The organism is Marinilabilia rubra, from assembly GCF_003121985.1.
In the GTDB taxonomy this organism is placed as follows: Bacteria; Bacteroidota; Bacteroidia; order Bacteroidales; family Marinilabiliaceae; genus Marinilabilia; species Marinilabilia rubra.
In genome coordinates this window covers 57672-173014 of sequence record NZ_QEWP01000010.1, presented here as the reverse complement: position 1 = coordinate 173014, position 115343 = coordinate 57672, and the positions used below count along the sequence as shown (strand labels likewise).

The window sequence follows — 115343 nt, the reverse complement described above, 5'->3', positions numbered from 1 at the left end:
TCACCATTTCCCTGGAACCTTCAGGTGTAATGGTTTTATCCTCTGCACCATGAAAAGCCCATACAGGCATATCAGCAATAACAGAAGCCTCAGAAGGAAAACTCCTTCCACAAACAGGAGCTATCGCTGCAAACTTATTTGGGTGCGTCAGGGCAAAGTACCAGGTTGAAATTCCTCCCATTGACTGACCGGTAAGATAAATCCTGTCTGAATCAATATCATATTTATCCAGAATCTCTTTCACTAAACCCTTTAACATTAAATTAGCGGAAGACGGTTTAATATCTTCCAATGACTTGGCTAATCTGGCCCCACTATAAGATTTGCCGACCCAATTTTCAGTTTTCGGGCACTGGGGTGCCAGAACAAAAGAGGGATGTTTTTCCTGGACTTCCGATTTCACAAAAGCCAATGCACCAGTCATATCTTTAATTTGGGAAACATTATCACTCCCCCTTCTTCCTGCTCCATGTAGAAATATAACCAGGGGATACTTTTCTCCTTCCTGATAATCTTCAGGAACAAATAGTCTGTAAGGAAGATCATAATTTAAGTTACAACCACTATATTCCAGGGCCCTATAACCATATAAATTTTCACTATTGTTATAGGCTGATACGGTATCAGCTGAAGCACTGGTTACAACTGCATTATTAACAGACGAAAACAGAGCCAATGACTGAGTTTGATCCTCAACGATAATATTTGCAGATAAAACAACATCATTGGATTTGACATTGTCATTACCGGAGTTATTTCCTGCATTTGCAGTAAATGAAAAAATTAGAAGTAGAGACAGAAGTCCTGTCCGATTAAATGTAATAGCTTTCATATTTTTTTATTAAAATAAATGGAAAATAATGTTGTCTATACCTTATCAATAGATCGTTAGACTTTTAGATTTAAGATGAATAATATTGAAATTCTGCATATTAACACAAACCAGCCTCTATTTGCAAAAGGTTAATTTTAAGATCGTTACAAAAGCTTACCGGACTATTACCTTATTAAAGCACTCGGAAAACCTCAAAATTGAAGATGTATTATAAAAGATTATAGGATGAATTAGAATTCTATCCTGATTAATACACTGCGTTACCAGGTTCTGCATTTTTATTTGCCCAAACGAGCCCTAACTCATGCAGACTCCTGTCAATCATTATATTATGCATATCAAAAATGATTTCTGCTTTGCAAAAAAAACCAACGCAGTGAACTGCCACAATTGAAATCTATTTTCGCTTTTGTGAAAACATCCATTCTATCAAATCCGCCTCTCCATTATTGTCAGAGTCTTCTGTGTATGCTTTTTTCCATGATTCATGTCCGACATTTGGATATTCAGTATATTTCACTTTAGTGTTTCCAACCTCTTTCAAAGCCTTCACCATTTCTCTGGATCCCCTCGGCAGAACGGTTTTGTCATCTTCACCATGAAAAGCCCATACAGGCACATCAGCAATCGCTGAAACTTCAGCAGGAAAACTCCATCCACAAATTGGAGCAATAGCCGCAAACTTCTCAGGATTACTCAGGGCGACAAACCAGGTTCCAGCGCCTCCCATGGATTGCCCGGTTAGGAATATCCTATCAGAATCAATGCCATACTGGTCTTGAATATTCTGTACCAACTCCATTAACATTAAATAAGCAGAAGAAGGTTTGACATCTTCCAAAGTTCCGGGCCTTCTTTTACCACTGTATGTGGAACCTCTCCACTTTTCATTCCGGGGGCACTGTGGCGCCAATACAAAAGATGGATTTTTTTGCTGGACTCCCGGATCCACAAATGCCATAGGACCCGTCATGTCTTTTATTTGGGAAACATTATCACTCCCCCTTCTTCCAGCCCCATGCAGAAATATTACAAGGGGAAGCTTTTCCCCTTCTTCATACTTTTCAGGAACATAAAGCCTATACGGAAGATCATAATTGTAATTGCCATTACTGTATTTCATGGCTCTATAACCATATAAATCTTCATTTCCCTCATCTGTCAACACAGTATCCACTGAAACGATGCTTTGTTCATATTTGATTGAAGGCTTCTGCCACAGAATTGCACCGGCTCTTCTGATATGCTGAGATTGTATATATTTCAGTTGTTCAAATTTCCTGAGAGACGGATCCAGAGGATTTTGTTCTTTGGGATCCCTGGCCAGATTAAAAAGTTGTAATGGTTCAAAAGGAGTATTTTGCAATAGTTTAAAATCCCCCTGCCTTGTAGCGTAATAGCAGAGACCACCATAGACCACTCCTTCACGGCGCATAAAATAAACGATTCTGTCTGAGGTATTTTGTGGCTTACCAATTAATGTTGGATATAAACTTAACCCATCAACCTCATTTTCTATATCTACACCCGTAATATCTAGCAAAGTGGGATAAATATCCATCGTCAGGCCCATGTTTTCAGTTTGCGTTCCTCTCTGGATCTGATTCTCCCAAACAAAACAAGTAGGCACTTTGATTCCGCCTTCATACATATCCTGTTTGCCTCCACGAAGAGAGCCGTTAGAGGCACCATGAGGAAGACTCCCCCCATTATCGGAAGAAAAAATCACAAGCGTATTATCCAACAAACCGTTTGATTCCAAACCATTCAATACACGGCCAATGGCATCATCCAAATGTTCGACAAAGGCCACATTTTTCGCTCTGAGACCGGAAAGTTCCGGCTCCCTTTGCTGAACTTTTTCAAGCCAGGCTTCGGGTGGCTGGATAGGAAAATGAGGGGCATTATAAGCCAGATAAAGGAAAAAGGGATTGTCCTTATCTTTGGCCTCCTGGAAATAATCAACTGCCCAATAAGAGAAAATATCTGTAGCATGACCTTCGGGTTTAATCACCTTATCGTTTAAACGCATGTAATTTTTGCCATGCCGTAAATGCGTCCAATAATCATCCATCATATCTCCCAAAAATCCGTGAAAAAGGTCAAACCCTCTTTCGTTGGGTGTATTGGGAGATTCCAGACCAAGATGCCATTTTCCAATAATGGCTGTTCTGTAGCCTGCTTTTTTTAGCATCGTGGGAAGCGTGGCCAGGTCTTCCCGTAAATACCCCCAGCTGTTGGTTTCGTCTGAACGAACTACACCCGGAACACCTGCAATGTCGGGATAACATCCCGTTATAAGACTTGCTCTTGTAGGTGAACAGACGGTACTGTTGGAATAAAAATTAGTAAACTTCATTCCCTGACCAAATAGCTTATCAATATGCGGGGTTTTAATATCTGTACCTCCGTTTATTGACAAATCACCATATCCCAAATCATCCACAAGAATTAACAGGATATTAGGCTGCTTTTTTGTTTCTTCCGAAGCACCCCAGCAACTGACTGAACTAAAAAACATTGCACAAAGGATGATGCTTTTCATTACACCTTTCATAACCTTTTACTTTTACGTATTTAATACTTAAAAACCAGTAGTATCCTAACCTGGCTAAGCTAGAACCAAACATGAAAGAATCATTATTTGGAAATAAGTTGAAATATCTCGAAACAAATAGACACTATTATATTTCAAGCATTTACGAAATATTTGTTTCATAATAAGAGCCCACACTTTTTTGCATTCACATTTTGCCAAAAAAAACACGAATATTAGGAGTAAGAGCCTAAATATCTTCCCAAGTAATCTATTGGGAAGATTTATAAATTAAACAGGCTGAATGGTTAATAAGGATTCTTAAACCTGGGAACAGCCCAATTCAGATATTCTTGCCGGGTGGGCAAACGATTCAATTCTTTCTTTTGCGTGGAAACCCAGATTTTGGCATCTTCATAAAAATTCGAGAACGTGTAATACAAGGGCCACTTTTCATTTTGATCATCAATCAACCACAGACCCTGTTGAATTCCATTATGAATTTCATTATTGTACATTTCCCAGTAAAGAATAAAAGGAGCTCCCCATTCAAAAGCTTTTGCCATATTCTCCCGGTTTCTTTCCTCATGCCGGGATTTGGAAAAATTTAAAGCCTTGGCCTTTATTCCCATTTCACCAATAAAAACCCTTTTTCCTTCTATTTGTGGCTTCGCAGGTAATTTGGTCTCAATATAATCCAATACAGCAACATACTCCGATTGTGGCAAATTCTGAGCGTCATAAGAAGAATAAGAAACATAATCAACATTCGTATGAGGGAGCACTTTATTGACAACCCTGGACTGCCCTTCCATTGCATCAACCACTCTGTTCACTTCACAATACGAAAACACCTTTACATTTTGATGGTCCGTAATTCGAATAGCTTCCTCCATCGCGTTTTGCCTGCATTCATACCACTGAATCATTCTTTGAATCTCCTCATCAGAAGGTACTCTGGTTATGTTTCCGCTCCCAAGGAGCATCCAGTCACCTTCCCAGTTTCCCAAATAGAATTCCTTCCCGGAATCATTATAGTTCGTTAATAAATAAGTAGTTAAATCAGCAATTTGAATCGAATCAGCAACTCTTTCTGCCGCAGAATATCCATCCTTCCAATGCTTTGAATTATTTGCCCAGAAAAAATAATAAGTAAAAGGCATATCCATAACTTTTTTGAAGGACGGATGATCCCTAACCAACTCAACTGCAGAAGCCTGCCTGTTTTGAACTATATCAGCATACTTTGATGTATTCAACGAAATTTTTAATATATTGCTTCCCATTTCCAATATAGCTCTGGCTGTCTCAACCAGCATATCTTCCTGTGTAAAGCTATAAGTTGGCCCAATAGTCTGCGTTCCTGCGGAATAATTAAAATTCAACACCTCAGGATCTGTAATATTAACCTTCTCTTTCACCGTAAAGTATTGAGACGAGGTAGCTGTCAGCGTATCTACTTTTACTTTAATTTGATATTCACCGGGAGCAATTCCAGCCGGAATCGTAAATGTCAATTGATTAAAATCTGCAGAAGCAGCGACTGTGCTTTTATCACCTACATAAACAGTATTATTGCTCGTGTAATTGCTGAAATTACTTCCGGTAATAACAACCTGGGTTCCCTCACGACCGGAATCAGGAGAAAAAGAATCTATTACAGGTTGATTTATAGCTGGAATATCATCGTCACTCTCATTGCCGCAGCTAAGCAAGCCCAAGAGTAAAACAATAAGTATAGATATATTAGTTATGGTTTTCATAAGCGAAATTTTAAAAAATAAATTCTAATGTTGATAAGTCCATAAGCGAACTGGAATCACTCAATCTTTTCCCCGGAATTTTTCAAAAGTTTCTCAAAATACTGCCCAACAAAACTCTGAGTCCCATCCGGACGTATCAGCCAAAAACCCCTCATCTCATCTGTTTTGCGTGTCTCCAGAACCCTTCTGAATTTTTCATTTTTAGGTTCATTACAATACAACTCCCACTGAATAATATAGGGAACATCGAGCGCCAGGCAAACCCCGATATAGGTATCCCAACGTTCAATTACAGCATCTTTTTCTGTAAGACCTTCGTAACGTTGTTCAGGGATGCCGATTTCACCGAGAAATACAACCCTGTCTCCGTTCATATATGGTGTGGGTTTCATTTGATTTCTTAAATATTCAATCCCCCGAAACAAATCGGTACCATCAGGATCCATCCCGTCATAACTGGACCAGGAAACCATATCCACTTCAACATTTGGGAGAACATAACTCGCAATTCCGGGAATACCCTTCATGCTATCCAATACCTTATTGGCTTCAATGGCATGGTAAACCTTGCATTTACTGTTCGGATTTTCTGCTCTGGCCCTGCTAACACCTTTTTGACGCGCTTCAAACCATTTAGACATGGCATTGACACGAAGCATAGAATCTGCAGGAACAGCGACAGTATGTCTCTGGCCATCTACAGCATCAATCGGTTGACCAGGATTCCTGGACCAGCGTGCATGGCTTCCCGTTCCTCCTCTAAGCAGCCAATCACCCTCCCAGTTGTGCAGAATAAAGTTAACTTCTCTGTCTTTATATTTTTTGAGAAGATATTTTGTTAATTCGTATATCTGCTTTTCTTCTCTGGCAACACTTTCCGGGGTTGTCCTTAATCCAGCTCCGCCAACACTTAGTGCAATTGTAGAAAAAGGCATATCAAAACATGTTTGATAATAAGGGTGCTGAGCAAGTTCTTTCAGCGTAACATCCTTCGAAAGGTCCCAGTCAGAATTATATGGATATTGCCGCTCATTTTTGGTCAGCCACAATTTTATTACCCCATAACCCATTTCCGATAACTTCCTGGCTCCTTCAATAATGTATGGTTCATCGGTGAAATAATATTTTCCTCCCACATGGGTCGCTCCCAATCTGTGTTCAATATCTGCAGGAACTCTATATCCTTTCAGAGGCCGGTGCTTTTCAATAATTTCAGTAATGCATTCGTCAGACAATTTTTTTTGCTGAAGGTCTTGCCCCCATGCTAACGAAACAAATGAAACTATTAATAAAAAAACGATAAGTGATTTCATATTATTTTATTCAATGGTGAAAATTACAATTGGAAGATCCAGCACTTTCTAACCTCCACATTTTGGACAAAAGAGTTCACCATAAATTTTTATTTCCCTGCAGTTCAAGCACACTAACTCAAGATCATTCCACTTTAAAAAGCGCTTTATATCAGGACTATAAAAAACATCTGCTTCTAAAAATATTAAGATAGATGTATTAATAAACCAGGCTAAAAAATCCTCATCCGCTCAAAATCAAAATACTATTCTTCACACCCTGCCCGATATCAGGCAGGGTGTTTAAAGAATAGTTAGAGTTTTAAAACATTATTGATTTAATGTTATAACTTCATAGGGTGCATAATTAAATTTCACAGCACCTGAATTTACAACACCGTTGACTGCTGCCAACGCCCCAATTCTAAAGTAATAATTCTTAGCGTAGGGGAAGAAATTTTCATTTGCAGACAAATCAATTGTTAATGTATAGGTTGAATTATCTACTGCCACGGCAGGATTAAACTGTATCCTGTCATTTGAACTTTTCAGATCAAATCGTGTGAAGTTTCCAACATAAACATCAGAGAATGCAAACAACCTGATCTCTTTGAGGGCTACTTCAGGTCCTCCGGCCTCCAGAGAAAATGTTGCAATAATTTCATCTCCAACTTTCTCTATGGAAGGATTTACAATTCGAATGTAAGGTATGACTTCAAAATCAATATTATTCTCTCCTCCACTAAGGGTAAACATACCTTCAATAGGATAGAAATTACATTCGAACATTTCATACCTGTATTCGCCGGCAAAAACTAAGTTGTTACGATATTCACCGGAATTCTTCACGAACCAGTTTCTTCGTTGTTCAACCTCAAACCCCTGTTCGTAGGTTCGAATCACATTTCCGTTTATTAATTCGGTTTCAACAAGTTCTCCTGTTGAGGCATCTTTAATACTACCATGTATCTGAGAAGTGGGGCCATCATAATTGTCAGGCTCACAAGAAAACAGAGTAAGTAATAAACACGAAATGACTATGTTAACATATATAATTCTTTTCATCATTCAGTATTTTAATGTTATTAATTATAGTTTGGGTTATCGATCAGGTTGTTGGTATTTCTACCCGGAATAGGACGATAGTACTCATGATCAAAAACAGTTCTTCCACCAGCTCTTTCATCGTGATATTGATTTGTCCTGACCAAAATGTACTTAGGCGGATTTTCCCGAAGGTCAAGAACCGGCACCAAAGCTTCTCTTTTGTAATTCTGAAAAAGTTCATGAACATCTCTCCTTCTCATCAAATCCCAATATCTGTGGCCCTCAAAAGCAAGTTCCACACGTCTTTCTTTCAGAACATTTTCCAGAGTAAGGGGAATATTATCAGTATGTCCGGCCCTTTGTCTTAATGCATTAAGCAAATTCCGCGCTTTTGCGGCATCTCCACTTCCGCTTTCAATTACAGCCTCTGCATAGTTTAAATAGATCTCAGCTAAACGGATATCAATCCAGTCAGTGTCAGAATTTCTTCCCCGGTCAACATCTTTAATGTCAAGATATTTTTTAACACCAAAACCAGTGCTGTAATAGTTTCCATCCTGCCAGAAATTCAAGCCATAGAATCCTGAAAACAAGCTATTCCCAGCCGCACCGTACACATAATAGGTATTACCATCGAGTCCCTGAGCACTTTGATTAACAAAAATCTGCTGTGTTCCGGTTGGTGTAATAAGCCCTCCCTGTACTACGATTTCGGTATTTCGCCAGTTGGAATATGGCAACATAACACTGGCATGTAAACGGGCATCTTTGTCTGCAAAAGCATCCAGAGGGCTATCGTATTTAATAAAAGGCAAATCAGCATCAAAACCGTCAGAAATGTCAGAGAAAGTATAGCTTTCATTTCCGTCTGTTCTTGTTTTCACCTTTACACTATTACCGGATCCATCATCGGAATAATCTTCAAAAACATCCACAATATCCAGACTTACACTATAACGCCCATCAACATGGTATCCCTGGTTCAGCTGATGTGGTGTATTCAAACCATCGTACCTGTGGCCCTGTGTCTCAGCTGCAGCTTCCGGAATAAAACCTTGCTTGAAAATTATTTCATTCCCATCTGTAATGTCCTGGTGAAATAAACCCAAAAAGTTAAATGCTGCTTCAGCGGGACTACCCGGATTTGGCTGAAATAATGATTTGCCGGAATTATCAATGATTGCTTCACTGGCGCTAATACATTTTTGGTAGTATTCATCCGCTTCGGCAGGGGTGATACCAAAAGCAAGCTTTTTGTCGAATGCTTCTCCGGCTACATCAGCATTGGAGTTATATTTACCTGTAGATGCAGCAAAAAGGGCTACGCGGGACATTAGACCATAGGCTGCCCACTTGGTAGCCCTGAATTTCCCCTCTTTATCTGGCGGAGTAGATTCCGGAAGATACTTCACCGCCTCATCAAGATCGGCCAGAATAAAATCAAAAGTTTCTTTTTCAGTACTTCTTGGGATATTAAGGTTTTCATTATCGCTTCCCGGCTGATATTCATCATCCAGCAATCGATCAATTAAAGGAACTCCACCATACCTTTTTGCCATACCAAAATAAATGTAAGCACGGAAAAAATGGCCTTCACTAATTAGTCGGTTATACACGGGCTCACTCAAGTTGCCTTTTGATTCCTCTACGGTCTCCAGAAAAATATTCGCATACCTTATATTGCCATAAGGCCAATAATTTGCTGTAAGACTCCATCCTGAACCGTGACTTAAACAAGCATCGTCAGTAAAGTGATCAGTAGCAATCATAGCCCCTGCACTTTCAGCATTTTTGTTGTTAAAACCAGCAAAATTCCCAGTTGGCCTGTACCAGAAATTCTCAACCGGAATACGTTTGTACATATCAGCCACTACAGTTTTAATACCCTCCTCCGTTTCGAAAAGTACTTTTCCTGATACTTTATCAAGGGGCTCTAACTCCAATGTATCGTTACAAGCAAATACTGCCAATAAGATACCGAGTATTACAAAATATTTTTTTAATATATTCATTGCTATTAGAATTTTAAGTTGATACCAAAACTATATGTCCTCAACAGAGGATATGTAAGACCTGCGGAGTATGGACCTTCCCATTTCTCAGGGTCAATTTCATTTAGTCTATCGTTCGTCAGTGTTGCAAGGTTGGATCCGTTAAAGAAGACGCGAAACTGCTCAAAACCCAACCGATCTAAAACATTTTCAGGCAAATTATAACCAACCTCCAAATTCTTTAATCTCAGATAAGTTGCCGGTACAAACCAGAAATCAGATGGAGCCAAATCTTTGGTTCCTGCAAAATTCTTGCGAAGAGGTCCATAAAAACCCTCTACCCATTCCGTTGACGGGTCATAAGGATCGGCAGACGGATCAGCAGTGTGCCATCGATCAAGATACTGTTCATGAACTGAGGGATAACGACCATATCCGTAAATATCATCTGCATGAAATCTTTTTGAATACAACGAAGCTCCCTGTAGAAGCACATTTATATCAAAATTCTTATACGCTGCACTTATTGAAGAACCAAACTGCAGCGGGGGATTTAAATTATTGATACTACTCCTTGAACCACCATAATTCCAATTCTCACTGCTTTTATCCTTTGCAGTAATGATACCATCACCATCAAGATCCTTCATCTTATAAGTTCCGGGCAATAACTTTGAATTCCCCAAATGATTTGCGGGTGTATGCAGCACAGCTGTTTCCGCATCTTCCACAGACTCAAACCTTCCGTCTGTCTCAAACAACCACACAAAATTATTATATCGGTTTTCTCTTCCATTCTGCCATCTGTCCCAGGAATCATTAAACTCAGCTCTTTCAATATGCCGATCCATATAACGAGAGAATGTGGCATTAACAGCGATTGAATATGAAAAATCCTTACCTATTTTGTTACGATGGGTAATTTCCATGTCCAATCCCCGGGTTCTTGCCGAATTGATGTTCTCTTGCGGGAAGGTTGCACCAAAAGTGTTAGGAACTGACTGAATGCGTGTACCCAACAGTCCGTCATCCTCTCTCTGGAAAGCATCAAAAGTACCTCCTAACAGCCCCTTCCACAAAGAAAAATCAATACCAATATTTGAAGTAACTGTTGTCACCCATGATAATTTATTGTCAATCAGTCCTGATGGAGGAGCATATCCCACCGTCAGAGAATTTGGCGATAACACATACCCGAGTGAACTCGAGTAGGCAGGTACATATCTGAACGGTTGACCAGCATCATAACCACTCTCCCCGTAAGAAAAGCGAAGTTTGAAATTATTTACAAAGGGAAGATTATCGGCAAAAAACGGTTCTTCTGATATTCTCCAGCCAATACTGGCAGAAGGAAACAAAGCCCATCGATTTTCCGGAGCATAACGATAGGAACCATCATACCTTACAACTCCTTCAAAAAGATATTTACCTGCAAAATCATAGTTTATCCTGCCGATATAAGCAGCAAATTTCTGATAACTCCGATCCCCTGAATTTGTTGCAGTTGTGGGCGTTCCCTGATTGATTACGTCATTGGTATAAACATCTTCATACAAACGGCTGCCATATAACGAACCATCTTCAATGCTTCGATACTCCGCAATTGTTGAAGCCCCTATTTGATGACGACCAAATTTCCGGTTGTAATCAATCTGGCCCATTACATAAAACCGATAACGTTGATTATTCCACTTCTGGAATTGGTTTTTACGGTCAGTTTTAATATAGGCATCAGTACGATAATCATACAGATCAACTTCTTTTTGCAGATTCCTGTGATCTGTATGCCTACTATCAAAGGCAGTATTTGCAGTAATTTTCAATCCTTTTACAAAAGGCAACTCATAAATGAGTTTTAAAGTGTTATAATTTCTCAATTCAGAAACTCTGTTATAACCACTACGTTCTTCAGATGTTCTTCCCACCGGATTAACACCGTTTGGTGGTGGAGCAGTCAAATGATCAGGGTTATCTAATGTATAAGCACCTATACCCCTGTCGTTGACAACCATAAATTTGTAAGCCCAGATGTAATCGGTTTGAGGCCCCTTGGTATAAGTATGCCTGAGGGAGGTGTTGAAATCAAGGGTTAAATCCTCTGTGATTTTTGTCTTAATTCCCCCTCTGAAATTAATTCTCTCATACTCCTGAACGTCACTCCTTAGCAGCCCGTTGTCATTGTTATACTCCAGGCTGGTAAAGTACTTCGTTTTTTCAGTTCCACCGCTTACTGACAGGTTATGACTATGACTAAAAGTAGCATCTTTCATAGTTAATCCAAGCCAATCAGTATCTGTGTATCCGGGTTCTCCTAATCTGTATTTCTCTAATGTTTCTTCATTAAAAGTAGGATTTAATCCCGCATTTACATCCATTTCATTTCTCAAAACCCTGTAAGAATAAGCATCCACTGTCTGGGGCAATCCGGTTGGCTCCTTAGCACTGTAAAAGCCTGAATACGAAACAGAAGGTTTTCCAACATGACCGCGCTTGGTCGTTACAATAATAACTCCATTTGCGGCATTCATTCCATAAATAGATGCTGCAGCATCTTTCAATACAGAAATACTTTCTATATCATTTGAATTTAACTGAGCAAAATAGGAACTACCGTCTCTGGGTACACCATCAATAATGTATAATGGTTCTCCAAATCCACGGACACTGATCATATTGCTGAAATCCCCGGGTGCCCCGCTCTTCTGTCTCACGAGAAGACCTGAAACTTTCCCCTGAAGCATGTTGATAAGGTTTTCAGATTTACTTTTCTGGATATCATCAGTTCTGATATTGGTAATGGATCCTGAAAGTGTTTCTTTTTTTCTGACCCCATAGCCCACTGCGACTACTTCTTCGAGACTAATATCCCCACTCTCCATTTTTATACTAATCTCCGTTTGATCCCCCACCTGTACTTCCTGAGTTTCCATACCAATAAAAGAGAAAACCAAAGTAGCATCGTCAGGTACATTGCTAAGTGAATATACCCCTTCTGCATTGGTAATCGTGCCGACTGTTGTTCCTTTTAAAACAACTGTGACTCCAGGTAACGGGTCTCCATAATCATCCGTTACTGTTCCTGAAACCTCTTTTTGCTGCTGAGCAACCGTTTGTGAATTCCCACTGTTCGCCCAGGTTTGAAGATTAGTTGTGAGGAGTAAAAACAACGTTATACTCACAATCCGAATTGTTTTAAACAGAATGTGATACCCACACTCACGATAAAAATTGATTTTTTTCATAAATTTGAAAAGTTTAATGTAAAAAATTAAAAACAATTTTTTTAAGGAAATCGTTACCGCGATTTCCTTTTTTTGCTTTTGTAAGGTTCCCTCTCCTGATTTCATTTTAGCAGCTTTATTTTAGTTCTGAATAATAAAGCTTGATCTACATTCTTAATTTACCTTTCGCTATAACCAGTTGAAAAGACAGTTAAATATTCCGTTGAACACAAATCTTTCCGGAAACTGGTAATTTCAAAGTATACTCCTCCCTGAATACCGGGATATTTCCTGTTCTCTTTGCTGTTCGGGAAAACCCGGGAACGGCCATTACCCAGTAATATCCATCTCTGGACAGAGTCAAAAAAGTCTCGGTGATGCCCTCCTGGTAAACAACAGCTGACTCAGGATCTGCAGTTTCAGAATAATATACCACATATTCTTCCACATTGTCATATGAATCCCAGTTTATGGTTTTGTTTGTGAGAGAGGTTTTCATCAAATGATATTCCTGAGGCTCCCAACCTGCAATGGTCTGAAAACAGAGGTCACGCATTTTTTCATAGTGACTCATTTCAAACGCCAGATTGTTTTCTTCGTCGGGATCTTCTACCACATGATATAATTGGTTTGCCATGCCATGAGTGTAGATAAATTTCAAATCCCCGGTTCTCAACATACGGGAGGGCAGATTCTTCATTTCCGGGAAAGCATTGTAGTTCCCTCCACGGAATTCAGCAAATATTTTTCGGTCTTTTTCGTCATATCCATTTTTCAAAAATGGCAGCACAGATTTTCCCTGTGCAGTTTCTGGAACATCCCATCCCATCAAATCACAGAAAGTGGGCATCATATCAATTAAAGACACCAATGATTCATTGACCTCATTTTGAGGCATCATTTCAGGAAATGAAATAATAAATGGAATATTTACAGCATCTTCGAGCATACAATGTTTGCCCCTAAGACCATGTTCGAAAAGGTGTTCACCATGATCGGTAGTATAAATAATCACTGTATTATCATATAAACCATTCTCCTTCAGCCTGTTCACAATCCGACCAACCATATCGTCAACTTCAGTGACACAAGCATAGTAAGAAGCCATGGCATTTTTTGCCTCCTGTGGATTTTGAGGTAATCCGTTGTGAATCCAGTCAGGCAACCAGGGATATTTTCCTACTCCATACCAGGCATTCGCATTGTCGGGCAATTCAAAGTCATCCGGATCGTACATATCCAGATATTTTTTAGTTGTGGTAAAAGGAGGATGAGGCTTTTCAAGTCCGACATGCAGGAAAAAATTCTTATTATCATTGGCTCTGTCATCAATAAATTCAACAGCTTTTTTAGTTACCACCATGTCAAAATTTTCTTCATCTTTTTTGACAAGAGTAGGTTTGTAAACAGTATTTAAATAATATCCCGCTTTGCGATAAGAATTATATTTCTCAAAAACCCGGTATCGCTGATAAGTATCAGTTCCTACTTCATCCTCATAATGGCCACCCGGGAAATGCGTATAATAACGAACGCTGACCTCATCAAAACCCATATCATTCCCTTCTGGCATTGCAGGATCCACATCCGTCTGTAGCTCACCATGCGTATGCATTTTACCTGGCGAACCAGTCGCATATCCATTTTGCCGGAATACCTGAGCCAGAGTGGTTAACTCTTCATAATAGCCTGTTTCCCGAAGTCTTCCTGTTCCGACATCCTTAATTTTGCCATCATTTCCAACAACAGGAGCCTTGTGATAAGGCGCACCATTTGCTGCAGGATACATCCCGGTCATCATTGCAGCTCTAGCGGGAGCACAAACCGGAGCGGGGGTATAACAATTGGTAAGTCTGACCCCTTCTTCAGCTAATTTGTCAATATTTGGCGTAATGGCCATTTCATCACCATAACAACCCAATGCATCCAGTTTGTGTTGATCAGATATGATAAAAACCACATTGGGACCTGCTTGTTCCTGCGAGGCCACAAAGGAGCCATAGTAAGCCAGCAAAAAAACTAAAACAACACCTATTCTTTTCATACTAAAAACCGATTTTGTCGTAATAAATATTGAATCATAATGACCCAGAAATTTCAACAGACTGTAGTTGAAACCTGGAAATTAGCACGCTTCCACCTGCACCTCAACCTATCGCAAAACGGAAGAAAAACCACCTAAGAAAATACTACCTTGTTCTTTTAAAATTAAGTCATTACATGGTTGAATGACAATAAAAATCCAGGAACACTTGATTATTTCTTTGCAAATTTCAAACACACCATTCCTTCAGGTGTGTCAACACATATCACATAGTAACCAGGCAATAAGGAACCAATAAAAATATTTTCACCAGCACTGTATGCCCTGTTGGTAACCATTCGTCCGTTCATATCATACATCCGGATATTTGCCTTTAGATAAGGCATTTTTATGCTTAAACTGGCTTCATCAGTCACCGATGGAACAAGCTTTACATCTTCTCTTAAATTTTCAATCCCAGTGGAAGTAGATTCTTTGGCAAATTGTTCCATAAAAAATCCGGCAGCCCATCCCCAGGTTCCATCCGGCTCTAACAGCCATTTTCCTTTTAGAGCATCATATAATACAACTGTATCATACTCAACGCCTCTTTGAAGTCCGCCTGCATCACCAAGAACACAATAAAGATTCCATAAGAAAACTTGCTGAACCCCCAAACCTAAAGCCACTCCGCCCACACGATCATAGAACGATCTGATTTGATATTCTCCAAAATAGCCGGTATTCTCATTAAACCCAATCTCCCCTATTTGAACAGGAATACCATTTTGAATTTGTTCCGTCGAAACAGTGAAGTAATTAATCATCTCCAGTCCATTCCACAAAAATGTAGGAAATGGTTTTTCTGCAGTTTTAATAAGTCCATCATAAGAAGACCAGGAAGAAAGATCGAGACGACAATAAGGAATAACATCAGAAGCAACTGCAGGGATATTTGATTCCATCATAGAAAACGCACCTGAGGGCGTTTTATACCAGAGTTTATTTAATTCTATTGCATTCAAAATTTTAGCTGTTGCATTTGGAAACTCCTTTCTGGCACGCTCTGTCCCTCTTTGCCTTGCTCTAAAGTAACGGGCCATACCTGCAGTTACCCAGTCAACATCATCGGGAATCAAAGAAGGATTATTTTCCCATGAAACGCCTTGCCCCCTAAGCATCCAGTCGCCCTCCCAATTCTGATAAATAAAAGTTTTATCTGTATTCCCGTATTCTTGAAGCAGATATTTAGTCAGTTCATAGAATTGATTTTCTTCATCCAGAAAAATTTCATGATTGAAATCCGGTCCATCTTTCCAGAATCCTTTATCAACACGCCCCGTTGTTGCCCAGAAAGCATGGGTTTTAATGTGATTTCTGCTAAATAACGAATCCATCATCTTATGGTTGGCAACATCTACCAATTGATCAAAAGCAGGCCAGGTATGATTAAAATGATAATTGGCATTCATCGCTCCATTAATAGCGCTTAGACTTGTCTTTATGGCAGTGGACCCAAATTCTCTAAAGTAATCCAGTCCTTCAAGCAGATAGGGTCTATCGGTAAAATGATATCGCCCGTCAATATGGGAAGCACCAAAAATATCATTCAGCCTATCTAAATTATTATTCTGAGTGGGTTTATACTGATCAATAATTGTCTGGATCTGGGTAACAGAGGTCAGGGTTTGAGAATAATGAGGCCGTATCTCCCCCTGATTGGAGAAAGAAAAATTTGCATCATCAGCAGCTACCGTTTCCGGACTTCTCACACCGGATCCACATCTGAATAAACCTCCAGACTGGACTTCAAGACTAAACCCCGAACTACCACTCTGATAGGCTGCCCCTTGATTAATTGAACTTTTAACCCAAAGGCTGCCTTCATATCCTACAACAATAGAACTACCTTCTCCGGAATTATCATTTCGGGTAAAAAGACTGACATCATTGGCTGACACGATACCATCAATCTGCAAGTCACTCATAACCTGAGCTGAACTCTCCTGATAAATACCACCTGATATCGCAAGGGTTTGCCCTATGTTTACAAACGAAAAATGATCAATTAAAACGGAGATCCGATTTTCGGAATCTACAATAAAGTTATTATTGACTACTACATTATAATGATTAACAGTCAGGTTTTTCTCGCCTACTGCAGATGATATATAAATGCCACCTGGGTGAAAATACCCTTTTCCAGAAATATATGTTGTCGCGTCGCTTAAGGTCATATATATACGGGCATTATTCTGGTAGATAATGCCATCACCGCTGGTTGAGGGTATTTGTCTCCCCTGAGAAATGGTTCCATCACAAATAATACTGCCGCTTATTTCAAGTGCTTTCAAAAAGCCAACGGTATTGTGGCCCAGTTGCAAAACGGCTGATTTTTGAACCATCAGGTTTTTGCAAAGCGAAACAATTTCACCTGACACACTTCCCTCAACATCAACATAAACATTGCTCCCTGATGGTATCACAACATCAGTATTGCCATTTGGCACCTGTCCGTCGTTCCATATATTCGGATCAGACCAATTGCCATCAGCTATCGTAAAACTGGCCTGAGAAAAATCAATAGACTGACCCCTGATAGTGCCGGAGACAGTAACGAATAAAAAAAGAAGAAATACAAAAAAAGTATATTTAAATTTCATGATTGAAATTTTTAATGTCTAAGAACCTTAATTAACTGATGCATAAAAAAAAACTATAATAAAAGCCCAATTAATTTAACGCATTAAATTCAAGAGCCTTATCTCGGAATGTATCAAAATCAGGCACATCCCCATGATCCAGATAGTAACGATTAACGAAAGATCTTGCTTCCTCATAAAATTGCTGATAAGTATACCAGATTTTTTGTTTTTCACCGCTATCATCAATCATCCAGTAACCTACCTGCTCCCCGGTTTCCTTATCAATTTCATTATTATACAACTCCCAATACAAAATAAAAGGACTTCCCCATTTCAAGCCAGCTTTGATGCTCCACACAGATCTTTCATTTTGCTCTTCCTCTGAATAATGTACCGTAGGACTTCCATATTCACCAATCCACACACGTTTTCCTTCAGGCAAACCGCTTTTGGGTTGTAAAAATGATTCAATGTAATCCAATCCTTCATGCAATCCTTCAGTAAGAGCCTCCTCCGACTTGTAGGGATTGGTAGTATCATAAGCAGAATAAGACACGTAATCAGGGTTTACTACTTCCAGAACAGAATTGGTAACAGTTGCAGCCCCCTCTTCCATGCCAATTTTGACCAAATTAACTTCGATATAATTATAGATCTCAACATTCTCATGAGAAATATCTCTTTTAGCATCATCAATGGCTTTTTGCCGAACTAATTCCCACTTCTTCATCCCTTGAAGAGTCTGAATATCTACGGGTTTTGTTCTGTCAAAGTGCCATCTTAAATGCCAGTCCCCTTCCCAATGTCCCAGATAAAAAATCTTTCCACTATTGTTATACTTTTTAAGGAAATAAGAAGTTAAATCATACAATTCCTGATAAAGAGCATTGGCATACTCATCAGGATACCCACCAATAAATTTTATCTGATTGGTATCTCTCTTTTCACCTTCAGGCTCTTCGGTATACTGAGAAAAACCATAAACCCAGATATGATAATATTTAAAATCCATATCCAAAACTTTTTTAACGGAAGGTTCCATCGTGGCAAGGTCTAATAAAGATTTAATGGAATCATTTTTAGGCAGTCCATAGTTCTCGGTACAATACCTGGGATTCATTGAGAATTTCAAAAGGTTGGAGCCCATATTTTTAATCTCTTTTGCAGTTTCTACCAGCATGGTTTCATCGGTAAACTGGTATTTTGAACCAACCGTCTGAGTCCCTATCACATAATTATAATCATCAAGTAACTGATTCAGGTGATCAGGATTCTTTCCATTTAATAAAGCATAAAGAGCGAACCCCCCTCCAAATAACAATAAGGCTCCTGTCAAAATGTACATTAATTTCATCTGTGAAACTTTTTTTAAGTTTATTAATATTTTCAACGCACTAAATACCACATCCAGATGCTAACATTTTTATTATTTACTAATAACTCGCCACCACCTTCTAATCAACTAATGGCTAAAAACATAAATAAAAAAATGAGCCCCATAAAAAATAATTTCAAATGCATAACTCATTTTTGTTTATCCTAAGGGGCGTACTCCAAATGCATCTTTTTCTTTTGCAATGTCAATAAATATTAAAAAGCATGAGTTTAAATGCTGCCCAAATAGGTTTAAAATCTGAACACAATGCTATACAACTCTTTTACAATAAATTAACAGTTATTTCTAAAACCAAGAATAAAAGACATGAACAAGAACACCACGACAAAATGGCGCATTTGACGGCATAGCAAAGCTCATTGAACAGCAAATGAACCTCGAAAAAACAGGATTTATTAAATTTGTGTAATTAATAAACAGCAGTATGATTAATCGAAGCCGTCTCTTTGGAATCGCATTTGACTGCCCTTTTTCATCAAGGGAAATTACCTGTCCTCTAGTGCATATTGACGATCACAATCTTCACGAAAAATATAAGTTGATTGATGCAATGGAAGAATCCGGACTGAATAAGATATTAATGCACCATCAGCAGTGTCTGGTAAAGAGAGACGATCACTTGTTCGAAAGAAACTCTATTAATGTCATGTCAGGCATTAAGCATCCGCCCAGACATTACTGATTTTCGTTTTTTCTTCATGATAAAAAGTTCACATAGCTATTGCTGTGCTCCCTTAATCTCATTTTGAAAAAAGCAAAAAACAGCTTCAACTTACCCGTTATTTCATAGATGATCTGACAATAATCCTGATTCATTTAGCTTCACAACAGAATTCCGTTTTATTCCATTACTCCTTAGATGAAAAACATGCAACCTTTAACTAATTTATTGTACACCAACATTTGATTAATTAATCACAAAACAACTAAAGTCTGCCTAATCTGCCGGAAAACGAAACGAGCATTTTTTAAGAATAACTATTGTCTTAATTAATATTTAAAAACACTATTGTCCGGAGAAAATATTTTTTAAAAAGAGATTGCTTCGCTTTGCTGCCAATGACAGATTTATGTAACAAGCAAAAAATCAAACAATTAATAATTAGCCCCCATTCGGAACCTGATTCATTTGCCCAATCTACTCTGGGTCGATAACCCGGGATTATTCAAGTATGCCCCCTACAGGGACGAACCAATTCTGTCATTTAGGCATTATTCCCCAATATTTAATTGGGGTAGTCACTCGAAATGACCCTGTGCTAAAGGGTTTAACCAGATTGGAGGGGCGAGCGATCCTCAATATTATGACCCATTGAGTTTTCGAATATTACAAAAACCTGTCATTGATAACGTAGTAAAGCAAATCTTAATTTTTTAAACGGCTATCGGCTTAAATATTGCCAGCAGGAAAACTAAGCTTGTTCAGTCTTAAAATAATATCAATAGACCGTTAGATTTTTAGATAAAAGATTTAAGATGAATTGTATAATTCTGAATTCTGCATGTTGACACAAAACACATATTGCGTATAAACAGTTAATTAAGGGGCTTTTGTAAAAGATTAACGGACTATTGTAATATAAGATGCTCTTCGGAATAGCTCTAGCAAGCCTGGCTCTTCTTGCGGCTTTCTTTATATTTGATAAGAAAGCATCAAACATAAAATTTTGGAAGTTTCTAAATCCAAGGAGTTTACTTTTCGTAAACAACTGATTCAAAAACGAGAACAACGCAGTAGTTGATATTTTCTTGCAAAGACTAAATAGGCGAAAGAAACTATTTTCTTAACCCTTCCATGTATTCTTTTGGAGTTTTTCCAAATTTCTTTTTGAAGAGCGTACTAAAATATTTGGGGTCATGAAAGCCTGATTCAAAAGCAATATCTCCAATTCTTTGCTCCTTACCCTCATCCATAAGCTCCACTGCATTATTAAGCTTCATTTTAATAATTAAATCGGAGGGAGACAATCCAGTTAATCCTTTAAGTTTTCTGAACAAATTAGATCTGCTGAACCCCAACTTCTCGCACAAAACATCAATATTGAAATCGGGATTGGAGATGTTCTCTTTTATAATTTCAAAGGCTCTGGAGAGAAAATCCTCATCAGGAGAGACGGAGGAAGCCTGAAGTTCTTCCTTATCAACCTTCTTTCTTAACTGATTAAGCGCATATCTACTTCTTATCAGGTTATTGATGGTGGCATTTAAAACCTCCATATTAAATGGTTTCTCTACATAAGCATCAGCACCCACCTCAATTCCTTCCACTTTATCTTCAAACCCACTCAAGGCAGTGATCATCACAACAGGAATATGGCTGGTTTTGAAATCCTGTTTAAGGATATGACAAAGTTCTTTACCGCTCATTTTAGGCATCATTACATCAGTAATCACCAGATCCGGATTCTTTTTGAGCGCCAAAAACAAACCATCTTTCCCATTAGATGCTTCAATTACTTTATAAAACAACTCAAGTTCACTCTTTAACACTCCTCTCAAATCGTCATTATCCTCAACAATCAGCACAAGCTTATTTCCACTTAGCTTTTGATCTGAAAAATCACGGATTTCAAGGTTATGATCCGGAATAAAAATCTCATTTTCATTAAAATGACCAGTGCCAACCGGCAAAGAGACAATGAATTTAGAACCAATTTTCTCCTTACTGATAACATGTATTTCACCGTGATGCAGCTCAACAAAACGCTTTGAGAGCATAAGGCCGATTCCAATTCCACTGAATCCACCTTTCATTACATTATCGGCTCTTGTAAACCGTTCAAAAATCATTTTTTGCTGCTTTTCAGGAATGCCGATGCCATTATCTTCAATTATTATATTTATGGACTCTGGTTGTTTCTCAACATCAATATTTATTTCTCCTCCTTCTTCGGTATATTTTATAGCATTGGAAATTAAATTATTGAATACACGCCCCATCTTTTCCTTATCTACCCAAATTTGAGCATTTGGGATATTCTGGAAAAGGTCAATCGACTTTTGTTGTAATAACGGATTAAACTCCTCCACTATACTCTCTAAAAACAACTTTATATCAACCTCTTCAACCTTAAGCTTCACTTTCTTCTGTTCAGATTTCTGAAAATCGAGCAACTGAGAAACATACTGACTGAGGCTTTGGGTATTTCTATATATTAACTTAACCGCATTTTCAAAGTTTTCATGTTTTACTAATTGCTCGGCAGACAATTGAATTAAAGAAACGGGAGTTCTGATGTCATGAGCCAGATTAACAAAAAACTTCACCTTTTCATCACTAAAACGTTGATGAGCTTTTGCACGTTCCAAAATCACAATTAAATACAGGAGCAATGCACTCACAATAACATATAGCATTATAGCCCACCATCGCAACCACCAGGGCTTATGAATCTTTATCCCCAAAATAATATTCTTCTCACTTCTTACTCCCTCCGCATCAAAAACTTTTGCTTTCAATAAATAGTTACCGGGATCTAACTTAGGATATGTAGCAACCCGATTGCCCTTGGATGCAAAAGGAACTTGATCATACCCATCCAGTTGCCAAACGAATTTATTTTTCCTGCTGCCATGGAACTTTACCACTTCGAATGTAAACGACAATGAATTATAATTATAAGGAAGTTCTATTTCTTCTTTAAAATTAATGTTCCCGGATACAATATCAGGTTCGGGTTTAGCACCATTAATTAAAAATTCTGATATAAAAAGTTCAGAAACGACAGTATCTCTCTCTATATCTTTTGGATTAAAAAGCACAGCACCTTCAGGGCCTCCAAATCCCAGAGTTCCATCTCTAAAGCGATTGGTTGCTCCAAAACCAAACTCATCAATACACACTCCGTCTTCATAATCATGAAGTCTAAAATCTTTTACTTCCGGGTTAAATCTAAACAAACCATGGGTGGTACCCAGCCATAAATCATGATCGTCGCCCAACTGGATAGAATAAACAGTACCTGTCTCCTGATGTGCTGCCGGACTATATGAGACTAATTCTTGCACTCTCAAATCGTAACGATGTAATCCAAGATCAGTGCCAATCCACAAACAATTTCGAAGAGAATCAAGACATAAAGAAAAAGCATTATTTATAGAATTTCCTTTTTCAGAAGAAACACCTGCGATTCGTCTCTGACTAAAATTTCTTTTATTTATTTCAAAAACCCCTGTAACGGAAGCAACATATATTCTTTCGTTCAATCCTTTTATTATGGCCTTAGCCTGCCCAATCTCTACTCTATGGTTAATACGACCATTTTTGTAAAAACAAATCGACCCATCGTTCCCGCCAATCCACAACTCGTCTCCATCTACAAAAATGGTAAAAATCAAATCCAGGGGACTTTGGTCCGGACCAAAAAAAGTTTCAATCCGCCCTTCTTGCTTATTAATTTTTAATAGGCCCTCTCCATAGGTACCTAAAACCAAGTCTCCTTCATATTCATTGATTGCCAAAACAGGTGTACTGGCTAATTCTAAAGACTTATTGTAGTGAATCCATTGCCCCCCGGGAGAAAGACAGCTTACCCCATTCTCAGTTCCAAACCAAACATTGTCTGAAAGATCTTTGAAAATAGCTCTTACGGAATTATTGGCAAGACTGTTTTCATCGTTTAAAACGTGTCTGATGTTTAAAAAAGGATTGTCTTTTGAGTATAACAAATCAATTCCAAGATCACCGGCAGCAAGCCAGCAGACACCTTTTTCATCAATATAGATATTATGGATGCTGTTTTGTCTCAGGCTTTTTGTTTTATTGGGGTCATGAGTGTATTGAGCTTCTATTTCATCATTTTTCCCTATTTTAAAAAGCCCCAACCGATCAACAGCAACAAAAGCTTCATTTTGCTTATTAAAAGCAATACTTCTAACAGTATAGTTCTTCAAAGATTCATTGAACAAATCTATTTTTTTCTCCTCTTCAGATGAAATTACAAATAATCCGCTCTTTTCGGTACCAATCCACAATCGTTGTTTCTGATCAAAAACAATATCAATAATATCTTTCCCATAAAGAATTGAATCTCTGACTTCAAATCCTCCCTTATCCTGTTTGCCCAACTTAAAAACACCTCTGGAAGTGGCGATATAAGCACCACTGGCTGAAGCAATGATGCGCCTCACAAATAAAAAACCAAACTCATTGAATCCTTGAATCTTATCCGACTTCAAGTCCCAGTAAAGCATTCCATCTGATAATCCCACAAGAAAACCATCACCAAACTCCGAGGCCGTTATTACATTTTCCTGAGACAGTCTTTTTATTTCTGTAAAATCATCTTGTTCATAGTCATATTTTAATATTCCTCCACTTTTAAGAAAAACGTAGATATCCCCTTCCAAATTCAGGAGTCTTACAGCATTTTTATTTTTACAAGACGAAAATGCTCTAATGTCATAAGATTTAAATTCATACCCTGAGTATCGATTTATTCCATTGGCCGTAGCAATCCACATATATCCCAGGGAATCCTTGACAAAATCGTTTACATATCCTGCATTCAGACCATCATCAGTTCCCAGGTTTTTAAACTCTAATGCCTCACCCTTAATATTTAACAATAATAACAATGCCAGGAAACCAATCCTCAAGAAGCACTTCATAATTAAAGTTTTTAAAAGAAATTGCCCCATCACCCGTTTACAACTTAATCAAAATTAGTCGTAAAAAAGGGAATTATCCCTTTTTTTACGACTAATTTTAACGGAGATACAATCAATTTTACTTATTTTTCATTGATCACCTGTCTAAGCCACCAATCTCTATCAGGATTATACTTGTATTTCTCCTTTAAAATTTCCAATTCACTTCGCAATCTTTTTTCAACATCCTCGTATTTAGATTCATAAATTAAATTATTCATCTCCCCGGGATCATTTTTCAAATCATACAGTTCATCGATATCATCTTCCAAAAAATTATCCACTAATTTTAAGGTATCCGTTCTTACAGCCAACATGTCTGGGCCAGCATAAGGGTAGGCATCATCCACATAATATTCAAACATAACAGCATCACGCCAGTCCACATCTTTTTCCTCATCAAGCAAGGGAACCATAGATTCACCCTGCATATAACCTGGTATTGTATTATTTGATAAATCAAGAAGAGTTGGGGCCATATCAATGTTTAAACACAACTCCGTAACTTCACTTTCCGGTTTGATCAATTCAGGATACCTTATTAACATAGGTATCCGCATGGAACTTTCGTACGCAATACGCTTATCCCAATAGGTATGTTCGCCCATGAAATACCCGTTATCACTGGTGAAAATAACAACAGTATTATCAAGCTCCCCCATTTCTTCAAGAGTATCTAATACCTTCCCTAACGATTCATCAACCGAAATTAATGTTTTTAACAGATTTTTAAATTTTTGCTCTTTGATGGGCCAGCTTTTCATGGGAAGAGAATCCACGGGCTGATAGTCTTTCCATTTAGAGTCATAAGCTTTGACACGCTGCCATTCAGGCTTTCCGGCAAAATTCTCCTTATGCATATCGAAAGGAGGTTCAGGAAGCTCCGTATTTTCGTAAAGATCTGAGTGACGGGGGGCAGGTGCATGAGGTTCATGCACAGCCTTATGCCAAAGGCAAAGATTAAAGGGTTTGTTCTCACTTCTTTTTTCGGTAAGCCAATCAATTGCTTTATCTGTAAGAATATCTGTCATGTATCCTTCCTCCTGATACTCTTTCCCATTTTCATTTACTTCAGGATTAAAATATTCTCCCTGGCCAATAAAACTAAACCAATAATCAAATCCAGGGCGAACATGCTTTTCTCCACGATAGTGGGCCATATGAATCTTCCCCACCATGGCCGTTTCATAACCCTGTTCCTGAAGAATGGAAGTGTAAGGTGGATAAGCTTCCCAATTCGGATCAACATGAGGGTTGTTTTGATTCACACCATGAATATGAGGATAAGTTCCAGTTAAGAAACTTGCTCTGGAAGGAGAACAAATTGACTGTGTAACAAAAAAGTTTGTAAAGTTGGCACCTTCTTTTGCCAGTCGATCCATGTTAGGAGTTTCAAGAAAAGGGTAGCGCTCGTAGATACCAAGAGCATCATAAGGCTGATCATCAACCATTACAAACAGGAAATTGGGGCGACCGTCTTGTTGCTTTTTAGCTTTATCTATTGATTGGCAAGAAGAAAACATCACCAATAATAGCATGAATAGAGGTATTTTTTTAAAAAACATAGCCATTTTGTTTACCAGAAAATTATTAATACAATCACACAAAAAAGAATCAGAAAAAGAGACCAGAAACGATAACTGCTAAACAAAGATTTCTCTCTCAAATCCAATGTTTCTTGTTTAAACTCAGCCAGAGACCAAGTATATCCTTTAACCTTTTCTTCTTTGGGCTTTTCAGTCCCCAAACTAACTACAATCATAACCAGAATACTCCAAACAAAGTAGAAAGGTACGGTTAACAGAAAATGCATATCGCCAAAAATGGATGTACCCATCTTTACCGAGAAAAACATATTAACACTGCCCAGAAGCATTCCGGCCATTAATCCGGCAAAAGCACCTTTTGCATTGGCCCGTTTCCAGAAGATTCCAATCAGGAATGCAGCAACAATCGGTGGAGCCATTATAGACAACATTTCCTGATAGTATTTTAGAAGTGTTCCGAACCGACGGCCAATCTGAGGAGCCCATAAAACAGCAATAAGCAATACCACCAAAGAAACTATTCGTGCAATTACCACCTTTTGTTTGGAAGAACTCTCAGGTACCCATTTTGAATAAAAATCCATTGTAAATAAGGTTGCTACCGAATTAAGCAAACCACTTAATGACGAAGTTAACGCTGCTACCATGGCCGCCATCATGAAGCCAATTAATGCATTGGGAAGCAATTGCATAATCATGTTTGGATATACCATATCAGGCTTGGGCAGATTGGGAAATAAGTCGATCGACATAACTCCCGGAATGATAATAATAAATAAAGTCAGCATAGTGAGGAAGCCTACCAATAAGACCCCTTTACGCCCTTCATCAATAGATTTGGCAGTTAAAACACGCTGAACCAGTTGCTGGTTATTTCCCCAAAAGAACAATCCTAAAATAGGAATACCTACAATCATTCCCAGCCATGGCACCGACTTGTCCGACATTGGTCGTACCAGTTTCATCAGCAGATCACCTTCTGCAAGCAACTCCTTTACATACTGAGCACCACCATTTACCGTAGCGAAAACGGTTAAAACAATAGACCCAACCAATAAGAAGATACCTTGCATCAAATCGACTCTGATAGCAGCTGATAATCCACCCGGGATGGTATAAGCAGCCACAATTAACGCGAAAACCGCCGCTAAAACAGTAATAGAAACCTCCGGGAATATCAATTTCATGACCATTGCTGCGGCATAAAGAGAACCAGCTGCATCCAAAAAGATATTTACAACAATGGTAATACCTGAGAAATAGTAACGTGAATGGACACTAAAACGTTTTTCAAGAAATTCGGGGATGGTAAAAATTTTTGATTTTATATAAAAAGGAAGCAAAAACCAGGCAAAGAAAACCATCACTAATACAGAAATTAAGTTGTAGTTAAACACAGCAATACCCGTGCTATAGGCATCACCAGCCTGCCCAATTAGTGTGGAACTTGAAATACTTGCAGCAAAAAGAGAAAACCCTATAACAGGCCAGGTCATTCCCCGCCCGGCCAGAAAATATGAAGCTTCGTCTTTACTTTTACTGTATTTCACCCCTAATAAAACGATAAAAATGAAATAACAAAAAATGATTAGAACGTCAATCCATGCCAACCCGGTGGCCCAGGAAGGCCCTCCTCCGAAAACATCTAAATCTCCCATAAATAGTTATGATTAATGATTGGTATTATCCAAAGTAGTTAGTATTATCTATAACTTTCACGAGCTCAAAAGAGGAATTCCTTACACTCAAAAATCCCCCAAACCCGTGAAAGTATTATACAAAGGTTTATGATTGCTGAATAAAATCAAGCAGCTCATTAACATTACAGGTAGCAACACCAATATATTTATCTGCACCTCCATAATAAACGTACAAAGTATCTCCAACAATCATGTTTCCGGTAGGAAAAACACATCCCTGATAAAAACCTTCTTTCTCATACCAATGCTCGGGTTCCATAATATAATCCCGGGTTCGGCCAATAACCTTTGTAGGATCATTTAAATCTAACATCACAGCCCCAACCCTGTAATAACCAGTTCCACCAGTTTCAACACCATGATATAATACCAACCAGCCTTTTGCAGTTTTTAACGGAGGGGTACTTCCACCGGTTTTCTCTTCCCAGGTACCAGGCTTTCCGGCAATAATTAAATGACTGGGTTCGTTCCAAACCAGCATATCATCACTGAACCGGAGCCAAACCGCAGGGTATTCGGTGCCATAATCCTCGCCTATCCATTCTTTAGGTCTGTGCAACATGGCATATTTTCCATTAATCTTCTCAGGGAACAAAATAACATCCCGATCATCCAGGTTGGATTGTGTAATCCGTCCCAGCTTTTGCCAGTTTTTAAAGTCCTTAGTGATAGCCAAAGCAGTATTTGCAACGTTGTTTTTAACAAACAAAGGAGCATTGGCCCCATAATCTTTAGTCAATACCACGTCATGAGCAAATTTCCAATATTGTCCGGGAGCAAAAGGACGGAAGGCATATGTAACATAATAATACTCATCAAACTTGACAATCCGTGCATCCTCAACACATCCGGAATCAGGTCCCTGAGAGCTGGGGCCCAGGACAGGGTCATCGCTTACACGTGAAAAAGTAAATCCATCATCACTTTCAGCTAATCCAAATCTTATAATATGATCTTCATCATCTCCGGCTGCCCTGTAAAGCAGATAAAATTTTCCCTTATCGTAATATGCTCCGGGGTTACACACAACCAAATTCTCCCAATGATTTTTTGAATTGGGTTCTAAAATGGGATTACCTTTAAACTTCTCTAATTTCATAACTCAAAAAAATGTTAATAATGATTGTCAAAAGTAAATCCCAACCTGCTTAAACAGGTTTTATTTCTGGTCAATTGCCTTTAAAATGCGGTCACCCATGCGTTTTTCAACGCAAGCCAATGCCAACAAGAATCCTTTATTTCAAAAAGGCAACGCTCCCTGACTCAGGAAATGAACCTTCTGATCAGGATTAAGGATTATGAGAATCAAGTTTAAACTTTTTGAAAGTGTTTGGAAAATAAAAAAAGAGAACCCTATTGATAAAGTTCTCTTCTTTAATACTTCTTCAAATTATAATAGCAGTATTACCCACTAAAAAACTAAAACTCCAGAATCACCCCGATAGTAGGCAATACTGTCCCCGAAGTTGAAGCCAGTTCTTTTAAATCATAGCGTTGCTCTTCGACAGGCGCATCCGGGTTAGTTACGATAGGGTTTCCATCTTCATCCAACCTTTGTACAAGATTTGGGGGCTGCTCGTTTTGCTTATTGTAAACATTTTGAATATCCAGATATACCCCCAAAGAAAATTTAGGAAACAGCCAGGTTTTATCTACCCTCAAATCAAGTTGGTGGAATGGCTCGAGTCGTTTTTCATTAAAACGGCTGTAATCGATGTATTCCCGTCCCCTCACATCCCAGGCCTGAACACGTTCAGATCTTTCCAGATCATACGGTGTATAGGGTAAACCTCCGGCATATCGCCATTTAAGACCAAAGTCCCAGTTCCTTTTAAACGATTTATTGAAAGTAAACGTCAGCAAATGCCCACTATCCCAGGAAGAAGGGATATAGTCACCATTGATATCGGTAAACTGACTATTAACCCATGTATAGGCCAGGATGTAACTGTATCCCTTAGGTGATTTTTCCCTGATCAAAAGTTCAGCACCATAGGCTCTTCCCTCTGAGGAGCTGGTAACTTCCTCGTCTCCCAATACGCCAAAATCTCCGCCTTTACTTGCAAGTGAAACAGAATCGGTTACGGAAAACGGATAATCCCGGTAATTTTTTAAAAAGCCCTCAACACTAATGCGGGTGTGGTTGTTAGGACGCCATTCAACTCCCCCTACAAAATGGTCGGCATGAATATACTCCAGTCCATTTTGTTTATTGACCAAATTGCCTGCATTATCACGAAAACCAAGACTTGTATAAGGCGGCAGCTGAAAGTAGCGACCGGTATTAAATGTCAGACTGAATCTGGGCGCAAATGCATAAGAAAAGGTAAAGCGGGGACTAAATTGCTCCAATGGATTGTTCATCTCATCACTGTAGGTGTTTGCATCGAAACGCACTCCAAGTCTGACATCCAGTTTTTCCTCAAAAAATTTACGGGACAATGAACCAAAAGCTCCAAATTTCATAAAATCAACCTCAGAGCGATAGTTTTTCTCTGCTGGCTGGCCATCGCGAAAAATACGGGTAAAAGTCCGGTTGTAATAAGAGGCTGATTCAAGATTAACTCCGGTTCGAAGAGTATAATCTCCAGGGCGGCTATACAGCTCAAAACGCAAACGGTTTTGAATTTCATCGCTTACGTAATCATTCAAAAGCTTATCGGGATTGTCTTCTTCGTTGTCCTCATATTTTGTAATGACATTATTCAAATGACTTCTACTTACAGCCAGCACATAATAATTTTGATCCATAAAATGTTTAAAACTGGCTCCTACTGTATAATTCCATTGTTCGTACGACGGCAGATATTTTAATGTATAGCGGTTCTCTTCAGTGGGCTCAGGGGACGGGTTGAGTTCAAACTGATCGATGGCCCCTACTCCCAGAAGAATCAACTCATTCTTCTGATCGAAGCGGGTTCGGGTTCTAAACTGAAAGTCGTTAAAAGTGGGTAAAAACGGCAACCCAATCTGATCGAATAAAAACTGGAGATAGGATCGGCGAACGGAAAACAGGGCTCCGGTTTTTTCTCCCAAGGGGGTATTGGTTGACAAAGACAATTCAGACGCGCCAACCGTAGCTTTAAATGAAGGTTTCTCTTTGTTGGCATCAATTTGTTTAAACTCAAAAACAGAACTTAAGGCACCTCCGCGATCGGCAGGAAATGCACTGGAGTAAAAATCCACTTCCCGGATAAAATCTACATTCAAAATACCTACAGGTCCGCCGGAAGCACCCTGAGTTGAAAAATGGTTCAAAACCGGAATTTCGATGCCATCCAGAAAGAAACGATTTTCTGAAGGACCACCTCCCCTGACTATTAAATCGTTTCGAAAAGAAACCGTTCCGCCTACCCCGGGAAAACTCTGAAGTACTTTGGCCAAATCGCGTGCAGCACCAGCTCCTTTTTCTATTTGCTCAATACCGATTCTGCGAAGAGAAACAGGTGTTTCACCAGCTCTGACAAAAGCACCTGCAGTTACCTGTACTTCTTCCAGCTGGGTCGTTTTTTGCTGCATGGCAATTTCCACATAATTGGGCCGCACCGCTGAAATATTAATTTCTTCAGATAGTTTGTTTTCATACCCAATCGAAGACAGTTGCAACTGAATAAAACCAGGCTCCAGGTCTTCGAATACAAACTCTCCGTTTTCGTTGGTAGTAGTTCCGGTATTGGTGCCTTCGATTACAATATTAACAAAAGGCATTGGTTCATTTGTATAAGCATCTTTCACCAAACCTTTCAATTCGGTTGTTTGGGCAAAAACGGTTGCTGCCTGCAATAAAAAAATTAACAAAATCCCCCAGCTGGTTATATTTAGCCTCATCTGTTTAGCATTTAAGTTTGAAAAGTTAAACGATTATTCTGCAAAGATGTTTAAAAACAAGGTTGTATTTTTCAAACCGGGTAGAAAAATAAATATCCGCTTTGAGAAAACATCTCCAATGCCGTTTTTCACAACAAATAATTATACAAGGTGAACCCTTCCAATCCAGTTTGAGAGTGGAAAGATTTTATTATCTTAAACCCTTATTAGGGCGCGCTGAAAAACGCATATTTTATTAAATATTTAAATCATGACAACAAGTTTGTAAGTGCAAGGTTATTACACAAAATACTCATATACCTTTACACTTATATAAGAAAACAGCTAATCAAAAGAACAAAATTCACTTCATCGTTCCAATCTCGGAGTATTTCAATACGCCTTCGATCGGATCAGCTTGTAAATTCTGCTCTTTTGACTTTTTCAGCAGGCCCTTAAATCCGGAACTGAAAACAACGCGGCAAAGAAACAACATGAGTCTACGAGATAAATTTAGTCCTGAAAAAATACTGCGTAATTTTTTAAAGTGGCGTTTGCGACACATCAGCAATCGACAGTTCATGATGTTTTTGAGCATATTGGTGGGGATCGCATCTGGGTTGGGTGCAGTGGCCATAAAAAACAGCGTCCACTTTATCAGCGTTTTAGTTCAGGATGTCATTAATTCCGAAGGCCCAGCGTATATTTACTTATTTTCCCCGGTTGTAGGCATTCTCCTGGCAGTTTTATTCATCAAATTCATTTTAAAACGCCCCGTGCGTCACGGAATTCCAAATGTCCTGTATGCCTTATCCAAACGCGGTGGGCGTATCCGGCCTCACAATACCTTCTCCAGCATCGTTACCAGTTCACTTACCGTTGGTTTCGGAGGGAGTGTGGGACTGGAGGGACCAACTGTTTCTACCGGAGCAGCCATTGGCTCCAATATAGGTCAGCTTTTTCACCTCAACTTTCGTCAAATCACCCTTCTTCTGGGATGTGCATCTGCCGCTGCCATGTCGGCCATTTTTAAAGCCCCCATCGCAGCAATTGTATTTGCATTGGAAGTAATCATGCTAGACCTGACTTTAACGGCCATCGTTCCTTTGCTCATGGCATCGGCTTCAGCAGTACTTACCTCTTACCTTTTTATGGGTCAGCAAGTTTTATACCCGGTTAATATCACAGAAACATTTGAAATCAACGACCTGTTGTTTTATATACTTCTGGGCATAGTCACGGGTATGGTAGCCGTTTATTTCACCAAGACCTACCTTTACATTGAAAAATTATTTGAAAAGCTAAAAAGCGCCCGAAACCGTCTTATTGTGGGAGGATTGGCCCTGGGTGTTTTACTGTTTTTCTTTCCTTCACTTTACGGTGAGGGATACGATGTCATCAACCGGGTTTTAAGTGGAGATGCTTCTTTTGTTTTCGAACAGGATTTATTCGCCGGACTTCAATATTACTGGCCTGCGATGGTTGGCCTTATACTTATGGTAATAGGGCTAAAAGTGGTGGCTTCATCAATCACTTTCGGAAGTGGTGGTGTAGGAGGCATTTTTGCCCCTACCCTGTTTATCGGGGCCAACACAGGACTATTGTTTGCCATCATTATCAATCAATTGGGATTCCAGGAAATCTCGGAACAAAACTTTGCCCTTGTCGGAATGGGCGGTCTGATTGCAGGCGTTTTGCAGGCCCCCCTTACCGGACTGTTTCTGATTGCTGACGTAACCGGAGGTTATGAATTGTTTTTACCACTGATGATTACCGCCACCATATCGTTTGCAACCGCCAAGACTTTTGTGAAAAACTCAGTCTACCATCACCAGCTGGCCCAGCGAAAAGAGTTGCTGACCCACGACAAAGACCAGGTAGCCCTTGCCCTTATGGATGTAAGCAAATTGATAGAAACAGATTTTTCCATCATTCCCCTTAACGCAACACTGGGAGATCTTGTGCAGGTAGTCTCCAAAGCCCATCGAAACCTGTTTCCCGTTGTTGACGAAAAAGGCATTTTGCATGGGATGGTAAAAATGGACGACATTCGCGACATTATTTTTAAGCCGGAACTTTATGACACCACCATGGTCCAGGATCTGATGTATATGCCCGAATATTACATCAGCCCCGATGATTCCATGGAAGACCTTGTGGAAATGTTCAGAACATCCGGTCGTTTTAACATTGCTGTGATCGACAAAGGAAAATATCTTGGCTTCATATCCCGCGCCAATGCATTTACTGCTTACCGGAATTTTGTGAAACGTTTTTCAGGAGAGTATTAAGGAGAGACTGAGGTTGAGATTGAGCTTAAGAGAGTTAGATTGAAAAAGCATGAAGCAAAGTGCTTGGGGCCTGGTGAATGGGTTAGCGAAATGCCGCTGGCGCGGATTTGCCGCTCAGCTCTGCTGCTTTGGTCACAAAGAATCTGCGCCTCTTTAGATAGGGGATTTGCAATCCCCCAATTAAAATTTCAATCTTTATTTCATTGCCTACCATGAAGGCTTAACGCTGAAAGCATGCCTGGCAGAAATGAGAATTTCGTGGTTTAAGCAATGCAAGTTTCAATTTTAATTTATTGATTGGCATTCGAATAATTTTTAAAACGCACAATCATACAACACAAAGGGATTACAAATCCCTGTCTTAAGGAATGCGGATTACAAATCCGCATTAGCGAAGTCTATGCTCCATGCTCTATGCCCATTTTACTCAAACAACCCTTCATCCCTGATCAACATCAGCACTGCCGATTGCGGAACAATAACGTACTTTTGGTTATTAAATTCGATCTCGTAACCACTGTTTTGAAGATAGATTGCAAGGTCGCCCTCCCTGGGTTGAAGAGGCACGTATCTCACATTTTCACTTTCCGATTTCCAGGGCTCATCCTCATTGGTAATGGCAGGAATGGGAAAACCGGGCCCGGTTTTTATAACGTAACCCGAGTGTACTTTTTCTTTCTCATGAACATTTGGCGGAAGGAACAAACCAGACTTGGTTCGTTTTTCAGGGGTTTTGGGCTGAATTAGAATACGATCACCCACAACAATAAACTTATTGATGTCTTTCTCTTTAATTCCGGAAACCATTTTTTAACGCAAATATAAAAATATTCCCCGGCAAAAGTCTATTTTTGGAGTTGTCAAAACAACAAACCAAAAGAACTATGATAAAGAAAGTCCCTCACACATATGTTATTGTATTCTCATTAATTGTAATAGCGGCAATAGCCACCTGGTTTGTCCCGGGAGGAGAATATATCCCCATTGACGAGCCACCTGCTGACGGAGAAGTTCAGGAAGTTGTTTTTACCAGGGTAGAGAGTCAACCACAAACCTGGCATGTTTTTTCTGCCATGTTCGAAGGCTTTGAGAAACAAGCCGGAATTATTGTATTCATTTTAATGATTGGTGGTGCTTTCTGGATTATGAACGACAGTAAAGCCATAGATATTGGGATTCTTTCTTTTTTGAAATTCACCAAAAAACTTGACAAATACAAACTCATCAAAGCCATTGGCGCCAACAATCTCATCATCGTTATGATAATGCTGATGTTTTCCATCTTTGGAGCAGTCTTCGGAATGAGCGAAGAAACCATTGCCTTCGTAGTCATAGTGGTACCACTTGCTATTTCCATGGGCTACGATAGCATTATGGGGGTTTCGATGGTTTTTGTTGCCGCCGGACTTGGCTTTGCAGGAGCGGTGCTTAACCCCTTTACCATAGGAATCGCTCAGGGATTGGCAGGATTACCTCTTTTCAGTGGGTTTGAGTACCGGCTCTTTGCCTGGGTTGTAATCAACATTGTTGGTATCTCTTATGTACTTTGGTACGGGGCCCGCATCAAGAAAGACCCAAAACGATCGCCGGTTTACGAAGAAGACCATCACTGGCGGCACGAGATTAATGAAAATAATACAGACACACATCATAAAACCTATACAGCCTCGTGGGTAACTTATTTCCTCACACTTGGTGCATTGATCATGTTTTCGATCTACTGGCCTGTCACCACGTTACGAATTGGTGGCGGAGATGGTATTACCGGATGGTTTATTCCCGGACTAACAGCTCTTTTCGCACTCTCCGGATACATAGCTTTACGAAAGTCTTCACCCGCCTTCGTGCTTGTTATCTTAGGTTTTACCATACTGTTTTTAATCGTTGGCGTAATGGGATTTGGCTGGTACATTATGGAAATTGCCACCCTCTTTTTTGCCATGGGAATTCTTTCCGGAGCCGCCATGAACAGAAGTGCAGATAAGATCACTCACTTGTTTCTTGACGGAGCAAAAGATATTATGTCAGCCGCATTAATTGTTGGCCTGGCCGGCGGTATTATTGCCATACTGGAAAACGGACGAATTGTCCACACCATTCTTCATGCCATGGCAGGTGGAATGCAGGATTTGGGCAATATAGCCTCCGTAAGTGTCATGTATGTTATTCAAACGGTCATCAACATAGTCATTCCCAGCGGATCGGCTAAAGCAGCACTTACCATGCCCATCATGGCACCATTCAGCGACTTAATAGGTCTTTCCCGTCAGGCAACGGTAATGGCATTTCAATTTGGAGATGGATTTACCAATCTTATCACTCCCACCTCCGGTGTTTTAATCGGGGTGTTGGGTGTAGCCCGGATACCCTATGTTAAATGGGCCAGGTGGATTGCCCCGCTCATCACCATATTAATACTTTTGGGAGTGGTTTTATTAATCCCGACCGTAACAATGGATCTAAACGGTTTCTGATTTTTTTGTCAAATCATTTGTAGGTTTGTTGATTTGTAATTAGGTTTACTCTTCGGGTGAAACTCTGCAAGAGTTTTTATCTGACTAAAATACAAAACTTTATATATGGCACGTCCGGAAAAAGTTCTAAAGTATTGCCCAAGTTGTGGCTCCGGTTTATTTAAGACCGATTCACCGAAGTCCTTTAAATGTGATAGTTGTGGCTTCAAATTCTTTATTAACAGTGCAGCAGCGGTTGCCGCCATTATCGAAAATGAAGAGGGAGAAATTCTGTTAACTGTGAGAGGTGTCGAACCGGCCATTGGGGCCCTCGATCTCCCGGGAGGTTTTGTGGATCCCATGGAAAATGCCGAAGATGCCCTTAAAAGAGAGATAAAAGAAGAACTAAACCTTGACATTACAGAGCTGAAGTATCTGGCAAGCTTCCCCAATGAATATGTTTATAAAAACTACTCGGTTTTTACAACAGACCTTGGATTTGCCTGCAAAGTAAAGAGTTTTGAAAACATTAAAGTAGATGACGACATTGCTGACTTTCAGTTTTTCAACCCCAAAGAGATTGATTTCAATAAGATTAGCAGCAACTCGATAAAAAAAATACTTAAATATTACCTTTCAGATAAAAAGCAATGACCAGCGAATTATTAATACTTCTTTGGAGTGCGGCCAGTATTGGATTTGTTCATACGATCCTTGGCCCCGATCATTATCTTCCATTTATAATGATTGGGAAAGCCCGTAACTGGACATTAAAACGGACCATTGGATTAACTGCTCTTTGTGGAGTTGGCCATGTACTTAGTAGTGTAATAATTGGTGCGATTGGTATTTTTATTGGTATTCAGCTTCAAAAACTGACCTGGTTTGAAGGATTCAGGGGCAATCTCGCTGCATGGGGACTCATTGCCTTCGGACTTGTTTATGCCATCTGGGGGTTAAGACATTATTACAAACATAAGCAACCGGGAAGCCACAGTCATGCCCCGGGAAGTAAAGCCACTCCGTGGATGCTGTTCATTATTTTTCTGCTGGGTCCATGCGAAGCGTTGATCCCATTGCTAATGTATCCGGCGGCTCATGAAAGCCTTCATGCACTGATTTTGGTAACGACAGTTTTCTCTTTTGCCACAGTTGGGACCATGCTGGTAGCTGTATGGGCAGCATCACTCGGATTGTCCAAAGTAAAACTTCACAAACTTCAGCCTTTGTCCCATTTTTTGGCCGGCGTTATTATTTTTGCATCAGGAATGTCTATACAATTTCTTGGCTTGTAACAGATGAAGCAGTCCACTGACTTAACCGGTTTCTGGCGTTTTCGTGAAGAATTTGACGAAGGCGAAGACCTTGGAGAGGCACGTCTGTTTCAAAATGGGAAACATCTTAGTGGACACATTGCATTCAAAGAAACTATACAGGGCGAAACTCCCCTTTATATTCGCGTTTCTATAAAGGGGAAGGTGGAAGAAACACAGATAAGTTTTCATGAGACCTCAGCCGTGGTGCTTTCCGGTCCTGAAGGTTCGGAGTACGTTCTGGAGGAACGCTCCGGATTATTAAATGCCATGGGGCAGATTGTTGGATCGGGTGAAGACAGGCAAGGGGTTCATGGTGTTTTTGTAATGGAGCGAATTCTCTGATTCTAATCAAGACACTGCACCCATTTGATACGGAAGACGGTAAAAAAGAATAATCCAGGTTAAAACCATTTACCCTTTCCATTTACCACTATTTTTCGTAAATTTTATAGGTAAAGTTAGAAGGTATTACAAAAATCAGGAAATCATTGTTTCACCTCCAAATACCAAGCCTATGAAACGCATTATATTACTCACCGATTTCTCCGAAGCAGCCCGGAATGCCTCCCTTTATGCACTAAAAATGTATGAGAAAGAGAATGTCCATTTTCAATTGCTCAATATTTTTGATGTAGAGTTTAGCGGAAGCCCTTACATCATGCAGGTAAAAGAAGAAATGGCAGAGGAAAGCATGCGCGGTCTTAGAAGAGAATTATCATTGCTCCATGCACAGTACCCCAATGCACGAATTGAACTGGCATCCCGTTTTGGGGCTATGACCGAAGTTATACGTAAAGAGCTTGAAGAGTATGAACCAGAATTAACCGTACTTGGATGTAAAGGCGAAAGTGCCCTTGAGCATTTCCTTCTTGGGAGCAATGCTTTGGAAATTATAAAACACGTTCATTTCCCCATGATGGTGATACCCGTTAAGGCAAAGTTTTCGCCACCTGAAAAGATTGTTTTTGCTACCGATCTTAAGGAAGTGGACATTTCCAGGATGGCCACTCCCCTTAACAATCTGGTTAAAGCCTACAACAGTGAACTCCTCTTTTTAAATGTCCTGGAAGAAGAATATGTTAACCGGGTTGAGGCAGAAGAGAAAATTGCCTCCTATTTCCCCGGGATCAAGCTAAGCTTTCACTTTATTGACCACAACGGAGACCTGTGCAAGAGCATCCTGAAATTCATGGATGAAAATGGTGCTAAAATGCTGACCCTTGTCCGCCATCACCATAATTTCTTCCAAAGGATGTTCAATCCCCATGTGATTCAAAAGATGATTCGCCACCCTCATCACCCTATGATCATTCTCCATGAGCAGGAGCAAACTGAAAATTAACTTTTTAATATCTCTCTGAAAGCCCTGGAAAATACATCTTCCAGGGTTTCAGAAAGAATCTCTTCCTCGTAAGGATCCTCAGAAGAGTCATTTTCTTCCTGATTCCAATACCGCAGGTGCCAGTCGTTGTTTTCATATTCAAGGGCAGTCATATGATCTACCCAGTCGCCTGAATTCAAATAGGTAATGGCACCCGATGCTGATTTAATGCGTTTCTTGGCAGGCCTGTGAATATGGCCGCAGATCACATAATGATAACCTTTTCGAATGGCCAGACGAGAAACCATGGCTTCAAAATCAGTCACTGCTTCTTTCTTACCACCTTTCACTTTGTCTTTTATTTTAGCCGCCAATGAAACAGGTGATTTGCCAAAGAACTGCAAAAACCTATTTACCATCCTGTTGATCCCGGACAGGATACCGTACCCCATAGCCCCCATCTTTGCCAACCATTTGGAATGATGCATGACCACATCAAAAACATCTCCGTGAAATATCCAGGAAGACTTTCCATCCAATGTCAGGACAATTTTATTGTCAATCCTGAAGTGCCCGAAATCGACACCCGTAAAACGACGTCCCACTTCATCATGGTTTCCCGGGATAAATATGATCTTAGTCCCTCTTTCGGCAAGTTTAAAAAGATACCGGATAACCCGCAGATGTGAAGTTGGGAAATAACGGCGGGAGAACCGCCAAACATCCACAATATCTCCGTTCAGCACAAGAGTTTCCGGCTGAATGGTCTTTAGGTAAGAATGCAGCTGATTCGCTTTACTGCTGTAGGTTCCTAAATGTGCATCCGAGATTACAACGGCCTTCAGATTTCTTTTCTTTGGACTCATAAACCCTGGTTATGAATATAAATATAAAGATTTTGCCCGGAGCTCAAAAACACTGCTGACAAATCAACATCCCGGAATCCATACATTGTTAACCTGGTCTATTCATGAATTATTGTAAAGAGATGTTCAAATATCAGGAAATACAATCAGCCACAAATAAAATGGATGTAGGAAATAATAAATTATTTGTGAATCTATTTTATTTCAACTTTTTATACGCCCCAATGATCCGATCCACCAATTCTCCCTTTTCCGGATCAATGTTAATGCGCTCCGGTTTCGCCTCAAACCAGTTTAAAGTTCGTTTAATACCTTCACTAAAGGGGATCGTGGCTTTAAAATCGGGCACGAAACGTTTAATCTTGGAATTATCAAAAATCACACTTTGTGCCTTATCTCCCAACAAACTGCCATATGACGCTTCATTATGGCGGGCAATGAAATCGGAAGGAATGTGAACTGCTTTCAATGGGGCACCGGCAGCTTCGGCCACCCATTCAAAAATCTGGTTCCAGTTCATCAGTTCATCAGAAGTAATATGAAAACTATGACCTATGGCCTGTCGGTGTCCCAACAACCCCACAAACCCTTTAGCAAAATCCTCTGCATGAGTAATGGTCCAGATGGAAGTACCATCTCCATGAATAACCACTTCTTCCCCTTTTCGAATCCTGTCAATGATGGTAAAGTCTTTCCATCCGCATAGTGGTATCGGAATTACTGTATCGTAAGTCAACGATGGGCGGACAATAGTAATGGGAAATCCTTTCTCACGGAACATTTTAGTCAGATAATCCTCACAGGCAATTTTATCCCGCGAATATTGCCAGTAGGGATTGTAAAGCGGCGTGGATTCAGTAATAACAGGATGCCCCCCCGGCTTTTGATAGGCCGATGCCGAACTGATAAAAATATACTGTTTGGTTTTACCCTTAAACAATTCAAAGTCTCTTTCTACATCCTCCTTTGTAAAGGCAATCCAGTTAACAACCACATCCCAGTTATGGCCATCAATAACTTTTTTCACTGCCCTCTTGTCAGAATGATCTGCAACCAGTGTATTGGCCCCTTCAATTCTTTCGGAGGATTTGCCCCGGTTCAGGAGGTACAAATCAATGCCTTTTCTAATTGATAAACGGCTGGAGGCGGCACTTATGTTCCCGGTTCCTCCAATAAAAAGTACTTTCATCCTTATAGAATTTATTATAAATCATGCTTGTTTCATCCACGCAAAATTTTATTTGTCGCCAATGCTTCCGAACACACCTTTTCCAAAATAAGCCAGACATGTTTTGACAGTTTTAAGATATCAAAAAATCTCTCGCTTAGACGCCGAAGGCGCAATTTTAAAATCCCTTATTTGAGTATTGGCGTCTTGGCGAGATATTGATTTTTATTACGAATCCCGATTTTCCGGAAACCCAAACTAAACTAGTGTCAAGTCAAGTGTAGAAATTCGGGTAAGCTGCCGCTATTTTTCACCTTGTGCAAATCAACAAAAAAGTAAGCATAGCCGTAGCTACGTGAGTCTTTTTTTTGAGAAGCACAAGGTAGAAAGAGCAAGGCTTGGCCCGTAAGACTATGCTTGACTTGACACTAGCAAATCTCCCACTATCAAAAAGCAAATCAGTCATTCTGAACGAAGTGAAGAATCTCTAACTGTTCATAGACAATCCATTAAATCATACAATTAGTGATTCCTCTTGTTCACAAACAGATTCTTCGTCGTGCCTCCTACCAATGACAGATTGCGGGAAAAACCAAAATATCAACATATTGGTCATTGGCCCCTTTCAGGGACCAGGAGCCGAAGAGAGCTAATCTTGTCATATCCGCATTATTCACCAAGATTATTTGGGGTAGGCACTCAGAATAACCTAAAATTGGGACTTTGGAGCCAACTCCTTATTTCACAAAAGTTGGTTTTTCACTCCCAAAATTTAGGATTAATAGCTGAAATAAAAAACGACGAAGAAGTCTATTTTGCCTTTTCGCCGTTTTCCTTTTAATCTAAATCCACAGCTACATTATAAATCATTCAAAATTGTTACCTGAATATCCTCTTCCGGATTCAGCTCCTCATCAGTTTCCAGCAAAATCAGTTTGGCTTTACCCGGTAATACATCAAAGAAATTATCAGTAAAAAAACCTTTTCCATCAGGTGTTGTCAGATATACATTTTTGGCCAGTTTGTCGGCAGAAATGGTCAATCCGTAACCTTTCTCTGTTTTCTCTGCTGTTATGCTCACTTTGGAGGGAGGAAGCACCAGATCTTTGGGACGGTGGAAATAAAACAAGTTGGTTGCCACTTTATCCCCTTTGCTTTTCAATTCCATTTCAACAACCACAGAATTAGAATGGCTGCCTTCAATCAATTTCACAACCTGCTTTTCAAAAACAATCTGGGAAGTATTAGCCGGTATGTGGGCTCCTAACCGATGTTTGGTAATTACCTTACCGGAGAAATCCATTACTGTAACAAACAGTTTTCCGTCAATTGACGAAAGATGATCACTCACCGCATAAACCTTGAACAATCCATCTTCATTCACCGGGGCAAGAATTACCTGTTCATTGGCTTTCTTAACAGCATATTGAGAAGCTTTCCAGTTTCCATAATAATCAACGGTTGACCACGATATAGTTGGCCAGCTGTCATTCAATTGCCAGTAAAGCGATCCCATACAATGTGGCATATGCCTACGGTGGGCCTCTATCGCAGTTTTGTAGGCCCTTGCCTGAAGGAGCTGACTCACATATACAAAATCATCAAAATCATCAGGTACCTTAAAGTAACGTTTCATATAACGCCTTATCATATCATTCCCATCAAAACCGGGTCGCACATAAGGCATCTTCCCCCTCTGGCGGTGGCGCATCACCTCAGAGTCGTAAGCCCGGTCCTTCTCTTCAGAAAATTTACGAATGGTGTGCATCGAAGGAAATGACTGCAAACCGTACTCACTCACAAACCGCGGAACATTTTCTCCAAAAGCTGAAAAAGGTTTTTCACCAAACCAGATGGTCCAGTCGTGCTCATCACCTGATTTTCGGTCGGCTTTTTTGCCACCATAAGCCATAGGTGAAGACGGCCAGTAGGATCTCTCAGAATCAAAAGTTTGAACGACTTCGGGCAGAATTTCATGGAAAATAGTCTCATAGGTATTCCAGACAAAATCTTTATCATCGGGTTCATACATTTGATCCCAACCCCATTCGTGCCAGCCATGATAGTTTTCATTATTTCCGCACCAAAGGGCCAGAGAAGTATGTTTACGTAATCTTTTCACATTGTATTCTGCTTCATTACGAATATTCTCCAAATGGGCTTCATCACCGGGTTGCAGCGCACAGGCAAACATAAAATCCTGCCAAATTAATATACCATTCCGGTCGCAAAGATCGTACAGATAATCTTCTCCGTAAATGGCTCCTCCCCACACACGAATCATATTCATGTTGGCTGCCACGGCATTGTCGACCAACCGGTCGTAACGTGCTTTCGTGGCCAGCGGGGTAAGCGTTTCAGGAGTAATCACATTGGCTCCTTTCATAAAAACAGGAACCCCGTTCAATTCGAAATAAAATGAATGACCAGTTTCATCGGGTTTCTGAACCAACTTCAGGGTCCTTATACCATAATCCAGTTGTTCTTCATCCAGCAAGGCTTTACCTGATAGCAGTGAGAATTTAAAATCGTAAAGATGGGCCTCACCCAAACCGTTGGTCCACCACAGATGTGGGTTCTCAATCTCAAATTCCACCGGGACTTCATTCACCCCTTTCTCCAATTCAACGGCCTGGTTCAATGTGCCTATACCATTAACATCCATAGAAATTTGATATTGCCCGGCTTCAAAAGCTTCAATGGTCAAATGTCCCTCAAGGAATGCCAAATCATCTTCCAGAGATTCAGTAGACAAATAAGCATCTTTAATTTCTGCCTGTTTCCACGCTCTAAGCTCTACAGGTCTCCAAATTCCTGAGGTAACCAATCGGGGTCCCCAGTCCCAACCGTAATGGAAAGGGGCCTTGCGGGTAAACACATTGGTCTTTTCGTCCTCCGGCGCCTGTTCATTTGTAGCAGGAAGGAGATAATCCAGTTGATTGAGCTTTTTCATCCCACTATCAACCGGAGAGTGGAAATAAACACGTAGTTGATTTTCCCCGGCCACCAAAAGATCCTTAACATTCACATTATAGCCCACAAACATATTATCGGCATTCAGGATCAATGAATCATTAAGGTAAACATCGGCATAAGTATCAAGCCCTTTAAATTGAAGTTCCACCACATCAGAGCCTTTCAAAAGGGGCTGGTCCACAGAAAAGTTGGTCCGGTAAACCCAGTCCTTATGCTCAATCCACTTAACATCGTCTTCGTTCATTCTGTAATGAGGGTCCTCTATTACACCGTTGGCCATTAAATCAGAGTGTACTGTTCCCGGCACCTTGGCAGGCATCCAATCCCCGTCATCAGCTTGCGAGAATTCCCAATCATCACCTAAAACAAGGGTTTTTGATAACCTTTCGGGCTTCTGTTTGCAGGAGAACAGCAAGACAGTCCATGCTGTTAAAAAAACAAATGAAGCAATCCGCTTTAAATTCATAGGTTTTAAATTAATGTGTTTAAAAATAGGTTTTATTTTTTTGTGTGTATCATTCTTAATAGTCCGTTATCCCGATGGCTCGGGATTGCAATGAGCTTTGAATCAATTGTTTACAGATCAATAGCTTTCTGGATTAACGCTCGGATTATCAATTTGTTATGATTTATCTTTATCTAAGTAAAATCATAAACCGCTTAAATTTGATCTTTAAGATTTTTCTTAGATTTTTGAACATGCCGCAAAAAGAATCAAAATTTCTTATAGTCGAAAGTTTCCAGCTTCTAACTTCCAGCTTCCGGCTTCCGGCTTCCGCGCGGCTGGACTACTTAAATCTAACGATCTATTGATTCTGAAAGGCTGTAGTTTTAAATTGACGTTTTTGCAATGTAAATCAGCCAGTAAAGGTAAATACATCTAAGATCACTCTTTCCGGATTAAGATCCATCCCGTGCTTACACGACAATTTTTAAAAATACCATTTCTTATGGTTCCTTTCAAATATCATTTGGCCAATTGTTGGGATTATTTAGTGTCTTACTCCTAATATTCGTGTTTATTTTGGCAAAATATTTTCCAGAAATTTAATGCAAAATGGCTGCGCCATTTCTTGTTTTGGGTCCACGAATTATACGAAATACACGAAATGAAAAAAAGCTGTTTTACAGCTTTTTTAAACGGCAAAGCCGTTTTAAGTCGCACGTCAAGTGCGACAATAATTCGTTTAATTCGTGCCGCTCGGCTATGCCGCTTGCTTGCAAGAATTCGTGGACAAAAAAATCTTTGAAAGTCGCCCATTTTGGCTTTCTGCCATCCGTCGGCCCGGAAAGCGGACAGGCCACCGCGCCTTTTAATTACTTGAAGTCGTTCATTATTAAGACATTCTTTTAAACAATAATTTGTTAGGGATAGACCTTTCTAAGTGCAGACTTTTTAAAATATTTGCAGAAAAAACCTTGAATATTAAACCGAATCGTGCACTGAATAGTATATATTTTAATTTTTTTAAATGGTTTTCAGCAAACCCTATTTTAAAGAAAAAGGAGTGGTAAACCAAAATTCACCACTCCTTTACATTGGCCTCTTAATAGACAAGAACAGGCCAGTTACTAAACCAAATTAAAAAGGCTCATTTAATATCTCTCAAAATCTTCATCTTTGTTATAGTCCATTTTCAGATCAATGCCGGGTGAGGAATGAGATTCTGAATGTACTTCAGTTTTAGGCACCTTCTTTTCCTGACCATTCCCGGATTCAAATTGTTTAACCTTAGTGGTTTTCTTTGCTGACGCCGCCCTGGCACGCTTCATTCGCCCATAATCCAGGCGGAAGTACGACACCACCTCTTTCATTTGCTCCGACTGGCTTGACAATTCTTCTGAGCTGGAAGCCATTTCTTCAGAGGCTGCAGCATTTTGCTGAATGACCTGATTGAGCTGCTGAATGGCATTGTTTACCTGATCGGCACCGGTATTTTGCTCCATGCTTGCAGCAGCTATTTCCTGCACCAGTTTGGCCGTTTTCTCAATGTCCGGGACTATCTCCACCAACTGCTTACCTGCCTCATCGGCCACAGCCACCCCACTTTCGGTAAGTCCGTCAATCTCCTCTGCAGCCACCTGACTGCGTTCAGCAAGTTTTCTAACCTCTTCGGCCACCACAGCAAATCCCTGACCATATTCTCCGGCACGCGCCGCTTCCACCGCTGCGTTGAGCGCCAAAATATTCGTTTGATAGGCAATATCGCCAATAATGGATACCTTGGAAGCGATGTCTTTCATTGACTTAACAGCAATTGTTGTGCTTTCGCTACCCTTACGAACCGCATCCACCGCCTGCAACGCAATCTTTTCGGTTTGCATGGCATTATCTGTATTTTGCTGAATATTAGATACCATTTCCTCCATTGAAGAGGAGACCTCTTCAGCAGATGAAGCCTGTTCACTGGCACCCTGAGACATTTGCTGGGAAGTAGAGCTCATTTCCTGACTGGCAGATGTTATGTTATCGGAACTGCTGTTGATGTCCCCGATAATATCCCGTAACTGACCAACCATATGCTGCAATGCCCTCGCCAGTTGTCCTATTTCATCTTTCTGATTAAGGAATTCATCCTCAATCTCTATGGTCAGATCACCATTAGCCACATCTTCGGCAAAAGAAACACCTTTATTAATGCCTTTGGTGATGATTTGAGAAATAAAATAAGCCAGAATAATACCAAGTATTAAGGCAATAACAAGACCAATAATTACTACTGCATTGGAAGAATTAAGCGCCTCAACTGTCTCTTTGGCAATACCGGTAGTTTGATCTATGCCAGCCATGGCCACCGCCTGGGCATTGTCCAGCACCACCTGGGCCACTTCATTCCTTTGTGAATTAAGAGCTTCACGTTCATTCCAGGTTTTAAGAAAAGCTCCAATGGCCTCCTGATAAGTTTCGGCACTGGCTCTGATTTCATTCAGGTCTTCTATGTCTACCCTGAGGCGGGTAAGCTCTCGCAGTCGTCTCATTTCTGTGGCAATGTCGAAATCCCTAAGTGATGCTTCGAGCATTTGAGGATCCCGGGTTGCCTGGGCCTTAAAATTATTTACCCTTAACTCATTCCCTTTATCAAGGACATCATTGGCCAGTGTAATTTTCTCGTGCCTCTCTTCCATGGCTGCAACTCCGGCTCCGGCGCGTGCGTCTTCATCAAACTGGCGGTTTTGAGAATTCAGGTAATTACTGCAGCTCTGAACAAAACCGTCAGCTGCTTCATCCATATTATTTCTCAAATTTGCAAGGGTCTCATTCTGCCGGACTGTTTTATTCACCAGATTTTCATAGTTCTGAAGAGACAACTGCGTTTCGCCAACAGATTCTTTCAACTTCACCAACTGAGTAGATTTATTGGCAAGATCTTCAGCATTAGCCAGTTCACGCTTCACCATCTGAAGATAATTATTTCCCTTATTAAGAAAAGTTTCATCTTCAGTAAAACCATACCCCCGATTGTTGTACATGGTCAATAAAGAAAACCGCTCTATTTTATTGGCCAACTCAACCTCAGGCACATACTCTTCGGCCAGATAAGTTGATTTTGTCGTAACACGCGACATATTGATAACAGCGATTAGTCCTATTATCGCAGAAATAGCTATTAAAGAGCCAAAACCAAGCCCCAGCTTCTGACCTATTTTAAGATTTTTCCAATTCATAGTTATTTATTTTTCAACAGGTTTTTGTTCGGTTTTATTGATTGCATTTTTAATTTCACTCAGGTTAAGCAGCTCATCGGAAGACATGACTTTGTCAATATCCAACACCATGATAAATTTCTCCTTAACCCTGGCCATACCGGTCATGAAATCTGACTGGTATTTACTGCCAATACCCGGAGGAGGCAGAACTTCTTCATCATCAAGCTTTAATACCGACTGCACAGAATCCACCAACAGACAAACCATGATTTCATCCTGACCGATATTGGCCTCAGTTACCAACAGACAGGTCTTTTTGGTGGCCTCCACAGCAGGCATCCCAAACTTTTTGCGGGTGTCAATTACGGGCAGCACTTTGCCTCTCAAATTGATGACCCCCTTCATGAAATCGGGTGTATGGGGCACCACGGTGATTGGCATCATCTCCAAAATTTTATGCACTTTACTCACGTGAAGTGCAAAAATTTCATCTCCCAAATAAAACGAGAGATAAGAGATGTTCTTTTTTTGTCGTTTTTCATCCATGTGATACTGGTTATTTGGTTATATCAAAAAATGCGGAATCGTTTTTTTCTAAGCAGTATACGCCGGACGGCAAATGAGGGGTTCAATATCGCAGGTGATGCTCATTACCCCCGGGTGGTGATTCTCATCACCGTAAAAAGGTGAGGCAAATCACCTAAAGTGAGATCCTGTTTCACAAAAACTTAACAATAAGCACCTTCAACTTTCACCCTACAAAAACTAAAACCCGGAAGTGTTCGTACACACTGGCATTAGTCGTTCAAAAAACACTAATTTTGGCAAGACTAAATAAAAACCGATGGAGATGACTGAGAAATGGACTGACCTTTTTGATGTTTTTGATGACATTATACTTTTTATTGACAGCAATCATCACATCAAAAAAATAAATAAGAAAGGACTGGAGTATTTTAATACTTCAGAGCAGAGGATCAACGGTCAAAAGTGCTACAAGGCATTATGGAACGAATCAGAACCCTGCAAACACTGTCCCTTTCATATCAGCCAAGAAACGGGCAAACCTGAATCAACTGAACAGTATCTGAACCTGAAAGGGGGAAAATGGTTTTCCATAAAATCATCCCCTATGTACGATAAAGATGGCAATCTGGAAGGATTTGCCGATATTTTGAGAGATGTTTCGGATATAAAAAATTCTGAGATAAAGTACAGGGAAATCAATGATGAATATCTGACTATAAATGAAGAGTTAAATGAGTGGAATGAAGAGGTGAATCAACTCAATTCAAAATTAAAGCAGTTGAACCAGGATTATGAACTGGTATCAGAATATTCCTCCGATTTGGTCACGCGCTACAATAAAAATCTTAAGCTAACATTTGTTGGCAATTCTGTCAGGTTTTTCACCGGATATAACAGCGCTGAATACCGATCAATGGATCTAAGTAATTGTGTCCACCCCTCAGATCAAATCTTTTTACTTCGTTTCATTGTCCGTCTTAAAAACTCATCATCGGGGACCTATTCGGTTCAATACCGTTTTAAACACAAAACCAAAGGATACATCTGGGTTGAAGCGGTCATAAATATCACACACAATAAGGAAGGTCAATTCCTGATCGTCAACCACCGAAATATCAACCAAAGAAAAGAATCGGAAAACGAATTAAAAAACAGTGAGGAAAAATTCAAGGCCCTCTACAATTATGCCCCTCTGCCCTACCAGTCACTGGATAAAAATGGTCATTTCCTGGATGTAAATCCAACCTGGTTAAGTCTGCTGGGGTATACCAAAGAGGAAGTTATCGGACAACCTTTTAAATCCTTTCTGCACCCGGATTCACAGGAACTATTTCAGGAAAGATTCCCGGAATTTAAAATCAAGGGATGCGTTTCAGAGGTAGAGTTCAAAATTCGGCATAAGCAACAACACTTTTTAGACGTTGCCTTCCAGGGCAGAATTGGCTATACCAAAGATGGAGAGGTAAAGCAAACCTTTTGTGTATTCAGGGATATTACCGAACAAAAAGAGGCACTTGAGAAACTGGAAAACCGGGAAATAAGACTTGCCAACATACTAAAACACATGACCAGCGGGGTAGCGGTTTACAAAGCCCTTAATGATGGTGAAGATTTCGAATTTACCAACTTTAATGATGCTGCCGAAAAAATCACCAAAACCTGCAAAAAAGATGTAATCGGGCGAAAACTACTGGATGTTTTCCCCAACATGAACAAAAGCCCACTTATTCATGCGTTAAAGGAAGTTTACCAAACCGGAGACCCCATGAATCTGGAACCTTTTTTTTACAAAGACAATACCCGGGAAGGCTGGCGCGAAAATCAAATCTACAAACTCCCTTCCGGAGAAGTGGTGGCATTGTTTACCGATGTGACCCAAATAATAGAGGGGCAGGAAAAACTAAAAGAACAAAACGAGGAATACCTGGCCCTGAATGAAGAACTAAACCAAACCAATGAAGAACTTTATACCGCCAAAGAAAAGGCAGAGGAAAGCGAAATGGAGTTTCGAGAGTTGTTTGAGAATATGTCTCAGGGATTTGCTCTCCATGAAATCATTCTTGACGAAAACAAAAAGCCCTCAGATTACAGGTATATTCACATCAACCGTGCTTTTGAAAAAATCAACCAAATAAAAGCATCCGATTTTATTGGCAAGCGGGTAAAGGAGGTCTTACCAAAAACAGAAAACTACTGGATCAAAAATTTCGGTGAAGTTGCCCAAACGGGGTGGCCAATGCACTTTGAAAATTATTCAGTCGAATTTGACAAATATTATGATGTCATTGCCTATTCACCGCGAAAAGGCTTCTTCGCAGTTATTTTTACCGATGTCACCAAAAATAAAAAACACGAACAGGAACTCACTGCCGCCAAACAAAAAGCTGAAGAGAGTGACCGCCTGAAGTCGGCCTTTCTGGCCAATATGAGCCACGAAATCCGCACCCCCATGAATGCCATTATGGGCTTTACCGAATTGCTCAACAATCCGCGCATTACTCCTGAAAAAAGGGAAAGATACGCTTCTGTCATTAAAGAAACAGGAACACAACTCCTCCACATCATCAACGATATTCTGGACATCTCTAAAATAGAATCGGGCAACATTCACATCGAAAATTCTCCTTTTCAACTGAGAACCGCCATTGAGGAGGTTTTCAATGTTTACGAACCACAAATCTCGCAAAAAGGTCTGAAGCTGATTCGCAATTTCAATCTTCCTTCGGATGAATTAATAATATCGGGTGACAAAAAACGCATTCAGCAGATTTTGCACAACCTGTTAAGCAATGCTTTTAAATTCACGGATAAAGGTAAAATTGAAATTGAATGCAGCATTGGCAAACAAACTCTTACAATAAAGGTAACAGATACAGGTCGTGGCATAAAGGAAGAAAACGTTGAGAGAGTTTTTGAAAGGTTCTGGCAGGAAAATACAGAACTCGAAGAGAACAAAGGTGGAACAGGACTGGGACTGCCCATTTCCTATCAGCTGGCCAAACGAATGAACGGAAGTCTGCAGGTGACATCGAAAAAGAACGAGGGCGCCTCATTCAGTCTCACCTTACCCTATGTCCCATTCAAAGAAGAGCCACAATCAGAATCAAGGCCCGCAAAAACAGTTTTAGCCCCCAACCATGCCAAAAAGAGAATCCTTATAGCTGAAGATGAAGATATTAACTTTTTGTATTTAAAAGAATTACTTTCTTTAAAGAAACTTACAATAAACAGGGCAAAAAACGGGAAAGAGGCCATACTAATGGCTCTGGAACCTCCCTATCCCGACCTCATTTTAATGGACATCAAAATGCCGGTTATGGATGGTGTTAAGGCCATGCAAAAAATAAAACAATCGGGCATCCAAACATCAATCATTGCATTGACTGCCTACGCCATGAAAGAAGACAAGCAAAAGTACCTGCAATTGGGCTTTGACGGTTACATCTCCAAGCCGGTAGATGTGGATTTATTGTTCAAAACCATAGAAAAGTTAAGAAAGTGAATGTTAGTTTTTAAGCCTGTAAAATGATACCTTGGAGCAGGGTGCGCTGAAAAACGCATAAGTAATTAACGCATAACATTCTGATTAAAAACAAAAACATGGAAAAATTATGTATCCTTTTCATCGGACTCCTGCTGTCCACTTCCTTAATTTCTCAACCCCATAATAACACAAAAGGCTGGTCAACGCAGGATGTCCGGTCCGGGGAGATGGCAAATGCAAATGTATTTGACAAAAGTGAGCCTGTTTTTAAGGCCAATAAACAAAACTCCGCAGCATTTGGGACCGATCGCTCACTGGAAATTGTTTCCTGGAACATAGAGTTTTTCCCTCACAATGGTGATGTTACTATTGGTTCCCTTTCCCGGATGATTGTTGATCTTGATGCCGACATCATAGCATTTCAGGAGGTTGCTGATGTCAATGCATTTACCCAAATGATTAATGAAACAGACGGATACCATTCCTATGTCGGGACCACTGATGACTTAATAAAACTGGGTTTTGTCTACAAAGCAGGAGTCATTCAGGTCAATAATGTTTACGAAATCTACAAAGATGCTCAATATGACCTGCCGTTTTTGAGACGGCCGCTTGTAATGGAGTTTACTTACAATAATGAAAACTACGTGGTCATTAACAACCACTTCAAAGCCAGAGGTGACGGGATACTGGATTTAGCAGATCCCAATGATGAAGAGAACAGGCGCTGGGTGGCAACCAACCTCATCAAAGATTACATCGACACTCATTTTGCCAATGAGAAGGTATTTGTAGTGGGCGATTTAAACGATGTGATTACCGATGATTACGCCAACAATGTTTTTCAAAGCATCCTGAACGACTCCGATAATTTCATGTTTGCCGATTATGATATAGCTACAGGGGCCGATTCTGAATGGTCTTACCCTTCTTATCCCTCACACATAGATCACATCATCATAACCAACGAACTATTTAATCACTATTACACTTACAGCGCCTCTGTGGCAACATTAAAAATGGAGGAATCCCTGACCGGGGGATGGAATGAGTATACTCAGAACATTTCAGACCACAGGCCGGTAGGTATTAAACTGTTTACCGATGATGTTGCATTATTCCGTAAAGACTTTGAAGATCAGAGTCTGACCTCAGGGGGATGGAGCTCATACAACGTGACCGGCAACCAGAACTGGACCATTCCCCAGCAACAATACGGGGTCGGCAATTCGTATTGTGCATACATCAGCGGCTATGACAACGGACAGCACGAAAATGAGAACTGGCTGATATCACCCCCGTTTTCTACCGATGCCTACAATGACCTGATTTTGTCTTTCTGGAATACCTCGGGCTATGCAGGACCGGACATCCAGCTGCTCTATTCCAACGATTTTTCAGACAACCCTGAAACAGCCACCTGGCAGGAAATAAATCCCGTTGTTTGGCATGACGGGGATACATATTGGGAATGGACTTATTCAGGCCCCCTTAATCTGAGCAGCTTTTCCGGAGCAGAAGGCCGTATTGCGTTTAAATATACATCCACATCCACAGAGGCTGCAACCTGGGAACTTGATAACATCATGCTTTCAAACGCTCCCAATGTTCTGGACATTGTTGCAGAGGTAAATGATTCTCAAGGCGGAAGCATAAGCGGAACCGGTGCTTACATCTATGGTCAGACCGTGGAATTGGAAGCCACACCGGCACCTTCCTTTAACTTTGTAAACTGGACCGAAAATGGTGAAGTCGTTTCTGCAAATCCCTTTTACAGTTTTATTGCTTCGGAGGACAGAGCACTGGTCGCCCATTTTGAAGCTCCGGTATCTGTTAATGAAACAGCATCAGATTTTAAACTCAAAGTATATCCCAATCCTTTCAACAGATTGATTTTTGTGGAGGGCCAAAACATCCGGAACATAGAGGTGCTTAATGTCAGGGGAAAAATTATGAAAGAGATTGAAGTTGTTTCCAACCCGGAAACAATCCATTTAGAGGAATTGCCTGCCGGTATCTATTTCATCAGAATAACAACAGATGATGGCAGTTTCACAACCAAATTATTAAAAATTTAAATCACTTTTAAAACACCCCGGGCAGTCATCGCGCTTTGCAAGTACTGTCCGGGTTTATTTTTTCCCCTTTTCAGCGATACACCGGATCAACCTTCTTTTTATTGGGGCACAAATGAGCATGATGAACATCAATTTTCGCCGCCTCTGCCGGAAAACAAATACTTTTTAAAAATTCTCTCCAATGCTTCACGACCAATTGGTTTGGTCAGGTAATCATCACATCCGGCTTCCTCAATTTTGCGAAAGTCCTCTTCCACCGAAAGGGCTGTTTGAGCAATGACAGGCAAATGAGAGCTGAATCCCCTGATTCTCCGGGTGGCCTCAAATCCATTTACCCCTGGCATCTTTATATCCATCAAAACCATGTCGAGATCAGTGTTTTTCCTGCATTGTTCAACCGCCTGTTCCCCATCGCCTGCCTCCAGAATTTTAAAATCTGTATCAGGGAATGTATTTTCAATCAATTCGCGAAGATAAAAACAGTTGTTACTCTCATCATCTGCAATTAATAACCTGAAAGTTCTGACCGAATGCACATTTTCTTCAGATTCTTCTGTCCCTTTTCTCTCATAAAGTAAATCTCGGTAATTAATATAGAAAAAAGAGCCATCTCCGGGTTTCGATTCAACACAAAGCCGGGTACCCATAATATTTGCCAGCTGTTGAGCAATGGTAAGCCCAAGACCATTACCCCCATAAATACGATTGGCTTCAGTTTCACCTTGTCTGAAGGGTTCAAATACTGTATCCAACATGTCCTGTTCAATACCGATTCCTGTATCTTTTACAAAGAACTGAACATGGGACTTTTTACATTTAAAACCAAACTCAACGGTTCCTTTGGGGGTGAATTTAATAGCGTTGGAAAGCAGTTTGTCAAATACAGTTTGCCATCTGACCTTATCAATTAACAATTGTTTTGGCTCTTCACAAGTAACCGTTTTGAGTGTGATTGAATCAGGTATTTCATTTTTGTATTTATTGTATAGACCGCTAATAATTTCAGATGGATTAACCTCTCTGACATTCAACTTAATATTGCCGGAATCTAATTGTGAAATAATCATAATATCATCAACAATTTCGAGGAGTTTTTGTGTGGATGAAACGATGGTATCTAAATACATACCACGTTTTTCTTCTGTGACAATACCCCTGCTAAGAAGCTCCGAAAATCCCAGTATGGCGTTCATGGGTGTGCGTATTTCATGCGACATGTTACGCAAAAAAGAAGCTTTCAAACGATCGCTTTTTTCGGCTTCCTCTTTTGCTTTACGCAATTCATTCTCAAATCTCTTTCTTTCTGTAATATCACGTGCAAGCCCTACTCTTTTGTTTTTTCCTCCATGATCGGAAATTGGATAGGTCTGCCCCTGTATCCACCTGATTTCACCATCCGGTCTTTTTATCCTGTATTCGAGCGACACCCTTTCTCTTCCTAATAAAACCTCTCTGCGGAGCTTCTCCAGAACCTGCTCCTTGTCTTCAGGCAAAATGAAGGAAAGAAAGATATTGGGATCTTCATAATTTTTTTCAAAAGGAATCCCGTAAACCTTTTCAAACATTGGGTTGATGTACAACATTTCATCATCTGTCCGAAGCCAGAACACCTCATCCACATTTTCTGCCAACTGTCTGAATTTCTCTTCACTCTCTCTTAGAGCCTGAATCATGTGCCTTTCAGCCGTAATATCTTCTTTAATCGCAGCGAAGTGCGTCATACTGCCATTGGTATCATAAACAGGAGAAATAACAGCCGATTCGTAATAAATCTCACCATCTTTCTTTTTATTTTTAAACACCCCGCGCCACTCTCTGCCTGATTTAATGGTTTCCCATAAATCACGATAAACTTCTACGGGGGTATCCCCTGCCCCCAGAATCCCGGGCTTAGATCCTTTGGCTTCTTCAGCACTATAACCGGTCAGCTCTTCAAATCCCGGGTTTACATATTCAATGACTCCATCCAAATCGGTTAAAACGATGGTATTGGGGCTCTGTTCCACCAGTTGTTGATATTTCTTCCACTCGTTCATTGCTTCTTTTTGAGACGAAATATCAATATCCAGACAATACAGTTCTTTCTCACCTTTACCTTCATCCAATACAATATGACTTGACAAAACCTGCACCGGCGTTCCATCCTTGTTAATAAGTTCTAACTCTTCCTGAGGGACTATCTCTCCCGTTTTAGCCATATTTTCGATCGCAGCCTGTACCCCATTTCGCATTTGGGGTGGAATAATTAAGTCTAAAAGATTGCTCCCCAGAGCCTCCTCCTTCGAATAGCCATAAAGCTTTTCGCTGGTCCGGTCCCAGAAGATAACAGTCCCGTCGGGTTTATATCCCTGAATAGCAATACTGGAAATATTAGTGATCAGTTTATTAAACTTTTCTCGCGAAAGGTGAAGCTGTTTTTCCATCTCTATACGATGAGAAATATCACGGGTAATGCCCTCCACATAAAATTTCTGACTGGATGAAGGATCTTTAAAAATACGTGCAGTGATTTCGGAGGGAATAATCCTGCCTCCCTTATTTTTAAGCCCCAATTCCACAGAAACTTCCCGGTAATTAGATTCCGGATCGATTGCAAATTTTCTGATTTCAGTATCGGCAAGCCCCTTAATACGATCATAATCTTGCGGAGCACAAAGTTCCCTGAGGGAAAGTTTCAATGCCTCTTCATTGGAATATCCAAATTTCTTCTCAAAAGAGGGACTGATGTACTCAAACTCTAACCGGTCGTTCATCAGCCAGATAACATCGGAAGCATTATCGGCCAATAAACGGTAGAGCCGTTCTTTACGCTCCAATTTTTGCTGGTACTTTTTTCTCTCCGTTATTTTATCAGATACCAGACAAACGGCATTTACATTTCCCTCTTCCCCTTTCACCGGAAGAAACTGAAATTTATACCAGTGAATCTGACCATCAGAAGAAGCCGTCATGCTTTTTTCAACGATTATTTCTTTTCCGGTTAGGGATTGATTAAAATTTTTTAAAAATCCTTCCATATCCTGTTTACGCACATATTCTAAAATGCAATCTCCAACCGCCATGTCTTTACCAAAGACTATTTTGGCTTGGTCTCTGGAGAATTTATTAGAATCGATAACATTTAACTGGGGATCAATTAATGTATATGAAAGGAGCTCATTCTTAAATAATGCATCGAATAATTGATTGGTCGTTACCATATTTCGGGGTGTTTCTTGTCTTGCTCCTGTCTTACAGGAGGGTACGATTAGGATAAAATGGAAATTTCAAAATGGGCGTATAACGTTGCTCTGAGCCTATCACAAATGATTGACGATAATAAGTGTAAAAAAACCTTTAATTAAAATAATAGGATATTTTCTCTAAAAAACCATGACAAATACAATGTTTTTTGACAAACGGTTTATCTATCATTATTATCAATCAGATTTATGGTACTACTAACTTAAACGTCTAAAAACCGTCGAGATTGCTTAGATGATTCTTCACGTTTAACCAGTTTTTCCCGAGCATCGATTATTTTTTCAAGACATTCAATTAATTCGGAATATCGTTTTGAGCCGGGCCGGCTCCAGATAACATTGGCGTGCACACGGGTTACCCCAATCATCTTTGCAGCAACAGCCATGTCACCAATTTGTTTTTTTTTATTATTTCCTGCCGTTTCATAACTCTTTTTTTTCTTAATTTTGTTATCGATCAATAACAACTTTATAGTATTGTAATTGCAACTGCAAAGCAATATTATTATTAGACTATTTTCTAATTTTTTTTGATAAAATGATACCCAAAAGGCTTAAACGCTTCATAGACCATAAAAATATATCCATATCAGCTTTTGAAAAAAGCATTGGCATGTCTAATTCCAGCTTTCGCAAAAGCCTGCAGAACAACACAGCTATCGGGACCGACAAGTTAGAAAAAATTCTAAACAATTATACCGAAATAAATCCGGAATAGTTACTAACCGGGGAGGGGCCCATGATAAAGGAAAGACAATCAAATCCCAACAAAGCCCTAAACACCAAGAACCCAATTAATTTAATAAAAAATCAATCCACGTTACTAGAAAACGAATTATTAAAATACCTTAAAGAAAAGGACAACAGATTAGAAGCCCTTATTTATGAAAATGCTACCTTGAAAATCAAAATAGAACAATTAAGAAATCAAACCTAACTTCTCAATAGATCATCAGATTTTCAGATATCTGCCTGACGGAAGTCAGGTAAGATGCAAGATAAATCGCCTGACCTTAAAAACCTGCGTGTCACCCTAAATCATAATACATCTATAAACAATTAATTACGTATACATTTTAAAAGATCAACGGAGTATTAACTTCTTCAACACCAAATAATAAATCTTTGAAAAATTGCTAAATAGTGCTTGTCCATAAAGTCTCATTTACCGCGTTACGCCTGGATGAAAATTACTCGTCCCGAAGGATCGGGACTGCGCGCTTTCGGGCTTCGCAAGCCTAATATATGAAACTTTCTGAACACGCACATAAATTTTGACACTGTTTGCTTAGAAACTGTTTAAATTTTGTTTTTGGGAAGATGTTTTTGAAGAATTGAGTTCTTAGACAAATCAAAATTGCAACGAATAGCAACGCTTTTTAAGGAAATTTTGACGAAGTATAAGAGCTCAAGACCAGAAAACATCCTAAAGGATAAAACTTAAACAGTTTCCTAGTTTTTAGACCGGCTAAATAAATAAATCAGCAATTTTGAGGGAAAACGACAGTTATGAATCTGGAAAGTCCGCTCATTACAAATCCCAATCATTCGAGAAAACAATTTAAATACTTCAACCAGACAATAGCACAAACATAAGTCTTTATAAACCACAAGAATTCCTTATATTTGCAAGAGGTCCAAAAAATATCCAACCTAAAAAACTGTTTACCAAAAAGTTATGCCTGCCGAAAATAAATAAAAAGGTTCACGCGCCGGCAGACATCGCCCTAAACGTTATAAGAATATACACCTTGTGTGCTGGCGTATCAGCGTTAAGAATTTTTAGCGGACTATTGATAAAAAATTCAACATTCTTTCAATTCATCAACCTTTTCTCTACTAATCCTTATAAATTCACCAAACCTATTTGCTGATGGATGAGATTTTAACGGAGGAAGACAAGAAGCTTATGGAGGTTTCCTCTGTCACATTGCAGTTTCAAAAGGGAGAAGCCATCTTCAGGGAAAAGGCGCCGGTCAACCAGGTACATCTGGTCCGGTCCGGACTGGTGAAAATTTCAAAGGATGGAGCATCCAACAAACCGCTCATCATTAAAATCCTGAAACCAGGCAATTTCCTGAGCCTTGCAACAATCTTCAACGGGGGCATCAATGTAACAAGTGCCACAGCCGTCACCAATGCTTCTTTAACTCTGATAGAAAGAGATGCTTTTTTTAAAATCTATCGCCGAAACCCTGCTTTTAACGAAAGCATCTGCCGCCAGATCTCGCATGCCAACACGTATTTGCTTCAGCAACTCATGTCGAGGAGTGTAAAAAGACTCCCGGGAAGAGTGGCTGATACCATTCTTGATCTCCACAAGCTCAACGACGAGTCCCATTCATTTGAACTGCCTCTGAGTCGTGTTGAAATGGCCCAACTCGCCGGCACCACAAAAGAGAGCCTGATCAGGACACTGGCCGAGTTTAAGCACGATAAAATTGTTAAACTCGAGGGCCGAACATTGACAATAAACAGCCTGGAAATTCTGCAAACCCTGAGCAAGTTTGGGTAAGGATTCACCGCTTATTAATCTCCTCCCTCAAATAGGTAATCAGTGACTTCTGCCCAAGGCCTCCTCCGCCTTTTTCCTTTTCTATTACAAAAAAACGGGGCACCCTCTCCGGCAAAACAGCCTGACTTTCGCTGCCTACCATGCCCAAAACCACTTTGCGCATGGGCTCTGCCAGATATTCGGCCCCCTGTGAGTCGGCAATATGTCATAAAAAAAGTGCCGATTGAAAGTTGAACCTTCATTCTACGACATACTACAAATCCTAAAAACAGCCCAGCTCAATGAACTACAGAAGGAGAAATACTTAGGGAGCGCTGAAAACGCCTACTTTATTAGCGTTTAAAACTTTAAATCATATCAACAAACTCCTAAGTGCAAGATTATTCCACATCAAACTCGGATTTCTTTGCACTTAATCATAAAAAAACAGCTAATCAAAAGAACAAAATTTACTGCACCGCCCGAATCTCGAAGTATTTCAATACTCCTTCGATTGGGCGGCTTGTAAATTTTGCCCTTTTGACTTTTTCAGCAGTCCCTTCTATGTTAATAAACGAACAGATTCTTCGACAAGCTAAAAATGATATTAAATTTGGATTTTTTGGACAGCCTCTTTTTTAAAAATGATATTTTCCGGCCCGGGAAGGATCATAAGCCGGGTTAGCTGAAGGCAGCTGCGCATCAGTTTTTTCTATCATTCTTTTTAATGCATTTTTAAGTTCAGAGGCCTTTTGTTTGTTCATATCAAAAAGATTCTCTTTTTCTCCTATATCCTTTTTTAGATTGTAAAGCTCATATGTGTCTGTCTCATAAAAATGGATAAGTTTCCAGCCTTCTTTACGAACCGCGCTGTAAGGAGTGGCCCCTTCACCATGATAATGGGGATAATGCCAAAAAATCACCTCCCGCTGAATATCAGCTTCAACATCATCCAATAAAGGACTAAGATTGACCCCGTCAAATCGACTTTTAACATTACCCTCAACATTCAATCCGGCCAGATCAATTAAAGTAGGCATAAGATCAGGTGAAACAACCGGCTCGGAAGAAATTGAACCTCTTTGATTTTGCATGGAAGGCGTTTTAATAATAAGCGGCACTCTGACACCCCCTTCATAGGCATCCCCTTTGCCCGATCTCAATGGATAATTACTGGTAATTTTTCGTTTCCCCCTCCCGATTAAGCCTCCGTTGTCAGAAGTAAAAACAATGATGGTATTCTCATACAAATCCAGGGCCTTTAACTCATTTATCACGGCTCCAACTGCATCATCCATGTGCTCAACCATGGCAGCATAAGCCGGATTTTTTTGAAGCAGCGAAGAATCAACCAGTGCTTTATATTTTTCTATTTTTTCTTTTCTGGCCTGCAAAGGTGTATGAACATTATATAACCAGAAGTTGAGAAAGAAAGGCCGCTTCTTGTTCTCTTTAATAAAAGTTCGGGCTTCTTCTGCAAGCCGTTCAGTTATATATTCATCTTTACTTTTAGCCGTTAAGCGGGGATTACCATAGGGGGAGAAATAACCATTAAATCCTTTCTTAGGTCTTCTCTGGGGTGATCCGTGATCGCAACCACCTATATTCACATCAAAACCCTGGTTTTTGGGCCAGTACACAGAATCTTTTCCAAGATGCCACTTTCCAAAATGCCCGGTTATGTAGCCATTGGCTTTGAAAACATCAGCCAGAGTTGTAGCCGAAGTATCCAGATGCATAGTCCAGTCAGGGATTTCCAACTTGGCAAACGGGTATTTCCATCCTGTTATCCAATCTGTTAAATTTACGGTAGCTGGATATTTGCCGGTCATGATACTGGCCCGGGTAGGTGAGCATACTGTACAGGCAGCATAAGCATTATCAAAACTCACAGATTCATCAGCCAAATTGTCAACATTGGGAGTTTGATAAAAGTTACTACCATAACACCCCAAGTCCTTCCATCCCAGGTCATCCACCAGGAAAAACACCACATTAGGTCTGGTCTCAGTTCTTTCGGCTTCCACCGGGACAGCAATCCAAACAAAAAGTAAAATAAAAAAGAAATTTTTCATGACAACATTTAATTTTGATATTAATATTCCTGTGCCCCCCGGCCCTCCACAGCTCAGAGAAAGACCGGAATGAATGCTATACATTATCGGCTTTGATCCTCATTCAAAATCCTGCTCAATTCAGCCTGCATTTGTTTAACTAACTTTGGTTTTTTATCGGCCAGATTGTTCTCCTCCCAAATATCTTTAGATAAATCAAAGAGTTGGGGTTTAAAACTACTACCCGATTCAATCCCTTTCTTTTCTTCAATCCAGTCAGGCTTCCATTTTTTAACCGGTTTTATATATTTATAATTGCCTTTGCGCAAAGAATAAGTATACGACTGCTCCATCAGGAAATCACGTCCTTTTTTAGATTTACCCGTTAGTGCATTTATCAGGTTGTAACTATCCGGTGCTTCTTTTTCGGTTAACTCATGCCCTACTATTGACGCAATTGATGCATAAAAATCCGTATGGCCAATTAATGCATCACTTTTTCCTGGTTGAATAACGCCAGGCCATTGAACAATTGTTGGCACTCGTGTTGCCGCTTCGTAAGCACTGTATTTTCCACCTCTGAACGGCCCGCCCGGTTTATGTTCACCTAGCATTTCAATTGCTTTGTCTTCGTATCCATCATTCAACACAGGTCCGTTATCGCTTGAGAAGATTATCATGGTATTTTCAGAAACACCCAAATTTTCAAGGTGCTGCATCAGCTGGCCGGTCACCCAATCCATCTGTACAATGGCATCGCCACGCACCCCCATATCGGTGGTTCCCTTAAACCTGTAATCAGGCAGTCTGGGGACATGAATGTCATGAAAAGCAAAATAAAGGAAGAAAGGATTGTCCTGATTTTGATTCATAAATTGTCTTGCTTTATGGAGCATTTGGTGAGGCACGGTCTCATCATTCCAGCGAGCCGAGTTGCCGCCACTCATGTAACCGATGCGGCTAACTCCATTCACAATGGTTTTCGAGTGCTCTTTATCGGCCTGGTATCTTAACAACTCAGGCTGTTCTAACCCCGTCGGGTCGGTACCTACTTTCTTTTTATAACTTACCTGAATGGGATCCTCGGGGTCTAAACCAACCACATGATGATTTTCAACCATAACACATGGTACTCTGTCACCGGTTGCTGGGATAAGGTAACTGTAATCGAACCCAACCTCGAGAGGACCAGGAGTAATTTTTCCATTCCAGTCTACATCCCCATCGCCCAAACCAAGGTGCCATTTACCGATAACAGCTGTTTTGTACCCGTTTTTTTGAAGCATTCCCGGTAAGGTTGGTGTATCTAAATCGATAATCAAAGGAGCATCCCCCGGCAAAATAGAGGCATTGTTTCGAAAAGCATAGCTGCCTGTAAGTAAAGAATATCGGGATGGCGTACATGTTGAAGAAGAACAGTGCGCATCGGTAAATACAATCCCATTTTCGGCAAGTTTATCAACATTGGGCGTTTGTACTTCTGTTGCACCATAACAACTTAAATCGCCATAGCCCAAATCATCAACATAAATGATTACAACATTTGGCTTTGGGGTTTGGGCAAATGCCCCCCCGCAAAAAAACAACAACCCAAAAACAACAATGACTTTAAAGATAATATTCTTCGTATTTTTCATAACAAACATTTTTATTCCAAAAACTATTATGGATATCGCTTTGAACTCACTTGGTTGATAATTTACATTCTCTTTTGCGGCAATCGCTGCCATGCTCGTTTCATTTTGTTCTATATTCCAGTTTAAGTACTAAACCTGGCTCCGATAGATCCTCCTTTTTGTTTGCAGAACATCCTATTTCCTCTATAACCCGACCAGGAATAACCATACTCCCTTTCTTAAATTTAACTTTACCTGTGATGTCTGTAGCAACCTTACCGGCAAGGTCCTGTGCCAGTACCCGGCATTTCGATGATAAGTTTTCTGATGCCAGTTTTAACGATGCGTATTTCCCGAAAACACCTATAATAGTATCATTGCCTTCAATCCCCAGCGAAATATCAGCGTGAGGGAAGTAGTGCCCCCTTTGGCTATCGATTCTTGGTAACGTGGCAATTGCAACAGCTCCGTTTGGATGTCGTGAAGCCAGGAGGTAAGGGGGTTCCCCTTCGCATTCTACGGTTGGCAAATCAATGCCCCTTGTAACTATTCCCGGTGCCTTTTGAACAATATTCCTGTCGATAACCCAATACGCCCAGGAATCCCCTTTTTTAAACGTCCAGTTGTCCGACAACATATTTGAACTCAACACTACTTCCGATGCTCCAACACCAACAGGAGGGGCAATACGTTGCCATTTTATAGCGCGGGTCACTTCTGTCATTCTTTTATCAACCCTTAAAGGGTTATACCCGTTTCCTTCAATATGCAGCCACTGCGGATGGCGCATAATACCTACAGCACACCCAAGTGCAGCCCCCATGTACATTTCGTCCTCACAGTTTATAACACAATCGTTTTTGCCATTTTGTGAACTAACTGCCAGTTGTTGAGCCACCCTGTCGAGCGTCGTGGGTACCGATAGGTGGGCTGTAACATCATACGTTCTGAATACATGGCTGTACCCAATTACTTTAACAGCTTTTTTTAGCACATTTCCGTTGCCCCAACGTTTGTATTCTCCACTTTCGTTATAAACTTTTGTGTCCCACGGGCACTCATAGTCGTTTATCGGAGAACCATTTCTGCAATTTTCAACCCATAAGCCGGGAGCATGTTCTTCGGCTAAGCGGGTTAACATTTCCCTATACCAATCTTTCCCGTTGTGCGCCCCATAGTCAACTTTCCAATAGGTAATTCCGGCTTCATGGCTCCACTTAAAACGCTCGCGGTAATAGTCTTCTATTTCTGTTCTTGACATTTTCTTTTCGTTGTAATTTGCCGGATGCGCCGCAACCCATATTCCTGCTCCTTTCCAACCTTTATCGATACACAGCTGGTTCAGTTTTTTTAAACGCTCCATAGGCGAACCAGTGCATGAAGGGAATTTTTCTTCTGCCAATTCCAGTGATCCCAGCAGCCATCGTTTCTTATCAAAATCGATGTTACGGCCAATATCCCATCCAAGATCGAACATAATTAAGAGGTCTTTCCGAACTTCCGGAAGTATATCTGCCCAGCCATTTTCTCCAAATATGGCCTGCTCATCTAAATTATTGGCTTGCCGGAAATGACCGTTAATTCCCCACGATGCATTTTGAAGTGTGGCAGAATCGACTGCATAATTCTGCGCTCCCCAGGTGCACCAATAGGAAGGGTTATTTGATGGGGCTTCGGGAACCAGGTTAACTTCTTTTTCTTTGGAGCAGGCCATTAATAACAGCAATGCACCTAAGTAAAATATCGTTTTCATGAAAATTCGGTTTTTGTTATACTTTATTGCAGCAAATCATAACCACCAGTATTGCCTTTGTCATTTGTTATTCTGCTTTTGCTTTTGGTTGAAGTATTTCCATAAATTACAGACAACAACTTATTCTGCGATAGCGTTGTTTGTGGAGAAAATTCTTCCGAATCCATATAGCGAAGCATTGAACGGAGCAGTTGCTGAGCAACAAAGTCGTCTTTATCGTTTAGGTTGGCAGAACATACCAATACGCTTCCTTTACCAACCTTAAATTCAAATAGTAAACCCAGTTTTGCGCAACGTTCGAAATTGTCGATAGCCTGCACGATAGGTCTATATTCGGCATCAGCAGAATCCAATACAATGGGGCGCGATTTTTTCATAATGGACCACCATTGCCAATCGGAATGGAACGAGGTTGGGAAATGTTTAAATACAGGATGTTTATCGTCAATTAGCAATCCGAGTGTACCGGGTGATACCGGTTTGTTGTTTCGCTCGCAGATACCTTTAAACATGGGGTAACACCAATAATCGCTGATAAACAATCCTCCTACCGAGTTTTTAGCAATGCTGGCAGAATCGGGCATTAAAAGTACTTTGCTTCCGTTTTCAAGCTTTGCAAGCGTTGCCATATCCAAAACTGTCGCCATTTCTACTTCCGTTACCTTTTCTTCTTTTATGCTTTCAGGATATACCCAAACATGGTAGTTGTTCGTTATTTTACCATTTGAGGTGCTCAAAGCAAGTGTAAGTTGTTGTGGTGTTTCTATTTCCGACAGGGGCACGCTAATTTTTTCGAGCGAAGTAATTTTGCCTTGCTCAAAATTGATTGCAGGTGTTTCACCGCTAGCTACAACCGTTCCGTTTTGCCCGGTTAAAGTCCATGCAATTGTATTGTTCACCATGTCGGTAGCTCCATAGTTTATTGCAATAAGCTCGGCAGTTAAGCTTTCGTTGTTTTGCCAAACCAAGCGTGGCATTTTTGCCTGTATGGTTTGGTCTGCGCACGACTGGCGCCATTCTTCGGGGCTTACAATTCCCTTTGAATCCATAAAAGCATCGAGCATGCCTACCAGCGCCGTTCCCTGACCCGGGAAGTCCTGTAAATCCAGAATTTGAAAACCACCCAAACCGGGAGTTCGCATCGATATCTCGTTGTCTTCTTTATAACACAAGGCCGCATGTTTTCCCGAAGCCTCAAATAATTCTTCCCAATAAGAAAACATGTTTTGGTCGATCATGCGTTGTTTGAAAACCTCAAAATTACGGGCTTCCAAAACCCCGGTATATTTGCTTATCTCATTAAAGTTGGGCAGCACCTGGTATTGTCCTGTTTCGTGACCAATAGCAGGAACATCGCAGTGTTTTAACGCGGCTTCAAAACTGCGCTCTGTGTTGGGGAACTGACCATTAATAATTCCAGCGTTGGGATCGTTCGCATACGAAAAAGATGCCCTAATGTCGTTCACAAAATTATCCTGCTTCTTTTTGGTACGTGCCGAAATAAAGAAATCTTCGTTTGGCTGTTTCTTCGGGTTCCAAAAGTAATTGTTTGAACCTTGTGCAAAAAGGCTTCTGCCATCGTATTCCTTTAAATGATTCACCATTTTAGCCATTAGCTTGCGGCTGCCGCCCAGTTCGTTTCCTAAAGCAAACATTACAAAACTCGGATTATTAGCATAGGTGTCAAAAATGGCTTCGCCTTCTTTTCGTTGGAAATGGAAGTGCGCGGTATCGGTTTCTTTAAACTGTCTCCACTGTGGTAATTCGGGTTGCATGTAAATGCCCACCAAATCGGCCGCTTCGAAAGCTGCTTTTGGGGGCGTCCAACTATGAAAACGATAGTGGTTCAGACCGTATTCTTTGCAGATTTTCATTTGGCGCACCCACTCATCTTTGGTAGTTGGCGGGTAACCTGTTAAGGGGAAAACACAGGCATCGTGCTTGCCACGCAGCAAGGTGAATTTGTCATTTACCACAAACTGCGTACCCTTGGTAGTGAACTCCACCATGCCAAACGATTCTTCTGTTTTATCGCCGTAAGCATTCGACTCGCTTTTTGCACTTAATTTAGCGGATAACCGATAAAGGTGGGGGGTAAATTCATCCCAAGTGGCAAAATTATTGCCCATGTTGTACTTTCCGGTAACCACAATTTCGTTTTCGCTCGATGAAAATTCAAAAGTTTGCTTTTTAATGGTATGATTATGGCCATTGAATCCCTTTGCCTGGCAAGTAATGGTACCATTCAGTTTTTCTTTTTCAGGATTCGGTAACCTGAAGACTACCTTGACCTCTTTATTTTCCGTATCCGGAAATACTTTCAACGATTTTATGTAAACCTTATCCATTGCGGTAAGTTCAAGCTTACCGATAATGCCGTTCCAATTGGTTTGGGTATGTTTTGCAATAGCATGTGAACCCCCTGTAGGAAATAGTTTTGGCGTATTGTCAACTGAAATGGATAAGGTGTGTTCTCCCGGGGTGAGCACCTTTGTAAGGTCGTAAATATGCGGAGCAGACAAATGTTTTTGTAAAGGGAAACGTTGTCCGTCTACCCACACTTCGGTAGCTTTAGTGCGCTCCAGAAATAGCCGGATGGTTTTATCCTGCCATTCATTTGGGATAACCACGGTTCGCTGATACCAAGCTTTCCCGACGTAATAATATTTTCGGGTGAGGTGGTTTACTTCTATTTTTTTGTTGGGAGTTCCTTTTTTGTTTTCATCGGTTGTTCCTGGTAAGATTACCGATTCGTCGAAAAAACCATTAAACCATTGCTCCTGAACGCCAACATTGTTCGAGTCAAGTTTGAAAGCCCATGTACCGGAAAGGTCTATGGTTTTTCTGCTGGTTTCCGGTGAGGAACAAGCAGTAAGGATAATGCTTGTAAAAACAAGCATCACTAATACTTGTGGCCTTATGTTCATTGTAGGATCTTTTATTATTTGATACTTGAGGTGCAATCCCGCCAGAAAGCGAGATCGCACTCCGAGTTGTAAGTTTATTATTACTTTACCTTCTCAAGTTTCAACACCACACTTTCGTAAGGTTTTTTCATATCCATTGGTAAACCTCGGTTCATTAAAATAGAACCGGAAACTTCCAAGCCTACTTCTTTCACTTTGCTGCGCTTAGCCCTGCGGTTCAATTCGCTTATTTTATACACGGCATTATCCTCTAAACCCTGGAACCTGATTAAAGCACGTTCTTCCCTGCGGTGAAACTCGTGACTGTAAGCCATAACAATAGCCTTGTCTTTTTCCGGAGTAACATAACTTATGGCGGCAAAGCCATCGTCATCGTAAGGGGAGTATAAGCGGTACAAATCGCCAAATTGTATGATGTCCCTGTTGGCTTTATAGGTTTCAAGCACTTGCTTAACGTAGACAACGTCCTTTTCGCTTAAGATATCAGGGCTTAATTCTAAGCCAAGTCGTCCGCCAAAGGCCATGTCGCAACGGAATTTAAGCGGTGTATGTCTGTTTGTTTGATGATTGGGTGATTTGGTGATGTGTGCACCTGTTGCAATAGGGGGATAAATATGGTTGGTTCCCCATTGAATAAACAAACGCTCGTAAGCGTCGGTATTGTCGCTTGCCCAAAACTCGTGGGTGTATTTAAGCGCACCGTAGTCGACCCTTCCGCCACCAGAGGCACAAGCCTGGAAAATAATATCGGGGTATTTTTCGTTCAATCGGGCCAATACGCTTTCCAGTCCTTTGGTGTAATCAATCCACAAGTGCGATTGCTTTTCGTCATCTAAGTAGGTAGAACCAAAGTTTTGTACATGTCGGTTGGCATCCCATTTTACATAAACTATGCGCGGATTATCCGTAAGTACGTTATCTACCACACCGAATACAAAGTCCTGTACTTCAGGGTTCGATAAGTCCAGCAGTAACTGGTTGCGTTCCAGCATCTGCTCGCGGTCGTTTTTACGTTGAATTATCCACTCCGGGTGATTTTCGGCCAGTTCGCTTTTAGGGTTTACCATTTCAGGTTCTACCCAAATTCCGAATTTTAGCCCTTTGCTTTCGGCATGGTCAATTAAATCGCCGATGCCGGCTGGTAGTTTTTCCTGGTTTACTTCCCAATCGCCCAAACCAGCTTTATCGCTGTTGCGTGGGTATTTGTTGCCAAACCAACCATCGTCGAGCACAAAAATTTCCACACCCATTTCGGCAGCACCGTCCATCATCGACTTTAGCTTGGCTGCGTCGAACTTAAAGTAGGCACCTTCCCAACTGTTTAACACAATAGGGCGAACCTGGTCGCCATCGCGTAAGTTATACTTGCGAGCCCAACGGTGAAGGTTAATGGAGCCTTGGTTCTTGCCCGAGTTGCTGTATGTGTAAATCACGCGTGGTGTTACAAATTCCTCTTTGGGCGATAATAAATAGTCGGAAGCAAAGGGATTGATACCCGCAGTTAACTGGCAGTAATCTCTATCTTCCACCTGAAAGGAAAGTCTGAAATTGCCCGACCATGCCAAAGCGCCCATTACCACTTCGCCATAATGGTCGGAAGCTTGTTGGTTGAGCGATAAAACAAACGATGGGTTTTCGTATTCAGTAGAGCGAACTCCGCGTTTTGTTTCAACCAGTTTTATGCCGTTGTTTAACTTTTCTTCAACCAGTTGCATCTCCTGCGCCCAACTACCATGGAAATGCGTTAAGTAGTAGCTTTCGGCTTTAAACCCGAGTGCTGTTGATGCAAACTGCTCCAGCTTTACCGGTTTTTTTTCGGTGTGACGGATGCTTACCCATTGTTCAATTACATTTTCGGCTTGGTAGGCTTTAAAGTTCAATTCAACAAAAAATGGTTTCTTTTCGTCTTTCAGCTTAATGGTTGTTGTTTGAATATTGCCATCGAGCTGTTGCTTGTGCGACTCGTACATTAAGTCGGTAGCCATAGTACCGTCGTCGTGGGTAGCAATTAAAGCTACTTCGTTAGAGCATCCGTTACCAAATGATGGGTAAGCTTCGTCGAAGGATGTTGATATAGCATCGATGCCTTCTGTTGTACTAAGGCTGTTCCCAAAATGAATTTGTTTCAGTTTGTTTTTGTATACGCCGTAAACCAACGAAGAATTGTTTGTTTCAATATGGATTACCTGCGCCCTGGTTATACAAGACACACAAATCAATACGCACACTGTAATTAGTGAATTTATTTTTACCATCTCGTCTTTGTTCTAATTTTACATTATTAATCAATTCTATTGCGATTCGACAGGTTATTTCCATTCAATTCTCAGTTTATAGCCTTCCGGATTTATTTTGGCATAATACTTTTTCATGGGCATAGTGCCCACACTGCCGTTTCCTAATGGACCATGTTCAAAATCGATGTTTAAAATGATAAAAGGGTTTTCCTTTAACTCAAAAGGATGTTTTGCCTGATTTAATTGTCTCGTCGTGTATCTCCTTAATGAGAAATTTAGTGCTTGATTTGATTTGGCTGACAAACCTCTTTCGTCAGAATCATAAACGCTTAACCATCTTACCTCCGATTTATTTCCGTTTTCCTGTGGACTGGGATAGTTTACAAAATGTTCATCTACGTTGGCGGAATAAATCCCCATCTGCATACCTGTTTTTCGGTCGATGTAAGAACTTCCCGGTCCTTTTCCGTACCAGGTACTTTCGGTTAAGCCTTTGTTTAGCTTTACTTCGTAGCCGATCCGTGGTAGGGTGAAAGGATTATTTCTGCCAGTAAAATCTACTTGCAAATCAACATCGATTACTCCATTGCCGGAAATAATAAAGACTTCGGTCGTTATAAAACCTACTTCCCGATTAGGTGCTTTCAGCTCTTTTTCGATAATTACACGGGCTTTATTATCATCCAAAACAAGCTTAAAATTAAGTATGTTGGTTTCTAAATTATGAAGGTTAAGCCAGTTCCACAGGTCACGTATTTTATTGACTTTATCGTTATCAATATTTGCCCGTGCAAACGACAAAGTGAAGCCCCCATCAATAATCGTTTTATTGTCTTTTGTGAGTTGTACGATTTCACCTTTGGTTTTATCAAAAACCAGGCTTCCACCGGAAAAAGAAATTGTTACAGACTCTTCACTATCTTTTTCAATACCAACTTCACCTTCATTTTCAACAGATGTTAGCGTGAAATCGGCTTCTTGCAATATTAGCTCTTCCCAGGCTATTACATGATTGGCTTTTGCCCACTTTTCATCTTTCTTGGTTTTTGCTTTAAGCTGAAGAATGTATTCTTTGCCCTTTTCAAATTCTGAAGGCCAATTATTTATTTGAAACTCACCAGTTTTAAGAGGCGGAAGGTTTACTTCGAGTTTCCCGTTTTTGAATATTTCCCCATTTTCAAGCAGTTGCCATATAATATCGAATTTCGATAGGTTCGTAAAGAGAAACTTGTTGTTGATTTCAACGATTCCTTCTTCTGTGTTTTTTAATTTGAATGAAATATCCTGGTAAGCTTTTTTAACTTCAACCGTTTTAGGTGTTTCGGTTAAATCGGCGAACATTATGCCGTTCATGCAAAACCTGCCGTTGTTTGGCCCATCGTCAAAATCTCCACCATAACCCCAAAAGTATTCACCGGAAGGTTTTAAGCATTCAGCATGCGCTTTTTCAGGGGCTTTAATTTCATGTCCGAAATAGCCGTTTAACCCTTTCGTAATCCCTTGGTCTGACCAATCCCAAATACAACCGCCAATAAGTTCCGGATACTTTTCAAATGCATCAACATACTCTTGTAAATTGCCCACTGCATTTCCCATTGCGTGTGCGAATTCGTTCAGCAAATAGGGTTTATCCAAATCACTCTTGCCAAGGTAAATCATATCGTCAACCGACTGGTAACGACCAAACGCGTGTTCTTTTCCGAATTTCCAAATACCTCCGCCATAAACATCGTAATCAGAAGGATCATCGGCAAAATGATAGTGAGTTGGCCGTGTGGGATCGATTTCTTTTGTGCGCTTGTTCATATGCGCCATAGTCTCGCCGTTACCAGCTTCGTTACCAAAAGACCACATGATAACACAAGGATGATTTTTATCGCGCTCTACCATAGCTTCCATGCGCTCAACATGTGCCTTACGCCAGTTTTCTTTTTTTGCCAGGCTTTTCTCGCCATACTTCATTCCGTGCGATTCCACATTGGCTTCGTCCACCACTAAAATACCGTATTCGTCGCATAGTTTGTAAAAGTAAGGATCGGCAGGATAATGGGCTGTTCTTACCGTATTGATGTTGTTTTGTTTGAGTAATTTAACCGTGTTCTCCATCCGCTTTCGGGGAATGTGTTTTCCATAAATCGGGTCGTGTTCAACAACATTTACCCCTTTTAATATGATGGGTTTACCGTTAAGCAGCAATTCTTTTTTATCAGAAATTGTTATTTCACGGAAGCCAACATTTGCATAAAACTCATCCGTAATCTCATTCTTTTTCTTCAAGTAGAAATGCAGTTTGTACAGGTTCGGTTTTTCATTGGACCAAAGCTGAACATTTTCAATGTTCTCTAAAATTTCAATGTCCCATGTATCGGATAAATCGTCTTGCGAGAATTTTTCTTCGGAGCTGGCAACTGTTTTGCCGTCTTTATCGGTAAGCGAATACCCCCATTTTTGTTTTTTAAGAGCTGTTTTTGATGCATTTAACAGGTCAACCTTGAGGTTAAAACCGGCACTGTTATCAGCCTTTAAAGGTGTGGTAACAAAATAATCGCGTATGTGCACTTCGGGTTTTGAAACCAGGAAAACATTTCGAAAAATACCGGACATACGCCAACCGTCCTGATCTTCAAGGTAGCTACCATCGGACCAGCGGAAAACCTGTAAGCGAACAGTGTTTTCTCCTTCCTGTAAATAATTGGTAATATTAAACTCAGCAGGAGACCAACTATCCTGGCTGTAACCAACCTTTTGGTCATTCACCCACAAATAAAAAGCCGATGAAACACTTTCGAAACGCAAATACATAATTTTATCTTCGCAATTTTCTACAGAAAAAGTATGCTTGTAAATTCCAACCGGATTGCCGTACTTTCCTTTAATATGTGGCGGATTAACTTCGAAAGGGTATTTTGTGTTTCTATAAATTGGTATTCCGAAACCTTGCATTTGCCACGCGCCGGGCACCTGAATTTTATGCTCAAATTTTATTTCAGAATATTCCGGAACATCGGCTGGATTCGCGTACCAGTTAAAGTCCCATTCGCCGTTCAATAATTCAACATTTTGCGATTGATCATCGTAATACATTGTCGAAGTAGGAGCTTCTTTGTTGATTTCGGTTACCTGCTCGTTTTCCCAATCGTTTTGAGCAATTGCTCTTTCAGGTAAAGAAATCAGACCCAAAAGTACAATCAACGACAAACATATTCTTTTTGAAATCATTGTATATATATTGTTTACAGGTGAAATGATTCTATTTTTTTTTTGCACCCACACATAAAGATGGTAAACCAATACAAAGGGTAAGTATTAAAATCACATTTTTCATAATCAAAGTTTTATTATTCCCAAATACTATCAATTCAACACCTTTAAAAATCACATATCCCAAATGGGAAATCATGGATAAACACTATTTATTGTCTTTAAATTGGAGATGTTAATTCTTTATTGGTTATAGTCTCCAATTCTTTATTGCTCATATTAGTTACGTTTATCCTAGCAAAGGAGAATGTATCATACACCACATTGAAAAATGAGCATTATCTTCTTCAGAACTCATTCCCCGGCCAACCTGTTACGTTTGGTATAAAAATAGTGGCCGACTGAGTGGTATTTAACTATCAAGTTGCACGCAAATTGAAGTGGGCTAAACCCCCTTTAATTTACTGCAATTTCGGCTATTCCTTTGATACTACGTTGAGCATTCGTTTTTTAGTCAATTTCTATATTCAGGATTCACCCTTGTGGGAATCGGAGCTTTTGTCTCATCCCACCAATTCTTTAAATAATTTAACATTTCATCCCTTTTCTCAGTTTCTTTTTCCGCAAGATTATTTCTTTCTCCAATATCTTCTTCTAAGTTGTAAAGCTCAATTTCATTATTTTCGAAATAATAGTGTAGCTTCCAATTCTCATATCTTATTACAGACCCCGGACGGGTTCTGAATAAAGAATCACGATCTTCACTATCTTCAATAGCATGAGTATTGGATGCTTGTAAATAAATAGGGAAATGCCAATAAAGTGGACGGTCTAATTTATCTGTTTCCCCCTCTAAAATTGAAGATATATTAATACCATCTAATTTTAGCTCAGTATTATTAATGCCTGCGTAATGTAAGATGGTTGGAAATATATCTAGGTTAGTTATTGGAATATTACTTTTAGAATTTTTACTTACTTTGTCCCTATAAACAAAGAAAAAAGGTACACGTATACCTCCTTCATAATAACTTCCTTTTCCAGCTCTTAAGGGATGTTGATCGGTTATACCAAACACGCCACCATTGTCAGACGTGAAAACAATAAGAGTATTATTGAATAGTCCTTTTTCCTTTAATTTTGAAATCAATAAACCAATATTTCTATCAAGGTTTTCTACCATTGTGGCATATTTCGCATTATTCTGACCGTTCGATCCAGGTTTTTGATTATATTTTTCAATTAAACTCTTTACTGGATGAATCGGAGTATGCACAGCATAAGGTGCATAGTTGAGAAAAAATGGAGATGAAGCGGTATCAACAAACTCTATGGTTTTTTCCATTATTAAATCGGTTAGATAATCATTATTACCCCCTTTTATTTTAACATTTTTATAAGGTGGGTAATAACTTTTCGGACGACCATTGTGTCCTCCGCCAATATTTACTTCAAAACCATATTCTAAAGGATTATCGCTTAAATGCCATTTACCCGCATGACAAATTTTATAACCATTTTGACTTAATACCTCTGGAATAATTTCATACTTTTCAGTTTCAGCTAATGTGGTAGTGTTTTTAGTAGGAATCAGTTTACGGTGTTTTGAAGCTCCCCTTTCAGAGGATCCAACTGTATATATTCCATGACGGGGTGTCCACTTACCAGTCATTAAACATGCCCTACTAGGTGCACAATTTGCTGCGGCAGCATATCCATTGGTAAATACCATTCCAGAGGCTGCCATACTATCGATATTGGGTGTTTCGTAATATTCACTTCCCATATAACCAACATCTTTCCAACCCATATCATCGATGTTTATAATGACTATATTTGGTTTTACTTTATCTCTTGTATTATTACTACAAGAAATAAGTGATATAATCAGAACAATAGAAATATTTGTTACAAATTTCATATTCGATGTTTTTGGTAATGTACATTTATCACCTCACTATTTTTTAAAATGATTCACAACACTACCTATTTTTGATTTCGATATTCCTGCAACTGACGCGGATTTTTAACCCGTACCTCGCGGTTCAGAAACAAATCCTGATGAATCATCCATGTAATGGTATCCCAGGTTTGGCTTTCAGTCCACAGGGGTTCCATCTTATCTTTCTCCCATTTTGACAACTGTTTTTTCAAAGCTTTAAACGTCTGTTCATTTTGGTCAGTCAAATTATCTGTTTCGCCCAGGTTTTCTCTTAAATTATATAACCGGTAACCAAGGCGTTCAACCCTGATTAATTTATAATCCCCCACCCGGGCAGCAGCAGCCTGATCTTTTCGCCAGAATAACTTTTCATGGGGATCTTCATCTTTTTTCTCTTCCAAATAAGGCAGTAAACTGACACCATCCAGATTTGTAAGTGCCTCTTCTGGAACCCCGGCAGCATCGAGGCTGGTTGCAAAAATATCGAAAGCCGATGTGAGGCCATCAAAGGTTTTACCTCCATCAATTATTGCAGGCCAATGCATAAAAAACGGCACCCTCATACCACCTTCATATTTATTGCCTTTAAATCCTTTGAGCGGAGCATTGGAAGATTGATTATTATGCGCACCGCCGTTATCACTGAGAAAAAAGATCAGGGTATTGTCCAATAGGTTTTCTTTTTCCAGTTTATCTTTAATATTACCAACAGCCCGGTCCAAAGCCCAGGTCATGGCCGCCAACTCCTGCCGGGGATGTCCCTCATACCTTGAAATATCCTCTTCAGTTGCCTCCATCGGCGTATGTACTGCATTGGGTGCCCAGTAAATAAAAAAGGGTTTTTCCTTATTACGATCAATAAATTCCACGGCCTTTTCTCCCAGTCGATCCGTCAAATACCCTTCGAATTCAGTAAAATCATCATTCTCGCGAATGGAGTGTGAGTGACCCGGTTGATCTTGTTGGTCATTAGGAAAGTAATGACGTCCACCTGACAAAAAACCCCAGAAATAATCAAATCCTCTTGCATTGGGGCGATATTCAGGATCATGGCCCAGGTGCCATTTGCCAAAAGCAGCTGTTACATACCCGGCCTTTTTCATGGCATCTCCAATGGTTTCCTCCTGAAGGTCAAGACCGGCAAAAGAGTTAGAAGGATTACACTCAAAACCAAAGCGCTGTTGATATCTTCCTGTTATTAACCCCGCCCGTGAAGGACCGCAAACGGTAGCGGAGACATGGGCATCTGTAAATACAACTCCATCGCGGGCCAGCTTATCAATATTAGGTGTTTCCATATCCTCAGACCCGGCAAATCCAAAGTCAGCATACCCGGCATCATCCACTAAAAGAACTACCACATTAGGCTTGGGACTTTCCCCGGGGTTCTTATTCGATTTAGAAGATTGGCAGCCCAGAATCCCTGAAAGTAATACGGCTGAAACCAGTAGTAAAGCTTTCCCTGAACCAAACATTGATTTTTTTTTATTAACCATTTTCTAACTGCTTTTGATAATAGGCAGGAAAGGCAGACCTTACACAGCCTCCTTTCCTGTAACCTAATTAAATATTACTCAACCACTCGGATTACGAATCCATATTGATAAGATTTATCAGTCAACCGGTATTCTTTGTGCGTGCGGGCTCCCCAGCTGTTATCGCCACCTACGCCCAGCTGCTTTAGATCAATGTCCACTGAGGTGAGATCACGAGGTTGCACATCATCGGTATGACTCTGAACCGGACGCTCCTCGCCTTCTTCCCAATTACCATTGGGACGGCGTTGTGATTCAAAATCTTCCATGATATTATGGTGAGCTGAGGCTTCCAAAAGTTGCTTACCGGTAAATTTAAGTCCCTCTCCGGCTTCATTGGTGATGCTCATCCAGCGCACATCGGTCTTGTTGCCGTTTTCCTGCGGACGCAGATAAGGCCAGTACTGATCGGCCACACTTCCGCTGTAGAGATCCACAAAAGCAGAGGTTTTACGATCCTGGTAGGATTCATGTGGGCCACGGCCCAGCCATGCCATCTGATCATATTCTTTTGGCATGTGCAGTGTCATACCCATGCGTGGAATCTCGGGTAAATCGCCATTGGCCATTTGAAACCGATTGTCCACTTCCACCTCTTTGTTGCCTTTTACCAGATAGGTGCTGGTATAGTCTCCTGTTTTGTTTCCTTCCTGATCTTTCAGGTCAAACTCAAAGGTCACTTTCACCTGGCCCTCTCCGGCTTCTTCAATATTGGTGTTGGTCACCTCCCGGTTCTCTCCTGCTTTTCGCCACATGCGTGCTCTTTTGGGCATTTTATTACCAAAGTCATTATCGGTAGGGGCACGCCAGAATCCGGGCTCAGGCCCTTTCTTCAGGAGCTCTTTGCCTGACGATTGGAAGCTGGTCATTTGGCCCTTCTGCATATCAAAAGCGACTGCAAAATCATCTCCCGAAATGCTGAGCACTCCATCTTTGGTTTGATGTTCCAAAGCTGATAAGGATTCTTCTGTTTTTGTCTTTGCAACATAAACAGGCAATTCAAACTGCTCTGCAGCCAGTTCTGTCCCGGCCGGGACAAGACCCACCTCATCTTTCAGAGTCGCTTTTACAGTCAGGAAATACGCCACGCCGGGCTCAGGGGTAAAGTCTACATTTGCAGAAACACTCAATTTAGCATCCGGTGCCAGTTCCACACCTTTAAAAATCCCTTCTGTGGCAATTTCACCATTGCCTTTGACGGTCCATGAAAACTGGAATTTTGAAGTATTCAGAAAGTCGTATTTGTTTTCTATTTCGATGGTGCCGTCTTTCAGGTCAACCGGATGAAATTTAATGTACTGATACACCTTTTTCACCTCTTCCAATGCGGGCTGTGGCTGACGGTCGGGGTCCACCAGTCCGTTGAGACAGAAATTACCATCGGAAGGCACGGTATCAGGCCCAAAGTCTCCACCATAAGCCCAGTATTCTTCGCTGTTTTCATTTTCGGTCAGCAGTCCCTGGTCTACCCAGTCCCAGATAAATCCACCCTGCATCACATCATGCGATTCAATCACATCCCAGTAATCCTGAAGGTTGCCCACGCTGTTGCCCATGGCGTGCGCATATTCACATTGAATGAGTGGTTTGCTGCCATCTTCTCTGGCATAGCGTTCCATCCTTTCAATTCGCGCATACATAGGCGCAAAAATATCGGTATTCCGCCCTCCATGGGCTTGCTCATACTGAACCGGGCGGGTATCGTCCTGTGCTTTCAGATAATCATAGGTAGCATCGAAATTGATGCCGTTGCCGGCTTCGTTGCCCAGCGACCAGATAATGATGGAGGGTTGGTTTTTGTCCCGCTCAAACATATTTCTGGTACGGTACAGGTGCGATGACATCCAGGCCGAGTCTTTGGCCAGTGATTCCTTACCATACCCCATGCCATGCGATTCGATGTTGGCCTCATCAATTACGTACAGACCGTGACGGTTGCACAGTTCGTACCAGCGCTCGGGCTGAGGATAGTGGGAGGTACGCACCGCGTTGATGTTGTGCGCCTGCATAACCTCAATGTCTTTGAGCATGGTGGCTTCATCCACCACATGTCCTGTTACATCATGGTGCTCATGCAGGTTGACCCCTTTGAGGTAAATATACTCCCCGTTTACCAACAGGTTGTTGCCTTTGATCTCCACGCGACGGAAACCCACATCCTGGCGGATTACTTCAATGACACCTCCGTTGGCATCTTTAAGGGTAATTACCAATTCGTAGAGGTTGGGTATTTCGGCCGACCAGCGTTTTACATCATTGTATTCTGAAGAAAAGGAGACCTCTCCGTTGTCAGCTTCCGACGAAAAGCGTTCAATTAGATTTTCGCCATCCATCAAACGGGCTTCGACACTTACAGGTGATTCTTCAGACACATTCACAATCTCTGCATCCAGTTCAAAAAGTCCGGTGCTATAATCATCAGCCAGATTCGAAGTGACTCTGAAGTCACGAATATGCTGAGGATTTCTTGCCATCAGGAATACATCGCGGGTGATACCTCCCAGTCGCCAGAAGTCCTGGTCTTCGAGGTAACTCCCATCGCTCCATTTGTAAACTTCCACAGCCAGTGTGTTTTCCCCGGGCTTCAGGTATTGAGTGATGTTGAATTCGGCGGGTGTTTTACTGTCTTCGCTGTACCCTGCTTTCTGCTCATTTACCCACACATACATGGCCGAACTAACGGCTCCAAAGTGCAGAAAAATCTCTTTTCCGTTCCAGTTTTCAGGAATGGTAAAGGTTCGCTTATAAGAGGCCACCGGATTGTAATGGTCCTGAATCGTGGGTGGTGTCTTGGCATGCGGATACTTTACGTTGGTATAAATGGGGTAGGTATGCCCTTCCAGTTCATAATTTGAGGGTACCGGAATGGTACTCCACTCACGGGTATCGAAATCATCCTTAAAAAAGTAGCAGGGACGCTCAGATGGATTTTCCGCCATGTGGAACAGCCACTCCCCGTTCAGGGATTTCAGCAAAGAGGAAGCCCACTTATTATCGGCATCTACCTCTGATGCATCGGCAAATGGCACATACCAGGCGCGGGGGGCCTCCCTGTTTATTTGATTCACCGCCGGGTTTTCCCAGTCGGCAGGCGACTTCTCCTCAAAAGGAACATCGCTGTAGTCTTTGTAGTTGGTGCAGGAAAAGAGAAAAGTCCCCATCACCAGAGCAAGCATAAGTTTTTGCATAATTAAAACACTTAAAAAATAATCAGAATTAACGGCTTTTTTGTCCCTCCAGAATTCGCTTCAGTTCTTTTTCCATCTTCTTCACGAGTCCTTTATTTTGTCGGGCAATGTTATTGGTTTCTCCAATATCCTTGGAGAGATCATAGAATTGAGGGGCAACACTTAATCCCGACTCTATGCCTTTACTGTTTTCAATCCAGGAATTTTTTATTTCTTCAACTGGTTGTATGTATTTGAAATCTCCTTTTCTTAATGAAAAAGTATAGGCCTCCTCCAGCAGATACTCACGCCCTTCATCAGATGCTCCGGTTATGGCATCCAACACATTAAAGCTATCGGGAGCTTCATTATCTGAAAGCTCGTGACCTACAATTTCAGCAATAGAAGCATATAAGTCCATATGTCCCCAGAGGGCATCACTTTCTCCGGGTTTTATTTTCGCTGGCCAGTAAACAATTGTCGGCACTCTGGTTCCACCTTCAAAGGCGCTGTATTTACCCCCGCGAAAAGGTCCGGCCGGCTTATGATTGCCCAGCTTTTCAACCGACTCATCTTCATAGCCATCGTTTAAAACAGGACCATTGTCGCTGGAGAAAACAATCATTGTATTATCTGCTATTCCCAGTTCTTCAAGATGCTTCATTAGTTGACCTGTTACCCAATCCATTTGCACAATGGCATCGCCACGCACGCCCATATCAGTAGCCCCCTGGAACCGGTAATCCGGCAGGCGGGGAACATGTATGTCATGAAAAGCAAAATAAAGGAAGAAAGGACGGTCCTGATTTTGATTCATAAAGTCTCTTGCTTTATGCAGCATTTGGTGAGGCACGGTTTCATCATTCCAGCGTGCCGCGTTGCCCCCACTCATATAACCTATACGGCTCACTCCGTTAACAATGGTTTTGGCATGCTGTTTATCAGCCTGATACCTCAATAAATCAGGATTCTCCAATCCGGTGGGATCAGCACCCACTTTTTCTTTGTAGCTCACCTCAATAGGATCTTCCGGATCCAGCCCAACCACATGGTGATTTTCTACCAAAACGCAGGGTACACGGTCGCCTGTTGCCGGAATCAGGTAGGAATAATCAAACCCTATTTCCAACGGACCGGGAGTGATCTTACCATTCCAATCCACATTGCCATCACCCAGTCCAAGGTGCCATTTACCGACAACAGCCGTTTTGTAGCCATATTTTTGGAGCATTCCGGGAAGTGTAGGCATATCTTCAGTAATCAGCATGGGTGCATCACCGGGCAGGATGGCGGCATTATTTCTGAATGCATAACGTCCCGTGAGCAAAGAAAAACGCGACGGCGTACACATGGCCGCGGAACAATGCGCATCGGTAAATTTCATCCCTCCTTCAGCCAGTTTATCCACATTAGGGGTCTCAACCGCTGTAGCCCCGTAGCAACTCAAATCTCCATATCCCAAATCATCCAGGTACACCACTACGATATTAGGACGATTCTGAGCTTTTAATCCAATTCCTGTAAAGGCACCCAGGATAGCCAGCCCGAGAAAAATTAATATACTTCTGTAGTTCATTGTATTAAATATTGATTTCTTTACTGTTATTTCCTTGTTATTCTATATTTCATCTCAACTCTAAAAGCATTTATTTTAACTCCAATTCCCTGGTGTTGGCATAATTAGTTCCTCGTATCTCCTCAAACAGCTTTAGCATCTCCTTCAGTTTTTCCGGCTTCTCTTTGGCCAGATTATTCTGTTGCCCAATATCTTCTCTGAGATTATAAAGCTGGTAACTTTCAGAGTTACCCAACTCAATATCTACCAGCTCATTAACTGCAGGACCGTTGTACGGAGGGATCATAATCCAATCACCTTTCCGTAGTGCCGTACGTGAAGTTGCCTCCAGAATAAGATGCTCTCTTCCCTGGTCACTCTGACCAAGAAACACATTCAGGAAATTCTTACTGTCAGGGCCTTGTTTTTCACCCCCCACAAGTGCTGCTAGAGAATTAAATAAATCCATCTGGCTGACCAGGGCATCAGAAGTTTGCGGGTTTATATGCCCTTTCCAGTAGGTGATAAATGGGACCCTGGTACCGGCTTCAAACAAGCTGTATTTTCCTCCTCTTAATGGTCCCCGGGGTTTATGGTCGCCAAGTTTTTCCACAGCATCGTCGTAATACCCATCATTCAACACCGGGCCGTTGTCACTTGAAAATACAATCAAAGTATTCTCCAGAAGGTCTTCTTCTTCAAGCGTTTTAACAAATTGCCCGATACACCAATCAGCCTCCACAATTACATCTCCACGCGGCCCCATTCCTGATGTCCCCACAAAACGAGGATGAGGAGTACGTGGCACATGAGGCTGCTGCATAGCATAATAGAGGAAAAAGGGTTCATCTTTGTGCCTTTTCACGTATTGCTGAGCCCTGAGAAGAAAGGTATCTGCCATATTTTCATCCACCCATTTTGCCGATTCTCCTCCTTTCATATAGCCAATCCGGGGAATCCCGTTAACAATGCTGCTGTTATGGCCATGGTGCCATTTCATTTTCAGCATCTCAGGATTATCCTTTCCGGTAGGCTCTCCTTCGAAATTATTCTGGTAATCCACAGATATTGGATCGTCCTTTTCCAGACGCACCACATTCCCGTTTTCAATGTAAACAGTAGGTACACGATCCTGAGTGGCAGCCATAATGAACGAATAATCGAAACCCACTTCATTGGGACCAGGAGCAATTGTAGTATTCCAATCAACATTGCCATTACCAAGTCCAAGATGCCATTTGCCTACGATTCCGGTCTGATAGCCCTGACTTTTCAGCATCTTGGGCAAGGTGGACTGTGCAGTGTCAATCAACAAAGGAGCTGTTCCCGGCAGGATATTGGCATCTTCATTGCGCCAGGGATATTCTCCTGTAAGCAATGCATAACGACTTGGCGTACATGTTGCGCTGGAAGCATACCCATTGGTGAATTTTACGCCCCCATTGGCCAAATTATCAATATTGGGGGTTTCCAGTTCGGTAGCTCCATAGGCGCTGACATCTCCGTAACCAAGATCGTCAAGATAGATGACAACAATATTCGGTTGTACTTCTTCAGGTGATTTTTCAGAACACCCCAGAATCATTATAAGCAGTGGAAGTATAAGCCATTTTCTATTCATAATCCAGGATTTTTTAATTTGATTTTCTCTGATATATCCTCACATAATCTACTTCATATTTCAGTGGAAACTGAGTATTGGAAGGGTCTCCTCCATTGGAGCCAAGAGCAAGATTGAGCAGAATATAATGGGGCTGCCTGAAGGGATTAAACCCATCACTGTAAGTGGCTTTCTCCAGATCAATTTCATTGAGCAAAACCTCATCAAGATACAATTGGATAACATTCTCGTTCCACACCATTTTCCAAACATGAAACTTTTCCGGCCAGGCAGGGTCTTTTTGTAAAAAAGACGAAAGAGGCACCCGTGCTGAATCCCATACAGGTCTGTAATTTTTCTCATTCCCCCAGGCAGCATTGGCGAGGATTTTGGGGATGCCATCGTGTCGGTAATACTCCATAACATCCACTTCACCTTTTTCGGGCCATCTTCGCTCAGCACCAAGGGTCCAGATAGCCGGCCAGGATCCCATGCTGGTGTCTACCCTGGCCCTCACTTCCATAATGCCATACTGAAAAGTAAATTTTTCTTTGGTATTGATACTTGCAGAAGTATATTCAGCGTATTTGCGGTTTTCCCGCCAGTTTTCACTCTTTTTGTTGTAGTTTGGATTCCGGACTTCCTCACGTTTTCCCTCAATTACCAATTTCCCGTTTTTAACCATGGCATTGTCCGGCTGATACCATTGCAACTCATTGTTTCGTACAAACCCGTTTTCATAAGACCAGTATTTCTCATCCGGTTTTCCCGGTTGGTCAAACTCCTCGGCCCACAATAATTCATAGCCGGCAGGAATTTGAGGTGGCGTAGAATCAATCCTTAAAGGAGATGGAATACTGAAACGGGAAGGATGCTTTTTATTGTATTCTCCTCCCTGCATGAGTCCCCAAAAAACCGGATCTTTCATTTCTGAAAGCCAATTATCATGAGCCATCAGCATTTCCTCCGGATCTTTCATTTCAGCTTTTGCTAACTCATTCTTTTCGCTAATATCTTTTGAAAGGTTATACCATTCAGTATCTGACTCTCCCCTACGAAGCATTTTGTAATCTTTTGACCGAACTGCATGCCAATCCTGATCGTACTTACGCCAGAACAATTCTTTATGCGGGATGCCCTGCTTTTCACCTTTTAGATATGGAATCAAATTCACCCCATCCAATGGGTTTTTGGTCCCGGCATTAGCCAAAGCTACAGCCGTTGCCATAATGTCAAGCGAAATTACAGGATGGTTATAGACCATACCTGCCGGAACATGCCCGGGCCATTGCATGGCAAAAGGCACATGAATGCCTCCTTCATAGAGACTCGATTTTCCTTCACGCAAAGGACCATTATCCGAAGCATTATGATCCTCAGGTCCTCCGTTATCGGACAAAAAGAAAACGATGGTATTATCATCTATCTTCAATTCTTCCAATTTATTCAAAAGCAGGCCCACGCCATCATCCACTGCACTTACCATTGCTGCATAAGTGCGTCTTTTCTCATCTTTGATGTGATTAAAACGCTTAAGGTATTTTTCAGTGGCCTGCATGGGGGCATGTGGTGCATTATATGCCAGATACATAAAAAAAGGAGATCCCCCGGCCTGCTTTTCAACAAAACTTACAGCTTCACGAGAAAGGGCATCAGTCAAATATTCCTGTTCTTCAACCCGACCATTATTGTGCATCAGCTTGGTTTTGTAACCATCCCACTGTCCTTTTATTTCAGAAAGATTCTGAAGTGTCCATAGTTCAGGAAAATATTGATGTCCACCACTCAGAAACCCAAAAAACTCATCAAACCCCCGGTTTAAAGGCCATTGAGAGCGGTGTGCCCCAAGATGCCACTTTCCAAGAGCCATACTTTTGTACCCGGATTTATTAAGCACAGTGGCCATGGTTTCCTCCGACAAGGGAAGTCCTTCGCCGGGATCATTGGGTGCCAGCAATGGATTCCGCCCAAAACCAAAACGATCCTGATAACGACCGGTAATCAAACCAGCCCGGCTGGGACCACAAACCGCGTAGGTCACATATCCGTTTGTGAACTTGACGCCATTGTTGGCAATCCGGTCGATATTGGGTGTTGGGATGTCTGTGCATCCGTTAAAACCAACATCTCCATATCCCTGATCATCCGTTAAAATGACAATGACATTGGGCCCGGATTTCTCAGCGGCCCGCAACTCCGATATGGCAAAAAGAATCGTAATACTCAAAAAGAGTATAATTTTATTCAATTTTAAATTTTTCATCATAGAATGGATTTGTAGATTCTAAAATTTAAAAACTGAAGACTCAGTGCTGGCCGTTTTCAAAACATTATCAATTCTGTCAACAACTTCAGGGTGTTTTGCTGCAACGTCATGGGTTTCTCCGGGATCATTTTCCAAATTGTATAACTCAATCGCTTGATCGGGATGTTTTTTTACATTATACTTTACTCCTTTCCATTTTCCCATTCTAACAGCCTGACGACCTCCCAACTCATGAAATTCCCAATATAAATAGGCATGTTCTTTCTGACTTCCTTCACCTGTCAGCTCAGGAAGCATAGAGATGCCATCCGTATTTTCAGGAGCTTTTACACCCAGCAAATCAGCAAAAGTGGGCAACATGTCCCAAAATGCGGAGATGTGATCAGACTCAGCACCTGCCTCTATTTGTCCGGGCCACCTGGCGATCATGGGCACCCTTATGCCCCCCTCGTAGAGATCTCTTTTAAAACCACGCAATGGTCCATTACTGTTAAAAAATTCCGGATCTGCTCCTCCTTCCTCATGAGGCCCGTTATCTGAGGTAAATACAATAATGGTATTTTCAGAAATGCCAAGCTCTTTGAGTTTTTCCACGATTTCTCCCACCTGGTCATCCAGCAAAGTAATCATGGCAGCAAAAGCAGCATGAGCTTCCGGCTGGGATCCGTAAGGTCCTTTCCGGAACCTTGGATGCTCAGGGCCAGCTCCTTCATAACTACTTTCGGGTAGAAATTTTCCTCTAAACTTCTTCATGTATTCCTCAGGAGCCAATAATTCGGCATGCGGAATAACTGACGGATAATACATAAAAAACTTTTGATCATTGTGATCTTCAAGAAACTGCATTGCTTCCTGGTGAATCAGATCAGGCGCATACTGCCCTCTCCGGGTTTCTGCATTCTCTTCAAGAATCACTTTTTGGTTGTTATGATATAAATGCCACGGATAATAATGGTGGGCATTTCGCTGGCAATTGTACCCGAAAAATTCATCAAATCCCATGGCAAGCGGATCGCCGGATGAGTTGGGATAACCCAGCCCCCATTTTCCAAAAGCCCCGGTAACATAACCCGATTGTTTAAAAAGGCGGGCCAACGAATTTGCCTCCTCCGGCAAAGGCCACTGGCCCTCGGGGTGATGGGGTTTGTTGCCCCGTACCGGTGTATTTCCGGTATGCTGTCCGGTTAGCAATGCAGAGCGGGAAGGAGCACATACTGTTGAACCCGCATAATGGTTTGTGAACTTCATTCCCTCCCTTGCAAGTTCATCAATATTGGGTGTTTCGAACTTTTTTTGTCCATAACAACTGAGATCACCGTATCCTAAATCATCAGCAAGGATGTATATGACATTAGGTTTATCCTTTGGAATTTCGGAACCACAAAAAACAAACTGAAGTCCCGAAATCATGAATACACACAAAACAAATAATCTATACTTTGAACTCATACTATCAGGCTTATTGCTTATCAAAAACATTTAAGTTCCATTTATCTCTCCATTTGAGCACTGGTTTACCTTCCTCAAATTCAACAGGCAACCAAACATATCTGCCGTCAATTGCATTTTTCGGACGCCAGCGATCTGCCATAAAAATAAATGCATCCTCTTTTCCCTGCACAGGCAAAACAAAAGTGCTTTGAGAATCGAAAGTAGTATTCACCTGCTCCTCAGTTCCGCGGCAGGGATTGCCCAACGGTTTCCATGGCCCAAACGGGTGATCGGCGACTGCTGACCTGGCAGGATTAGGCGCCCAACCGGTGCATCCCGAAGCTATCAGATAATACTTGTCTCCTCTTCTGAAAATGGCAGGGGCTTCATTAGAATCACCTGGAAGTACACGTGTGTAACGTCCGGTAAAGTCCAGGTAGTCGTCGGTTAACTCAGATACATGCAACGTTTGATTTTCCTCTGAAGAATGAATATGATAGGCGGTGCCATCGGTATCCACAAACAATGTCATATCGCGGGCCATTTGTCCCTTTTCAAAATCACGCCTGACAAACAGTCCTTCTTTAACAGCTTTACGCCATTCATCGGACCAACGTTCCAATGACGCCATGGTAGTAGTATCCTTCCTCAGACTATCGGGGTAATTCATGGGCCACTGACCGGCATTGGGATTAACACTTCTCAGGTAAGTATAAGGGCCGGTAACATCATCGGCCACAGCCACACCTGTCATGGCAGCATCATAGCCCATTCCTTTAAGCTCGTGATGGAACCACATCACATATTTTCCTGTTTTTTCGTTATAAATAACCTTTGGCCTCTCTATTATGCATCCCTCAACCAATAGAGAAGAAGTATCCTCATGGACCTCAAGGGCAATACCTTCATCCTGCCAATGGTACAGATCTTCCGATGAATAACAATGAACTCCTACATGGGCCTTATTCCCGGCTTTGCCCTCAATCTTGTGTTCACCAAACCAGTAATAAACTCCATCCTTATACAGCATGCCACCACCATGGGCATTTATGTGTACCCCATTATTATCGGGCCAGATGGCTCCCGGCTCAAAAGAGCCTTCCGGTGTCTGTTGACATCCCAAAATACCAACTGCCAACAGCGATACGATTAATAGACCTTTCATTTTCATGACTCTAATTTCCTTTTTTATTATTTACCAATGGAGTAATATTCCTTTAACATCCTAAAAAGATTTTATCAATAATTTTGCACTATGCAATATTTAAAATTGAGGACTATTCTCCTCTCGCAAAACTTTCTTATTTGGTTTAAATTCTGGTCAAAACAGCAGGGGCAGTTTTTTTCAAATATCGGGTTGAAACCATTCACACCACAGCCCCAAACCCCTGTTAAACAAAACAAAAACTCAACAGAGCTAAAAACCTCATCGCACCAGCAAAAGGCGCTTCGAAATAAAAAGACCATTCTCCTCCATGCTAATAAGATAAATTCCATTTTTCAATTCAGTGCTCACCTGAATCTCCAGAGTGTTGTTGCCCGGTTGTACCCTGAAAGGTTCCCTTTGAAGTTCACGCCCCTGCAAATCAGAGAGCAAGACCATTACTGTTCCATGCTTTTCAGCTTTTATACTTAAGAATACCTCTCCTTTTGCAGGGTTTGGATAAAACCTTAGACTGGTAGCTTCGATGATCTCAAACTCATCAATGCCCACATCACCGACACCTTCTCCATTATAAGCTCCAATATTTGGAATGCTGTTAGATACGTTAACAGGATTACCATAAAAATCCAATTGAGGATATAAATCCACATCCTTAAAGATCCCCTTCCCTGCCATTGGGAATTGTGGTTCAGGGAAGGAAATACCAGATCCCAAAGCCTCGCTCTCTTTTCCCAAGTAATAAGAGTCTGTTTCAGACTCTCCGCCCTTGACAAAAAAGGGGTCACCAAAAACAGGGTTTTTGTCCATATTGGCAAAGATTGAGTTGATATTTCCTTTAAAGAGGTTGTTAGACATCTTCAACTCACTACCAGTTTCGATATTCACATCCGTATTATTACCAATGGATGCATAAGCGCCAGCGTAAAAAATATTGTTGTAAACAAAGGTGTTTTTGGCGTTTATGGAAATATCGGGAGTAATAGCTGCATCCACATAAATGGTGTTGTTGTAAATAAAATTGCTATCGGACAACACTTTATTGTTAGTCCCCGCATAATCTGACACCCACAATGTATTGCCTTTCTTGTCTCTGATACCGTCATTAACACTCACATTAAACCGATAAACAGAGTTGACATTTTTACCCAGGATCTCAACAAAGCCACCTTCACTGTCCTCGCTATAGTTGTATTGAAGGATGACATTGCGGTTGCCAAAATCAATGTGCATGCCGTAAGAATCAGCCGGCCCGCGTACATGCAGCGATTTATTGTATTGCGCTATTACATTGCGACAATTGAAAAACCAGGCTCCGCTTCCCCGCTTTGCCATTCTTGGATCCGCGTCAGAACCTGTATATTCAAAGGTGTTATTTTCTACCAGACAATTGTAAGACCCTCCCGGAGTAATACCTGACCCGCCTGTTTCGAACATATGATTGTTGCTAAAAACAAGGTTCATATTCCGGTTTATTGAATCATTACCAATACCGCTTTTACCTCCTGCGTGCTGGCTCCAGATGCCAAATTTCCCAGTATGAGTAATGTAACAACTATCGACCAGCACATCCCTTATATGTTTTTCCTCGCCCGCAACAGTATTGCGTTCACTGCGAAAATAGATGCCTGCTACTTTAAGCTGATTGAATTCAACTCCTTCGGTGCTAACGGCAAAAACATCACGGATGGTTAACTTTTCAAACCTGAAATGTTGCATCACTTCCAAACCATCATTCAACACAAATATGCCATACCCCACTTTATCATCTGATCCACTTCGCGATGTTTTCCTGTCATTGGTTATTTCCAGATCCTGCAGTTCAATAAAAGATTGATTGTTGATAAAAACGGTGGATTCAAAATCCCCTACAGACGACCCGGCACCATTGAGTACGGGTTGGTTTCCGGGGCCATACCTGCTAAACACCAGGGGGTCCCCTTCAATACCTGAACTGTTTATTTTCAATTGGCCTGTAAACTCGTCGCCCGAAAAGAACAAAACACTGTCGCCCGGAGTATATGAAAACTCACTCACCTTTGCCAGGGTTTTCCAGGGGGTTTCAGGTGTAAGACCATCATTGTTATCATTGCCGGTGGTGCTGCTCACATAATAATTGTTGGTAGTTCCGGCAATTTGTAGCGTCAACTGATCATTTAGCAGCAAAACTCCTGAAGTAGGATTGGAAAGTTGAACCAATACAGTTTGGTCTGTTTTATCAGCTCTCAGCGGAGCATAAACCTTAATTAAAGCCTTTTCGTTCCCGGAAGGAATGGTTACTGTTGATTGATCAACCTGAATAAAATCTGCACCATCAACCGGCACAGATAGCGATACCCGAACCTCCTGATTTAAAACACCGGACATTTCTACAGCAACATGCACCGTTTGTCCCTGTACCATTTTTACTTCCAAATCAGAAAAGGACAAATAAATATTTGTGGCATCCAGAACCTGAACTTTATCAATAAAAGGCCCTGCCAATCCGTTGGCTGTTTGAAAACTCACCTCATTGATCCCCTCATTCAAATCAATATCCATAGAATATTCTGCAGCCACTCCCTGATAACACCAGTGCGCCGAAGGAAATTCTTTTACCCCCATTGAAATGCCATTAACAAAAACCTCCAATGGCTGAGCACCCACATAAAAATAATGAACCACCAATTGATAAGTACCGGAGGAAGGCACCTCAACATCCTGAAACGTCAATTGATTGCCGGCATCACTATTCATTTTAACGAAGGCATCCTGTGAGGCAAAGTCACATCCCTCATTTATTTCGGCAGTTCCGGCCAGATTCCCGTTTTCTCCCTCGGATTCCCAGATTACGGTCTGAGCAGGAAGGTCAAAACCTGACAAAATCAGTATCAACCACAAAAAAACTATTTTCAAATATACCATCGATAAAAATTTAAAGGAGCAATTGCAATAATACCTCCTCTTTTTTTGATAATAGATCGTTAGATATTTCCAGAAGCTTCGGGATTAGATGAAAGATGAATCGTATAATATTGATAATATGTATTTTAACGCGAAAAACCTCTTGTTTTTAAGTTACTGACTACAGGAGCCTAGTGTAAAAGTCAAGCATAGTCTGAGGGCCCAAGCCTTGCTCTTTCTACCTTGTGCTTCTCAAAAAAAAGACTCACGTAGCTACGGCTATGCTTACTTTTTTGTTGTTTTGCACGAGGTGAAAAAAAGCGGCGGCTTACCCGACATTCTACACTTGACTTGACACTAGTAATCACCCATTTACGCATTCGTAAAAGTAAACCCCAACTCTCTCATAATAAAAACTTTGCGTCTTCGCGCCTTTGCGTTTAGGCTTTTTCTAACGGACTATTATAATTCAACAGCCCCCATATCAGGTTTGCCTTTTATCTGATGCCCAAAGATGTCCTTTTCAACTTTCAGCCCCGAAACCAACCCGATACTATCACCAGGCAGCACCGGTATTTTTATTCCTCTATTGCGGATGATAGACTTATTTTGAGGAACATAGTCGGAAAAGCTGTTGCCTCCGGGATTCATAAAATCAGGATTACCATATTGAGGGGCCTCATCCTGAATTAAAACCTCTTGCGGCCAATTTTTGGTTTTCAAAAACAGATTATTCTTAAAGACCACATTCCGCACAGAACCGGATCCATCTTTTTCAGGCTTATACTGATCACCCAGTACTGCCTGACTTTCACCTTTTATGTAAAAAATATTATTGGCCACCATCACCCCTTTGGCCACCCTGGTGACGGCAATTTTAGCATCAATAGAATCGCTCACATAAATGGTATTGTTATAGATATAACTGTTAAAAGGTCCACTGCGTTTTTTATCCCCGCGGTAGCCACTCAGCCAAAAAGTTTTCCCTTCCTGAAAAGCACCGTTTTCACCTTTTATTCTGTGTCCGTCATCTACACTGATATTATAGCGGTAGGCGCAATTAAAATTGTTGCCCAGGATTTCAATAAACCCACCAGCATTCTTGTTACTGAAGTTGTATTGCACAATGACATTCCGGCAATTGAAATCGATGTGACAACCCGCAGAATCACCGGGACCATTGGCATTTCGGAATTCATTGTGTTCTATGATGATGTTCGAAGATCCCCAGGTCCACAGGCCGCTACCCCGGCCCCACTTCCTGGAATCATCTTTACTTCCGGAGTAATTGACGACACAGTTTTTCACATTTCCATCATACACTCCGGACATCTGAATACCAGGGCCTCCTGTTTTAAGCACACGGCAATCTGAAACTTCTACTCCCTGAATGCCATCAGTAAAAGCAGTGAATTTAATACCGGTATGGGCCACATTTTTTACCCGGCAATTCCGAACCTTTACATTTTTCAACAAAGCTCCCTCAGTACGATTGATAAACCGGATGCCCCAACCATAACGTTGTGTGCCGTTGGCCGTTCTCACCTCATCTTTTCCTCTCCTGAAACCAGGATCTTCATAAAAAACATCTTGTATATCCAACCCTTCAAGGGAGATACTTTCATACGTCCCGGCTTTTGAAGTTTTAACCAAAACGCCACATCGCATAGTCCCGGCAACTGTTTCTGAATTGTCTTTACCGTTGGCCGTAATTTTCAAATTCTCAACCGTCAAATAGGCACAGTCCTGAATCAGAATCCCATTTAAAAAGCCGGCAGCATCAATTATTGCTTTTTTATCGTTTTCACCATACGAACCAACAACTATTTTTTGATGAGCGTTTCCTATAATATTCCTTAGAACAAGAGACTCTTTAAATGTTTGGCCGGCAGAAAGCAAAACACTATCACCAGGTTGGAGCTTTAATTCATTGATTTTTTTCAGGCTTAAAAAAGGAGCTTCAGGAGAAAGTCCGGAGTTTTGATCACTTCCCGATTTTTCGTTAAAATAATAACTTTTGGCCTGGGCAGAAAACAAACCACATAGCAATAACCCGATTAAAACAAAGTATCTTGTCATAGTTCATATTTTTTGAAATTGCTAAAGCCGGTCATTTTCTACTTGTCGGCTCCATTGCTCCGGTTTCACACTCAGTTCATGGCAGAATTCATTACCGCTTTAAAAATTTAACAGTCTGATTTCCCATGATCAAAAAGTAAAGGCCGGAAGTTAGTGAAGAAACATCCATGGCTTCGTAATCCATAAATTCGAGAACCTTCTCTCCATTGATATTTACAATGTCAATCCTGTTATTCTGTGGAGCCTCACAATCGCTTTGAAGATTCAATTTTTCTACTACCGGATTGGGATAAACCCTGAAGTTACATTCATTCCACCGGATATTATCTTCAAATGATGTGTCTGTTTCTTTCTCCTTTAGGACAAAATTGTCGAAATAAAGATTTTTTGTCGGCCACCTGTAAAGGGAAAGGGTCACAGAAACACTCCCTTCCTTAACGGTAAACTCAACCGAATGCTCCTCCCAATCCCTGTTAAAACATTCCAGCGTTGGATAAGAATCATCCGGCAAAACTTTCATTACGTGCTTAGCACCATCTGTCATCTTAGTAGCCAGCTTCCAAACATAAGTTTTACCGGCCTCAAGCTCAAAAGTTTTTCTCAAATTAAAGTCCTCCCTGTTGTTGTTTGATTTCCCGAACTTAGTTCCTTCATAGGCAGATCCGGAATCATTGGTAATAGAAGCATCCACAGCATTGGCGGGACCTTCCCATACTGTATAAAAACTCCCCAGGTTTTGCCCGTCGGTATAAGTCTCGAAATAATCTTCAAAAACAGTTAATGGATCGCGATTAAGCGCACCATCCAGATTGGAAGAAACTGAAATCGAAGCATCAGAAACAGAAGGAGTGGATTTTTGGTTTTTATACACCAATCCAACATCTGTGTAATTACCGGAACCATCGTAGTAGTCGGCAACATCAGAATTAGGCTGATACCAGGCATACCGCTCCACATAATCCAACGACTCAAGATAGGGCAGTGCCAACTCCATAAATGCTTTATTTACCGCTGTAGTTCGGTTCGGATTGGCGTTAAACTCGGTAATCCAAATGGGTAGTTGGTATAGGTCATATACCCTTTGAAGATAATTTTTAAAACGGTTGAAAACCTGCTGAGGATCGGCATTGGGAGAATTTTTAGGATTGCTGCCCCAATCGTACCAATGAACCCCGATTACATCAATCCGGATATTTTGAGCAGTGGCCTTATCGTAAAACTCTTTTAACCAGCCAAAAGGAGCATTTTCACGGCAAGATGGGGAAACCAGACGGAGGCCCGTTTTCATTAAATTTTCGTAGGTAGCAACCGCTACGTCTGTATTACACAAATCCCCCCATTGCCCGGATTGATCGTCACAATTATCGGACTCATTGAAAGCCAATACGTGGGGTGTTTTATACTTTCCCTTGTATAGCTCTATATCTGAAGCATCATCAGCCCCTCCTTTTCCCCAGGCCATCGGTACATTTTCACGTTCAATGGTAGAAACCCCATTATTGCCCCACTTATAGTGCCAGGTCTCATTCAGACCAGTAACATTTCCCCCAATTCCTTTTTTAGCTACCCAATTCCAGGGAACGACACGTATAAAAGAGATCTTTTCGCTAAGGTTCAAAGGCAGGTTTTCCACCAACAAATCTTCTTCAGAAGCAATATAAACTTTGCTAAGTCCGGTACCATCCTCATTTATGGCCAGAGTTGCCATGTATCCCCGTTTTAATTCAAAGGAAGCAATAGCATTGTTTAAATCTTCCGGAATGGAACTTGCACTATGCACCTTATCCACTTCTACTTGAGCATTGTTGCCCTGCAATTCAGGCTCATCAAAAACAATCATGGGAGCCGCAGAGGATAAATTGGGACGTACCAAAGCACCACTCTCATAGTAATTGTCTATTCTGATATTATCGTGATATACAGCAGCAGTTCCGGAGATAAGGAAGGAGGCCAGATGATTGTTTAAGACATCAGCAGGGCTTATTTCAGGCAGTTTGACCCAACCGAGCCCGCTCTGAAAATCAATTTCAACAGTTGCTCCCAATGGGGTTGCTCCACTCAATGAAACATAGCCCTCAGCAAGGATGGATAAATCACCATCGGAGAAAGCCGTTCCGGAAAGAGATGCTCCTTCCACTGATAAACTTCCTGATCCAAGAGATATATCTCCATTGGCAACAACCGTCTGCGGCGTATCCTTAAGGATCAGTGACAAGTCAATACTCACTCCCGGCTCAATAGCCCCGGAAACAGGATTATCATCAGAAACCGGATTCCGCCAATTGGCTTCATCAAAAAAATCGTTGCTACCTGCGGCACCTGTCCACACATAATCCTGAGCGCTTAAATTAAAAGGTAAAAGCACTCCCACAAAAAATAATAATTGCTTTAACATTCTTCTATACATTATTTAGTAAATACCCCGAAAAAGAGATCAATTCCCTCTCACGGGGTACCTTTTAAGTTTTATTTATGCAACTCTACCCAAATAATTTCCCATTTGGCTCGATTCCAGGAAGGGTGATAGGCGGTTAAAATGCAAAATGCCTGACTTGGGAATATGTGCAACCATACCAAGTCAGGCATTTTTTAATTAATTATTAACCACTTTTTTCACAGAAACATTGCCCCGGACATCCACTATACGAAGAATATACAAGCCTTGTGACTGGCCATTAAGGTTAAACGTAACCTCTGAGTCTCCTGCGTTGGTCATTTGTTTTACAAGCTGGCCACTGGATGTATATACACTAATTGAAGAGACTTTATTATCAGTAGATACTTTGAACTCTCCTGAAGCAGCTCTTGTAACGCGTGGACCATCAACTTTCACTTTTGAAATGGCAGTTGCACTCTCCTCAATCACCTTAAATTCATCAATATCCACACGACTCTGTGGCCAACTATAAACCCACATTATAGCCTCAGTTTCACCAGCTTCCACGGTAAAAGTAATACTGGTTTTTGTCCAGTCTGTTGCCCCTACCAGGTCTCCTGCAATATTACGATCGCCAACTTTTGCAACAGCCTTGTGATTTTTTCCATCCGGGCTTTTCGTCATAACCTCAAACGTGTAGGTTTTGCCTTCCTCGAGCGTCAGATTTTTTCTAAAATAGAAACTGTTACCACTCGGCTCGCATTGAGCAAAATTACTCCCACTAAATGCATCACCTCCGGCCTCTGCTGCATTTGTCACGGTGGCACTTCCTTCCCATACAGAATAACCTTGTCCAGTCAGGTTATCACCATGAGTATAACTTTCAAATCCGTCTTCAAAAACGACAGTTTGCGCTTTTATGGTCGCTAAACCCATAAAAATTCCGATAATAAACAGTAATGATTTTTTCATAACATAATTAATTTAATATAAAACAACAATAAAGAGAGGGATTATTCCCTCTCTCTTGAAACCTATTTATTCAACAACTTCTTTAATTGTAATATCATCCACATCAACCCTACTCACAGGCCAACTGTAGATAAAGACTATTGCCTTCGTTTCACCTTCGCCCGTGGTAAAAGTGTAACTACTTTTAGTCCATTCTGTAGAACTTACAAGATCACCTCCAATATTTCGATCACCAATTTTTGCGACGGCCTTGTGATTTTTGCCTTCCGGACTTTTCGTCATCACCTCAAATGTGTATGTTTTTCCTTCCTCGAGGGTCAGTTTTTTTCTAAAATAGAAACTGTTATTATTCGGTTCGCATTGTGCAAAATTATCCCCACTAAAAGCATCACCTGAAGCAACGTTTGCATTACCTTCCCAAACACTATAACCTTTTCCGCCCAGATCTGCACCGGGGTCGTATGTTTCAAAACCGTCCTGGAAAACAATGGCCGGATCAACATAGGGCTCCTTGCCTTCTCCTATATAAACATTAGGTTCAAAATTGGCATAGAATTCGCCAAGAGCAGTAAGATTGCCATCTTCATCAAAGAGCGCCGATGACGTGCCCTGAGGACTGTCCTGGTTAAAAGAGAACCAGGCGTATCGCTGCAGATAACCAAGGTCCTCCAGTTTTGGCAAAACAGTTTGCATAAAAGACATTACCTCTTCAGGAGAATGCCGGTTTTCCTCAGGAGTGGTGGCATCCCAGTCGGCAGGTGCAAACTCAGTAATCCAGATGGGTTTTCCGTAAAGATCATACACTTCTTCCAGCTTGTTCAATAAACCGTCAGGATTAACCCCGCCATACCAATGCACACAGACAAAGTCAACGCGGAGACCGTTTTCATCAGCTCTTTGCATAAATTCCTGCATCCAATCACCGGTAGGGTTTACCGGAGCAGGACTACCCAGGGGGACTCCAACCTCCTCGAGCGAGGGCCATTGCTCAATGGCTTCATCTACAGTCATATTTGCCTGATTCTGCTTGTCGGGTTCATTAAATCCCAGCAGATATCTGATTTTGCCTTCTTCTTTCAAAGCTTGCAACTCGGCAATTCTTTCTTCGTCAATGCCCTTCCCCCAAATCATGGGAACAAAATCAATATTATCAGGCTCTAAATCAAGCAAATCAGACCCCCAACTATAGTGCCAGTGCACCTTCAGATCAGACACATTATATGACCATGAAGTCCCTAATCTGGTTGTCATCCCAATTCCCTTTTTGCCTATTTCAGGCATAGAGTTTAATGTATTGGTATTTTCAGGTTCTTCAATATCATAGAAGTTGAAATCACCTTCTGCAAACTTCTCATCGCAAGACGAAAAAAGAGTTGCAAAAACAAATAATATGGAAAATATCTTCTTCATAGCTAATCAAATTTTACCACCCGGGGTTTTGTTCCAGATTCGGATTCTTGTAAATCTCTGCCTGAGGAATAGGATACAAATTCATCTTTTCCTCAAACACACGTTCTTCAAGCAAAGTAGTTTCATAAGCAAAACCTCCATAAGGATTCCTGGCAATGTTAACAGCATAAATATCCGTTGTTTCATCGCCAATCATCCAGCGCCTTACGTCCCAGAAGCGATGGTCCTCAAAGGCCAGTTCCACCCGTCGTTCGTTTCTGAGTTTCGCCCGGAATTCATCCTGTGTCATACCGGCCGGGAAATCAGGCATTCCGGCACGCTGTCTAACTTCATTTACAGCTGCAAGGGCAGTCATCCCCATGTCTGCTGCATCTTCTGGTCCATAAGCTTCGTTCATGGCCTCGGCATAATTCAGCAAAACCTCGGCATATCGGAAAAGCACCCATGTATGTTCTTTTGAATTGGTATTGTTAGGCTCCAGATTTACCGACTCGATTACATATTTTTTGAGATAGTAACCCGTTTCAGTAGCGTTATCTTTGGGTTGGCCATTAACCCCGCCATAAAAAATTTCTACCACCTGGCCTTTCCAAACGGAATTGTTCAGAATAACGGTTTGTTCCAACCTTGGATCACGCCCGGAGTATGGAAATATGGGATCAAACCCGGACTCACCATCGGTTATTGGCAAGCCGGACTCAACCATTTCATAAGCATCCACCAGGTTTTGTGTAGGACAGGTACCTGTGTTGCCCCCTTCAAAGCCAATGGGGAAATTTCGTTTCTCAAATCCGTTAGTTGCCGCTTCTCTTCTACCGAGTATCAATTCGGAGCTGGTATAATTATTAACCACATTCTCATAATTACTTTCCAGTGAATACCAGCCGGAATCAATGATCTCTTTGCCTGCTTGGGCAGCTTCCTGCCAAAGTGTAAGATCTCCGGAAATATTGTGCAATGGACTGGCAGCATAAAGTAATGATCTGGTTTTAAGAGCCAATGCAGCCCCTTTTGTCACCCTTCCGGTTTCTTTTACAGCCGAAAATTCACCAAAATCAGAAGGTAGTTCCCTGGCTACTTCATCGCACTCCTGAACGATAAAACTGAGCACATCATCAAACGAATCCTGAGCCACATTTTTTGCCTCTTCAGGTGTTAGTACCTCCGTAATCAAGGGCACATTCTTATACCTTTTGATTAACTCGAAGTAGAAGAAAGCTCTGAGAAACCGCGCTTCATAAGGGTACATCTCAAACTGTTCCATCATTTCATGATAATCTTCATTCCAGCGCTCTTCAGGAAACTCCTGGCCCTCGGTCTCTTCAAGAAAGAGGTTTACAGCCCGGATGCCTGAATACATATCTCCCCATACATTGTCAAGGGGCTGGATAGCACTCCAGCTGCCATCATTAAATCTCTGAACATTGGACAAGTCCCAAACATGCTCCGCTTCATCAGAAGCCGATGATCGCATGGCCCCGTCAATACTGTTAAAATCGGTGGGCAGATAAGAATAAATACCTGTCAAAAAGTTCTTGGTACGTCCGAAATCACTAAACACGTCCTCTTTCCGGTTGTAAGAGGTTTCATCGTATTCTAAATACTCACAACTTCCGGCAGTAAAAACCAGTAAGCCGAGCAATCCATATTTTATATATTCTTTTATCCTCATAATAGATCTTTTTTAAAAACCGAGGTTAATGCCAACATGATAAGAAGAGAGAGTAGGATAGGTAACACCGGTTTCTTCCGGATCCACCACGTCAACCATATCAATGGAAAGCAGATTCATTCCTCTCACAAATAATTTGGCCGATTTCATATTCAGTTTATTCATCAGCCGGTCAGAAAAATTGTAATACACTTCCACTTTGCGAAGCTTCAGGTAATCGCCGCTGGTAAGCCATATATCGTTTTTGCGGTAATTATTGGCATTTTCAACCAATGATAATCTTGGAAGCGTTGCTGTCTCAGCGGTCTCAGGCGTCCAGCGGTCGGCCGAAAAAGTAGAAATCGTGTTTTGACCTCTCAGGGGCCAGAATACACTTTTGGTATTCAAGTATAAGGTCTGATTGGCGATTCCCTGAAATAAGGCTTCCACGCCAAATCCTTTGAATTCAAAACCAATATTGGAAGCATAATAAATTTCAGGATAGCCACCGGCATAACCCATAGGAACAACATCCAATTCATCAATAACATTGTCACCGTTTTGATCCTTGTACTTCACATCACCGGGACGAACTTCCGAGAACAACTGACGGGGACTGTTGTCAATGTCCGCCTGGTCTGCAAAAAATCCGAGTGTTTCAAGACCGAATTGCTGACCAACAGGATTTCCGGTTTCCTTGAGATAGTCGTAGGGCTTAAATTCCTCATTCATTTCAACAATCTCGTTCCTGGCAAATGAGAAATTTCCACCAACATGATAACTGAAAGCACCTATCTGGTCTTCCCACATAACAGAAGCTTCAATTCCCTTATTTTCAACTCCTCCTACATTTTCCAACGCTCTTCCCACACCAATCAGTGAGGGCACAGAACCGTTTGTTGAAACCAGAATATCATTGCGTTTTTCGTAAAAAGCATCAACCGTCATTGAGAGATGATCCAAAAGCTCAATATCAAATCCGACATTGGTTTTGACGGAATTTTCATAGGTTAATCCCATGACAGGAAGATGCCCCTCTCTTATTCCGCCAGCATTGTTATTGTTATCGGTAAAGAAATATCCACCCCCAGAGTAAAATCCCTGGTCATACAAATTAGGGGCCATGATGTCATTCCCACTCATTCCCCACGATGCGCGAAGTTTAAGATAATCAATCAACCTGCTGTTCTTCAGAAAATCTTCACGGCTGACAAGCCATCCTGCCGACAATGCAGGAAAAATACCAAAGCGCTCATCTTCCGGCAATACACTGCTCCCGCTGTATGACAATACTCCGTCTATAAAGTAACGGTTGCGATAGGCATAACTGGCAGAAGCCATTGCATTTTGATGCAAAAAGGTGTTATACTGTCCGTCGTTAACCCGTTTATCCTGATGATACATCACAGAAGTAGTGAGTTCATTCTCCCCCCAGGAGGTGTCGTAATTTACTTTTCCATAAAGAGTCGCATGGCGTCTTTGACCACCAAAATTGTCCGAAAAGTTCAAATCAGTTTCACTACCATACCTGGCAACCGTAGTATCTGCAATAGCCCCTGTTTCCGGGTTACGTGATACAGCAATGCTTTCATAAAGAAAATCCCGTGTTTTATTTTCCCAGTAGGCTACATCATTGTCATAACCAACTGCAACCTCTGCAGACAAACCTTCCAGCCAGGCACTTAAATCCTGTATAATTCGCCCGTCGGCATTGAGCTCGCGACTGTGGGGTTGACGCATACCGGTTGAAGAAACCAAGGCCACCGGATTGTTGTCATAGTATTCCGTTCCACCCCATACACCATTAAATGTTTCTACCGGGAAAGCAGCAGAAGGCACACTGTACAAGGCATTCATCACGCCACTAACACGGGCACCGGGCTCTTTTCTTCCATTGATTGAACCACCAACATTAACCATAAATTTGGTTGTTTTAGTCAGATCAATATCCAGGTTGGTTCTGAAATTAAACCGGTCGTATTTCATTTGACTGTTATACCGGTCATCCAGTTCCGTATTGTCAAACAAACCCCTTTCATTCTGATAATTAAGAGATACAAAATATTTTATCGATTCTCCACCACCCCGGAAACTGGAGTTAAAATTAGTAGAGGTTCCATAATCCCTCAAAGTCTCACCCCACCAGTCCACATCAGGAAAAAAGGAGGGTTGCGTTCCGTTTCTGAAATCTTCCAGATCATACTCGGAATAAACAAAAGGATTGCCGTCTAATGCACTGGCTTCGTTAACGGCCATCGCATAATCATAGGCATCTAAAAACTCCGGTGTACGGAATGGCATATTAAAACCCTGTTCAAAAGAGACATCCACATTAAACGAGTTATACTCTCCCCGCTTAGTAGTCACCAAAATAACACCATTGGCTCCCCGCTGCCCATACATAGCCAGGGCAGCTCCGTCTTTCAGTACCGAAACACTCTCAATTTCGGGCAATGAAAGAGACGACAAGTCCCGCTCAAAACCATCAACGAGTACAAGCATTGAGCTGTTGTTCAGAGTTCCCTTGCCACGAATAAACATATCCGGATTCCGGTTCCAGGGTTCACCCCCGTTTTGTAAAACCGTCAAGCCTGAAAGCTGTCCAAAAAGACTTTCTGCAGGATCAAGCACCGAATTAGTTTCAAGCTCATCAGAATATACCACATCCACTGAAGCGGTAACCTGATCCGGTGACTTCTCAAAGCCATATCCCATTTTAATTTTCTTATCACTGTTATCCAACCTGATAACTTCATCGGAAGAATCAATGGCAAAGGTATTTTCCATGTTAGAGTAAGATACCTTTATCAGCCCTGTTGAATCGGTATTCAATACCGCCACTCCCTCATTGTTACTTTTTGAGACAATGTTACTACTCCCAAGTGCTTCCACTCTGGCTCCCGAAACAGGTTTGCCTTTATCATCCAAAACCGTTATTTGAACATTGCCGGTTTGTCCCCAGGCAGAATGAGCAATCATCAGCATAGCGATGAGAGAAACCCGGAAACCGGTTTGTTTACAGGCCTTGTAAAGCCCCGATCGAACGAAGGCTCTCCAGACCGGGAAACGGCTTAAAGTTCCGTCACTTAACTGTTCTATATTGTATTTTTCCATTGTAGATCAATTTGTGAATTCAAGAAATTATTACTCCCATCCGGGATTTTGGACCAACCCATAACCTTTGTTGATTTCATCAGGTGGAAAGGCACTGAGATACCACTTGGGAGACCAGTTGTTTTGCCAGTAACGCTCCGGCAGTTCGAACACCTCATAGTTTAATGAGCCATCTGCATTTTGAGTGGTATTAACCCCGTGCAGTTTCTGTTGCAAAAGATCATTGCGTTTCCAACGGATGATATCAAACCAACGCACCTCTTCATAGCCAAATTCACAGGCCCTCTCTTTCAATACTGCTTCTCTAAATTCTGTCTGCGACAATCCGGCAGGAAGATCACTCAGTCCCACACGATTTCTGATGCGGTTCACAGCAGCATAAGCTTCAGCATTAGGACCACCGTTGGCTTCATTCAATGCCTCGGCGTAAGACAAATAAATTTCGCTCAGTCGCAGGTAAGGCCAATGAATTACAGATCCAAAGGATGTAGCCCAGTTCTGTTCAAGCAGAAATTTTCTTAACCCAAAACCGGATTTTGTACCTCCATGATTAATATTTCTTCGTTCTCTTCCTCCAATCCAAAGCTCTGCTGCTCTTCCCTGGAAAGAATCTCCATTTATCAGTGCTGTTTCATATAAACGGGGATCACGATTGGCCCATGGATCATCAGGATCCAACCCTGAGCCGGGAGCATCGATAGGCGTTCCGTCGGCCATATCAAACATGTCAACATACTCTTTGGTAGGACAAGCCGTTCCATACGCAGCAGAACTTTGATAGAAATAATATCCTCCGGCCCACTTCCCGGGAGATTGATATCGATCTCTAACGCTTATTAAAACTTCACCATTGCCACGTTTGTAGTATGCATCCTGAAAATCCTGCCTTGGATTGCCGGTGTTCACCAATCCATAACCTCCGGTGGCATCAATTCTATCGAGTAAATCCTTAGCAGCCTGAGCAGCCCTATCCCAAAGAGCCGGATCATAACTTCCATGCCAGGTCATGTTTTTTTCGGAAGCCTCTCCTGCAAGGTAAGGTTCGCTATCATTGAACAAGGGACTGGCACCGAAAAGCAACACCCTTGTTTTCAGCCCCATTGCCGCAGCCTGTGTAAATCGACCGTCCCAGTTTTCGGGGTCTTCAATTACCCAGGGTAAATCGGGAATGGCCTCATCAATAAGCGCTACAATTGAATCCATGGTTGCTTTGGCGGTCAACCTTGGCAAATCTGTACTTTCAGTAGGCTTATAAGCATGATTGACCCAGGGCAAACCACCAAAATGCCGGAACATATCGGTATAATGCACTGCAATAATCATTTTGGCCTCGGCCTTCAGCTGATCAATGTACTCTTGTGTGCCTTCCGGTATACGGTCAGCCTTTTCAATAAAATTCCAGCCGATACGAATACCATCCCAACTCTGCTCATAGGTATAATGATACTTTGTTCGTTTGTCTTCATTTTCAACAGCTGCACTATATTGGCCTGTATAGTAAAGTTGATTCATCCCTCCCCATTTAAGATAGCTATGGCAAAGGTCTGTCATCGACTCTAAAACATCCATTCCCAGTTTATTCCCTTTCGCCGACCAGTTGGTAGGTAAGCCATATGGCAGGGTGGTATAACCTTTCCAGAGATATCTTTCCGAGAGCTCCAATGAATTAAATATGGTATCGGCCGTTACGTCCACGCTGGGCTCTTTCTCCAGGAATTCATTCCCAAACTTCACCTCTTCACAGGCATTCAGAAACAAACCGGCAATACCAAGAACATATAATAACTTATTTATCTTCATAACATTTCTTTTTCTAATGGTTGATTCTCCCGATTTTTAGAAATTGACTTTTATCCCCAGATTGTAAATTTTGGTCAAAGGGTATTTAGAGTCACTTCCGGTTCTGGACTCAGGATCGGTAATCTCCAGATTATCAAAAGTCAACAGATTATAACCATTCATATAGGCCCTCAACTTTGAAATGCCAAAACGGCGTAAGAAACTGCCACTGAAATTATAGCCTACTTCCATATTCTTCAGTCGAACATAGGAAGCATCCTTTAACCAAAAGTCTGAATCCTTTGAATTGTTATTAGAACCGGTTAAAGTCATTCTCGGATAAGTAGCACTCTCCGCAGTTTCAGGTGTCCACCGCTCATCGGCCATATATTGCAGTAACGACCGGTTTAAGGTATTCCCAAAAGCGATACGGTAAGTTTCTCCGAGCATTCTTGAAGTATTGGAAGCACCTGCCCAGGACATAGAAAAGTCAAAATTTTTGAATTCAAATCCAAGGTTGGCCCCAAAAGTAAACTCAGGATAGTTGGGAAATCCGATGGCTTTTTGGTCATCCTGATCAATCACACCATCGTCATTCAAATCCTTGTAAATCATATCCCCCGGTTGAAGATTGTATTGATGATCCGGAATATCGGCACCATCCTCCGCATCGGCTTCAGATGCAAACCTGTCAAAAACATAACCAAAAGGTTGATTTACAGGATGACCAGTTCGGTAAAGGTAATCTTCATTTTGTGGCACTTCATCCATAAAAATGATCTCATTCCGGGCATGTGATACATTCAGGTTTAACCAATAGCGGAAATCAGATGAACGTCTGTCATTCCATTTCACTTCTGCCTCATACCCCTGGTTTTCAACCTCTCCAATATTAACAGCAGGAAGATCATAGGCAACAAATCCAGGAACGGTTCCCCGGTAAGTAAGAATATCTTCCCGGTTTTCCTTAAACAAATCCAGGCTCGCGCCAAGTTTGCCCTGGATGAATTTAAAATCAATACCCAGATTCTGCTTTACCGCAGTTTCCCAGGTCACACCGGGGTTCCCGATTCGCCCTTCTGCAGCTGCTGTTTGATTGGAAGGGTTGTTGGTGCCAAAATTGTAGCCACCGGAAGAGGGCTCATAGCTGTTTGGCAGGTAAAGAAAACGGTCACCGCCAATTTTGTCGTTCCCCACCAAACCATAGGAGGCGCGTATTTTCATATAATTAATGAATGAAAGCCCCTGCATGAAAGGTTCCTCTGTTGGAATCCAGCCTACTGAAACAGCCGGGAAAACCCCAAAACGCTGATCTTCGGCAAAGTTCTCGGAACCGTTGTATCCTAAATTAAAATCGGCCATGTACTTGGTCTTATAATCGTATGTAACACGGCCAACCAGACCTACAAGGCCAGCTGGAATCTCCTGGTTTTCGGCAGGGCCACCATTTAAAGCTCTTGGATAATAGACTTTATTCTGGTTGTACAATACCAAAGCGCCAACATTGTGCAAACCAAACTTCCGGTTGTAATTCAGGCCGGCTTCAAAATACCAGTTACGTCCTTTTCCATAGTTTTCATTGTAGCCCAAATTGCCATCGGATCCAATCTTTCGATAGACAATGGTTCCGTCATCCGGATCTGCCTCGGGATCTAAGTCTTTCCTAAAATAAGGCTCGTAATGAGCAACGGAAGAATTCCGGACTTTTGCATGACGGTAATTGGTATTGTAAGAAATCTTGGTTCTGAATTTCAGTCCCTGAAGAACGAAATCTAATTTTTGCTCCAGATCAATGTCAAAGTTCAAAGTGTTATTAAGGATATTTGAATATCCCCGTCCATAAAATGGATCCAGTCCATCCTTTTTATTGTCAGCAATGTAATAATCACTGTTCAAAATATATTTGTCATCAACGATACCGGGACCGGAAAAAGGAACCGACCAGTAAATTAATCGGAAAAGCTGATCCATACCATCCTTAGCATTTGGCTGGTTGGTTATGCCTACGCGACCTCCAACAGTCACTCCCACTTTAGTGGAACTGGTCACATTAATATCAAGATTGGATCTGTAATTATACCGCTGATGCGAAAAGTTATAGTCGTACTGAGAATCGAAAGTCTCAAAAAGGCCATCCTGATTAAGAATACCCAACGAAACAAAATATTTTACTTTGTCGCTACCACCCGAAATACTTACATTTCCTTTATACTGCATGGCGCTGGGCTTTAAGATGTAATCCACCCAATCGGTATCAGGATATATAATAGGATTTGATCCGGTGCGGAATGCTTCCACAGCCTCGGGCGAAAATCTCAACTGATCAGGCGTTAATGTAGGATCATCATTTAACTCGGCTTCGTTATAGCGCTGTGCATACGTATAACTGTCTGCAAAATCCAGCAATCGTGTTGGCTGCTGAATACCAGTTGAAAAACTGGTAGAGATTTTGGCTTCTCCCTTTTCACCTCTTTTGGTAGTAACGATAATCACACCGTTGGCACCTCTCACTCCGTAAACCGCAGTTGCTGATGCATCCTTCAAAACAGAAATACTCTCTATTTCATCGGGATCCAAATCCATAAATGAACGCTCCACGCCATCCACAATCATCAGGGGTTCAGAGCGCTCTTCTGATAAGGAGGCAACACCCCGGACATAAATACTGGGATCATCTGCTCCGGGCTGCCCCGAGAACTGGATGGTTGAAAGACCTGTTACTTTTCCTGCTAAAGAGTTGGCGACACTGGCATTTGGTGATTTCATCAACTCTTCAGACTGGACAGAGGTAATGGCCCCTGTAATGGAAACCTTCTTTTGTTGCCCATAAGCAACCACAGTAACTTCCTCCAGGTCCTGCATGGTAGATCTCAACTCAACATTTAGAATCCGTTGATCTGCTACCCGAACCTCTCGTTTTTCCATTCCAATAAAACTAAAAACCAGGTCATCTCCCTTATTGGCATTAATGGAATAGTTTCCGTCAATATCGGTGATGGTTCCTGTAGTGGTTCCCTTTTTCACCACCGTAACCCCCGGAAGGGGCTCCCCTTCAGTATCGGTTACCTGCCCTGTTATCTGCATTTCCTGGGCATGTATCAGACTTAGCCCAAAGAGAAAAAGCAGGGATACCATTAAACTGATCCTTTTCAGATTTTTTCTCATAGATTCAACTTGTTATTAATTATAAGACTCATTTTTAAACCTGTATTTTGAATTAATCCATTCTTCCGAAATTTTTCTCAATTAAGAGAAAATTGCAAAAAGCACGGTCAACCAAAGAATCAACAGGCCGTATAATAGATAAAGCACTGTCTTTGGATTGTGATATGCTTTTAATCCTAATCGCTCAATAAATTTTTCAAACATCATTTTTCTCAAAACTTTTCATCCCCTGAAAAAGGCATTTATTTACGATTGCAAATTCCGACATTTTTTAACACTTCCAAAGTTTAAATTACTCAATAGAGGTAGTGAAATCGTTCTTAACGAAGGTTGATAAATTTTTAAAGGTAGGGGGTAAAATCATTCACACACAAACCCCTAATTCCTGTTTTTTAACATTTTAAGACATTAAATTAAAATCAACATTCTTGTAAGACCAATAATTAAACATGGCTGTTTTAGGAAAAACAACACAAAAAAGAATAGATCTCATTTGTTAATTTTAACAAAAAACCCAAAATCGATAATCACAGTAAATGGATTTATTATGCCAGAATGTAAACACACAATTCTCGCTTCAAGGGATAAATTCAGGAAATAAAAAACGGATGTAGTTTTGGAAAAGAAAGATTATGAAACCTGTTCACGTGAATTTGCGGCTAAGCTATGCCGCTTTGAGTACAAAGAAATCCGCACCAGCAGGGCTTGTCATGCAGCAATTATTCTCAGGATCTAGCTAATGCGGATTTGCAATCCGCATTTCCTTAATCCAGGATTTGCAATCCTGTCAAAAAATGCAGGAAGTATAGCCGGAAGCATGTTTGAAAAGAAAACAAATTTTTATACAAAGGTGAATTGCCGCTCGGCTCTGCCGCTTTGGCTACAAAGAAATCCACTATTAAAAGATGCAGATTGCCGCTCGGCTCTGCCGCTTTGTCTTCAAAGAAATCCGCAACTGCTGGGCTCAAATAAAGCAGTGGAACTTTGTGGTTACCCCGCTAAGGCGAATTTGCAATTCGCGTTCCTTTAACCAAGGATTTGCAATCCTGCCAAAAAATGTAGAGAAGTTTAGCAGTAAGCCTGTTTGAACTAGTTATAGACCAAAACTTATTCATTGTTTTTCCGATAATCAGTCGGAGACACCTGAAATTCATTTTTGAAGCTTTTTCTGAAGTTTCGAATGTCAGAGTAACCTATTTTTTCTACAATTTCAGATACTGTCAGGTTCGTTTCTTTGAGGTAGCGTCCCGCCAGCTTCAAGCGGGTGGTTTTTATGAATTCGCCGGGCGTCTGATCAACCGTTTTTTTCATTCTGCGGTAAAAGGTTGAGATGCTCATTCCCATCTCTTTTGCTACAAAATCAGAGTCCAGTTCGGGATTATGTGCATTTTTTTCAATGATTTGGATAACACATTTTATCATTTTTTCATCATCTGAAGTAATTTCCTTATTCACCGGATCAAGTGTCAATTTTCGCTTGTATTTTCCAGCCAGAAAAGTACGGGAGGTAATCAACTGGTTAACCTTTTCCAATAGTAAAACCGGATCAAATGGTTTGGTCAGATAGGCATCAGCTCCTTTTCGCGTTCCCATCAGGTGGTCATCAGCTTTATCTTTGGCAGTGAGCAATATTACAGGTATATGTGCTGTGTTTTCATTTTTCTTAATGCGCGAGCAAAGCTCGTAACCATCCGACTTAGGCATCATAACATCTGAAATCACAAGTTCGGGAGCAAATTCAATCACCGCATCGTATCCTTCCAGGCCATCCCCGGCTGTTACAACATCAAAATGATCTTCCAGCAAACTACAAATATAATTCTGCACTTCAGGGTTGTCTTCCACCACCAAAACCCTGGTACCCTTTACGGTTTTTGAAAGACGAGGTTTAACTTCCTTTACCGGCTCGACCAGGACAGATCGTTCATCTTCTCTTAACTCAATCCCTGAAGACTCAACTTTCTGGTCCGTAGATAAATGTTTATCCCCTTTGGGCAACTTCACCGTAAATGTCGTCATCTCACCGGGAGAGCTTTCTACCTCAACGCTACCTTTGTGAAGTTCCACAATTTTTTTCACCAGAAACAAACCTATTCCATAGCCTTTTTGTCGTTTATATTCGGAGGCCTGATAAAACCGGTCGAATAATTTCTCAATATCCTTCTCTTCAATATTTTTCCCATTATTAGACACGGACAGAATCACCTCATCCTCCGTATCAGAAAGTTTAATATTGACTTCGCCGGGTTCTCCGCAATATTTAAAGGCATTCGATAATAAATTATTCAGGATAATTTCAAGTTTAGCCGAGTCAAACCACAAAATTGCTGTTTTCATTTTTAATCTACAGCTAAACTTAATTCCACGGTTGTTTGCACTATCCTCCCAGGCCCGACAGGAAGATGCCACAAAAGCTGCAAAATCGGACTTTGAAGCAGATAGTCTGGCATGTCCAACTTCCACTTTCCTGAATTCAAGCAGCTGATTCAGCAAATCCAACAACTTACCAACACTATTGTGAATCAATTGAACACGTTTTTGAAAAAAGGCAGGACTCATCGAGGCTAACTCTTTTTTCCTTAACTCCTCAACCGGTCCCTGAATCAAGGTCAAAGGTGTTTTCAATTCATGTGAAATATCTGTAAAAAAGCTGAGCTTATACTCATTAAGTTCATGCTCCTGCATACGATTTACATGCTCAATACGGGCCAGGTTTTTCAGTCGCTCCTGCCGTAGTGAAACACGGTTAATCATAGTTACAATCCCCAACAAAACCAACAGGTAGATAACAAAGGCATACCATGTTTCCCAAGGTGGTGGCAATATCGTTATTTCAAGGCTTCTGCCATCTCGATTCCAGACTCCATTGCTGTTTGACCCGGCCAATTGCAACGTATAGTCACCAGACTTTAGATTGTTAAATGAAATATGTCTGCGTTGCCCGATATAAACCCAATCTCCATTTCCATTCTCATCCATCAGGCGATAGGCAAACTGATTATTTTCAGGAGATTTGTAATCCAGGGCTGCTATTTCAAAAGAAAACTCCTTTTGCCTATAATTAAGGGTAATGTTTTCTGCTTCATTTATAGAAACCGGCAAAATGCCATCCTCTGAAACCGGAACAGGTTGATTCATGACCCGGAAATCAGTAATTACCACAGATGGTTTCACCTTGTTCTCTTCAATACTTGAGGGATCAAAAAAAGTAAGATCGGAATAACCGCCAAAATAAATAATTCCTTTATCATCTATTGCACAAGAACTTTCTGCAAAATTATAACCACCCACTCCGTCACTCACATCATAATTTCTGAACACTTCAGATTCCGGATCTAAACGGGAAATCCCGGCATTGGTACTCACCCATATAAACTTTCCCGACGGTTTTATGGCATTTATATAATCATCTGTCAGTCCTTGCTTATGCGTATATTCCTTTAAAATGTAATTCCCGCTGTCACCTGGTGTCAGACTATTGAGGCTACAGGGAGTTCCCACCCAAATGCGATTAAGAGAATCCACCTCACAGGAAAGAATGATGTCGCATAAAAACCTTTGCTCACCTTCAAGAAACTTATGAACATTTACTATATCAGAGTCTTCTTTCCCAAGAAGGTACAACCCCTTATAAGTGCCGATCCATAAATTTCCATCAAAATCAAATTTGAGTTTGGAAACACGATTATCTTGTAAGTTACTATTGCCTAAATAAAACCTTTTCTTCAAAACATACTTTCCAGACTTTCTGTCAAACCAATACAATCCATCCTGTTGGGTTGCAATAAATAAAGAATCTCCTTTCTTTTTTACATCTGAAACTTTTCGTATTTTCTTTAAACCGGGGTTTTGGAAATAACTTGGAGAATTAATTAATTCATATTCTCCAAGAGTGTTTTTAGAGACAATATAAAGCATACTTTCTGCTCCTACCCAAATCAATCCATCCTCATCTCTATACAACGATTTGACCATAAAGTTTTTTGATGCGGAAAAACCACTCTCTTCTGAAAAACCAACAAAATCAAAGGAAACCTTATCTTCTGTAACATAAAGACCATTCGATCTGGTACCAATCCATAACTGCCCCCCTGTGTTAGTTTCTAAAGAATTGATATGCAAAGGGCCAATTCCGGAAGGATGGTTAGAAAAGAGGGTATTAAACTTACGGTCAAAAGAAAATTTAACAACACCGCCTCCATCTGTACCGACCCAAATATCTCCTGAATTATCCTCGAAAATATCAAGAATAACATCCAACTCCCTGTCCATAACACCAATTCCCTTTCCCACTGGTAAAACCTTTTCAAATTCCGCTGCCTCGTTTTCCCGACAATACAAACCACTTCCCCAGGTTCCAACCCATAAACGTCCTTTATTATCTTTCTCTATTGAATAGCAATTCAGTTTTTGAGTGTCCCTCCCGGCAAAATCAAACTCAACGTGTTCGAATGTGTTGTAATTAAACTTCTGCAATCCCACATTCCATCCAACCATCCACAAGCAACTATCCTCAGGCGTCTCCACCATTTCGGTTACTTCAAAATACCCGGGAACAAAATTTAAATTCAATATTTCATCACCACCATACTTTTTGTATCTCAAACCTGATCGGGATCCAAACCAAATTGTTCCGTCCTGAGTTTGAATAATGCTGCTTACTCTGGTATTTTCGATATATCTTTTTAGGATTCCCTCTTCCGGAGCATATTTAAATACTCCATCATCCCAGGTTCCAATCCAGTAATTCCCATCGCGATCTTCATAAAAGGCAATGATGCGATTGGGAAGCTGACTGAACAAACTGTCTTTTTCAACAAATTTATTGTATAGGGTATTGTACAAACCCACTCCACCAGACTTTGTGCCAATCCAAACATGCCCTTCTTTGTCAGAAAACAAAGTTTCAATAGAAGGATTAGAAAGCCCTGTCTGCTCTCCAGTCTGTGGTTTAAACTGTAAAAAGTCATACCCGTCAAAGCGATTCATTCCGCCACGGGTTCCCAGCCAGATAAAACCATACTTATCCTGAACAATTGAAGTCACTTCACTTTGTGACAACCCATCGGCTACAGAATAATACTTTTTTAAATAATCCTTTTCAATTTTTTCCTGAGAAATTACAGCAGGAACACTGAATATGGAAAGCATTAGGAATAAAAAGAAAGTCCTGAAATTGAAATTATCTTGTAACCTTATCATAGAAACGGCTTTTCTAAATCTGCTCTTTGCCTTTGTAGTAAGTGGAAACATCTTATTGTCAAAAATAGTTATTTTTTTGAAATATATTCCACATGCATCTTTACTTCATCCCTTACCGCTTATTAATCTCCTCTTTCAAATAGGTAATCAGTGACTTCTGTCCAAGACCGCCCCCTCCTTTTTCCTTTTCTATTATAAGATAGCGGGTCACTCTTTCGAGCAAAACAGCCTGGCTCTCACTGCCTACCATGCCCAACACCCCTTTGCGGATGGGCTCCGCCAGATATTCGGCAAGACGCCTGCCACTGTCCCTCCAAAGCAGGCTTTCAGGTTCTTCAGCCATTGCAGCTTCACCCGTTACCGGCATGATAAGCATTTGAAGGACTTCAAGATCCTGAAGTACCTGTGATTGCCAGCGATCGGGCACCTGCCATTTGCCTTTTCTTACCCGCTTTATCCGTTTACTGATAAATTTTTTAAAGTAGTGGGCACATTCGTGGTCGTGCAGTCCATCCTGCCGGAAACATTTTACAATTTCGGAGACCTGCCACGTATGTATCAACCCGGTTTGAATGGCGTCTACCAGAACATGAAAACTGAAACATTGCGATTCACTCTCTTTTGTTTTTATCAGCAAACCATCCAGTAAATCTTTCAGGTAATCCTCCTCCACTTTGAACCGGACCATTCCGGGGGTATAATTTTCGACCATAAATTCTGTTGCCATCCGGATACAGGATGGTAGATTCTTTGACCGGGTCGCTTGTTGAAACTGCTCCATTTTAATTTCCAAAACACCCTTTTCATCTGCAGGCAAGAACAACAACATTTTTTCGGGAACAGAGTCAAACTGCCGGTTCAGGATCGTCTTCACATCCCGTAAGTTAATATTGATACTGAGTGTATGTCCGGAGAGTAGTTCCTTTAGGGGAATGGTAGCTCTGAAGGCCAGATGGAGGTGACGTAGCATGGCGCAAAGGCCGCAGTAGAAGTAAAGGTCACCGTAAAACATTTCTTTTCCTCTTTCCGACAAATTTGAAGGCAACCAGGAAAACCTTTCAAGCATTTTCTTTTTTGAAATCAATCCCTTCAATAAAACGGAGGACAGGTCGTCTCCGAAATTTAATTCAGTCTGGGGCCGGCTGTTTAAAACAGACTCATCCATTATTTTCATGCAATGGTCAATCACTTCCGGCATAGGATTACCGGAAGCCGCGCAGGGTTCTTTCCATCCCGCAGATACGCGGTTGTAAACCTCTTGAAAAGGCAGGGTCAAGTACTCTAAAAGCATGGTAAAAATATGATTTTCATCACTAAACTATAAATATTAATACTGTTATCCAAAAAAATAGCTCATCTCTTTTACTTATTTGAACCCCAGGCCGCTTAATACATAAGCACTATTGACTTTTTCGCATGATTGGTTCAGAAATCGAAGCATCTTTGAAAATCTTACTTATGATAAAATCCTGTTATACGATACCTTTATCGTCGATATTATTTAATTCATTTCAACAGCTATAAATATTCGAGCCCTTCATGCTCCGGATAATTAAATAATTAGCATTGTGCTTATCAGACTCAAATTAATCCCTGACTTTCGGGCGGTTGGATTTCTATTAATTCAAATCATTATTAAACAAACCCGGGAGGCCGAAGGTCTCCAATGTTTATAGAACATTTCACAGGGTAGCAAAAGCGACGCTGAAGGTGTCGAACAATAAGTGTCAGGTCAAGTTCAGGATGTCGGTTAAACCATAAAGAAGGAGGCTGCCTCAAAAAGATAACACATCAAAGTCGGGTCATATTGAGCGTAGTCGAAACATCTGTTTATCAAAAAAAAGATTCTTCAACAAGCTGCCAATGAAATCCAATTTGAACTTTTGAGGCAACCTCCGGATCCAAACCTACGGCATGGTTATTTCACCCAGATAAATGCTGTTGGTCACCATCTCATTTTGCCGGCTGGCCATAGCCAGATAACAATGAAAAACGGTCCCTGATGGCACGTTCAAAGTCGGAAGTGAACCCGCTGCCTCTGAGCGCTGGAAATCGCCGATAGAATAAAGCGGATAATGGCTGTCGCTGATCGCTGCCATTATGACCTCTTCATCTGCTCCTATTTTGGTATGCCCGGTATCATTGATCCAGGAGAAAAGAATCTCTTCGTCACCCAATTCAACCCGGCATCCTTTTGGTGAGAATAATGCACCTCTTGAAATGCTTAATTCCGGATAATTGATACGGTAATCGGGATAAGTACCCTCCACGGCAGAACTCATCACATCCGAAAGGGCTGCATTGAGAGCGGAGCGTTTGAACTCCACATTCCTGAACCCAACCTGAACCACCGGCTGTATGGTCTGCAGAAAGCGTGAAACAAAACGGAATTTCTCCCGCTGATCTATTTGCAATGGAGTGGCTTTGCGCTTAACCGGGTCAGGAAGTCCACGCATGTAGTAAATGCCTTTCCATTTACTTCCTATTACACTACCCGTTTTTCCAAAAAAACCGCCATTTACACCTTTTCTAAATTTCCCCATGACTAATCGTTTTTAATGGATTCAACATTTGTTTTGTTTAATTTGCCACTGATGGCATTCTTTCCTTTTTTGCGCATCAGTTCCAGAAGTTTGGAGGTTAAAATACCTCCCAGAATACTCACCAGGGATTTCACCACAATGATGATCAGGGAATTGATCTCATCCGGTGCTGAAGGAAATACCTGTATCACCTCCATGGTCCCTGCGGTACCTGCTGTTCCGAAAAGAAAATTGATCGTTTTATTCATTTCTCATCGTTTTTTTGATTCAACAATCGGTCAAAATCACCGGGTAGCTAAGCCTGTGTTTCAACCACATTTTCAATCGATTGATGAGCGCAATGTAGGATGAAGTTTTGTGGAAAAATATTCCGGTAACATTACAGGAATTTTGGTAATTATCAAT

61 protein-coding genes (1 of these 61 only partly in view) are annotated in these 115343 nt (G+C 41.1%); 10 read left to right on the top strand and 51 right to left on the bottom strand.

Translation table 11 applies throughout. The features are described 5' to 3' along the window. The 10 genes from DDZ16_RS13260 to DDZ16_RS13215 all read right to left on the bottom strand — a co-directional run. Positions 1-832 carry the 5' portion of a carboxylesterase family protein gene (locus tag DDZ16_RS13260; protein ID WP_109264962.1) on the bottom strand. Its footprint begins 152 nt before the window's first position, so the window shows 832 of its 984 coding nt (coding positions 1-832); it begins with the start codon at positions 830-832; its stop codon lies beyond the left edge, outside the window. A gap of 400 nt (positions 833-1232) precedes the next feature. Beyond that, positions 1233-3392: a sulfatase-like hydrolase/transferase gene (locus DDZ16_RS13255; RefSeq protein ID WP_109264961.1), complete on the bottom strand. Its 2160-nt coding sequence runs from the start codon at positions 3390-3392 to the stop codon at positions 1233-1235. A 287-nt stretch (positions 3393-3679) separates the two neighbouring features. Next, on the bottom strand, positions 3680-5134 hold the full coding sequence (locus DDZ16_RS13250; RefSeq protein ID WP_109264960.1) for an IPT/TIG domain-containing protein: 1455 nt from the start codon (positions 5132-5134) through the stop codon (positions 3680-3682). 56 nt (positions 5135-5190) lie between these two features. Continuing rightward, positions 5191-6447, bottom strand: coding sequence for a hypothetical protein (locus tag DDZ16_RS13245; RefSeq protein ID WP_109264959.1), 1257 nt, complete (start codon positions 6445-6447; stop codon positions 5191-5193). Between the two features lie 309 nt (positions 6448-6756). Then, complete coding sequence (locus DDZ16_RS13240; protein ID WP_109264958.1) at positions 6757-7491, bottom strand: DUF3823 domain-containing protein; 735 nt, start codon at positions 7489-7491, stop codon at positions 6757-6759. A gap of 20 nt (positions 7492-7511) precedes the next feature. Next, positions 7512-9485 carry a RagB/SusD family nutrient uptake outer membrane protein gene (locus DDZ16_RS13235; protein ID WP_109264957.1) on the bottom strand — a complete coding sequence of 658 codons (1974 nt, stop codon included), beginning with the start codon at positions 9483-9485 and terminating at the stop codon, positions 7512-7514. Positions 9486-9490: 5 nt separating this feature from the next. Beyond that, entirely contained in the window at positions 9491-12706 is a 3216-nt protein-coding gene (locus DDZ16_RS13230; RefSeq protein ID WP_158275675.1) for a SusC/RagA family TonB-linked outer membrane protein, read from the bottom strand. A 190-nt stretch (positions 12707-12896) separates the two neighbouring features. Continuing rightward, complete coding sequence (locus DDZ16_RS13225; protein ID WP_109264955.1) at positions 12897-14729, bottom strand: sulfatase family protein; 1833 nt, start codon at positions 14727-14729, stop codon at positions 12897-12899. Between the two features lie 212 nt (positions 14730-14941). After that, positions 14942-17371 (bottom strand): hypothetical protein, encoded by a 2430-nt coding sequence (locus tag DDZ16_RS13220; protein ID WP_109264954.1) that lies wholly within the window; start codon positions 17369-17371, stop codon positions 14942-14944. Positions 17372-17441: 70 nt separating this feature from the next. Further along, positions 17442-18707, bottom strand: a complete 1266-nt coding sequence (locus DDZ16_RS13215) for a hypothetical protein (protein WP_109264953.1) — start codon at positions 18705-18707, stop codon at positions 17442-17444. Positions 18708-19173: 466 nt separating this feature from the next. On the opposite strand from DDZ16_RS13215, the gene DDZ16_RS13210 reads away from it, so the two are divergent. Beyond that, entirely contained in the window at positions 19174-19431 is a 258-nt protein-coding gene (locus DDZ16_RS13210; protein WP_109264952.1) for a hypothetical protein, read from the top strand. Positions 19432-20525: 1094 nt separating this feature from the next. Here DDZ16_RS13210 and DDZ16_RS13205 read toward each other — a convergent pair. The 5 genes from DDZ16_RS13205 to DDZ16_RS13185 all read right to left on the bottom strand — a co-directional run bounded on the left by DDZ16_RS13205 (position 20526) and on the right by DDZ16_RS13185 (position 31473). Continuing rightward, positions 20526-24359, bottom strand: a complete 3834-nt coding sequence (locus DDZ16_RS13205) for a hybrid sensor histidine kinase/response regulator transcription factor (protein ID WP_158275674.1) — start codon at positions 24357-24359, stop codon at positions 20526-20528. 122 nt (positions 24360-24481) lie between these two features. After that, positions 24482-25963, bottom strand: coding sequence for a sulfatase family protein (locus DDZ16_RS13200; RefSeq protein WP_158275673.1), 1482 nt, complete (start codon positions 25961-25963; stop codon positions 24482-24484). 11 nt (positions 25964-25974) lie between these two features. Beyond that, positions 25975-27603 carry a sodium:solute symporter gene (locus tag DDZ16_RS13195; RefSeq protein WP_109264949.1) on the bottom strand — a complete coding sequence of 543 codons (1629 nt, stop codon included), beginning with the start codon at positions 27601-27603 and terminating at the stop codon, positions 25975-25977. A 127-nt stretch (positions 27604-27730) separates the two neighbouring features. Further along, positions 27731-28744 (bottom strand): glycoside hydrolase family 130 protein, encoded by a 1014-nt coding sequence (locus tag DDZ16_RS13190; protein WP_109264948.1) that lies wholly within the window; start codon positions 28742-28744, stop codon positions 27731-27733. A 320-nt stretch (positions 28745-29064) separates the two neighbouring features. Beyond that, complete coding sequence (locus DDZ16_RS13185; RefSeq protein WP_109264947.1) at positions 29065-31473, bottom strand: TonB-dependent receptor; 2409 nt, start codon at positions 31471-31473, stop codon at positions 29065-29067. Between the two features lie 473 nt (positions 31474-31946). On the opposite strand from DDZ16_RS13185, the gene DDZ16_RS13180 reads away from it, so the two are divergent. Next, positions 31947-33743, top strand: a complete 1797-nt coding sequence (locus tag DDZ16_RS13180; protein ID WP_109264946.1) for a chloride channel protein — start codon at positions 31947-31949, stop codon at positions 33741-33743. A 423-nt stretch (positions 33744-34166) separates the two neighbouring features. Here the strand turns inward: DDZ16_RS13180 and DDZ16_RS13175 are convergent, their stop codons facing one another. Further along, a complete protein-coding gene (locus DDZ16_RS13175; protein ID WP_109264945.1) occupies positions 34167-34550 on the bottom strand; it encodes a co-chaperone GroES in 384 nt (127 codons plus the stop codon). Between the two features lie 77 nt (positions 34551-34627). On the opposite strand from DDZ16_RS13175, the gene DDZ16_RS13170 reads away from it, so the two are divergent. The 5 genes from DDZ16_RS13170 to DDZ16_RS13150 all read left to right on the top strand — a co-directional run bounded on the left by DDZ16_RS13170 (position 34628) and on the right by DDZ16_RS13150 (position 38854). Then, positions 34628-36217 (top strand): YfcC family protein, encoded by a 1590-nt coding sequence (locus DDZ16_RS13170; RefSeq protein WP_109264944.1) that lies wholly within the window; start codon positions 34628-34630, stop codon positions 36215-36217. Between the two features lie 105 nt (positions 36218-36322). After that, entirely contained in the window at positions 36323-36850 is a 528-nt protein-coding gene (locus DDZ16_RS13165; protein ID WP_109264943.1) for an NUDIX hydrolase, read from the top strand. Beyond that, complete coding sequence (locus DDZ16_RS13160) at positions 36847-37491, top strand: sulfite exporter TauE/SafE family protein (protein ID WP_109264942.1); 645 nt, start codon at positions 36847-36849, stop codon at positions 37489-37491. The genes DDZ16_RS13165 and DDZ16_RS13160 overlap by 4 nt, the downstream gene beginning before the upstream one ends. Before the next feature lie 3 nt (positions 37492-37494). After that, on the top strand, positions 37495-37854 hold the full coding sequence (locus DDZ16_RS13155) for a hypothetical protein (protein ID WP_109264941.1): 360 nt from the start codon (positions 37495-37497) through the stop codon (positions 37852-37854). Positions 37855-38026: 172 nt separating this feature from the next. Further along, positions 38027-38854 (top strand): universal stress protein, encoded by an 828-nt coding sequence (locus tag DDZ16_RS13150; protein WP_109264940.1) that lies wholly within the window; start codon positions 38027-38029, stop codon positions 38852-38854. On the opposite strand, the gene DDZ16_RS13145 is transcribed toward DDZ16_RS13150, so the two are convergent. From DDZ16_RS13145 to DDZ16_RS13125, 5 genes are all read right to left on the bottom strand, one after another. Beyond that, positions 38851-39699: a UDP-2,3-diacylglucosamine diphosphatase gene (locus DDZ16_RS13145; protein WP_109264939.1), complete on the bottom strand. Its 849-nt coding sequence runs from the start codon at positions 39697-39699 to the stop codon at positions 38851-38853. The two genes, DDZ16_RS13150 and DDZ16_RS13145, sit on opposite strands and share 4 nt — an antisense overlap. 199 nt (positions 39700-39898) lie before the next feature. Then, entirely contained in the window at positions 39899-40888 is a 990-nt protein-coding gene (locus tag DDZ16_RS13140; RefSeq protein WP_109264938.1) for an NAD-dependent epimerase/dehydratase family protein, read from the bottom strand. Positions 40889-41726: 838 nt separating this feature from the next. After that, on the bottom strand, positions 41727-44309 hold the full coding sequence (locus DDZ16_RS13135) for a beta-mannosidase (RefSeq protein ID WP_109264937.1): 2583 nt from the start codon (positions 44307-44309) through the stop codon (positions 41727-41729). Positions 44310-45439: 1130 nt separating this feature from the next. After that, positions 45440-47509: a HAMP domain-containing methyl-accepting chemotaxis protein gene (locus DDZ16_RS13130; RefSeq protein WP_109264936.1), complete on the bottom strand. Its 2070-nt coding sequence runs from the start codon at positions 47507-47509 to the stop codon at positions 45440-45442. A gap of 6 nt (positions 47510-47515) precedes the next feature. Continuing rightward, positions 47516-48037 (bottom strand): chemotaxis protein CheW, encoded by a 522-nt coding sequence (locus DDZ16_RS13125; protein WP_109264935.1) that lies wholly within the window; start codon positions 48035-48037, stop codon positions 47516-47518. Positions 48038-48341: 304 nt separating this feature from the next. Here DDZ16_RS13125 and DDZ16_RS13120 point away from each other — a divergent pair, with 304 nt between their 5' ends. Both DDZ16_RS13120 and DDZ16_RS13115 read left to right on the top strand, forming a co-directional pair. Beyond that, a complete protein-coding gene (locus DDZ16_RS13120; RefSeq protein ID WP_158275672.1) occupies positions 48342-51521 on the top strand; it encodes a PAS domain S-box protein in 3180 nt (1059 codons plus the stop codon). 98 nt (positions 51522-51619) lie between these two features. Then, on the top strand, positions 51620-53581 hold the full coding sequence (locus tag DDZ16_RS13115) for a T9SS-dependent choice-of-anchor J family protein (RefSeq protein WP_109264933.1): 1962 nt from the start codon (positions 51620-51622) through the stop codon (positions 53579-53581). A 128-nt stretch (positions 53582-53709) separates the two neighbouring features. On the opposite strand, the gene DDZ16_RS13110 is transcribed toward DDZ16_RS13115, so the two are convergent. Continuing rightward, a complete protein-coding gene (locus tag DDZ16_RS13110; RefSeq protein ID WP_109264932.1) occupies positions 53710-56781 on the bottom strand; it encodes a PAS domain S-box protein in 3072 nt (1023 codons plus the stop codon). Positions 56782-57026: 245 nt separating this feature from the next. Then, entirely contained in the window at positions 57027-57209 is a 183-nt protein-coding gene (locus DDZ16_RS20615) for a hypothetical protein (protein ID WP_146192235.1), read from the bottom strand. A 1487-nt stretch (positions 57210-58696) separates the two neighbouring features. Between DDZ16_RS20615 and DDZ16_RS13095 the strand changes: the two genes are divergently transcribed. Beyond that, positions 58697-59338: a Crp/Fnr family transcriptional regulator gene (locus DDZ16_RS13095; RefSeq protein ID WP_109264929.1), complete on the top strand. Its 642-nt coding sequence runs from the start codon at positions 58697-58699 to the stop codon at positions 59336-59338. A 4-nt stretch (positions 59339-59342) separates the two neighbouring features. Here the strand turns inward: DDZ16_RS13095 and DDZ16_RS20755 are convergent, their stop codons facing one another. From DDZ16_RS20755 to DDZ16_RS12950, 28 genes are all read right to left on the bottom strand, one after another. Further along, a complete protein-coding gene (locus tag DDZ16_RS20755) occupies positions 59343-59501 on the bottom strand; it encodes a hypothetical protein (RefSeq protein ID WP_158275671.1) in 159 nt (52 codons plus the stop codon). Positions 59502-59955: 454 nt separating this feature from the next. Beyond that, positions 59956-61392 (bottom strand): sulfatase, encoded by a 1437-nt coding sequence (locus DDZ16_RS13085; protein WP_109264981.1) that lies wholly within the window; start codon positions 61390-61392, stop codon positions 59956-59958. Positions 61393-61475: 83 nt separating this feature from the next. Further along, entirely contained in the window at positions 61476-63008 is a 1533-nt protein-coding gene (locus DDZ16_RS13080; RefSeq protein ID WP_109264980.1) for a sulfatase family protein, read from the bottom strand. A gap of 100 nt (positions 63009-63108) precedes the next feature. Beyond that, positions 63109-64740: a hypothetical protein gene (locus DDZ16_RS13075; protein WP_109264927.1), complete on the bottom strand. Its 1632-nt coding sequence runs from the start codon at positions 64738-64740 to the stop codon at positions 63109-63111. Positions 64741-64763: 23 nt separating this feature from the next. Further along, positions 64764-67667: a sugar-binding domain-containing protein gene (locus DDZ16_RS13070; protein ID WP_109264926.1), complete on the bottom strand. Its 2904-nt coding sequence runs from the start codon at positions 67665-67667 to the stop codon at positions 64764-64766. A gap of 80 nt (positions 67668-67747) precedes the next feature. Beyond that, positions 67748-69922, bottom strand: coding sequence for an alpha-galactosidase (locus tag DDZ16_RS13065; protein ID WP_109264925.1), 2175 nt, complete (start codon positions 69920-69922; stop codon positions 67748-67750). Between the two features lie 54 nt (positions 69923-69976). Further along, a complete protein-coding gene (locus tag DDZ16_RS13060) occupies positions 69977-73102 on the bottom strand; it encodes a glycoside hydrolase family 2 TIM barrel-domain containing protein (RefSeq protein WP_158275670.1) in 3126 nt (1041 codons plus the stop codon). A gap of 517 nt (positions 73103-73619) precedes the next feature. Then, entirely contained in the window at positions 73620-75026 is a 1407-nt protein-coding gene (locus DDZ16_RS13055; protein ID WP_109264923.1) for a sulfatase, read from the bottom strand. Positions 75027-75091: 65 nt separating this feature from the next. Continuing rightward, a complete protein-coding gene (locus DDZ16_RS13050; RefSeq protein WP_109264922.1) occupies positions 75092-76543 on the bottom strand; it encodes a sulfatase-like hydrolase/transferase in 1452 nt (483 codons plus the stop codon). 74 nt (positions 76544-76617) lie between these two features. Further along, positions 76618-79770: a glycoside hydrolase family 2 TIM barrel-domain containing protein gene (locus DDZ16_RS13045; protein WP_109264921.1), complete on the bottom strand. Its 3153-nt coding sequence runs from the start codon at positions 79768-79770 to the stop codon at positions 76618-76620. Between the two features lie 28 nt (positions 79771-79798). Continuing rightward, on the bottom strand, positions 79799-81325 hold the full coding sequence (locus tag DDZ16_RS13040) for a sulfatase family protein (RefSeq protein WP_109264920.1): 1527 nt from the start codon (positions 81323-81325) through the stop codon (positions 79799-79801). Positions 81326-81395: 70 nt separating this feature from the next. Then, positions 81396-82925 (bottom strand): sulfatase family protein, encoded by a 1530-nt coding sequence (locus DDZ16_RS13035; RefSeq protein WP_109264919.1) that lies wholly within the window; start codon positions 82923-82925, stop codon positions 81396-81398. A 13-nt stretch (positions 82926-82938) separates the two neighbouring features. Further along, positions 82939-85167, bottom strand: a complete 2229-nt coding sequence (locus DDZ16_RS20860; RefSeq protein ID WP_198416719.1) for a sulfatase-like hydrolase/transferase — start codon at positions 85165-85167, stop codon at positions 82939-82941. A gap of 21 nt (positions 85168-85188) precedes the next feature. Next, positions 85189-86619, bottom strand: a complete 1431-nt coding sequence (locus DDZ16_RS13025; protein WP_109264979.1) for an arylsulfatase — start codon at positions 86617-86619, stop codon at positions 85189-85191. Between the two features lie 10 nt (positions 86620-86629). Continuing rightward, positions 86630-87772: a glycoside hydrolase family 43 protein gene (locus DDZ16_RS13020; protein WP_198416718.1), complete on the bottom strand. Its 1143-nt coding sequence runs from the start codon at positions 87770-87772 to the stop codon at positions 86630-86632. A gap of 255 nt (positions 87773-88027) precedes the next feature. Then, a complete protein-coding gene (locus DDZ16_RS13015; protein WP_109264918.1) occupies positions 88028-90667 on the bottom strand; it encodes a T9SS type A sorting domain-containing protein in 2640 nt (879 codons plus the stop codon). Positions 90668-91108: 441 nt separating this feature from the next. Beyond that, positions 91109-92725 (bottom strand): right-handed parallel beta-helix repeat-containing protein, encoded by a 1617-nt coding sequence (locus DDZ16_RS13010; RefSeq protein WP_109264917.1) that lies wholly within the window; start codon positions 92723-92725, stop codon positions 91109-91111. A gap of 91 nt (positions 92726-92816) precedes the next feature. Next, the gene (locus DDZ16_RS13005; protein WP_158275669.1) at positions 92817-95120 is read right to left on the bottom strand and encodes a glycosyl hydrolase; all 2304 of its coding nucleotides are present in this window, start codon (positions 95118-95120) and stop codon (positions 92817-92819) included. A gap of 198 nt (positions 95121-95318) precedes the next feature. Beyond that, entirely contained in the window at positions 95319-96074 is a 756-nt protein-coding gene (locus DDZ16_RS13000; RefSeq protein ID WP_109264915.1) for a T9SS type A sorting domain-containing protein, read from the bottom strand. Between the two features lie 66 nt (positions 96075-96140). Next, entirely contained in the window at positions 96141-97484 is a 1344-nt protein-coding gene (locus DDZ16_RS12995) for a glycosyl hydrolase (protein ID WP_109264914.1), read from the bottom strand. Positions 97485-97497: 13 nt separating this feature from the next. Then, positions 97498-99156, bottom strand: a complete 1659-nt coding sequence (locus DDZ16_RS12990) for a RagB/SusD family nutrient uptake outer membrane protein (protein WP_109264913.1) — start codon at positions 99154-99156, stop codon at positions 97498-97500. A gap of 12 nt (positions 99157-99168) precedes the next feature. Beyond that, positions 99169-102249 carry a SusC/RagA family TonB-linked outer membrane protein gene (locus DDZ16_RS12985; RefSeq protein WP_109264912.1) on the bottom strand — a complete coding sequence of 1027 codons (3081 nt, stop codon included), beginning with the start codon at positions 102247-102249 and terminating at the stop codon, positions 99169-99171. Between the two features lie 30 nt (positions 102250-102279). Further along, positions 102280-104049 (bottom strand): RagB/SusD family nutrient uptake outer membrane protein, encoded by a 1770-nt coding sequence (locus DDZ16_RS12980; RefSeq protein WP_109264911.1) that lies wholly within the window; start codon positions 104047-104049, stop codon positions 102280-102282. 36 nt (positions 104050-104085) lie between these two features. Beyond that, positions 104086-107193 carry a SusC/RagA family TonB-linked outer membrane protein gene (locus tag DDZ16_RS12975; RefSeq protein ID WP_109264910.1) on the bottom strand — a complete coding sequence of 1036 codons (3108 nt, stop codon included), beginning with the start codon at positions 107191-107193 and terminating at the stop codon, positions 104086-104088. Positions 107194-108300: 1107 nt separating this feature from the next. After that, complete coding sequence (locus DDZ16_RS12965; RefSeq protein WP_158275668.1) at positions 108301-112395, bottom strand: hybrid sensor histidine kinase/response regulator transcription factor; 4095 nt, start codon at positions 112393-112395, stop codon at positions 108301-108303. A 112-nt stretch (positions 112396-112507) separates the two neighbouring features. Then, entirely contained in the window at positions 112508-113686 is a 1179-nt protein-coding gene (locus tag DDZ16_RS12960) for a hypothetical protein (RefSeq protein WP_109264907.1), read from the bottom strand. Positions 113687-114302: 616 nt separating this feature from the next. Further along, positions 114303-114938 (bottom strand): DUF6266 family protein, encoded by a 636-nt coding sequence (locus DDZ16_RS12955; RefSeq protein WP_109264906.1) that lies wholly within the window; start codon positions 114936-114938, stop codon positions 114303-114305. 2 nt (positions 114939-114940) lie between these two features. Continuing rightward, complete coding sequence (locus DDZ16_RS12950) at positions 114941-115186, bottom strand: hypothetical protein (RefSeq protein WP_109264905.1); 246 nt, start codon at positions 115184-115186, stop codon at positions 114941-114943. Between the last annotated feature and the right edge of the window lie 157 nt (positions 115187-115343).

What these genes read in the sequence shown, in the direction of transcription:
- DDZ16_RS13255 (WP_109264961.1), bottom strand. Translation starts at nt 3,392, where the DNA reads ATGAAAGGTGTAATGAAAAGCATCATCCTTTGTGCAATGTTTTTTAGT.
- DDZ16_RS13250 (WP_109264960.1), bottom strand. Translation starts at nt 5,134, where the DNA reads ATGAAAACCATAACTAATATATCTATACTTATTGTTTTACTCTTGGGC.
- DDZ16_RS13245 (WP_109264959.1), bottom strand. Translation starts at nt 6,447, where the DNA reads ATGAAATCACTTATCGTTTTTTTATTAATAGTTTCATTTGTTTCGTTA.
- DDZ16_RS13240 (WP_109264958.1), bottom strand. Translation starts at nt 7,491, where the DNA reads ATGAAAAGAATTATATATGTTAACATAGTCATTTCGTGTTTATTACTT.
- DDZ16_RS13235 (WP_109264957.1), bottom strand. Translation starts at nt 9,485, where the DNA reads ATGAATATATTAAAAAAATATTTTGTAATACTCGGTATCTTATTGGCA.
- DDZ16_RS13230 (WP_158275675.1), bottom strand. Translation starts at nt 12,706, where the DNA reads ATGAAAAAAATCAATTTTTATCGTGAGTGTGGGTATCACATTCTGTTT.
- DDZ16_RS13225 (WP_109264955.1), bottom strand. Translation starts at nt 14,729, where the DNA reads ATGAAAAGAATAGGTGTTGTTTTAGTTTTTTTGCTGGCTTACTATGGC.
- DDZ16_RS13220 (WP_109264954.1), bottom strand. Translation starts at nt 17,371, where the DNA reads ATGAAATTTAAATATACTTTTTTTGTATTTCTTCTTTTTTTATTCGTT.
- DDZ16_RS13215 (WP_109264953.1), bottom strand. Translation starts at nt 18,707, where the DNA reads ATGAAATTAATGTACATTTTGACAGGAGCCTTATTGTTATTTGGAGGG.
- DDZ16_RS13210 (WP_109264952.1), top strand. Translation starts at nt 19,174, where the DNA reads ATGATTAATCGAAGCCGTCTCTTTGGAATCGCATTTGACTGCCCTTTT.
- DDZ16_RS13205 (WP_158275674.1), bottom strand. Translation starts at nt 24,359, where the DNA reads ATGAAGTGCTTCTTGAGGATTGGTTTCCTGGCATTGTTATTATTGTTA.
- DDZ16_RS13200 (WP_158275673.1), bottom strand. Translation starts at nt 25,963, where the DNA reads ATGTTTTTTAAAAAAATACCTCTATTCATGCTATTATTGGTGATGTTT.
- DDZ16_RS13195 (WP_109264949.1), bottom strand. Translation starts at nt 27,603, where the DNA reads ATGGGAGATTTAGATGTTTTCGGAGGAGGGCCTTCCTGGGCCACCGGG.
- DDZ16_RS13190 (WP_109264948.1), bottom strand. Translation starts at nt 28,744, where the DNA reads ATGAAATTAGAGAAGTTTAAAGGTAATCCCATTTTAGAACCCAATTCA.
- DDZ16_RS13185 (WP_109264947.1), bottom strand. Translation starts at nt 31,473, where the DNA reads ATGAGGCTAAATATAACCAGCTGGGGGATTTTGTTAATTTTTTTATTG.
- DDZ16_RS13180 (WP_109264946.1), top strand. Translation starts at nt 31,947, where the DNA reads ATGAGTCTACGAGATAAATTTAGTCCTGAAAAAATACTGCGTAATTTT.
- DDZ16_RS13175 (WP_109264945.1), bottom strand. Translation starts at nt 34,550, where the DNA reads ATGGTTTCCGGAATTAAAGAGAAAGACATCAATAAGTTTATTGTTGTG.
- DDZ16_RS13170 (WP_109264944.1), top strand. Translation starts at nt 34,628, where the DNA reads ATGATAAAGAAAGTCCCTCACACATATGTTATTGTATTCTCATTAATT.
- DDZ16_RS13165 (WP_109264943.1), top strand. Translation starts at nt 36,323, where the DNA reads ATGGCACGTCCGGAAAAAGTTCTAAAGTATTGCCCAAGTTGTGGCTCC.
- DDZ16_RS13160 (WP_109264942.1), top strand. Translation starts at nt 36,847, where the DNA reads ATGACCAGCGAATTATTAATACTTCTTTGGAGTGCGGCCAGTATTGGA.
- DDZ16_RS13155 (WP_109264941.1), top strand. Translation starts at nt 37,495, where the DNA reads ATGAAGCAGTCCACTGACTTAACCGGTTTCTGGCGTTTTCGTGAAGAA.
- DDZ16_RS13150 (WP_109264940.1), top strand. Translation starts at nt 38,027, where the DNA reads ATGAAACGCATTATATTACTCACCGATTTCTCCGAAGCAGCCCGGAAT.
- DDZ16_RS13145 (WP_109264939.1), bottom strand. Translation starts at nt 39,699, where the DNA reads ATGAGTCCAAAGAAAAGAAATCTGAAGGCCGTTGTAATCTCGGATGCA.
- DDZ16_RS13140 (WP_109264938.1), bottom strand. Translation starts at nt 40,888, where the DNA reads ATGAAAGTACTTTTTATTGGAGGAACCGGGAACATAAGTGCCGCCTCC.
- DDZ16_RS13135 (WP_109264937.1), bottom strand. Translation starts at nt 44,309, where the DNA reads ATGAATTTAAAGCGGATTGCTTCATTTGTTTTTTTAACAGCATGGACT.
- DDZ16_RS13130 (WP_109264936.1), bottom strand. Translation starts at nt 47,509, where the DNA reads ATGAATTGGAAAAATCTTAAAATAGGTCAGAAGCTGGGGCTTGGTTTT.
- DDZ16_RS13125 (WP_109264935.1), bottom strand. Translation starts at nt 48,037, where the DNA reads ATGGATGAAAAACGACAAAAAAAGAACATCTCTTATCTCTCGTTTTAT.
- DDZ16_RS13120 (WP_158275672.1), top strand. Translation starts at nt 48,342, where the DNA reads ATGACTGAGAAATGGACTGACCTTTTTGATGTTTTTGATGACATTATA.
- DDZ16_RS13115 (WP_109264933.1), top strand. Translation starts at nt 51,620, where the DNA reads ATGGAAAAATTATGTATCCTTTTCATCGGACTCCTGCTGTCCACTTCC.
- DDZ16_RS13110 (WP_109264932.1), bottom strand. Translation starts at nt 56,781, where the DNA reads ATGGTAACGACCAATCAATTATTCGATGCATTATTTAAGAATGAGCTC.
- DDZ16_RS20615 (WP_146192235.1), bottom strand. Translation starts at nt 57,209, where the DNA reads ATGGCTGTTGCTGCAAAGATGATTGGGGTAACCCGTGTGCACGCCAAT.
- DDZ16_RS13095 (WP_109264929.1), top strand. Translation starts at nt 58,697, where the DNA reads ATGGATGAGATTTTAACGGAGGAAGACAAGAAGCTTATGGAGGTTTCC.
- DDZ16_RS20755 (WP_158275671.1), bottom strand. Translation starts at nt 59,501, where the DNA reads ATGCGCAAAGTGGTTTTGGGCATGGTAGGCAGCGAAAGTCAGGCTGTT.
- DDZ16_RS13085 (WP_109264981.1), bottom strand. Translation starts at nt 61,392, where the DNA reads ATGAAAAATTTCTTTTTTATTTTACTTTTTGTTTGGATTGCTGTCCCG.
- DDZ16_RS13080 (WP_109264980.1), bottom strand. Translation starts at nt 63,008, where the DNA reads ATGAAAAATACGAAGAATATTATCTTTAAAGTCATTGTTGTTTTTGGG.
- DDZ16_RS13075 (WP_109264927.1), bottom strand. Translation starts at nt 64,740, where the DNA reads ATGAAAACGATATTTTACTTAGGTGCATTGCTGTTATTAATGGCCTGC.
- DDZ16_RS13070 (WP_109264926.1), bottom strand. Translation starts at nt 67,667, where the DNA reads ATGAACATAAGGCCACAAGTATTAGTGATGCTTGTTTTTACAAGCATT.
- DDZ16_RS13065 (WP_109264925.1), bottom strand. Translation starts at nt 69,922, where the DNA reads ATGGTAAAAATAAATTCACTAATTACAGTGTGCGTATTGATTTGTGTG.
- DDZ16_RS13055 (WP_109264923.1), bottom strand. Translation starts at nt 75,026, where the DNA reads ATGAAATTTGTAACAAATATTTCTATTGTTCTGATTATATCACTTATT.
- DDZ16_RS13050 (WP_109264922.1), bottom strand. Translation starts at nt 76,543, where the DNA reads ATGGTTAATAAAAAAAAATCAATGTTTGGTTCAGGGAAAGCTTTACTA.
- DDZ16_RS13045 (WP_109264921.1), bottom strand. Translation starts at nt 79,770, where the DNA reads ATGCAAAAACTTATGCTTGCTCTGGTGATGGGGACTTTTCTCTTTTCC.
- DDZ16_RS13040 (WP_109264920.1), bottom strand. Translation starts at nt 81,325, where the DNA reads ATGAACTACAGAAGTATATTAATTTTTCTCGGGCTGGCTATCCTGGGT.
- DDZ16_RS13035 (WP_109264919.1), bottom strand. Translation starts at nt 82,925, where the DNA reads ATGAATAGAAAATGGCTTATACTTCCACTGCTTATAATGATTCTGGGG.
- DDZ16_RS20860 (WP_198416719.1), bottom strand. Translation starts at nt 85,167, where the DNA reads ATGAAAAATTTAAAATTGAATAAAATTATACTCTTTTTGAGTATTACG.
- DDZ16_RS13025 (WP_109264979.1), bottom strand. Translation starts at nt 86,619, where the DNA reads ATGAGTTCAAAGTATAGATTATTTGTTTTGTGTGTATTCATGATTTCG.
- DDZ16_RS13020 (WP_198416718.1), bottom strand. Translation starts at nt 87,772, where the DNA reads ATGAAAATGAAAGGTCTATTAATCGTATCGCTGTTGGCAGTTGGTATT.
- DDZ16_RS13015 (WP_109264918.1), bottom strand. Translation starts at nt 90,667, where the DNA reads ATGGTATATTTGAAAATAGTTTTTTTGTGGTTGATACTGATTTTGTCA.
- DDZ16_RS13010 (WP_109264917.1), bottom strand. Translation starts at nt 92,725, where the DNA reads ATGACAAGATACTTTGTTTTAATCGGGTTATTGCTATGTGGTTTGTTT.
- DDZ16_RS13005 (WP_158275669.1), bottom strand. Translation starts at nt 95,120, where the DNA reads ATGTTAAAGCAATTATTATTTTTTGTGGGAGTGCTTTTACCTTTTAAT.
- DDZ16_RS13000 (WP_109264915.1), bottom strand. Translation starts at nt 96,074, where the DNA reads ATGAAAAAATCATTACTGTTTATTATCGGAATTTTTATGGGTTTAGCG.
- DDZ16_RS12995 (WP_109264914.1), bottom strand. Translation starts at nt 97,484, where the DNA reads ATGAAGAAGATATTTTCCATATTATTTGTTTTTGCAACTCTTTTTTCG.
- DDZ16_RS12990 (WP_109264913.1), bottom strand. Translation starts at nt 99,156, where the DNA reads ATGAGGATAAAAGAATATATAAAATATGGATTGCTCGGCTTACTGGTT.
- DDZ16_RS12985 (WP_109264912.1), bottom strand. Translation starts at nt 102,249, where the DNA reads ATGGAAAAATACAATATAGAACAGTTAAGTGACGGAACTTTAAGCCGT.
- DDZ16_RS12980 (WP_109264911.1), bottom strand. Translation starts at nt 104,049, where the DNA reads ATGAAGATAAATAAGTTATTATATGTTCTTGGTATTGCCGGTTTGTTT.
- DDZ16_RS12975 (WP_109264910.1), bottom strand. Translation starts at nt 107,193, where the DNA reads ATGAGAAAAAATCTGAAAAGGATCAGTTTAATGGTATCCCTGCTTTTT.
- DDZ16_RS12965 (WP_158275668.1), bottom strand. Translation starts at nt 112,395, where the DNA reads ATGATAAGGTTACAAGATAATTTCAATTTCAGGACTTTCTTTTTATTC.
- DDZ16_RS12960 (WP_109264907.1), bottom strand. Translation starts at nt 113,686, where the DNA reads ATGCTTTTAGAGTACTTGACCCTGCCTTTTCAAGAGGTTTACAACCGC.
- DDZ16_RS12955 (WP_109264906.1), bottom strand. Translation starts at nt 114,938, where the DNA reads ATGGGGAAATTTAGAAAAGGTGTAAATGGCGGTTTTTTTGGAAAAACG.
- DDZ16_RS12950 (WP_109264905.1), bottom strand. Translation starts at nt 115,186, where the DNA reads ATGAATAAAACGATCAATTTTCTTTTCGGAACAGCAGGTACCGCAGGG.